The sequence below is a fragment of the Curtobacterium aurantiacum genome (assembly GCF_018598555.1).
Lineage (GTDB): Bacteria > Actinomycetota > Actinomycetes > Actinomycetales > Microbacteriaceae > Curtobacterium > Curtobacterium aurantiacum.
On record NZ_JAHEWN010000017.1, the window covers coordinates 1 to 83,907 of the forward strand.

The 83,907-nt window shown below is 71.6% G+C and carries 75 protein-coding genes and 1 tRNA gene; 67 read left to right on the forward strand and 9 right to left on the reverse strand.

Translation table 11 applies throughout. From position 1 onward, the window contains the following. The first annotated feature begins 64 nt into the window (after nt 1-64). The 5 genes from KK087_RS13905 (at nt 65) to KK087_RS13925 (ending at nt 7,733) form a co-directional block, all read left to right on the forward strand. Nucleotides 65-1,036: an AAA family ATPase gene (locus KK087_RS13905; protein WP_214530858.1), complete on the forward strand. Its 972-nt coding sequence runs from the start codon at nt 65-67 to the stop codon at nt 1,034-1,036. Between the two features lie 98 nt (nt 1,037-1,134). Beyond that, nucleotides 1,135-2,448, forward strand: coding sequence for a DUF58 domain-containing protein (locus tag KK087_RS13910; protein ID WP_250893312.1), 1,314 nt, complete (start codon nt 1,135-1,137; stop codon nt 2,446-2,448). Continuing rightward, nucleotides 2,445-4,919: a TgpA N-terminal domain-containing protein gene (locus KK087_RS13915; RefSeq protein ID WP_214566095.1), complete on the forward strand. Its 2,475-nt coding sequence runs from the start codon at nt 2,445-2,447 to the stop codon at nt 4,917-4,919. The genes KK087_RS13910 and KK087_RS13915 overlap by 4 nt, the downstream gene beginning before the upstream one ends. Further along, nucleotides 4,916-6,796, forward strand: coding sequence for a zinc-ribbon domain-containing protein (locus tag KK087_RS13920; protein ID WP_367575438.1), 1,881 nt, complete (start codon nt 4,916-4,918; stop codon nt 6,794-6,796). Before KK087_RS13915 ends, KK087_RS13920 begins: the two co-directional genes overlap by 4 nt. 64 nt (nt 6,797-6,860) lie before the next feature. Then, nucleotides 6,861-7,733, forward strand: a complete 873-nt coding sequence (locus KK087_RS13925; RefSeq protein WP_214566105.1) for a hypothetical protein — start codon at nt 6,861-6,863, stop codon at nt 7,731-7,733. A gap of 17 nt (nt 7,734-7,750) precedes the next feature. Here the strand turns inward: KK087_RS13925 and KK087_RS13930 are convergent, their stop codons facing one another. After that, nucleotides 7,751-8,743 carry an asparaginase gene (locus KK087_RS13930; protein WP_214530868.1) on the reverse strand — a complete coding sequence of 331 codons (993 nt, stop codon included), beginning with the start codon at nt 8,741-8,743 and terminating at the stop codon, nt 7,751-7,753. Nucleotides 8,744-8,749: 6 nt separating this feature from the next. Here KK087_RS13930 and KK087_RS13935 point away from each other — a divergent pair, with 6 nt between their 5' ends. The 12 genes from KK087_RS13935 to rbfA all read left to right on the forward strand — a co-directional run bounded on the left by KK087_RS13935 (nt 8,750) and on the right by rbfA (nt 23,498). Next, nucleotides 8,750-9,319: an OsmC family protein gene (locus tag KK087_RS13935; protein ID WP_250901135.1), complete on the forward strand. Its 570-nt coding sequence runs from the start codon at nt 8,750-8,752 to the stop codon at nt 9,317-9,319. A 6-nt stretch (nt 9,320-9,325) separates the two neighbouring features. Continuing rightward, complete coding sequence (locus KK087_RS13940; RefSeq protein WP_214530870.1) at nt 9,326-10,297, forward strand: FKBP-type peptidyl-prolyl cis-trans isomerase; 972 nt, start codon at nt 9,326-9,328, stop codon at nt 10,295-10,297. Nucleotides 10,298-10,299: 2 nt separating this feature from the next. Next, the gene (dxr, locus tag KK087_RS13945) at nt 10,300-11,412 is read left to right on the forward strand and encodes a 1-deoxy-D-xylulose-5-phosphate reductoisomerase (protein ID WP_214566107.1); all 1,113 of its coding nucleotides are present in this window, start codon (nt 10,300-10,302) and stop codon (nt 11,410-11,412) included. Between the two features lie 124 nt (nt 11,413-11,536). Further along, nucleotides 11,537-12,871 (forward strand): M50 family metallopeptidase, encoded by a 1,335-nt coding sequence (locus KK087_RS13950; RefSeq protein ID WP_214530873.1) that lies wholly within the window; start codon nt 11,537-11,539, stop codon nt 12,869-12,871. Between the two features lie 24 nt (nt 12,872-12,895). After that, nucleotides 12,896-14,374 carry a purine-cytosine permease family protein gene (locus KK087_RS13955; RefSeq protein WP_214530874.1) on the forward strand — a complete coding sequence of 493 codons (1,479 nt, stop codon included), beginning with the start codon at nt 12,896-12,898 and terminating at the stop codon, nt 14,372-14,374. Further along, entirely contained in the window at nt 14,371-14,931 is a 561-nt protein-coding gene (locus tag KK087_RS13960) for a cysteine hydrolase family protein (RefSeq protein ID WP_214530875.1), read from the forward strand. The genes KK087_RS13955 and KK087_RS13960 overlap by 4 nt, the downstream gene beginning before the upstream one ends. A gap of 56 nt (nt 14,932-14,987) precedes the next feature. Then, the gene (gene ispG, locus KK087_RS13965) at nt 14,988-16,142 is read left to right on the forward strand and encodes a flavodoxin-dependent (E)-4-hydroxy-3-methylbut-2-enyl-diphosphate synthase (RefSeq protein WP_171907786.1); all 1,155 of its coding nucleotides are present in this window, start codon (nt 14,988-14,990) and stop codon (nt 16,140-16,142) included. Between the two features lie 514 nt (nt 16,143-16,656). After that, on the forward strand, nt 16,657-18,408 hold the full coding sequence (locus tag KK087_RS13970; protein ID WP_214530876.1) for a proline--tRNA ligase: 1,752 nt from the start codon (nt 16,657-16,659) through the stop codon (nt 18,406-18,408). Nucleotides 18,409-18,611: 203 nt separating this feature from the next. Beyond that, on the forward strand, nt 18,612-19,607 hold the full coding sequence (nusA, locus tag KK087_RS13975; RefSeq protein ID WP_214530877.1) for a transcription termination factor NusA: 996 nt from the start codon (nt 18,612-18,614) through the stop codon (nt 19,605-19,607). Nucleotides 19,608-19,675: 68 nt separating this feature from the next. After that, nucleotides 19,676-19,987, forward strand: coding sequence for a YlxR family protein (locus KK087_RS13980; RefSeq protein WP_111235072.1), 312 nt, complete (start codon nt 19,676-19,678; stop codon nt 19,985-19,987). Between the two features lie 74 nt (nt 19,988-20,061). Further along, nucleotides 20,062-22,914, forward strand: coding sequence for a translation initiation factor IF-2 (infB, locus tag KK087_RS13985; RefSeq protein WP_214530879.1), 2,853 nt, complete (start codon nt 20,062-20,064; stop codon nt 22,912-22,914). A 113-nt stretch (nt 22,915-23,027) separates the two neighbouring features. Further along, nucleotides 23,028-23,498, forward strand: coding sequence for a 30S ribosome-binding factor RbfA (gene rbfA, locus KK087_RS13990; RefSeq protein ID WP_214530881.1), 471 nt, complete (start codon nt 23,028-23,030; stop codon nt 23,496-23,498). Here the strand turns inward: rbfA and KK087_RS13995 are convergent. Continuing rightward, nucleotides 23,495-24,424, reverse strand: a complete 930-nt coding sequence (locus KK087_RS13995) for an HhH-GPD family protein (protein WP_439647697.1) — start codon at nt 24,422-24,424, stop codon at nt 23,495-23,497. The genes rbfA and KK087_RS13995 overlap by 4 nt on opposite strands. A gap of 22 nt (nt 24,425-24,446) precedes the next feature. Between KK087_RS13995 and KK087_RS14000 the strand changes: the two genes are divergently transcribed. Genes KK087_RS14000 through KK087_RS14020 form a run of 5 tightly spaced genes read left to right on the forward strand, consistent with a single transcriptional unit; the run spans nt 24,447 to nt 27,736 of the window. Further along, the gene (locus KK087_RS14000) at nt 24,447-24,893 is read left to right on the forward strand and encodes a hypothetical protein (protein ID WP_214566109.1); all 447 of its coding nucleotides are present in this window, start codon (nt 24,447-24,449) and stop codon (nt 24,891-24,893) included. A gap of 22 nt (nt 24,894-24,915) precedes the next feature. Then, nucleotides 24,916-25,878 (forward strand): tRNA pseudouridine(55) synthase TruB, encoded by a 963-nt coding sequence (gene truB / locus KK087_RS14005; RefSeq protein ID WP_214566116.1) that lies wholly within the window; start codon nt 24,916-24,918, stop codon nt 25,876-25,878. Next, a complete protein-coding gene (locus KK087_RS14010; RefSeq protein ID WP_214530887.1) occupies nt 25,875-26,240 on the forward strand; it encodes a hypothetical protein in 366 nt (121 codons plus the stop codon). Before truB ends, KK087_RS14010 begins: the two co-directional genes overlap by 4 nt. 45 nt (nt 26,241-26,285) lie before the next feature. Continuing rightward, the gene (locus KK087_RS14015; protein ID WP_214530889.1) at nt 26,286-26,765 is read left to right on the forward strand and encodes a hypothetical protein; all 480 of its coding nucleotides are present in this window, start codon (nt 26,286-26,288) and stop codon (nt 26,763-26,765) included. Nucleotides 26,766-26,773: 8 nt separating this feature from the next. Continuing rightward, the gene (locus tag KK087_RS14020; RefSeq protein WP_214545305.1) at nt 26,774-27,736 is read left to right on the forward strand and encodes a bifunctional riboflavin kinase/FAD synthetase; all 963 of its coding nucleotides are present in this window, start codon (nt 26,774-26,776) and stop codon (nt 27,734-27,736) included. 71 nt (nt 27,737-27,807) lie between these two features. On the opposite strand, the gene KK087_RS14025 is transcribed toward KK087_RS14020, so the two are convergent. Together KK087_RS14025 and KK087_RS17695 are read right to left on the reverse strand one after the other, a co-directional pair. Beyond that, nucleotides 27,808-29,040 (reverse strand): DUF349 domain-containing protein, encoded by a 1,233-nt coding sequence (locus KK087_RS14025; protein WP_214530893.1) that lies wholly within the window; start codon nt 29,038-29,040, stop codon nt 27,808-27,810. A 113-nt stretch (nt 29,041-29,153) separates the two neighbouring features. Continuing rightward, complete coding sequence (locus tag KK087_RS17695; RefSeq protein ID WP_214566118.1) at nt 29,154-29,966, reverse strand: peptidylprolyl isomerase; 813 nt, start codon at nt 29,964-29,966, stop codon at nt 29,154-29,156. 139 nt (nt 29,967-30,105) lie between these two features. On the opposite strand from KK087_RS17695, the gene KK087_RS14035 reads away from it, so the two are divergent. The 9 genes from KK087_RS14035 (at nt 30,106) to aroB (ending at nt 40,520) form a co-directional block, all read left to right on the forward strand. Next, nucleotides 30,106-31,458 (forward strand): replication-associated recombination protein A, encoded by a 1,353-nt coding sequence (locus KK087_RS14035; protein ID WP_214566176.1) that lies wholly within the window; start codon nt 30,106-30,108, stop codon nt 31,456-31,458. Nucleotides 31,459-31,707: 249 nt separating this feature from the next. Continuing rightward, complete coding sequence (rpsD, locus tag KK087_RS14040) at nt 31,708-32,337, forward strand: 30S ribosomal protein S4 (protein ID WP_017887166.1); 630 nt, start codon at nt 31,708-31,710, stop codon at nt 32,335-32,337. A gap of 123 nt (nt 32,338-32,460) precedes the next feature. Further along, a complete protein-coding gene (locus KK087_RS14045) occupies nt 32,461-32,643 on the forward strand; it encodes a hypothetical protein (protein ID WP_214566119.1) in 183 nt (60 codons plus the stop codon). Nucleotides 32,644-32,702: 59 nt separating this feature from the next. Then, nucleotides 32,703-35,360, forward strand: a complete 2,658-nt coding sequence (gene alaS, locus KK087_RS14050) for an alanine--tRNA ligase (protein WP_214566121.1) — start codon at nt 32,703-32,705, stop codon at nt 35,358-35,360. Nucleotides 35,361-35,368: 8 nt separating this feature from the next. After that, the gene (gene ruvX / locus KK087_RS14055; RefSeq protein ID WP_214530926.1) at nt 35,369-35,812 is read left to right on the forward strand and encodes a Holliday junction resolvase RuvX; all 444 of its coding nucleotides are present in this window, start codon (nt 35,369-35,371) and stop codon (nt 35,810-35,812) included. A gap of 93 nt (nt 35,813-35,905) precedes the next feature. After that, on the forward strand, nt 35,906-37,519 hold the full coding sequence (gene mltG, locus KK087_RS14060; RefSeq protein WP_250901136.1) for an endolytic transglycosylase MltG: 1,614 nt from the start codon (nt 35,906-35,908) through the stop codon (nt 37,517-37,519). A 42-nt stretch (nt 37,520-37,561) separates the two neighbouring features. After that, entirely contained in the window at nt 37,562-38,782 is a 1,221-nt protein-coding gene (gene aroC / locus KK087_RS14065; RefSeq protein WP_214530903.1) for a chorismate synthase, read from the forward strand. After that, nucleotides 38,779-39,426 carry a shikimate kinase gene (locus KK087_RS14070; RefSeq protein ID WP_214566123.1) on the forward strand — a complete coding sequence of 216 codons (648 nt, stop codon included), beginning with the start codon at nt 38,779-38,781 and terminating at the stop codon, nt 39,424-39,426. The genes aroC and KK087_RS14070 overlap by 4 nt, the downstream gene beginning before the upstream one ends. Next, nucleotides 39,423-40,520 carry a 3-dehydroquinate synthase gene (aroB, locus tag KK087_RS14075; protein WP_194621869.1) on the forward strand — a complete coding sequence of 366 codons (1,098 nt, stop codon included), beginning with the start codon at nt 39,423-39,425 and terminating at the stop codon, nt 40,518-40,520. The genes KK087_RS14070 and aroB overlap by 4 nt, the downstream gene beginning before the upstream one ends. A gap of 9 nt (nt 40,521-40,529) precedes the next feature. Here aroB and KK087_RS14080 read toward each other — a convergent pair whose 3' ends face one another. Next, a complete protein-coding gene (locus KK087_RS14080; RefSeq protein WP_152377801.1) occupies nt 40,530-40,709 on the reverse strand; it encodes a hypothetical protein in 180 nt (59 codons plus the stop codon). Then, entirely contained in the window at nt 40,709-41,017 is a 309-nt protein-coding gene (locus KK087_RS14085) for a hypothetical protein (RefSeq protein ID WP_214566125.1), read from the reverse strand. Before KK087_RS14085 ends, KK087_RS14080 begins: the two co-directional genes overlap by 1 nt. A gap of 160 nt (nt 41,018-41,177) precedes the next feature. Here KK087_RS14085 and KK087_RS14090 point away from each other — a divergent pair, with 160 nt between their 5' ends. The 14 genes from KK087_RS14090 (at nt 41,178) to KK087_RS14155 (ending at nt 57,423) form a co-directional block, all read left to right on the forward strand. Beyond that, the gene (locus KK087_RS14090; protein WP_214566127.1) at nt 41,178-42,869 is read left to right on the forward strand and encodes an ABC1 kinase family protein; all 1,692 of its coding nucleotides are present in this window, start codon (nt 41,178-41,180) and stop codon (nt 42,867-42,869) included. A gap of 210 nt (nt 42,870-43,079) precedes the next feature. Beyond that, nucleotides 43,080-43,643 (forward strand): elongation factor P, encoded by a 564-nt coding sequence (gene efp / locus KK087_RS14095; protein WP_017887175.1) that lies wholly within the window; start codon nt 43,080-43,082, stop codon nt 43,641-43,643. A gap of 11 nt (nt 43,644-43,654) precedes the next feature. Continuing rightward, entirely contained in the window at nt 43,655-44,107 is a 453-nt protein-coding gene (nusB, locus tag KK087_RS14100; protein WP_017887176.1) for a transcription antitermination factor NusB, read from the forward strand. Between the two features lie 24 nt (nt 44,108-44,131). Continuing rightward, the gene (pyrR, locus tag KK087_RS14105; RefSeq protein ID WP_250893317.1) at nt 44,132-44,731 is read left to right on the forward strand and encodes a bifunctional pyr operon transcriptional regulator/uracil phosphoribosyltransferase PyrR; all 600 of its coding nucleotides are present in this window, start codon (nt 44,132-44,134) and stop codon (nt 44,729-44,731) included. Continuing rightward, the gene (locus tag KK087_RS14110) at nt 44,731-45,705 is read left to right on the forward strand and encodes an aspartate carbamoyltransferase catalytic subunit (RefSeq protein ID WP_214566180.1); all 975 of its coding nucleotides are present in this window, start codon (nt 44,731-44,733) and stop codon (nt 45,703-45,705) included. Before pyrR ends, KK087_RS14110 begins: the two co-directional genes overlap by 1 nt. Further along, complete coding sequence (locus KK087_RS14115; RefSeq protein WP_214566129.1) at nt 45,702-47,060, forward strand: dihydroorotase; 1,359 nt, start codon at nt 45,702-45,704, stop codon at nt 47,058-47,060. The genes KK087_RS14110 and KK087_RS14115 overlap by 4 nt, the downstream gene beginning before the upstream one ends. Then, nucleotides 47,057-47,620: a PH-like domain-containing protein gene (locus KK087_RS14120; protein WP_214566132.1), complete on the forward strand. Its 564-nt coding sequence runs from the start codon at nt 47,057-47,059 to the stop codon at nt 47,618-47,620. The genes KK087_RS14115 and KK087_RS14120 overlap by 4 nt, the downstream gene beginning before the upstream one ends. Beyond that, nucleotides 47,617-48,816 (forward strand): glutamine-hydrolyzing carbamoyl-phosphate synthase small subunit, encoded by a 1,200-nt coding sequence (carA, locus tag KK087_RS14125; RefSeq protein WP_214530916.1) that lies wholly within the window; start codon nt 47,617-47,619, stop codon nt 48,814-48,816. The genes KK087_RS14120 and carA overlap by 4 nt, the downstream gene beginning before the upstream one ends. Next, nucleotides 48,816-52,109: a carbamoyl-phosphate synthase large subunit gene (gene carB / locus KK087_RS14130; protein ID WP_214566138.1), complete on the forward strand. Its 3,294-nt coding sequence runs from the start codon at nt 48,816-48,818 to the stop codon at nt 52,107-52,109. The genes carA and carB overlap by 1 nt, the downstream gene beginning before the upstream one ends. Beyond that, complete coding sequence (pyrF, locus tag KK087_RS14135; RefSeq protein WP_214566140.1) at nt 52,106-53,005, forward strand: orotidine-5'-phosphate decarboxylase; 900 nt, start codon at nt 52,106-52,108, stop codon at nt 53,003-53,005. The genes carB and pyrF overlap by 4 nt, the downstream gene beginning before the upstream one ends. Further along, nucleotides 53,002-53,925, forward strand: coding sequence for a guanylate kinase (gene gmk, locus KK087_RS14140; RefSeq protein ID WP_307860072.1), 924 nt, complete (start codon nt 53,002-53,004; stop codon nt 53,923-53,925). Before pyrF ends, gmk begins: the two co-directional genes overlap by 4 nt. Before the next feature lie 27 nt (nt 53,926-53,952). Continuing rightward, nucleotides 53,953-54,216 (forward strand): DNA-directed RNA polymerase subunit omega, encoded by a 264-nt coding sequence (rpoZ, locus tag KK087_RS14145; protein WP_017887186.1) that lies wholly within the window; start codon nt 53,953-53,955, stop codon nt 54,214-54,216. A 5-nt stretch (nt 54,217-54,221) separates the two neighbouring features. Continuing rightward, entirely contained in the window at nt 54,222-55,433 is a 1,212-nt protein-coding gene (gene metK / locus KK087_RS14150) for a methionine adenosyltransferase (protein WP_214566143.1), read from the forward strand. A gap of 7 nt (nt 55,434-55,440) precedes the next feature. Continuing rightward, entirely contained in the window at nt 55,441-57,423 is a 1,983-nt protein-coding gene (locus KK087_RS14155) for a primosomal protein N' family DNA-binding protein (RefSeq protein ID WP_214566145.1), read from the forward strand. A 123-nt stretch (nt 57,424-57,546) separates the two neighbouring features. On the opposite strand, the gene KK087_RS14160 is transcribed toward KK087_RS14155, so the two are convergent. Then, the gene (locus tag KK087_RS14160) at nt 57,547-58,002 is read right to left on the reverse strand and encodes a DUF4383 domain-containing protein (protein WP_214529774.1); all 456 of its coding nucleotides are present in this window, start codon (nt 58,000-58,002) and stop codon (nt 57,547-57,549) included. Then, nucleotides 57,999-58,331 (reverse strand): DUF8129 domain-containing protein, encoded by a 333-nt coding sequence (locus KK087_RS14165; RefSeq protein ID WP_214566147.1) that lies wholly within the window; start codon nt 58,329-58,331, stop codon nt 57,999-58,001. Before KK087_RS14165 ends, KK087_RS14160 begins: the two co-directional genes overlap by 4 nt. A 134-nt stretch (nt 58,332-58,465) precedes the next feature. On the opposite strand from KK087_RS14165, the gene fmt reads away from it, so the two are divergent. The 18 genes from fmt (at nt 58,466) to KK087_RS14255 (ending at nt 79,826) form a co-directional block, all read left to right on the forward strand. Next, complete coding sequence (gene fmt / locus KK087_RS14170) at nt 58,466-59,398, forward strand: methionyl-tRNA formyltransferase (RefSeq protein WP_214566149.1); 933 nt, start codon at nt 58,466-58,468, stop codon at nt 59,396-59,398. Next, nucleotides 59,395-60,963 (forward strand): RsmB/NOP family class I SAM-dependent RNA methyltransferase, encoded by a 1,569-nt coding sequence (locus tag KK087_RS14175; RefSeq protein WP_250893013.1) that lies wholly within the window; start codon nt 59,395-59,397, stop codon nt 60,961-60,963. The genes fmt and KK087_RS14175 overlap by 4 nt, the downstream gene beginning before the upstream one ends. A 39-nt stretch (nt 60,964-61,002) precedes the next feature. After that, nucleotides 61,003-61,662, forward strand: a complete 660-nt coding sequence (gene rpe / locus KK087_RS14180) for a ribulose-phosphate 3-epimerase (RefSeq protein WP_214529771.1) — start codon at nt 61,003-61,005, stop codon at nt 61,660-61,662. 101 nt (nt 61,663-61,763) lie between these two features. After that, nucleotides 61,764-62,027, forward strand: a complete 264-nt coding sequence (locus tag KK087_RS14185) for a phosphoribosyl-ATP diphosphatase (RefSeq protein WP_214544954.1) — start codon at nt 61,764-61,766, stop codon at nt 62,025-62,027. A 58-nt stretch (nt 62,028-62,085) separates the two neighbouring features. Beyond that, nucleotides 62,086-62,925 carry an ATP phosphoribosyltransferase gene (gene hisG, locus KK087_RS14190; protein ID WP_214529769.1) on the forward strand — a complete coding sequence of 280 codons (840 nt, stop codon included), beginning with the start codon at nt 62,086-62,088 and terminating at the stop codon, nt 62,923-62,925. Beyond that, nucleotides 62,922-63,719: an imidazole glycerol phosphate synthase subunit HisF gene (hisF, locus tag KK087_RS14195; RefSeq protein WP_214566151.1), complete on the forward strand. Its 798-nt coding sequence runs from the start codon at nt 62,922-62,924 to the stop codon at nt 63,717-63,719. The genes hisG and hisF overlap by 4 nt, the downstream gene beginning before the upstream one ends. A gap of 25 nt (nt 63,720-63,744) precedes the next feature. Continuing rightward, on the forward strand, nt 63,745-64,143 hold the full coding sequence (gene hisI, locus KK087_RS14200) for a phosphoribosyl-AMP cyclohydrolase (protein WP_214529767.1): 399 nt from the start codon (nt 63,745-63,747) through the stop codon (nt 64,141-64,143). Next, complete coding sequence (locus KK087_RS14205) at nt 64,140-65,684, forward strand: anthranilate synthase component I (RefSeq protein ID WP_214566153.1); 1,545 nt, start codon at nt 64,140-64,142, stop codon at nt 65,682-65,684. The genes hisI and KK087_RS14205 overlap by 4 nt, the downstream gene beginning before the upstream one ends. Further along, nucleotides 65,681-66,379 (forward strand): Trp biosynthesis-associated membrane protein, encoded by a 699-nt coding sequence (locus KK087_RS14210; protein ID WP_214529765.1) that lies wholly within the window; start codon nt 65,681-65,683, stop codon nt 66,377-66,379. Before KK087_RS14205 ends, KK087_RS14210 begins: the two co-directional genes overlap by 4 nt. Continuing rightward, nucleotides 66,376-66,615 (forward strand): HGxxPAAW family protein, encoded by a 240-nt coding sequence (locus KK087_RS14215; RefSeq protein WP_017887200.1) that lies wholly within the window; start codon nt 66,376-66,378, stop codon nt 66,613-66,615. Before KK087_RS14210 ends, KK087_RS14215 begins: the two co-directional genes overlap by 4 nt. A 16-nt stretch (nt 66,616-66,631) precedes the next feature. Further along, nucleotides 66,632-67,417: an indole-3-glycerol phosphate synthase TrpC gene (gene trpC, locus KK087_RS14220; RefSeq protein WP_214529783.1), complete on the forward strand. Its 786-nt coding sequence runs from the start codon at nt 66,632-66,634 to the stop codon at nt 67,415-67,417. A 135-nt stretch (nt 67,418-67,552) separates the two neighbouring features. Continuing rightward, the gene (trpB, locus tag KK087_RS14225; RefSeq protein ID WP_214544960.1) at nt 67,553-68,767 is read left to right on the forward strand and encodes a tryptophan synthase subunit beta; all 1,215 of its coding nucleotides are present in this window, start codon (nt 67,553-67,555) and stop codon (nt 68,765-68,767) included. After that, nucleotides 68,764-69,558: a tryptophan synthase subunit alpha gene (gene trpA / locus KK087_RS14230; protein WP_214529764.1), complete on the forward strand. Its 795-nt coding sequence runs from the start codon at nt 68,764-68,766 to the stop codon at nt 69,556-69,558. Before trpB ends, trpA begins: the two co-directional genes overlap by 4 nt. A 96-nt stretch (nt 69,559-69,654) precedes the next feature. Then, nucleotides 69,655-70,641, forward strand: coding sequence for a prolipoprotein diacylglyceryl transferase (gene lgt, locus KK087_RS14235; RefSeq protein WP_214529763.1), 987 nt, complete (start codon nt 69,655-69,657; stop codon nt 70,639-70,641). 219 nt (nt 70,642-70,860) lie between these two features. Continuing rightward, nucleotides 70,861-75,465 (forward strand): glutamate synthase large subunit, encoded by a 4,605-nt coding sequence (gene gltB / locus KK087_RS14240; protein ID WP_214566155.1) that lies wholly within the window; start codon nt 70,861-70,863, stop codon nt 75,463-75,465. Nucleotides 75,466-75,518: 53 nt separating this feature from the next. Continuing rightward, complete coding sequence (locus KK087_RS14245; protein ID WP_214566156.1) at nt 75,519-76,976, forward strand: glutamate synthase subunit beta; 1,458 nt, start codon at nt 75,519-75,521, stop codon at nt 76,974-76,976. A gap of 179 nt (nt 76,977-77,155) precedes the next feature. Further along, nucleotides 77,156-78,601 (forward strand): pyruvate kinase, encoded by a 1,446-nt coding sequence (gene pyk, locus KK087_RS14250; protein ID WP_214529760.1) that lies wholly within the window; start codon nt 77,156-77,158, stop codon nt 78,599-78,601. A 130-nt stretch (nt 78,602-78,731) separates the two neighbouring features. Beyond that, nucleotides 78,732-79,826, forward strand: coding sequence for a VIT1/CCC1 transporter family protein (locus tag KK087_RS14255; protein WP_214566159.1), 1,095 nt, complete (start codon nt 78,732-78,734; stop codon nt 79,824-79,826). Between the two features lie 23 nt (nt 79,827-79,849). On the opposite strand, the gene KK087_RS14260 is transcribed toward KK087_RS14255, so the two are convergent. Further along, nucleotides 79,850-80,389, reverse strand: coding sequence for an HdeD family acid-resistance protein (locus tag KK087_RS14260; protein ID WP_173033968.1), 540 nt, complete (start codon nt 80,387-80,389; stop codon nt 79,850-79,852). Nucleotides 80,390-80,540: 151 nt separating this feature from the next. Between KK087_RS14260 and exaC the strand changes: the two genes are divergently transcribed. The 4 genes from exaC (at nt 80,541) to KK087_RS14280 (ending at nt 83,845) form a co-directional block, all read left to right on the forward strand. After that, nucleotides 80,541-82,082, forward strand: coding sequence for an acetaldehyde dehydrogenase ExaC (gene exaC, locus KK087_RS14265; protein ID WP_214529757.1), 1,542 nt, complete (start codon nt 80,541-80,543; stop codon nt 82,080-82,082). Next, nucleotides 82,082-82,480, forward strand: a complete 399-nt coding sequence (locus KK087_RS14270; RefSeq protein WP_214566161.1) for a DUF779 domain-containing protein — start codon at nt 82,082-82,084, stop codon at nt 82,478-82,480. The genes exaC and KK087_RS14270 overlap by 1 nt, the downstream gene beginning before the upstream one ends. 52 nt (nt 82,481-82,532) lie before the next feature. After that, complete coding sequence (locus KK087_RS14275; RefSeq protein ID WP_214566164.1) at nt 82,533-83,708, forward strand: GAF domain-containing protein; 1,176 nt, start codon at nt 82,533-82,535, stop codon at nt 83,706-83,708. 55 nt (nt 83,709-83,763) lie between these two features. Next, nucleotides 83,764-83,845, forward strand: a tRNA-Leu gene (locus tag KK087_RS14280). Nucleotides 83,846-83,907 lie beyond the last annotated feature (62 nt).

The following is an 83,907-nucleotide window of genomic DNA, read 5'->3' on the forward strand; positions in this document are numbered from 1 at the left end:
GACCCCCGCCGCTCCGAACCCGCCCTCCGCCGCACCTCCCGCCACGACCGAAGGACCACCACGCATGAGCATGACCCCGGAGCAGGCCACCTGGTTCGCCGACGTCGCAGGCCGCATCGTGACCAACGTCGAGCAGGTGCTCCTCGGGAAGACGTTCGTGATCCGCCTCGCGGTCACGGCGATGCTCAGCGAGGGGCACCTGCTCCTCGAGGACGTCCCCGGCACGGGCAAGACGAGCCTCGCTCGTGCAATGGCGCAGAGCGTGCAGGGCACGACGAACCGCATCCAGTTCACGCCCGACCTCCTCCCGGGCGACATCACCGGCATCAGCGTCTACGACCAGCGCACGCAGGAGTTCGACTTCCACCGCGGCCCGGTCTTCGCGAACATCGTGCTGGCCGACGAGATCAACCGTGCGAGTCCGAAGACCCAGTCCGCGCTGCTCGAGGCCATGGAGGAGTCCGCGATCACGGTCGACGGCGTCAACCACCGTCTGGCCGCCCCGTTCATGGTGATCGCGACGCAGAACCCGATCGAGCAGGCCGGCACGTACCGGCTGCCGGAGGCGCAGCTCGACCGCTTCCTCATGAAGACGTCCATCGGCTACCCCGACCACGCCGCCACCGTGAAGATCCTCGAGACGTCGTCGGCTCCGTCGGCGTCCGTCCCGCTGGCGAGCGTCGTGCCCGCCGCGACGATCACCGAGATGGCCGCGCTGGCACGCACCGTGCACGTCGACGCCGTGATCGCCGACTACGTCGCCCGACTGGTCGACGCCACCCGTTCCGCGAGCGAGGTCCGACTCGGCGTCAGCGTCCGCGGAGCGATGGGCCTGATCCGTGCCGCCCGTGTCCTGGCGGCCCTGAGCGGTCGGCACTACGTCACGCCCGACGACGTCAAGGCCCTGGCGGTCCCGGTCCTCGCACACCGCATGGTGCTCGACGCGGAGGCCGAGTTCGACGGTGTCAGCGCGCCGAGCGTCATCGCGCAGCTCCTGGTGGAGACCCCGCCGCCCGCCGACCGAGTCACGACGTGACGGACCGCCGGCCCGTCTCCACGCGTTCGCGTCGTCCGTCCTCGACGCGGTCGCGTCGTGGCACGACGGCGTACGAGCGCACGGGGACGGTCACCGGCATGACCAACGTCCGCACGCGGATCGTCGGGGACCGCGAGGGCGTCGCGGCCGATGCGGTCATCGGGATCGTCCGGCTCTGGGCAACGGTCTGGAGGCTCGTCCTGCGTCTCTGGGGCGAGGTCTCGTCCGTCGTCACCGGGCTCGGGTGGACGGTCGCCGCGCTCACGCTCGTCGCGTTCGTCGCCGGCTACCGGTTCGGCCTGCGGGAGATCGTCGTCGTCGGGTTCGCCGGTGCCGTGCTCGCCGTGGTCGCGGCGGTGGCGCTGATCGGACGGTCGCGGCTGGCGATCCGGATGCGGTTGCCGCAGCACCGCGTGGCCGTCGGCGACGAGGCCGGCGTGATCGTGACGGCCGAGAACCCCACGCGTCTGCCCTCGGTGCCGACCACCGTCGAGGTGCCCGTCGGCTCCGGGCTCGTCGACGTCGCCATCCCCGTGATCGGCCCGCACGGCGCCTTCGAGCGGCAGGTCCCCGTCCCCACGATCCGTCGAGGTGTGCTCGACGTCGGACCCGTGACCGGTGTCCGCGCCGACCCGGTGGGACTCGTCCGTCGCGAAGTCGTCTGGACCGCCCGCGAGCAGGTCATCGTGCACCCCCGCACCATCGCGATCCCGTCGACCAGCACGGGTCTGGTGCGCGACCTCGAGGGCCAGGCGACGACGGACCTGTCGCCGGCGGACATCGCCTTCCACGCCATCCGCGAGTACATGCCCGGTGACGACCCGCGCACCATCCACTGGAAGTCGACCGCCAAGTCGGGCGCGCTCATGGTCCGGCAGTTCGAGGACACCCGGCGTTCGCACCTCGTGGTCGCACTCGGCATCGCCCGTTCCGAGTTCGCCGACGACGAGGAGTTCGAGCTCGCGGTGAGTGCAGCGGCGTCGCTGGGCGCCCGCGCGATCCGGGACGGCCGCGAGGTCTCGGTCGTGGTGTCGCAGCGCACGCCGGAGTTCGCGAAGCGTGCGGTGTACGCCGTCCGGACGCTCCCCACCGTCACCCCGACGCGCCTGCTCGACGACTTCGCGTCGGTCGGTCTGGCCGACGCCTGCCTGCCGATCGCCGAGGTGTCCCGGATCGTCGGCAGCGACACCGATGGCATCTCCGTCGCGTTCCTCGTGGTGGGGTCGACCGTCGGACTCGCGGCCCTCCGGCTCGCCGCCACGCGGTTCCCGGTCGGCGTCGAGGTCGTCGCGGTGATCTGCGAGCCCGAGGCCCAGCCCCGGTTCCTGCGGGTCGCCGGCCTCACGGTCATGACCGTCGGCTACCTGGACGACCTCCGGCACGCCCTGCACCGATCGGCGTCGGCAGCGTGAGCGCGGCACCCGTCACCACCCCGGTCCCGGCGGACCGGGCGAGGCGTTCGACCCGCCGATCCGACCGACGCGACGCCCGACGGCTCGTCCCGTTCCGGCTGGCCGGCGGCACCCTGGCGGTGTGGCTGTTGCTGGCCGTCGCGAGCACGTCCTGGTGGCCGGTGTACCGCGACGGCGCGATGATCACCGCAGCGGCCACCGCGATCGTCGCCGGCACGCTCGTCGCACTGCTCGGCACGGTGCTGCGGCTCCCGATGGCCGTGGTGTCGATCGCGACGGTCGCGGCCTTCACGCTCACCGGGGTCCCGGCCGCGGTGCCCGTGCAGGCGAACGGCCTGCTGCCCACCGGACGCGGGCTCCTCGACCTCTTCGCCGGCGTCGCCCTCGGCTGGAAGCAGCTGGTGACCATCAGTCTGCCGGTGGGGTCGTACGAGGCGCTCCTCGTGCCCTACTTCGTGACGTTGCTCGTCGCCACGGTGACGGCCGTGAGCGTGGCGACCCGCGCCTCCAGGCAGGAACTCGCCAGCATCCCGGCACTGGTGCTCTTCGCGGTCGGCGTGGTCGTCGGACCGAGCCGGATGGACACGTCGATCGTGACGGCCGTCGTCCTGGTGGGCATCGCTCTCGTCTGGGCGCTGACGGTGCGGCACGCGCGGCGCGCGGTCGCGGTGGCGACCACCATCGGCTCGAGCGTGCCGGTCGCACGGTCCATCGTCCGCCCCGCGCTCGTGGGGACGGGGACCATCGTGGCCGCGGCGGTCGTGGCGACGGGGCTGGGCCTCGTGGCGCCGCCATCGGGGGACCGCACCGTCGCCCGCACCGACGTCGTCAAGCCGTTCGACCCCCGCGACTACGTCAGTCCGCTCAGTGGGTTCCGCGCCTACGAGGGGTCCGACGCGGCCGACGCGACGCAACTCCGGGTGACCGGACTGCCCGAGGACGGCTTCGTCCGCATCGCGACGCTCGACACCTACGACGGCGTGGTCTACCGCGTCGGTGGCGCGGACGGTTCCTCCGGGTCCGGCACCTTCGAACGCGTCCCGACCGCCGTCGACGTGCGTGGCGTGCGCGGCACCACCGTCGACGTCGGGGTGACCGTCGACGGGTACCGCGGTGTGTGGCTGCCGACGGTGGGCGACCTGGAGCGCGTGGAGTTCACGGGACCAGACGCCGACGACGAGCGCGGTGCCTTCTTCTACAACGGGTCGACCAGCACCGGAGCCGTGGTCGGCGGTGTCGGTGCCCGGACGTCCTACGACCTGACTGCCGTGGTGCCCGACCAGCCGACGGAACGACAGCTCGCCGCCGCGCGACCGGGGAGCGCCGCCGTGCCCACCGCGCGCGACGTCCCCGAGGCCGTCCGCGACACCGTGGAGTCGACGACGAAGAGCGAGTCGGCGCCCGGGGCGAAACTGCTCGCGGCGCTGCAGGCGCTCCAGCGGAACGGGTACGTCAGCCACGGCGTCGGTGACGACCGGATGAGCCGTTCCGGTCACGGCGCCGACCGCCTCCAGGAGCTGCTCACCTCGCCCCTGATGATCGGCGACCAGGAGCAGTACGCCGCGGCCGCGGCACTGATGGCGGACGAGATCGGGTTCCCCGCGCGGGTCGTGATGGGCTTCACGGCCGGGGGAGACTCGGGCACTGGCGGCACCGCGCAGCGTGGCGGCACGACGACGTTCCGCGGTTCGGACGTCACCGCCCGGATCGAGGTGGACACCGCCCAGTGGGGATGGGTGATGCTCGACCCCAACCCCGAGGTGCGGGAGATCCCGAACGAACAGCAGCAGACGCCGCAGCCGGTGACCCGACCGGAGACCGTCGTGCCGCCGCCCCCGGTCGACCGGCAGGACCAGGACCAGCAGGCGCCACCGGAGAGCGACCGCAACACGCCGCCGGTGCAACCGCTGTGGCTGCAGATCCTCCTCGCGGTGCTGCCCTGGGCGCTCGGCACCCTCGGCGTGGTCGCCCTCGTGCTCCTGCCGTTCGTCGTGATCGTCCTGCTGAAGCGGCTGCGGCGTCGGCGACGGCGGAACGCCGGGACACCCCGCGGCCGCATCGTCGGCGCATGGGACGAGTACCGCGACGCCCTGCTGGACCGCGGGCACGACGTGCGTCGCTCCGCCACCCGCCGCGAAACGGTCGTCGGCGCACCCGGGGACGGTGGCGCCGGACTCGCCGCGCTGGCCGACCGGGCGGTCTTCGGGCCGAGCGACGTCGACCGGACCACCTCGGACCGCATGTGGGCGGCGACGGACGACGCGATCGGTTCGCTGCGGACCGGCCGCACCAGACGAGAGCGGTTCCGGACCGCGGTCTCGCTCCGATCGCTGCGCGGATCCGGTGGACGTCCGGCACCCGGTCGTCGACGCGGAACCGGCGGCCAGGGTGCGTCGGGGCACGGCGACTACGATGGCCAGAGGCCGGACGAGCGTCGTGGACGGCCGAGTGAGGACAGAGGCACCACGTGATCAGATGCGAACACTGCGGATCGATGCTCCCGGACGGGGCGATCTTCTGCGGTGAGTGCGGACGCGCGGTCACCGCCGCGGCCAGCCGTCGCCCGGTCGCGCCGACCCCCGTCGAACAGGCACCGCCGCCACCGTTGCAACAGCCGGACGCCCACGGCCGACGGTCCGACCCGGCGTCCGACGCCTGGTTGCCCGAGGCCACCCTCGACCCCGCCACCCGCGCCTGGCTCACCGGTGCCGACCGCAGGGGCACCGAGCCGCCCGCACCCGTTCCGGTGCAGCGCCCCGACGACTTCGCCCCGCGGCAGGCCCCGTCGCACGTGCACGGTGCCGGATCCGGGCTCGAGGACTGGTCGGGAGCCCCGGCCCAGTCGGACCCGGAGCCTGCGCTCGACCCGGACGCGTACCCGTCCGGACCCGTCGACGCCGACGACCCCGAGCACACGCGTCTCGCCCCGGCGACCCCCGCCACCCCTGTGGACGACGTCGAGCTGCCCGTGGCCGACCAGCTTGCCCCCGCTCAGCCCGTCGCGCCGGAACCGGTCGCACCACGGCCGGTCGCCGAGCCCACCGCGCCGGTCTGGGCTCCGCCGGCGTCCACCGCGCCGCCCGCTGCACCCGCCGGTCCGTCCTGGTGGGTGGGTCGCGGCACCCCGGCCGCTGCCGACGCTCCGGCCGATCCGGCCGTCCCGCCGATGCCGGACGCTCCTGCAGAGCCAGCCGCCGAGCAGGCGGCCCCCGCTCAGGACGATCGAGACGCCCCCGAGCCGGACCACGACGAGACCGTCGTCGCTGCCTCGGATCCGAGCGCCGCCCAGGCACCCGCCACCGAGCAGCCAGCCGTCGTGTCGCCCCCGCAACCCGGGGACACCGCCGTCGTCGAGCCTCTGGTCGACCGTCGGCCCCCGCGTCCGGCCCCGCTCGTCACGCCCGGCATGCACGAGACGACCATCTGCCACGTCTGCGGCAACCGGCTCGAGCCCGACGACATCTTCTGCGGCGAGTGCGGAGCCGTCCGACCGGCCGTCACCGCGGCGTTCACCGGCCCGGTCATGCCGCTGCCGATGACGCGACCCGACTGGGCAGCCGAGGATTCCGACGTCACCGATGCCGACGGTGCTGACGCGCACGACGCGTCGGTCGAGTCCGATGCGTCCGCCGAACCGGACGACGAGATCCCGGTGGACGACGAGTCGGTCCGCGACGACGAGTCCGTCCACGCCGGAGTCGAGCAGTCCGAGCCGGGCCGACGGCCCCGCGGGGCACATGCGGCCCCGGTGGCCGAGCCGGAGACACGGTCCGATGCTCCCGCCGCGCCGCACGCTCCGATCCCACCGGTGCCCGGTTCCGCGACGGCCCCGTCCTCGGCGCCGTCCGCGACGACCGCGGGCGTGCCCCTCGCCGCGCCGCTGCCCCCGGTCCCCGGGGCGACCGGACCCGCGCTCCCACTGCCGCCCGCTGACCGCTCGGAGCCCGTCGCAGCGGCCGACGCGCTCGACGACCTCGACGAGGACGTCGACGAGACCCGCATCGTCGCGAAGACCCCGACCCGGGCGCCCTTCGTCCTGCACTTCAGCACCGGAGAACGCTTCGGGGTGCACGGCACCGGGCTCCTCGGCCGCCTGCCGCGCCCGCAGCCGGGGGAGCGGTACGACGACCTGCTGACCGTGCACGACCCGGGCAAGTCGGTCTCCAAGACCCACCTCGAGCTCGGCCGTGAGGGCGATGACCTGTGGGTCTCCGATCGGTTCTCCGGCAACGGCACCGTGGTGCGGCACATCGACGGCTCCATCCGGCGTTGTGAGCCCGGGCGTCGGTACCGGGTCGAACGTGGCGCCCGCGTCGACATCGGCGAGCAGTTCTTCCTGGTGCAGTAGGCGACTTCTCCACAGATCTCGTTCGGCGCCGGTGCTGATCGGCCCGGCCTGGTGCGATGGGGTGGTGTCCCCGTTCACCGCCCGCTGCCTGGTCGTCGCTGCCGCGATCGTGCTCGTCGTAGCCGGGCTCCTGGCCCCGGTCAGCGGGCTGGGACACGGTGTCCTGCTCGCTGGCGGCGCCTGCTGCGCCCTGGTCGACGTCGTGCTCCATCGCTCGGCGTCACCTCGGTCCGGCACCGGCATCGGCCCCGTCGTGGTCGTCGCACCACCGCCGCCAGGCCAGTACGACGCGACGGCCCGACCCGACGCGACGGCCCGACCCGACGCGACGGCCCGACCCGATGGACCGGACCACCCCGAAGGACCGGACCACCCCGGCGCGCCGGAGCGCCTCGTCGGGGCCGGCGACGACGACGGAGCCGCCGTGCTCGTCCTCGGGTACGGGTGTGGGCCCGATGCCAGCGTGTTCGAGGTCGACCCGGTGTCCCACGTCGTGGTCCTCGGTACCGGGGTGCTCGCCGACGCCGTGTTCGGGGGACTCGCCGAACAGCTCCGAGCCGCAGCCGCCCGTGACGACGACGAGCTGCGGTGGGCCGTCTCGCCGGGGTTCGTCGCCGCGACGATCGGCATGGTGCCTCCGGACTGCGACACCGGAGACGTCGGCGACACGCTGATCTGCGGGGCCACCGGGGCCGCCGGGGCCGCTGCCGACGGTGGCCCGACGATGCGGACCCTGCCGCCGGGCACCTCCGTCGTCGCCCGGCTCACCGCGGACGGCCGACCGCACGGCACCGTGGTGCTCGTCGCCGGGCTCGGATCGATGCCCCGCAACTGGGACGTCGCGGTCGAGGTCACGCGCTACGGCTGCTCCGTCCGACGCCCCGACCAGGCACGGGCCGTCCGGGTGACACCGGTGCTCCCGCTCCTCACCGGATGAGGGTCAGCACCGACCGGTCAGCGCAGCCCGGCCCCGACGCGGACCGACCCGACGGGCACGCCGCCGCCGAGCACCGGCTCCCCGGTCGCGGCGAGCACCTCGGCGACCCCGTCGGCAGCGACGAGCCCGTTCCGCTCGAGCAGCGCGAGGGCCGCCAGGGTGCCGGCACGCTGCGAACCGTCGAGCACCTTCACCGCCACCGCGGCACCGCCGGGCAGGCCCATCACCATCACTCCCTCGGCACCGAGCTTGGCGAGGACCTGCAGCCGCTCGATCGTCACCGTGTTCGCACGCCCCACGCCGTCGATCGCCCACGGGTGCGCGAGGACGGCGTCGGTCAGCGCGGCGGAGTCGCCGTCGGCCCGGGCCACGACACCGGCGAACCCACGTGCCAGACCGGTCAGGGTCAGCGGGAACACGGGAGCGCCGCAGCCGTCGGTACCGACCAGGTCGACGGTCTCGTGCGTGTACTCCTCGACCACGGAGCGCACCCGCCGCTGCAACGGGTGCTCGATGTCGAGGTAGGTCGCCGCGTCCCACCCGTTCACCCGGCAGGCCGCGAGCATGCCGGCGTGCTTCCCGGAGCAGTTCATCGCCAGACGGCGGGGACCGTCCATCGTTCGGGCGGTGCCGCGGTCGAAGGGCATGTCGGGCGGGCAGCCGAGGTCGGCCTCGACGTGGTCGAACGACTCGAGCATGTGCAGGGCGAGGGCCTGGTGCGCCGCGGTGCCGGCGTGGCTCGCGGTGGTGAGGACGAGCTCCTCATCGGAGAACAGCGCACCGGCGCCTCGGACCGCCAGCGCCTGGAACGGCTTCATGGTCGAGCGCGGGTAGATGCTCGCGGCGACGTCGCCCACGGCGTCGATGACGGTGCCGGCCGCGTCGACGACGACACCTGCCCCGATGTGTCGGCTCTCGTCGAACCCTGAGCGTTCGAGCACCGCCAGCTCGACGGAACCGTCGGCGGTGAGAGGATGGCGATCAGTGCGGACTTCGGGGCTCACCGTCATGCCGCCATGCTAGCCAAGGCGGACACCCGCCACGGCCGGACCGACGCCGACGAGAAGGGCCGAACCGTGAACGACCACTCCTACGAGGTCTCCGTCAGCTGGACCGGCGACCGCGGGACCGGCACGTCCGGGTACCGCGACTACGGCCGTGAGCACGTGGTCTCGGCGACCGGCAAGCCCGACGTCCCCGGCTCCGCCGACCCGACGTTCCGCGGGGACCGCGACCGGTGGAACCCCGAGGAGATGGTGGTCGCGGCACTGGCGCAGTGCCACATGCTCAGCTACCTGCACGTGGCGGTCACGCAGGGCTTCACGGTCGTCGACTACCGGGACACCGCGACCGCGTCCCTCCGCCTGAACCGTGACGGCTCGGGCGAGCTCACCGCGGCGACCCTGCACCCGGTCGTCACGATCCTCGAGGCCGACCGGGTCGCCGACGCCGAAGCCGCACACGTCACCGCCAACGAGCTCTGCTTCATCGCACGGTCCGTGGCGTTCACGGTGCACCACGAGCCGCAGCTGGTCGTCCGACCTGCGTCATTGGCAGGGGACTCTTCGACAGGTGGGGCAGACTAGGTCCTCGTGAAGCGTCTGCGCCTGCTCCCGATCGCCATCGTCCCCGCCGTCGTGCTGGGACTCGCCGCCTGCTCCGGTTCCGGTTCGAACGGATCCTCCGCCTCGCCGACCCCGTCGGCCAGCGCCACGGCCTCGGCGATCACCTCCTGCCCCGACCCGGGCAAGTCGTCCGACGCCATCAAGGCGACCGGGTCGTTCGGCGGACCGAAGGCGCCCGCGGTGAAGTTCACGTCCGGACTCTCCGCCAAGACCCCCCAGGCCACCCGGCTCGTGAAGGGCAAGGGCGCGGCACTCGCTGACGGCGACTACGCGCAGGTGTCCTACAGCGTGTACGAGGCGTCCGACGCCAAGAAGCTCGGCACCGTCGGCTTCGACGAGGGCAACCCGCAGGTGCTGTCCGTCGGCGGATCGGGCTTCGGCGCGCTCCTCGCCTGCTCGAAGGTCGGCGATCGGGTCGCCGCCGTCGGCCAGTCCTCCGCGCTCGGCTTCAACACCGGCGGCGAGATCGTCGTCGTCGCCGACGTCGTCGCGCAGACGCCGACCAAGGCGAACGGCACCCCGCAGGACCAGGACCCGGGTCTGCCCACGGTCACGCTCAAGGCCTCTGGTGAGCCGGAGATCACGGTTCCCAAGGGCGTGAAGGCACCCACCAAGACCACGGTCGAGGTCCTCAAGCAGGGCGACGGCGCCGACATCGCCGACGGCGACACCGCGCTCGTGCAGTACAAGGGCGTCGTCTACGACACCGGCAAGGAGTTCGACTCCTCGTGGTCGAAGGGCGTCCCCACCACCTTCACGGTGTCGGAGAGCGCGCTCATCAAGGGCTTCGTCACCGGGCTCGTCGGCCAGAAGGTCGGCTCACAGGTCCTCATCGTCGCCACCCCGGAGGACGCCTACGGCGCCAACCCGCAGGAGGGCTCGGGCATCCCGAAGAACGCGACGCTCGTCTTCGTGGTCGACATCCTCGCCAAGGGCTGACCATGACGGACCGCCGCGTCGGCAGCACCGGTCCGGACCGCAGACGCATCGTCGTCCTCGGCAGCACCGGGTCGATCGGCACCCAGGCGCTCGACGTCGTGGCCCGCAACCCCGACCGCTTCGAGGTCGTCGGCCTCACCGCCGGCAGCAACCGCGACCTCGTCGCCGAGCAGGCCGCCCGGTTCGGCGTCCGTGACACCGCGTTCGGCGCCGCCGACTCCGAGCAACTGGTCCGGAGCGTCGAGGCTGACGTCGTCCTGAACGGCATCACGGGTTCGGTGGGCCTCGGCCCGACGCTCGCAGCGCTCGAGAGCGGCGCGACCCTCGCCCTCGCGAACAAGGAGAGCCTGATCGTCGGCGGCTCCCTCGTGCAGCAGGCCGCGGCGCCCGGGCAGATCGTGCCCGTCGACAGCGAGCACTCCGCGATCGCGCAGGCGCTGCGCTCCGGCGCCGACGCCGAGGTGCAGCGGCTCGTCCTGACGGCGAGCGGGGGCCCGTTCCGCGGGCGCACCCGCGAGCAGCTCAGCGACGTCACGCCCGCCCAGGCGTTGGCGCACCCCACCTGGGACATGGGTCTCGTCGTCACGACGAACTCCGCGACCCTGGTCAACAAGGGGCTCGAGGTCATCGAGGCCCACCTGCTCTTCGACGTGCCGTACGACCGCATCGACGTCACCGTGCACGCGCAGTCGATCGTGCACTCGATGGTGGAGTTCGTCGACGGCTCCACCATCGCCCAGGCGTCGCCCCCGGACATGCGCCTGCCGATCGCCCTCGGCCTGGCCTGGCCGGACCGGGTGCCCGGGGTCGGCGTCCCGCTCGACTGGACGACCGCGAGCACCTGGACGTTCGAGCCCCTCGACCAGGACGCCTTCGGTGCCGTCGCCCTCGCGAAGCAGGTGGGTGAGCTGGGCGGGACGTTCCCGGCCGTGTTCAACGCCGCGAACGAGCAGGCCGTCGCCGCGTTCCACGCCGGCGCGATCGGTTTCCTGGACATCGTCGACACGGTCGAGCGCATCGTCGAGGAGCACACCGCGGGGGAGCTGTCACTCGACGGCGTGCTCGCGGCGGAGCAGTGGGCCCGCACCGCTGCGGACCGCGCGCTGACCCGCTGACGCGAGTCGCGCCTCCCGTCCGACGCGGAGGCGGCAGACCGCGGACGGCGACGGACGGGAGGCCCGGATCACCTCTCAGACGGCGCTCGGCTCCGTCATGGAATCAGTCCCGTACTCTTTCCCGGTGACCGTCGAATCCGTCCTGCTCTTCGTCCTCGGCGTGGTCGTCTTCATCATCGGCCTGCTGGTCTCGATCGGACTCCACGAGCTGGGGCACCTGTCCTTCGCGAAGCTCTTCAACGTCAAGGTGACGCAGTACTCGCTGGGCTTCGGCAAGGCGATCTGGTCGTTCAAGCGGGGCGAGACCGAGTACGGGATCCGCCCGATCCTGCTCGGCGGCTACATCTCGATGGTCGGCATGCTGAAGCCGCGCGCCTCGGGCCGGGCGAACGCCATCACGAACACCGGCATGTACGGCGCGTTCGTGCAGGACGCCCGCCAGGCCAGCGCGGAGCAGATCGCGGACTCCGGCGGGGACGACTCGCGAGCCTTCTACCGGCTGACGCCGTGGAAGCGCATCATCGTGATGGTCGCCGGTCCGGCCATGAACCTGGTGATCGGCATCGTGCTGTTCGGCGTGCTGCTGTGCGGGTTCGGGTCCCCGACCACGACCTTCACCTCGAGTGTCGCGTGCGTGCTGCCGGACAGCCAGACGACCGAGTGCTCGCCGGGCGACGCGGTGTCCCCGGCGAAGCAGGCCGGGATCGCGTCCGGTGACGTCGTGCTCTCGGTGAACGGCGAGCAGGACCCCACCATCGCGCGGGTCTCCGAGGTCTTCCAGGAGTCCGCCGGCGAGCAGGTCACCGTGGTGGTCGAGCGCGACGGGGCGGAGAAGACGCTCGAGATCACCCCGACGACCGCCACCCGCGACGTCTACGACGCCGAGGGCAAGGTCGTGAAGAACGACGACGGCACCACGAAGACCCAGCGCGTCGGCGTGGTCGGGGTCAGCATCGGCCAGTCGCTGGTGCGGCAGTCCCCGGCCGAGGTGCTGCCCGCGACCGGCGCCCAGATCGCGGCGTCGGCGCACCTGATCATCGACCTGCCGCAGCGCCTGGTCGCCGTGTGGAACGCCGCGTTCGGTGCCCAGGAGCGGTCGCAGGACAGCCCCGTGTCGGTGGTGGGCGTTGGTCGCGCGATCGGCGAGGTCTCGTCGATGAGCGGCGTCCCCGTCGTCGACAAGGCGTACACGATCCTCGGGCTGCTGGCCTCGCTCAACATCGGCCTGTTCGTGCTGAACATGGTGCCGCTGCTGCCGCTCGACGGCGGACACATCGCTGGTGCGCTCTGGGAAGCGATCAAGCGACGGTCGTTCAAACTCGTCGGCAAGGCGGACCCGGGGCCCATCGACCTGGCGAAGACGATGCCGCTGACGATGGTGGTCGTGGTGCTGCTGGCAGGGATGAGCGCGCTGCTGATCTACGCCGACATCGTGCGGCCGGTGAACCTGTTCGGGTAGTCGCTCCGGCGCTACGCTCAGCGGATGACCACAGCCGCCCCGAACCCTCCCGAGGTTCGCACCGTCGAGCGCCAGGGCCTCGACGTCATCGCCGAGTCCGATCGGAAGGGCACCCCACGGGGACTGTTCTGGCCGTGGTTCGCGGCGAACATCTCCGTCCTCGGTCTCGCCTACGGGTCGTTCGTCCTCGACTTCGGGATCTCGCTGGCCCAGGCGACGATCGTCTCGGTCATCGGGGTGGCCTTCTCGTTCCTGCTCTGCGGCATCGTCGCGATCGCCGGCAAGCGCGGGTCGGCGCCGACGATGGTACTGAGCCGCGCGGCCTTCGGGGTCCGCGGGAACCGACTGCCCTCATTCCTCAGCTGGGTGCTGACCGTCGGGTGGGAGACCTCGCTCGCCGCGGCGGCCGTGCTCGCCACCTCGACGGTGTTCACCGAACTCGGGTGGGACGGCGGGGTCCTGACGAAGGTCGTCGCGCTGGTCGTCGTCGCGGCCCTCATCGTCGGCGCCGGGATCGCCGGGTTCGACGTCATCATGCGTCTGCAGGCGGTCATCACCGTCGTCACGGCCGTACTGACCGTCGTCTACATCGTGCTCGCTGCGCCGACGATCGACTTCGCGACGCTGGGCGCTCTGCCGTCGGGCAGCGCCCAGAGCGTGACCGGGGCCCTCGTCCTGGTGATGACCGGCTTCGGACTCGGCTGGGTGAACGCCGCGGCCGACTACTCCCGGTACCTGCCCCGTTCGGCCTCGACCCGTGGGGTCGTCGGGTGGACCACGTTCAGCGGCGCCCTCGCGCCGGCGATCCTCGTGGTGATCGGTGTCATGCTCGCCGGTTCGTCGCCGGACCTGCAGGCAGCGATCGCGAACGACCCGATCGGCGCCCTGACGACGATCCTGCCGGTGTGGTTCCTCATCCCGTTCGCGATCGTCGCGATCCTCGGGCTCGTCGGCGGCGCGGTGCTCGACATCTACTCGTCCGGACTGGCGCTCCTGAGCGTCGGCGTGAAGATCCCGCGTCCGGTCGCCGCCGGGGTCGACGGCCTGTTCATGGTCGCCGGCGCCGTGTACATCGCGTTCTTCGCCTCGAGTTTCGTCGCGCCGTTCCAGGCCTTCCTCATCACCCTCGGCGTGCCGATCGCCGCCTGGGCCGGCATCTTCGTCGCTGACGTCGTCCTGCGACGCCGCGCCTACGCGGAGGCCGAACTCGACGACCGTCACGGACGCTACGGCGACGTCCGGTGGCTGCCGATCGCGCTCGTCGTGCTCGGCACCGCGCTCGGCTGGGGTCTGGTCACGAACACCCTCGGCGTGCCGTCCTGGCTCAACTGGCAGGGCTACCTGCTCGGCCCGTTCGGCCTCGGCGGACGCGAGGGGCCCTGGGCGTACGCGAACCTCGGCGTCCTCGTCGCCCTGGTCGTCGGGTTCCTCGGCACGCTGCTGTTCGCGCGCGGGTCGATCCGTCGGCAGGAAGCGATCGGCACCCCGGACGACCTGCGATGAGCGCGGCGGTCCCCGACGACGCCTGGCTCGTCGTCATCGACATGCAGCAGGTCTTCACCGGCGAGAACCCGTGGTCGACACCGCGGTACGACCACGCCGGTGCCGGCATCGAACGGCTGCTGCCGCGCTTCACAGGCCGCACGGTCTTCACCCGCTTCGTCGCTCCGACGCAGCCCGAGGGTGCCTGGGTGCCGTACTACCGCGACTGGTCCTTCGCACTGGTCCCCGACACCGACCCGCTGTACGCGCTCACCGAGCCGTTCGCGTCCGCAGCCGCGGACCGGAACGACCCCGTCGTGACGGAACCGACCTTCGGAAAGTGGGGGACGAGCCTCCAGGCCGTCGTCGGCGACCACCCGCACCTGGTGTTGACGGGCGTGTCGACCGACTGCTGCGTGCTGTCGACCGCGCTGGCGGCGGCGGACGCCGGTGCCACGGTGACCGTCGTCGCGGACGCCTGCGCCGGCGGGACCGACGAGGACCACGAGCGCGCCCTCGCGGTGATGCGGCTCTACGCCCCGCTCATCACGGTCGTCGACTCCGTCCAGGACCTCTGAACGAACCCACGGGGACCGGACCCGGCGCGCTCGGACCGAGCGCGTAGAGTGCTCACGTGCCCGCAGTCAACCTCGGTATGCCCAAGTCCCCCGAAACCCTCGCTCCGCGTCGCAAGTCGCGGCAGATCCGGGTCGGCAAGGTGCTCGTGGGCGGCGACGCCCCGGTGTCCGTGCAGTCGATGACCACGACGCAGACCACGAACATCAACGCGACGCTGCAGCAGATCGCCGAGCTGACGGCCTCCGGCTGCGACATCGTCCGTGTCGCCGTCCCCACCCAGGACGACGCCGACGCGCTGGCGATCATCGCGAAGAAGTCGCAGATCCCGGTGATCGCCGACATCCACTTCCAGCCGAAGTACGTCTTCCAGGCGATCGACGCCGGCTGTGCCGCCGTCCGCGTCAACCCGGGCAACATCCGCAAGTTCGACGACCAGGTCGGCGCGATCGCCAAGGCAGCCAAGGACGCCGGCGTCTCGCTCCGCATCGGTGTGAACGCCGGGTCGCTCGAGCCGAGCCTGCTGCAGAAGTACGGCAAGGCCACCCCCGAAGCACTCGTCGAGTCCGCCGTGTGGGAAGCCTCCCTGTTCGAGGAGCACGACTTCCACGACTTCAAGATCTCGGTCAAGCACAACGACCCGATCGTCATGGTCAAGGCCTACCGCCAGCTCGCGGCCGCCGGTGACTGGCCCCTGCACCTCGGCGTGACCGAGGCCGGCCCGGAGTTCCAGGGCACCATCAAGAGCGCCACCGCGTTCGGCATCCTGCTGGCCGAGGGCATCGGCGACACCATCCGCGTGTCGCTCTCCGCCCCGCCCGCGCAAGAGGTCAAGGTCGGTCTGCAGATCCTGCAGTCGCTGAACCTGCGGGAGCGCAAGCTCGAGATCGTCTCCTGCCCGAGCTGCGGTCGCGCGCAGGTCGACGTCTACCAGCTCGCGAACGACGTCACCAAGGGGCTCGAGGGCATGACCGTCCCGCTCCGCGTCGCCGTCATGGGCTGCGTCGTGAACGGCCCGGGAGAGGCGCGCGAGGCCGACCTCGGCGTCGCCTCGGGCAACGGCAAGGGGCAGATCTTCGTCAAGGGCCAGGTCGTCAAGACCGTGCCGGAGGCCGAGATCGTGCAGACCCTCATCAACGAGGCGAACCGCATCGCCGACGAGATGGGTCCGGCGGCGGCCACCGGCACGCCCCAGGTGATCATGGCGCCGTAGGCGCGACCACCCTCCGGACCGGAGGCCCGGTGCCAGCTGGCACCGGGCCTCCGGTCCGTCGTCGTGCGGCGTTGGCGTTGGCGTTGGCGCCGGTCGGCACGGTGCGTGCTTCGTGCTTCCGTGCCGGGTTGGTTGCTGCGTGCGAGCCTGCAGGCGCGCACGCAGCGGCTGCTGCCGCACCGGCCGATGAACCTCGCACGGTGCGGCTCTGCTCCGCGTCGCCCGCGGCGCGCGCGACGCACCGCGGACCGGCCCGGAGGCCCGCTGCGGCTGCTCGACGCGCGTCCCCTCCGCACGGTGCGGACTTCGCGAGCGGCCGCCGGGTTGATCGCTGGGTGCGAGCCTGCAGGCGCGCACCCAGCGGCTGCCGCCGCACGAGCCAGCGAACCGCGCACCGTGCCGAACCTCGCACCGCGCCGAACCTCGCACCGTGCCGAACCTCGCTCCGCACGCCCAGCGGCGGGGACACCGCGGGGAACCCGCGTCGCCTGTCCGCCGCCACTAGGCTTGCCCCGTGGTCACACGGCTTTCGCATCTGTTCCTCCGTACGCTCCGCGACGACCCCTCCGACGCCGAGGTGACGAGTCACCGGCTGCTCGTCCGCGCCGGGTACGTCCGTCGCCAGTCCCCGGGGATCTTCGCCTGGCTGCCGCTCGGCCTCCGGGTCCGCGCCAAGATCGAGGCGATCATCCGCGACGAGATGGTCGCCGCCGGTGCGCAGGAGGTCCTGCTGCCCGCGCTGCTGCCGCGCGAGCCGTACGAGGCGACGAACCGCTGGACCGAGTACGGCGACGGTATGTTCCGCCTGCAGGACCGCAAGGGCTCCGACTACCTGCTCGCGCCCACGCACGAGGAGATGTTCGCGCTCCTGGTGAAGGACCTGTACTCGTCCTACAAGGACCTGCCGGTCACGCTGTTCCAGATCCAGGACAAGTACCGCGACGAAGCCCGCCCCCGCGCCGGACTCCTGCGCGGCCGCGAGTTCACGATGAAGGACGCGTACTCGTTCGACCTCACCGACGAGGGCCTCGAGCGCAGCTACCAGGTCATGCGCGACGCGTACGAGAAGATCTTCGCCCGCCTCGGCCTCGACTACGTGATCGTGAAGGCGGACGCCGGCGCGATGGGCGGCTCCAAGTCCGAGGAGTTCCTGCACCCCATCGGCGTCGGCGAGGACACCTTCGTCCGCAGCGCCGGCGGCTACGCGGCCAACGTCGAGGCGTACGTCACCCCCGTCCCCGAGTCGCTGCCGATCGACGGCCAGCCCGAGCCCGTGCTGCTGCCGGCGGCGGACACCCCGACGATCGACACCCTCGTCACCCACGCGAACGAGGTCGCACCGCGAGACGGCGCCCCGTGGACCGCGGCGGACACGCTGAAGAACGTCGTCCTCGCGCTCACCCACCTCGACGGCACGCGCGAGGTCGTGGTCGTCGGGCTGCCCGGTGACCGTGACGTGGACCTGAAGCGCGCCGAGGTGGCCTTCGCCCCGGCCGAGGTCGAGGCCGCCGGCGACGACGACTTCAAGAAGCACAAGGGACTGGTGAAGGGCTACATCGGCCCGCAGGTCCTCGGTGCCGAGAGCGCCACGGGCATCCGCTACTTCGTCGACCCGCGCGTGGTCGACGGCACGAGCTGGATCACCGGTGCCAACGAGCGCGGCGTGCACGTGTCCGGCCTCGTCGCCGGTCGTGACTTCGTGGCCGACGGTGTCGCCGAGGTCTCCGACGTCCGTGCCGGTGACCCGTCGCCCGACGGTTCCGGTCCCCTCGAGACCGCGCGCGGCATGGAGATCGGGCACGTCTTCCAGCTCGGCCGCAAGTACGCCGAGGCGCTGGGACTCAAGGTGCAGGACGAGAACGGCAAGCTCGCGACGGTCACGATGGGCTCGTACGGCATCGGCGTGACCCGCATCCTCGCGATCCTGGCCGAGTCCCACAACGACGAGAAGGGCCTGGCCTGGCCGAAGAACGTCGCCCCGTTCGACGTGCACATCGTCGCCACCGGCCGTGACCAGGTCGCCTACGAGCTGGCGGCCTCCATCGTCGCCGAGCTCGAGGGCGAGCGGTTCGACGTGCTCTACGACGACCGCCCGAAGGTGTCTCCCGGCGTGAAGCTCCGTGACGCCGAGCTGCTCGGCATGCCGATCGTCGTCGTCGCCGGCCGCGGCGCCGCCGACGGCGTCGTCGAGCTGTGGGACCGCGCGACCGGCGACCGCAGCGACGTGCCGGTGGCCGACCTGCTCGACGCGGTCCGCGCGATCTAGACGCGACCCCTGACGGACGGGCGCGCCCCGCTCAGCGGTGACGCGCCAGCGTCACGCGGGGCGCGCCGAGCGAGCCTGCGAGGGAGGGGTGCGACGCCGCCACGGGCCTCCCGTCCGTCTCCTGGTTCTGGGGTACGCTTGTGGCCGACTTCTGCGCAGTTCCACCCCGCAGGAGCGACTCATCTGAATACGGAGGCACCTCGGTGAAGATCGATCTCGCAGTCCTGCGACTCATGGAGCGCGAGCGGGAGATCCCGTTCGACGAACTCGTCCAGATCATCGAATCTGCCATCCTGACCGCGTACCAGAAGCACGCCGACGAGAACGGCGAGCCGGCCCACGCGGAGTCCCGTGTCGAACTCGACCGCAAGTCGGGCGAGGTCAGCGTCTACGTCCCGGAGCTCGACGACGAGGGCACCGTCATCGGTGAAGCCGTCGACCAGCCGAGCGACTTCGGACGCATCGCGGCCTTCGCGGCGAAGCAGGTCATCAACCAGCGCCTGCGTGACATCGGTGACGACAAGATCCTCGGTGAGTTCCGCGGCAAGGAAGGCGACATCGTCGCGGGCGTGGTCCAGCAGGGCCCGAACCCGAAGATGGTGCACGTCGACCTCGGCACGATCGAGGCGATCCTGCCGCCCGAGGAGCAGGTGCCGGGGGAGTCCTACACGCACGGCTCCCGCATCCGCGTGTACGTGACGAGCGTCGCCCGCGGCAACAAGGGCCCGCAGATCACCGTGTCGCGCACGCACCCGGGCCTGGTCCGGAAGCTCTTCGCGCTCGAGGTGCCGGAGATCGCGTCCGGCGTCGTCGAGATCACCTCGCTCGCCCGCGAGGCCGGTCACCGCACGAAGATCGCGGTCAAGGCGAACGAGCCCGGCGTCAACGCGAAGGGTGCCTGCATCGGCGAGCTCGGCGCGCGTGTCCGGTCGGTGACGAACGAGCTCGGCGCCGAGAAGATCGACATCGTCGACTACTCGTCCGACCTGGCGTCGTTCGTAGCGAGTGCCCTGTCGCCGGCGAAGGTGACTAGCGCGTTCGTGCTCGACGCCTCGACGAAGGCCGTCCGCGCACTCGTGCCGGACTACCAGCTGTCGCTCGCCATCGGCAAGGAGGGGCAGAACGCCCGCCTCGCCGCGAAGCTCACCGGTGCCCGCATCGACATCCAGCCGGACTCCATCCTGGACGGCGAGGACTAGGACGATTTCGCCTCCGGCGTGCCCCTCGAGGGCGCGCCGGATCGCGCACGTCCGAGGCAAGGAGTAGAGTGGTTCCCGTCAGAACGTGCATCGGCAGTCGTCGTCGCGCTTCCCGATCCTCCCTCCTCCGAGTCGTCGCCCTGAGCGACGGTCGTGTCGTGGCGGATCCGAAGGCAGTCATGCCGGGCCGGGGAGCATGGCTCACACCGACCGTCGATGCCTACGATCTGGCCGTCAAGCGCAGGGCTTTCCGCCGTGCGCTCCGGTTGGATCGCGATCCCGACACGTCCGCGGTGCTCGACCACATCGTCGGTCTCCCACAGGAGCCGACCGAGCGCCCGGACATGACAGAACAGGCTGAACGGCTTATGGACAACTGATGAGCGGCTCGAAATGAGACCCGTCATCCATTGAGTCCTGCCCCTTCACGGGGTGGGACCCGTGAAGGAGAACAGTGGCTAAACCACGCGTACACGAGATCGCAAGCGAACTCGGCGTCGACAGCAAGACCGCACTCGAGAAGCTCAAGGAGCTCGGCGAGTTCGTCCGGGGTGCCAGCTCGAGCATCGAGCCCCCCGTGGCACGGAAGCTCCGTGCCGCACTCCAGGCAGACGGCGCCCCCGCGGCGAAGCCCGCCGCCTCGGCGTCCGCGCCGAGCGCACCCGCCAAGGCCAGCGCGCCGAAGTCGAGTGCACCCAAGCCCGGCGGCCCCCGTCCGGGTCCGGCTCGTCCGGCACCCGCTCCGGAGCCCGAGGCGCCGGCGGAGCCCGCCGCCGACGTGCCAGCACCGGCCGCACCGAAGTCCGTCGCCCAGCGACAGGCCGAGGCCGAGGCTGCGCAGAAGGCCCGCGCCGAGAAGCAGGCCGCTGAGAAGCAGGCTGCCGAGCAGGCAGGCGGCTCGACCGACGCAGCACCGAAGTCCGACGCGGTGAAGCCGGGCACCAGCCCGAAGGCCCCTGCGGCCGCCGGTCCCAAGCCGGGCGGCCCCAAGCCCGGTGCACGTCCGGGCAACAACCCGTACTCGTCGAACCAGGGCATGGGCTCGCGCCCGCCGCGCCCCGGCAACAACCCGTACTCGTCCAACCAGGGCATGGGCCAGCGCCCGGCCGCCGGCGCAGCCGGTGGCGGTGGCATCCCGCGTCCGCAGCCCCCGCGTCCGGGCACGCCCCGTCCGGGTGCTCCGCGTCCGGGTGGCCCCGGTCAGGGCAACCGTCCCAACGGCTTCGGGCAGCGCCCGGGCCAGGGTGGCGGCCGTGGCGGCCCCGGTGCCCGTCCGGGTGCCGGCGGCGGTGCCGGTGGCGGCTTCCCGCGTCCGGCCTTCAGCGGCCCGCGTCCCGCCGGTGGCGGTGGCCGTGGTCGTGGCCCCGGCGGTGGTACCGCTGGTGCGTTCGGTCGCGGTGGCGGCAAGAGCCGTGCCCGCAAGTCGAAGCGGACGAAGCGCGCCGAGTACGAGATGCGTCAGGCGCCGTCGCTCGGCGGTGTGCAGGTCCCTCGTGGCGACGGCAACACGGTCATCCGACTCCGTCGCGGTGCGAGCATCTCGGACTTCGCGGACAAGATCGACGCTATGCCGGGCAACCTCGTGACGGTGCTGTTCCACCTCGGTGAGATGGCGACCGCGACCGAGTCGCTGGACGAGGCCACGTTCGAGGTCCTCGGTGACGAGCTGGGCTACAAGATCCAGGTCGTCTCGCCCGAGGACGAAGACAAGGAGCTCCTCGAGGGCTTCGACATCGACATCGACGCCGAGTACGCCGACGAGGACGACTCCGTCCTGCAGCAGCGTCCCCCGGTCGTCACCGTCATGGGCCACGTCGACCACGGTAAGACCCGACTGCTCGACGCGATCCGCAACTCCAAGGTCGTCGAGGGCGAGGCCGGTGGCATCACCCAGCACATCGGTGCCTACCAGATCGTCGCGCAGCACGAGGGCATCGACCGCCCGATCACCTTCATCGACACCCCGGGTCACGAAGCCTTCACGGCCATGCGTGCCCGCGGTGCCCAGGTGACGGACATCGCGATCCTCGTGGTCGCGGCGGACGACGGCATCATGCCCCAGACCATCGAGGCGTTGAACCACGCGCAGTCGGCCGGTGTGCCGATCGTCGTCGCGGTCAACAAGATCGACAAGGAAGGCGCGAACCCCGCCAAGGTCCGCCAGCAGCTCACCGAGTACAACCTGGTGGCTGAGGAGTACGGCGGCGATGTCATGTTCGTCGACGTGTCGGCGCGGCAGAACATCGGCATCCAGGAGCTCCTGGACGCCGTGCTGCTCACCGCGGACGCCGGTCTCGACCTGCGTGCCAACCCCGACAAGGACGCACGTGGTGTGGCGATCGAAGCCCGGCTCGACAAGGGTCGCGGTGCAGTCGCCACGGTCCTCATCCAGTCCGGCACGCTGCACGTCGGTGACGCCATCGTGGCGGGCACGGCCTACGGCCGCGTCCGTGCGATGACGGACGAGAACGGGGTCGCGGTCAAGGCCGCGACGCCGAGCCGCCCGGTCCAGGTGCAGGGTCTGTCCTCGGTGCCCCGCGCCGGCGACACCTTCCTCGTCACCGAGGAAGACCGTACGGCCCGTCAGATCGCTGAGAAGCGTGAAGCGGCCGAGCGCAACGCCCTGCTGGCGAAGTCGCGCAAGCGCATCTCGCTCGAGGACTTCACCCGTGCGCTCGAAGAGGGCAAGGTCGAGTCGCTCAACCTCATCATCAAGGGTGACGTCTCCGGTGCCGTCGAGGCACTCGAGCAGTCGCTCCTGGACATCGAGGTCGACGACAGTGTCCAGCTCCGCATCCTGCACCGCGGTGTCGGTGCGATCACGGAGTCGGACATCGACCTCGCCACGATCGACAACGCCATCGTCATCGGCTTCAACGTCCGTCCGGACGTCAAGGCCCGTGAGCGTGCGGCGCGCGAAGGCATCGACGTGCGCTTCTACTCGGTCATCTACAACGCACTCGACGACATCGAGCAGTCCCTCAAGGGCATGCTCAAGCCGGAGTACGAAGAGGTCCAGTCGGGCGTCGCCGAGATCCGCGAGGTGTTCCGTTCCTCGAAGTTCGGCAACATCGCGGGTGTCATCGTCCGCTCCGGCACGATCACGCGCAACGCCAAGGCGCGCGTCATCCGCGAGGGTGTGGTGATCGCCGATGGCCTGGCCATCGAGTCGCTGCGTCGCTTCAAGGACGACGTGACCGAGGTCCGCACGGACTTCGAAGCCGGTATCGGTCTGGGCAAGTTCAACGACATCCAGATCGGCGACGAGGTCGAGACGACCGAACTCGTCGAGAAGCCGCGCGACTGATCGCGTGACTACCCTGGGCCCCGGCCTCCCCACGCGGGAGGCCGGGGCCCGACCCCTTTCCCACGCAGGACCACCGGCGGGAAGCGTCCCGCCACTTCCTCAGGAGGCACCCAATGGCCGATCCGCAGCGCGCACGCAAGATGGCGGACCGCATCAAGGAAGTCGTCGCACGTCGACTCGACAAGGGTCTGCGGGACCCGCGACTCGGGTTCGTCACGATCACCGACGTCCGTGTGACCGGTGACCTGCAGCACGCGTCGATCTTCTACACCGTCTACGGCACGGACGAGGAGCGCGCGGACTCCGCCGCCGCCCTCAAGGCCGCGACCGGCATGCTCCGGTCCGAGGTCGGCAAGAACATCACCGCCCGGCTCACGCCGTCGCTCGAGTTCATCGCCGACGCCCTGCCGGAGACCTCGGCGCACATGGAGGACCTGCTCGTGCAGGCCCAGGTGCGCGACGAGCAGGTCCGCGCCGCCTCGGTCGGCGCGACGTACGCCGGCGACGCCGACCCGTACAAGCGCGACGAGGACGACGAGTCCGACGACGCTGCCGAGACCGACGAAGCCGAGCCGCGCGCCTAGACCCCGGGCAGCTGGTACCCGCTCGCGTCGTCCCCGACGGCCAGTCCGTCGCGCAGCAGCGACGCGAGCGCCCGGTCCCGCTGCTCGGCGTCCGGCCACACCGGTTCGATCTCCGAACGCATGACCGGCACGTCGCTCGCACGCAGCTCGGCCATGATCAGGCCGCGGACCTGACGGTCGCTGCCGGCGAACTTCGCCTGCCGCGGTGCCCGCGGCCCGTCGTGCTCCGGGTACCCGGCCGCGCGCCAGGCGCAGCGGTCCGCGATCGGGCACGCGTCGCACGCGGGGGCGCGGGACACGCACACGAGGGCGCCGAGTTCCATCACGGCGGCGTTCGTGGCGGCGGCGTCCTCGCGGTCGGTCGGCAGCACCGACTCCATCAGCGGCAGGTCATGCTTCGCCTTCGCCGGCCCGGGCTGGCCCTGCCCGAGGACCGCGCGCGCGAGGACACGACGCACGTTGACGTCCACGACGGGGTGCCGGTCGCCGTACGCGAAGACCGCGACCGCGCGGGCGGTGTAGTCCCCGATGCCCGGCAGCGCGAGCAGCGCGTCGACGTCACGCGGGACGACGTTGCCGTGGTCGGTCGCGATCGCGGTCGCCGCGGCGTGCAGCGCGAGCGCGCGTCTCGGGTAGCCGAGCCGGTCCCAGGCGCGCACCGCGTCCGCCGGGGGTGAGGCCGCCAGGTCCGCAGGGGTCGGCCACCGGGTGAGCCATGCCTCCAGGCGGGGGACCACGCGCGCGACCTGCGTCTGCTGCAGCATGATCTCGCTGACCAGCGTGCCCCACGCGGGGAAGCCGGGGCGCCGCCACGGCAGGTCCCGCGCTTCGCGCCGGAACCACGTGATCAGCGGGGTCGCGATGTCGGGTGCCGTCGCGTCGTCGACGTGGTCGACGGTCGGACGGGAGGCTCTGCTCGCGTTCACCACGACAGCCTACGGTGGACGCATGGCACGCTGGGCACCTGAAGAGACCGACACGATGGCCGCGATCGCTGCGGAGGCGATCGCGCAGGTCGGCACGAACCGCACCGTGATCGGCATCGACGGCCAGGACGGCACCGACCTCGAACGGGTCGCCGCCGCGCTCGTCACCGGCTTCGAGCAGCACGGGGTCCCCGCGATGGCGGCCGCCGCACCGTCGGCCGACCAGGACACCCTCCGGTCCGACCTCGTCGTGCCCTTCCGCACGACCGGCGCCGGCGACGGTGTCCTGATCGTGCACGGGCAGGGTGTCCTCGCCCCGGGTGTGCGCACGCTCTGGCGCTGGTCGCTGTGGGTCGAGCAGGAGTCCGGCCGGCTCGAACGCCGCGCCGACGTCAAGATCGCGGCGTCCGCCGTCCTCGACGTCACCGACCCCGAGCACCCGCGTCGCGAGTGGAACGACGCCTGCTGACCGGCGCTGGTAATCTCCTCTGGTGCTCGAAACCGCGCCGGACGGCATCCTCCTCGTCGACAAACCGCAGGGGATCTCCAGTCACCGGGTGGTCGCGATCGCCCGTCGTCGCCTGGGCCTGAAGAAGGTCGGTCACGCGGGCACCCTCGACCCGATGGCCACCGGGCTGCTGCTGCTCGGCATCGGTCCGTCCACCCGGTTGCTCACGCACCTGGTTGGCCTCGGCAAGACCTACACGGCCACCATCCGGCTCGGCGTCTCGACGGACTCCGACGACGCTGACGGCACGCCGACGGCCACTCCCGGTGTGGCCGCGGCCGACGTCTCGGACGCCGCGATCGAGGCGGCCGTCGCCCAGCAGCGCGGCGTGATCGACCAGGTCCCCTCCACGGTCAGTGCCATCAAGGTCGACGGGCGTCGCGCGTACGACCTGGCACGCAAGGGCGAGGCCGTCGAGCTGAAGTCCCGCACCGTGACCGTCTCGCAGTTCGACGTCACGACGCGGAACGACCGCATCGTGGCCGTGGACGGCGCCGACGTCGCGGTGGTCGACCTCGACGTCGTCGTGACGTGCTCGTCCGGCACCTACGTCCGCGCGCTCGCCCGTGACGTCGGCGCGGCCCTCGGCACCGGCGCGCACCTCGTCGCTCTGCGGCGCACCCGGGTCGGACCGTTCGACGTACAGGACGCCGTCGACCTCGGGGACGACGACGTCGACGTCCGTGCGGCCCTCGCGCGCCCGGCGGACATCGCACGCCGACTCTTCTCCTCGGTCACGCTCGACGCGGCATCGGCGAAGGACCTCACCGACGGCAAGCGCGTGGCAGCCGAGCACCCCGACTCCGACGGGCCTGTTGCTGCGGTCGCCGCGGACGACGACCGGCTCGTCGGCCTCGTGTCCGTCCGGCGCGGACTGCTGCGGGTCATCACGAACTTCCCGGCGCCCGGTGCGTCGTCCTCCTCGCAGACGGGTGCACGCGCGTGATCGAGTGGTTCATGTGGGTGCAGGTGGTGCTCGCGGTCGTGGTGGGGCTGTTCGCGGTCGTGGTGGGGTTCATCGGGTGGAAACCGAACGACTACACCGTCGGCGCGCTCGTGCTCGTCGAGCTGCTGCTCCTGGTGCAGGGCGTCATCTCGATCGTGCTGCCGGTGACGGGCAGCCCGCCCGAGGGCAACGCGCTGGAGTTCGGCGTGTACGCCGTGTCGGTGCTCCTCGTGCCTCCGGCCGCGGTCGTCTGGGCACTGATCGACCGCACGAAGTGGAGCACCGTCGTGCTCGGAGCCGGGGCCTTCACCGTCGCGGTGATGGTCTACCGGATGTACCAGATCTGGTTCGCGCTGAACTGACGCCGGAGGTCATGGTCGGCCCCGCACGTCGGTAGAATCGGTGCAATGGCGACCAGATCCTCACTCGCGACGGGCATCGGCCGCGTCCTCATCGCCGTGTACGGCATCCTCGCGCTGGCGGCGACCGGGCGCAGCGTCGTGCAGATCATCGAGAAGTTCTCGTTCGCACCGTTCGCGTACACGCTCAGCGCCGTCGCGGCCGTCGTCTACATCGTCGCGATGATCGCCCTCATCGTCCCCGGCCGGACCTGGTACCGGGTCGCCTGCGTCACCATCGTGTTCGAGATGACCGGTGTGCTGGTCATCGGCACCCTGTCGCTGTTCGATCGCCAGCTGTTCCCCGACGACACCATCTGGTCGTACTACGGCATGGGCTACGCGTTCGCGCCGCTCGTGCTGCCGATCGCCGGGCTCTGGTGGCTCCGCAAGCACCACCGCGCTGCCGCAGCGGCCGTCGACCCGGCGACGACGGCGTCGTCGGCCACCCCGTCGAACGCCGCCTCGACCGCTCCCGCGAGCGAGTAGGAGCCACCGTGCAGTTCTACGAGGACACCGCCGACGTCGCGGACGGGTTCGGGCCGACCGCGGTCACGATCGGCAAGTTCGACGGCGTGCACGTCGGTCACCGCGCCGTGATCGCGCACCTCGAGCGTGCTGCCCGCGAGCACGACCTCGTCGCCACCGTCGTGACCTTCGACCGCCACCCGCTCAACGTCATCGACCCGCCGCACGTGCCGCCGGCTCTCACGAGCACCGCGCAGCGCCGAGAGCTGCTCGAGGAAGCCGGGGTCGACGCCACCCTGCTGCTCCGCTTCGACCAGGAACTCCAGTCGAAGTCGCCCGAGGCGTTCGTGTCCGAGATCCTCGTGGACACCCTGCACGCCCGGCTCGTCTTCGTCGGCAGCGACTTCCGCTTCGGCGCGAAGGGCGCCGGTGACGTCGCGCTCCTCCGCTCGCTCGGGGAGCAGCACGGGTTCACGGTCGAGCTCATCGACGACGTCGACCTGATCGACGACGTCCGACCCGACGGCGAGCGTCGCGTGTCCTCCACCTGGATCCGGGAGCTCCTGGGCCAGGGCCGCGTGGCCGAAGCAGCCCGGCTCCTCGGCCGCGAACACTCCGTGCGGAGCGTCGTGGTGCACGGCAACCAGCGGGGGCGTGCCATGGGGTACCCGACCGCGAACCTCGACCCGGCGTGCGAGGGGTTCGTCCCCGCGGACGGTGTCTACGCGGCCCGGGTGCTGCACGACGGCACGGTCTACCCGGCCGCGGTGTCGGTGGGCAACAACCCCACGTTCGAAGGGGTGCCGGCCAAGCAGATCGAGGCGCACCTGCTCGACGTCGACATCGACCTGTACGGCGATCGCATCTCGGTGCTCTTCGTCTCGTACGTCCGCGGCATGGTGAAGTTCTCGTCGATGGACGACCTCGCGGCGCAGATGCGCCAGGACGACCTCGACATCCGGCTGCTGCTCGGGCTCCCCGCGCCGGTCTGACCCGACGAGCACGACGACGACGCCCCCGTGACCGATCGGTCACGGGGGCGTCGTCGTGTGCGTGCGGGGTGTCAGCCGCCGAGGGCGTCGAGCCAGATCTTGCGGGCGTCGAGGGCTTCCTGCGCGTCCTTGATCTTCCGGGCGTCGCCGGTGGCCTGCGCCGCGGCGAGTTCGGACTGGAGCTTGCCGATGGCGTCCTCGAGCTGGCTCGCGAGGCCGTTCTGACGGGCCTTGCGCTCCGGGTTGGACTCCTTCCAGTGCGCGTCCTCGAGACCACGGACGTGGTCCTCGATCGCACGCAGGCGGTCCTCGACACGACGCACGTCGCCGCGGGGGACCTTGCCGATCTCGTCCCATCGGCGCTGGATCCCGGTGAGGGTCTTGCGCGCCGCGACCCGGTCGGTCGCCTTGAGCAGCGGCTCGGCCTCGGTCAGGAGCGCCTGCTTCGCTTCGAGGTTGGCGGAGAACTCTTCGCTCTCCGCTGCGCTCTCGGCGTGGCGCTGCTCGAACAGCACGTCTCCGGCGGCCTTGAAGCGCGCCCAGAGTGCGTCGTCGTGGCGCTTGCCGGCACGGCCGGCGTTCTTCCAGTCGTCGAGCAGCTGCCGGTAGTCGGGGATCGCGTCGGAGCCGCGAGGCGCGAGGGCCTCGGCCTGTGCGACGAGCTCCTGCTTGCGGGTCCGGGCGTCACGGTGCTGCGCGTCGAGCTCCGAGTAGAACGCACGACGGTGCTGGTCCACGGTGGACCGCGCTGCGCGGAACCGCTTCCAGAGGTCGTTCGCCTCGTTCTTGGGGATCCGCGGGCCGTCGTGCTGGTGCTGCTGCCACCGTGCGAAGACGTCGTCGAGCTGCGCGGTGATCTGCTTCCACTGCGCGCGCGCCGGGTCGACCGCTGCGAGTGCCTCGGCTTCTTCCACCAGGGCGGTGCGGTGCGCCAGGGCGTCCTGCAGGGCCTGCTGGGCCTGCTCCGCCTGCTCCTTGGTCAGCGAGCCGAGCTGCTCGGCGAGCACACCCACACGGGTCTCGAGCGACTTGATGTCGCCCACCACCCGTGCGTCGGCCACCAGGGCCGTCAGGTGCTCGACCGTCCGGGCGACGTCGTTGGCCGACGCACCGCGCTGGACGCGCTGCTCGGCGATCTTCACCTGCCCCTCGAGGTCGGCGTACTTCCGCGCGAAGTAGGCGAGGGCTTCTTCGGGGGTGGCGTCCGGGTACTCACCGACAGCACGTTCGGTCTCTTCGTACCGGACGTACACGGTCCCGTTCTCGTCGACCCGCCCCCAGGTCGTTGCTTCGTCAGATCCCACAGGTCTCGCCTCGATCGTGGTCGTGCATCGCCGACGTCACCGTCGGCACGGTCAGGTCGTCAGCCTATTGCACGGACGGGCTCCGCCGCCCGACCGGTGCGACGGGTTGTGGACTACTTCTCCTCCGCGATGGTCGCGTCGGTGATCTTCGTCGCGACCTTCGGCTCGCCGGTGCCGTCCCTGCCGGGGGACGCGATGCCCTTCGCGGCGATCTTCGACTCGAGCTCGGACAGGCCGCTCGTGACCTTCCCGACGACCGTGTAGCCGCCGGTCGAGCCGTCGAGCGTGGTGTCGCCGTAGACGATGAAGAACTGCGTCGACTGCGAGTACGGGGAGTCGGACCGGGCGATCGCGATCGTGCCCTCGTCGTAGACGCCGTCCTCCGGCACGTTCTCGAGCGGGCCGTACTCGAAGCCGGCGTCGCCGGTGCCGTCGCCGTTCGCGGAGCCGCACTGCAGGAACTTCAGCCCGTCGCTGTCGGCGAGTCGGTGGCACGTGGTGCCGTTGTAGAACTGGTCGCGGATCAACGAGATCTCGACGCTCGCCGCCTGCGGGGCCTTCGCACCGTCCAGCTCGATGCCGAGGTCGATGCTCTTGTTGAGCGTCAGCGTGCCGGTCCAGGTCGCGCCCTTCGCGATCGACTTGCTCGGCACGTCGCCGGTGTTCCCGGCCGTGGCGCTGGGCGACGGCGTCGCGGTCGACGACGCGGAGGCGCTCGGGTCCGGGGCGTCCGACCCCCGCGAGCCGGCGAAGGCGAGCTGCGACCCGGTGGCGAGGGCAGCCACGAGGACGAGGGCGCCGGCACCGACCAGGTTGTCGCGCACACGGCGGCGGCGCTGCCGCTCGTGGAGGCCCTGACGGGCCTGGTAGAGGCGGAGGCGCTCGCGCGCCTCACGGTTGTCACGCGCTGGGTTCTTCGGTGCCACGGTGCTGGTCTGCCCTCTCGTCGCAGTGTGCAACGAGCGTAGCCGAACGGTCACCAGCGTCGACCGGCACCGCAGGGGAGGCGCGGCTCGCGTCGGTGGACCGGCCTACGATTGCAGCATGGCAGCGGATCGTTCGGGCATGCACGCGCCCACCACGGGTGGTCGCGCCGGTCTCGCGCAGGGTTCGGTCCCGCTCGCCGTCCGGATGCGTCCGACCAGCCTCGACGAGGTGGCCGGCCAGCAGCACCTGCTCGGCCGGGGGTCGCCCCTCGTGCAGCTCGCCACCGGCACGCGGGAGAACCCCGGCGGGGTCTCCGTGATCCTGTGGGGGCCGCCCGGCACCGGCAAGACCACCCTCGCACAGGCGATCGCGCGGCAGTCGGGTCGTGAGTTCGTCGAGCTCTCCGCCGTGACCGCGGGCGTGAAGGACGTGCGCGAGGTCATGGAGAAGGCGCTGACCCACCGCGACCTCTACGGGTCGACGACGGTGCTGTTCCTCGACGAGATCCACCGGTTCAGCAAGGCCCAGCAGGACGCCCTGCTGCCCGGGGTCGAGAACGGGTGGGTGATCCTCATCGCTGCCACCACCGAGAACCCGTCGTTCTCGGTCATCTCGCCGCTGCTCTCCCGGTCGCTGCTCCTGACGCTCAAGCCGCTCACCGACCCCGACCTCGGCATGCTCGTCGACCGCGCGGTCGAGGACCCGCGCGGGCTCGGCGGTGCGGTCGTCCTGGGGGACGAAGCCCGGAGCGCGATCATCCGCCTCGCGTCCGGTGACGCCCGGCGCGCCCTCACCGCGCTCGAGGCAGCGGCGGCGTCGGCCACCGCGGCGCAGGACGAGGACGACGACACCGTCCCGGTCGTCGAGGCCGACACGGTGGCGGCCGCGGTCGACCGCGCACTGCTGCGGTACGACCGGCAGGGTGACGAGCACTACGACGTCATCAGTGCCTTCATCAAGTCGGTGCGGGGGAGCGACGTCGACGCCGCGCTGCACTACCTCGCCCGGATGATCGAGGCCGGCGAGGACTCCCGGTTCATCGCGCGGCGGATCATCATCTCCGCGTCCGAGGACATCGGCATGGCCGACCCGCAGGCGCTGCCCATCGCGGTCGCCGCGGCGCAGGCGGTGCAGCTCATCGGCATGCCCGAGGGACGGATCCCGCTGGCCGAGGCGGTCGTCTACCTGGCGACGGCGCCGAAGTCGAACGCCGCCTACAACGGCGTGAACCAGGCCATGGCGGACGTCAAGGCGGGCCGCATGGGCACGGTCCCGATGCATCTGCGGGACGCGCACTACGCCGGGGCGAAGCGACTCGGGCACGGCAAGGGCTACGTCTACTCGCACGACGCCGAGCACGGGGTGGCCGAGCAGCAGTACCTGCCGGACGCCCTCGAGGGCACCGAGTACTACACACCGACGGCCAACGGGTACGAGCGCGAGGTCGGGCCCCGGCTCGAACGACTCCGGAAGATCACACGCGGTCAGTAGTGTCGGTGCTTCTGCGCTCGCCCCGATGCTGCTAGCATTGGCGGGCCTACGTCCTGGTCCTCGAGCACGGCTGCGTCGAGGACAGAGTGCCACTCCGGTGGTACGGGGGCAGAGGTTCGGACTGTAGCCGTCCGATCCCACAGGCTCATCCCTCTGGATCCCGTCGTCGGGGCCGAGCACGTGCTGCGTCATCGAGCGTGTTCGTGGAGTGCCCGGCGAGTATTCAGTTCGAACAGAGAAAAGGACCCTGTGTCTACCAAGTCACGTACCCGCAGCAAGACCCGCCTTTCGCGCGCACTCGGCATCCCGCTGACGCCGAAGGCGGCCCGTTACCTCGAGAAGCGCCCCTACGGGCCCGGTGAGCACGGCCGTACGCGCCGTCGTGCGGACAGCGACTACGCCGTCCGCCTCCGTGAGAAGCAGCGTCTGCGCGCCCAGTACGGCATCCGCGAGAAGCAGCTCCGCATCGTCTTCGAAGAGGCCCGCAAGACGAAGGGCCTGACCGGTGAGAACCTGGTCGAGCTCCTCGAGCAGCGCCTCGACGCCCTCGTGGTCCGTGCCGGCTTCGCCCGCACCACCGCGCAGGCCCGTCAGCTGATCGTGCACCGCCACATCCTGGTGGACGGCAAGCTCGTCGACCGCCCCTCCTTCCGCGTCAAGGAGGGCCAGCTGATCCACGTCAAGGCGAAGTCCGAGTCGATGGAGCCCTTCCAGGTCGCCGCTGCCGGTGGCCACCAGGAAGTCCTCCCGAAGGTCCCGGGCTACCTCGAGGTCGAGATCGAGAAGCTCCAGGCCCGCCTCGTGCGTCGCCCGAAGCGCGCCGAGGTCCCCGTGACCTGTGAAGTGCAGCTCGTCGTCGAGTACTACGCAGCTCGCTGATCCACTGATCACGCCCGAACGGCGGGTCGTCCTCTCGAGGGCGACCCGCCGTTCGGCGTTCCGGCACCGGCGGCTAAGCTTGTCCGGGCATGCACCGCCCGGGTGCACAGAGGGAGAGGCACCGTGAAGCAGCTGTTCTTCGTCGCCGTCGGCATCGTCATCGGGTTCGCCGTCGCACACCAGGTCGCCCAGACCTCCGGTGGTGCGCGGCTCGTCGCCGAGGTGAACGCCAAGACGAAGGCCTTCACGGGTGCCGTCGCGGACGGCTACCGGTCACGCGAGGCCGAGCTCCGCACCGACGCCTGAGCGCGCCGGCCGAGCCGCCACGCCCCTCCTCCACCCACGACCTGAACCCAGGAAGCACCATGCAGACCGCAGAGATCCGCCGCCGTTGGCTCCAGTACTTCGGTGACCGCGGCCACACCGTCGTCCCGTCCGCGTCCCTCGTCTCCGACGACCCGTCGCTCCTCTTCACGGTCGCCGGCATGGTGCCGTTCATCCCGTACCTGACCGGGCTCATCCCGGCGCCGTTCCCACGGGCGACGAGCGTGCAGAAGTGCATCCGCACGAACGACATCGAAGAGGTCGGCAAGACTCCGCGCCACGGCACGTTCTTCCAGATGAACGGGAACTTCTCGTTCGGCGACTACTTCAAGGAGCAGGCGATCCAGTTCGCCTGGGAGTTCCTCACCAAGGCGGAGTCCGACGGCGGACTCGGGTTCTCGGCGGACGACCTCTGGGTCACCGTGTACGAGGAGGACGACGAGGCGATCGCCTTCTGGAAGCAGCACTCCTCGCTGCCCGACGAGCGGATCCAGCGCCTCGGCAAGGACACGAACTACTGGTCGACCGGGCAGCCCGGCCCCGCGGGCCCGTGCTCGGAGATCTTCTTCGACCGCGGCCCCGAGTACGGCATCGACGGCGGCCCCGCGACGGACGACGACCGCTACGTCGAGATCTGGAACCTCGTCTTCATGCAGTACCAGATCGCCGACGTGCGGTCGAAGTACGACTTCGAGATCACCGGCGAGCTGCCGAACAAGAACATCGACACCGGCATGGGGCTCGAGCGCGTCGCCTTCATCAAGCAGGGCGTCGACAACATGTACGAGATCGACCAGGTGCGGCCGGTGCTCGACCGCGCCGCCGAGATCTCCGGCCGGCGGTACGGCGCCGTGCACGAGGACGACGTCCGCATGCGCGTCATCGCCGACCACGTCCGTTCCTCGCTGATGCTCATCGCCGACGGCGTGAGCCCGTCGAACGAGGGCCGCGGCTACATCCTCCGTCGCCTGCTCCGCCGCACGGTCCGCGCGATGCGGCTGCTCGGTGTCGAGACGGCGACGTTCCCGGAGCTCTTCCCCGCGTCCCGCGACGCGATGCGCGACGCCTACCCCGAGGTGGCGTCCGACTACGACCGGATCTCCCGCATCGCCTACGCGGAAGAAGAGACCTTCCTCCGCACGCTCGCGCAGGGCACGACCATCCTCGACGTCGCGGTCGAGCGCGCCAAGCAGGACGGTGCCCCGTCGATCGGCGGCGACACGGCGTTCCTGCTGCACGACACCTTCGGGTTCCCCATCGACCTGACGATGGAGATGGCCGAAGAGGCCGGCGTGCACGTCGACCGCACCGCGTTCGAGACCCTCATGTCCGAGCAGCGTGCCCGGGCGAAGGCCGACGCGAAGAGCAAGAAGACCGCGATCGCCGACCTGAGCGTGTACAGCGCCTTCCGTGCGAAGGGCGAGACCACCTTCCTCGGCTACGACGCGCTCGAGGCCGAGACGCGCGTGCTCGGCATCATCGTCGGCGGCGTGAGCGTCGATCGTGCGGTGGCGGGCGACATCGCCGAGGTCATCCTCGGCGAGACCTCGCTGTACGCCGAGTCCGGCGGCCAGGACGCCGACCAGGGATCGATCGTCGGCAACGGCTTCGACCTCGAGGTCCTCGACGTCCAGCGTCCGGTCTCCGGGCTCTGGAGCCACACGGTGCAGGTCCGCTCCGGCGAGGTCGGGGTCGGTGACGCGGCGAGCACCGTCGTCGACGCCGAGTACCGTCGCGGCGCGACCCAGGCACACTCCGCCACGCACCTGGTGAACGCGGCGCTCCGCGACATCCTCGGGCCGGAGGCGCTGCAGGCCGGCTCGTACAACAAGTCCGGCTACATGCGTCTGGACTTCTCCTGGTCGCAGCCGGTCTCGCTCGAGACCCGATCCGAGATCGAGGAGGTCGTGAACACCGCGATCCGCACCGACCTCGAGGTCTCGACGCGCATCCTGCCCATCGACGAGGCGAAGGCCCTCGGCGCGCAGGCCCTCTTCGGCGAGAAGTACGGCGCCGAGGTCCGCATGGTCGACATCGGCGGCCCGTGGTCCCGCGAGCTCTGCGGCGGCACGCACGTCGCGTCGAGCGCCCAGATCGGGCTCGTCAACCTGGTGGGGGAGTCCAGCGTCGGTTCGACGAACCGCCGCGTCGAGGCGCTGGTCGGGCTCGAGGGGTTCCGCGACCTCGCCGTCGAGCGCACGATCGTGTCGCAGCTCTCGAGCGCGCTCAAGGCCCCCCGCGCCGACCTGCCGTCCCGTGTGCAGAGCCTGATGGAGGACCTGCGTTCCGCCCAGAAGAAGCTCGCCGAGTACGAGTCGGCGAACCTGCAGCAGCGCGTGCCCGCGATCGCCCGGAACGCCACGACCGTCGGCGCCACCACGGTGGTCGCCGAGACGGTCGACGGCCTGCAGTCCGGCGACGACCTGCGCTCCCTCGCGACCGGCGTGCGTGGGCAGCTCGGTGACGGTGCAGCCGTCGTCGTGCTCGGTGCCGTCGTGGGTGGGAAGCCGATCGTGATCGTCGCGACCAACGACGCGGCTCGTGCCGCGGGCGTCCAGGCAGGCCCCCTCGCGAAGGAGGCCGCCGGTGTGCTCGGAGGCGGTGGCGGCGGCAAGCCGGACCTGGCGCAGGGCGGCGGGACCGACGCGGCCGCACTCCCGGCGGCGCTCCGCGCCGTGACCGCACGGCTCGCGGGCTGACCGTGGGCATCCGGTCCGGGCGCCGGCTCGGCATCGACGTCGGCCGCGCCCGGATCGGCGTCGCCGTGTGCGACCGTGACGGCCTGCTGGCGACGCCCGTCGAGACCGTTCGTCGCGACGACTCGAAGGACCTCCGGCGCATCCTCGACCTCGCGGACGAGTACGACGTGCTCGAGGTCGTCGTCGGGCTGCCCCTGTCGATGTCGGGTGGTGACACCGCCTCGACCGAGGACGCCCGCGTGTTCGCGGCCCGCATCGCGGCGCGTCGACCGGTGCGCCTGGTCGACGAACGACTGTCGACGGTGACGGCTCAGCGGGGGCTGCACCAGGCCGGCAAGAACACGAAGAAGTCGCGGGCCGTGATCGACCAAGCAGCCGCTGTTATCATTCTGCAACACGCGCTCGACCACGAGCGCAGTGCCGGTGCCCCTCCGGGCACCACGCTTCCCTGACAGGGCTGCCCGGTACCACACATGGGTGCTCTCGTCGTCACCTGTGAGGACGACGGTGCCCAGGTGGAGTTCCCGACCGAGAGACCGAGGACGTTGGCAGACGATCTGGACTGGAACGCGATCATCGCGCCCGGCAACGACGCCGAGCGGCGGAAGGCGACTTCCGACCGCACGACAGGTACCGATGCCCGCGACGACGCTGGTCAGGTGAACCCACCCCCGGCTCGTCCGATGTCCCGACGGGAAGCCCGCGCCCTCGAGGCCGAACGCGCCCGCATCGCAGCGGCGGACGAGCCGTCCGCGGTCGACTCGTCGAGCGAAGCACCGACCAGTGCGGCACCGACCAGCACGGCACCGACAGGCGACGAGCCGGCGCCCGACCGATCGGCAGGGACCGACGATCGCCCGGCGTCCCCCGCCGACGCACCGATCGCCACCCGCCCCGAAGAGCTGCACCCCGAGGTCGCCGCACTGCTGACCGGCGAACTACCGACCGAGACCGCGGCCGCGGCCGGCGGATCCGGTTCCGACGGGACCGACGACCGTGACGCGACCGGCGGCGGTGGCGCCGCGGGAGGCGGCGGACGCGGGGGACGAGGCGGCGGAGGACGTGCCTCCAGGCCGCCCCGCGAACCCCGACCGAAGCGTCGACGCGGACCGCTCGTCGCGGGGATCGTCATCGTCGCCGTGGTGCTGGCCGCCGGTGTCGGGGCCTACACGTTCGCGGCCCCGAAGATCCAGCAGCTCGTCGCCGCGGTCAGCGGCGCGCAGGAGCCCGACGACTACACGGGCGACGGCACCACGAAGGTGACCATCACCATCAAGCAGGGCGACATCGGTGAGAACGTCGCCGCGACGCTGCAGCGCAGCGGCGTCGTCAAGGACTCCAAGGTGTTCTACAAGCTCCTGCTCGCGTCGCCCGACGTGCAGTTCCAGCCGGGTTCGTACGCGCTGAAGAAGGAGATGAGCTCGAAGTCGGCGCTGGCGGCCCTGCAGGACGAGGACAACCGCGTGCAGGCGTCGATCATCATCCCGGAGGGCACCGCTCTGGCCGACATCAAGGCCGGCATGGTCTCGAAGGCCGGTTTGACCAAGAAGGAGGTCGACGCGGCGGCGAAGGACCTCGCGGCGTACGACCTGCCGTCCGGTGTCACGACGCTCGAGGGATGGCTGTTCCCGGCGACCTACCCGATCAACCCGGGCTGGACGGCCGAGCAGTACTTCGCGTCGATGGTCGACACCATGAAGGAACACCTGGCCGCCGCCGGCGTCAAGGAGGCCGACCAGGAGCGCACCATCGTGTTCGCGTCGCTGGTGCAGAAGGAAGCCGGGCTCGCAGCCGACTACCCGAAGGTCGCGCGGGTGTTCCAGAACCGACTCGACCAGGGCATGAAGCTGCAGTCCGACGCCACGGTCGCCTACGGCACGGGCAACACGCACACGGTGACGACGACCGACGCCGAGCGTGCGGACGCGTCGAACGAGTACAACACCTACGTGCACGAGGGGCTGCCGCCGGCACCGATCTCGAACCCGGGTGACATCGCGATCAAGGCGGTCACGGCCCCGGCCTCGGGCAAGTGGTTGTACTTCGTGACGGTCGACCTCGAATCGGGTGAGACGGTCTTCTCGGACACCTACGACCAGCACCTGGTCGCGGTCGAGCGGTTCCAGGCCTGGCTCCGGGCACACCCCGACTACCAGTAGTCGGCGACGTCGCACGGACGAACGCTGTGGGAGGATTGCGGCATGCTTCGTTGGTTGACTGCTGGTGAGTCCCACGGACCCGAACTGATCGCCATGCTCGAGGGCCTGCCCGCGGGTGTCCCGGTGTCGTTCGAGTCCATCCGTGCCGACCTCGCGCGCCGCAAGCTCGGCTACGGCCGTGGCTCGCGGATGAAGTTCGAGCAGGACGAGCTGCACGTGTCCGGCGGCGTCCGCCACGGGTACTCGCTCGGCAGCCCCATCGCGATCCGCATCGGCAACACCGAGTGGCCGAAGTGGGTCGAGGTGATGAGCCCCGAGCCGGTCGAATCCACCGAGATGTCCCGCGGTCGGAGCGCCCCGCTGACCCGACCGCGTCCGGGCCACGCGGACCTGGTCGGCATGCAGAAGTACGGCTTCGACGAGGCCCGCCCGATCCTCGAGCGTGCGAGCGCCCGCGAGACGGCTGCCCGGGTCGCGCTCGGTGCCGTCGCGAAGGCGTTCCTCGCCGAACTCGGCATCCGGTCGGTGGCGCACACGCTGCAGGTCGGGACCGTCCGGGTCCCGGACGGCACGGACCTGCCCCTGCCCGACGACGTGGACCGCCTCGACGAGGACCAGCTGCGCTGCTTCGACGCCGAGACCTCCGCACGCATGGTCACCGAGGTCGAGGCCGCGAAGAAGGACGGCGACACCCTCGGCGGCGTCGTCGAGGTGCTGTTCTACGGCGTCCCGCCGGGCCTCGGCTCGCACGTGCACTGGGACCGCCGGCTCGACGCCCGCCTCGCCGCGGCGATCATGGGCATCCAGGCCATCAAGGGGGTGGAGGTCGGTGACGGCTTCGCGACCGCCGGGCGCCGGGGCTCCGCCGCCCACGACGAGCTGTACCGCGAAGACGGCGAGATCTACCGCACGAGCGACCGCGCCGGCGGGACCGAGGGCGGGATGTCCACGGGCACGGTGCTGCGGGTCCGCGCCGGCATGAAGCCGATCGCGACCATCCCGCACGCCCTGCACACGGTGGACGTCGTCTCCGGTGAGGACGCCTCGGCGCACCACCAGCGCTCGGACGTCTGTGCCGTGCCCGCGGCGGGCGTCGTCGCCGAGGCGATGGTGGCCCTGGTGCTCGCCGACGCGGTGCTCGAGAAGTTCGGCGGCGACAACGTCGTCGAGACGAAGCGCAACCTCGACGCCTACCTCGCCGCGATCCCGGAGACCCTGCGCACGCGCCGGACCGAGCCGTCGGCGACCTCGACCGACCTGTGAGCACCGACGTCCGACGCGCCGACGCGCCCGTGGTCGTCATCGGCCCGATGGGCGCCGGCAAGTCGAGCGTCGGCAAGCGGGTGGCGAAGGCCCTCGGCGTCCCGTTCACGGACACCGACCGGGTCATCGTGCGCGAGCACGGGCCGATCCCCGGGATCTTCGCCGACCGCGGCGAGCCGGCGTTCCGCGCGCTCGAGGCCCAGGCGGTCCGGGCAGCGATGGCCACCGGCGGCGTGATCGCCGTGGGCGGGGGAGCCGTCACCCACGCGGACACGCGGCAGGCCCTGAGCGGGGCACGCATCGTCCTGCTCACCGTCTCGCCCGAGGCCGTCGCCGACCGCATCGCCGGGTCCGACCGGCCGCTGCTGGCGAACGGCGGGATCGATGCCTGGCAGACGATCATGGACGAGCGGGCGGCCACCTACGCGGAACTCGCGCACGTCGTGGTCGACACGTCACGCCGCCCGATGTCCCGCGTGGTCGACGAGGTCGTCGCGTGGCTGCGCAGCGACGCAGGCAGCACCGAGCGCAGCGACGCCGGCACCACCGAGCGCAGCGACGCCGGCACCACCGAGCGCAGCGGCACCACCACCGCGCCCGGCAGCACGACCAGCAGCACCACCAGCAGCGAAGGAGCACCGTGACCGAGTCGACCCTGCCCGCCGGGACCACCGAGATCCGGGTCGGCGGTGACGACGGCTACACGGTGGCCGTCGGCACGGGCCTGCTCGGCGCCCTGCCCGCGATCCTGGGCCCGCGTGTCGCCAAGGTCCTCATCGTGCACTCGCCGACCCTCGGCGCCCGGGCGAACGAGCTCCGCGCGCTCCTGGTCGAGGCCGGGCTCGAAGCCCTGATCGCCGAGGTCCCCGACGCCGAGGGGGCCAAGCGCGTCGAGGTCGCCGCCTTCTGCTGGCAGATCATGGGGCAGGCCGACTTCACCCGCACCGACGCGGTCATCGGCCTCGGTGGCGGCGCGGTCACCGACCTGGCCGGCTTCGTCGCCGCGACCTGGCTGCGCGGTGTGCCGTACGTGGCCGTCCCGACCAGCGTGCTCGGGATGGTGGACGCCAGCGTCGGGGGCAAGACGGGCATCAACACGAACGAGGGCAAGAACCTGGTGGGCGCCTTCTACGCTCCACGTGCCGTCGTCGTGGACCTCGACCTCGCCCGCACGCTGCCCCGCAACGAGATCCTGACCGGGTTCGCCGAGATCGTGAAGGCCGGGTTCATCGCCGTGCCCGAGATCCTGGACATCGTCGAGGCCGACGTCGACCGGGTGACCGACCCGACGACGCCGGAGTTCCGGCGGGTCGTCGAGCTCGCCATCGCGCTCAAGGCCGAGGTCGTCTCGGACGACTTCACCGAGCAGGGCCGACGCGAGATCCTGAACTACGGGCACACCCTCGGGCACGCGATCGAGCACGCCGAGCGGTACCAGTGGCGCCACGGGGCGGCGGTGTCGGTCGGCATGGTGTTCGCCGCCGAGCTCGCCCGACTCACCGGTCACCTGGACGACGCCACGGTCGACCGGCACCGGGCGATCCTCGAGTCGCTCGACCTGCCGACCTCGTACGGCGTCGGGCGCTGGCAGGGGCTCCTCGCCACGATGCGTCGTGACAAGAAGGCCCGTGCCGGCATGCTGCGGTTCATCATCCTGGACGGCGTCGGCAAGCCCGTCGTGCTCGAGGGCCCCGAGGACCACCTGCTCTTCACCGCCTACCAGGAGGTCGGCGTCTAGCCACACCGGTCAGCGCAGGACCCGACGCGTCCTGCGCCACCACCAGGTGACACGCGTCGAGACGGTGACCACGCCGGTGCGCTGGGATTCCCGCCACTCATCGACGGTGGCGCCGTGGTCCCAGGCGAAGAGGACGTCGTCGTCCTCGTCGAGGTCGGGTGCGTCGGGGAGCGGTCGCAGGATCGACATCAGTCGGTGTCCCTTCGTTCGTCGTCGTGGTGTGCCTGGTCGGCGCTGGCTCGCCTGCGGAGCGCTCGGCTCGCGAGTCGGCGATCGGCCTTCGACCACCACGGTACGGTCTCCAGGTCTCGGAGCACCGTTGTCGAAATGTCGTATGTGTTCATGTCCGGCCGCTGTGTGACGGCCCAGGTGAACCGATGCCAGGCGTGGTCACGATCGGACGTCCGTCGGCTCTGGAACGCCCCGAACCAGCTGACGACGGCGGCGACGATCGCCGCTCCGGCGGCGATGCACGCCGCGATCAGTGCTGTCTCCACGGCGCGAGTGTCCACTGCAGGACCGAGCCCCCGCGCCGGGCCCGCGCCGACCTGTGGAAGCCGCGCCGGGCCTCCAGGCTGTGGAGGACGACGGCAGGGACGTGACGGACTGCGCCGGCCGCACGCTGCGGATCCAGCACCGGGGGGCAGACTGGCGGACGTGCCCACCCCACCCCGACTGAGCGACCTCTCCGGCCCGCGCGACGCCGACACCGGCTCGCTGCGGTCCCGGAGCCGGCGCTTCACCGAACTCCTCTCGATCGCCCGCCGCCACCACCTGGTGCCGTTTAGGCGGCTCGACTTCTCGCACGACCCCGCCACCTCGGACCTGCGCCGCGACCAGGCCGAGCACCTGCGCCGGGCGCTCGAGGAAGCCGGTGGCGGGTTCGTGAAGATGGGCCAGCTGCTCTCCACCCGCGACGACCTGCTCCCCGAGGAGTGGACCGAGGGGCTCGCGCACCTGCAGCGGAACGTCACGGCGGCCCCGGCGGACGAGGTCCGCGCGCTCCTCGAGCAGGAGCTCGGCGCCCCGGTCGACCAGGTCTTCGCGACGTTCGACCCGGTGCCCGTCGCAGCGGCGTCCATCGCGCAGGTGCACCGTGCCCGGCTGCCCGACGGCACCGCGGTCGCCGTCAAGGTGCAGCGGCCGGGGATCGACGCAGCGGTGCGCCGCGACGTGGACATCGCACTGCGGGTCGTCCGGTTCATGGCCCGGTGGTCGACCGAGGCACGGCAGGTGGGGGTGCAGGACATCGCGGCCCAGTACGCGGACGACCTGATCCGTCAGGTCGACTTCGTCTCGGAGCTCCGCAACCTCACCGCGCTGCGTGCGGCCCAGGCCCGCAGCGCGCGTCCGGACGAAGTCCGGTTCCCGGACCCCTACCCGGACCTGTCCGGCCGGCGGGTGCTCGTGATGGAGTTCCTGGAGGGCGACACGCTCAGCGCGATCCGCGCCGAGCGTTCCGAGCGCGACCTCGACGCGCCGATGCGCGCCATCCTCCGCGCCTTCCTGCGCCAGGTCGTCTTCGACGGCCTGTACCACGCGGACCTGCACCCGGGGAACGTCCTGGTGCTGCCCGACGGGCGGCCCGCGTTGATCGACTTCGGATCGGTCGGGAGGCTCGACCCGGGTCTCCGGGACACGGTCCAGGACCTGTTGGCCGCCTACCTGCAGGACGACACGTCGCGCATCGCCGATGCGGTCCTGCGGATGGCGCCCGTGCGCGATGCGCACGACGAGCCCGACTTCCGTCGGGACATCGCCCGGTTCGTCGCGGACGAGCTCGGCCCGGGTGCCCGCATCGGGGTCGAGACGGTGGACGACGCGGTCGAGGTCTTCGGCCGCTACCGGCTGAAGCCGCCGCCGGACTTCGTCGCCGCGGCCCGCGCCCTGGCCATCTTCGAGGGCACACTCCGCACGCTCGCGCCCTCGTTCGACCTGCTCGAGGAGTCCCGCGGGCTCGCCCGGGAGCAGATCACCGACCAGCTGCGACCCGGCAAACTGCGCGACCTCGCGGTGAAGGAGCTGCTCGGCGTCGTGTCGGCGGCCCGTCGGCTGCCGCGCCGGGTGGACCGCATCGGCGAGGCGATCGAGACCGGACGGTTCACCGTGAACATCCGGCTCTTCGCGGACAGCCGCGACCGGCAGCTCGTGTCCGGGATGATCCGGAGGATCCTGCTCGTGCTGCTCGGCGCCGGGGCGGGGGTCCTGGCGATCGTCTACCTGGCGCTCCCGGCACGGCCGACCGCTGCGCTGTCCACCGGCGTGGCCGGCGCGTTGCTCGGGGGAGCGGCGGTGGTGCTGCTCGCCTGGGCGGCGATCGACGCCTGGCGCGCCCGCCGGCGGCGCTGAGCGGGGCGTGCACGTCGCGCCGCAGTGGCGTGCACGCCCCGCCGCTGCGGCGTGGCGTGCACGCCCCGCCGCTGCGGCGCGCATGCTAGGCCGCTGGGGCGCGCATGCTCGGCCGCTGCGGCCGCCGCGCGGGCGTCCGCTACACTCGTCCGGGGCCGTCCGCGGCCCGAGGACACTTCACAACACGACCGAACGGGACACCGACGACTCATGGCCAGTACCACAGACATCAAGAACGGCGCCGTTCTCATCATCGACGGCCAGCTGTGGTCGGTCGTCGAGTTCCAGCACGTCAAGCCGGGCAAGGGCGGCGCGTTCGTCCGCACGAAGCTGAAGAACGTCGTCTCCGGCAAGGTCGTCGACCGCACGTTCAACGCCGGCGCGAAGATCGACACCGCCGTCGTCGACCGTCGTGACTACCAGTTCCTCTACGAGGACGGCGACTCCTACGTGTTCATGGACACCGACACGTACGACCAGATCCCGGTCTCGGCGACCGTGGTCGGCGACGCCAAGAACTACCTGCTCGAGTCCGCGATGGTCACCATCGCGATGAACGAGGGCAACCCGCTCTACGTCGAGCTCCCGACGTCGATCGTCACCGAGGTCGAGACCGAGCCCGGCCTGCAGGGCGACCGTTCCTCCGGCGGTACCAAGGACGCGACCATCATCGCGACCGGTCACCGCATCCAGGTCCCGCTGTACCTCGAGAGCGGCACCCTGGTGAAGATCGACACGCGCGACGGCAGCTTCCTCGGCCGCGTCAACTCCTAGGCGCTGACCGTATGAGTGCTCGTTCGAAGGCCCGCAAGCGCGCCCTCGACATGCTGTACGTGGCCGAGGTGCGCGAGCTGCCGATCGCCGACGTGCTCGCCACCGAGACGGTCCGGCACCTGGACCAGCCGGAGCGTGCCTCCAGCTGGGACTACGCACGCCAGATCGTCACGGGTGTCGACGACGCCCGGCACGAGATCGACGCCGTCATCGTCGACCACGCCCAGGGCTGGTCGATCGCCCGGATGCCGGTCCTCGACCGCTGCATCCTGCGCATGGCCGTCTGGGAGCTCCGGTTCAACCCGGAGGTGCCCGACGCAGTCGCGATCGCCGAGGCGGTCGAGCTCGCGCAGTCGCTGTCCACCGAGGACTCGGCGGGCTTCGTCAACGGCGTGCTCGGGGCCGTCGCCGGGGGTCGTGCACCGTCCGGTCGGACGGTCGCAGGAGACCAGGAGTCCCGGTAGGGTTGACCACGTCAGCATCCTTTAATGCCGTCCAGTGAGGCGGGGAAGGGGGTCGACGTGGGAACCAGAACGGTCCTGCAACAGCCCGACATCACGCGTGCCCTGACACGCATCGCGCACGAGATCCTCGAAGCCAACCACGGGGGCTCGGACCTCGTGCTCCTCGGCATCCCGACCCGCGGTGCCGTCCTGGCGGAACGCCTCGGCCGGATCCTCGCCGGCATCGAGCCGGAGTGGGCCTCGGCGGCCGGCGGCATCGGGACGGAGCGTGTCGGCACGCTCGACGTCACCATGCACCGCGACGACCTCGGCCACGGCATCGGCCGCGCGCCGCACCGGACGGTCATCCCCGCCGGCGGCATCGACGGCAAGGTCGTCGTGCTCGTCGATGACGTGCTGTACTCCGGCCGCACCGTCCGTGCCGCGCTCGACGCGTTGCAGGGCATCGGCCGGCCGCGTGCCGTCCGGCTCGCCGTGCTCGTCGACCGTGGGCACCGCGAGCTGCCGATCCGTGCGGACCACGTCGGCAAGAACCTGCCGACCGCGTCCGACGAGCGGGTCACGCTGCACCTGGCCGAGACCGACGGCGACGACACCGTCTTCATCGAGCAGGGGGTGGCGTGATGCGGCACCTGCTCTCCACCGCCGACCTGTCGCGTGACCAGGCCATCCACATCCTCGACGTCGCCGAGGAGATGGCCGAGGTGAACACGCGCGAGGTCCGGAAGCTCCCGGCCCTGCGTGGCAAGACCGTCGTGAACCTGTTCTTCGAGGACTCCACGCGCACGCGCATCTCGTTCGAGGCCGCCGCGAAGCGCCTGTCCGCCGACGTCCTGAACTTCGCGGCGAAGGGCTCGAGCGTGTCGAAGGGTGAATCCCTGAAGGACACCGTGCAGACCCTCGGCGCGATGGGCATCGACGGCATCGTGATGCGGCACGGCGCGTCCGGCGCCCCGCGGGTGCTCGCCGACGCCGACTGGATCGACGTGCCGGTGATCAACGCGGGTGACGGCACCCACGAGCACCCGACGCAGGCACTGCTCGACGCCTTCACCATGCGCCGCCGCCTGCACGGCGCCGGTTCGCGCGGCCAGGGCCTCGACGGCGTGCGGGTCCTGATCATCGGGGACGTGCTGCACAGCCGCGTCGCGCGGTCGAACGCCTGGCTGCTCAGCACCCTCGGCGCGAGCGTGACCTTCGCCGCGCCGCCGACGCTGCTGCCCGCCACGACGACGCCGTTCGGCGCCGCGGTGCACCACGACCTCGACGTCGCCCTGACCGAGGACCCGGACGTCGTCATGACGCTCCGCATCCAGCAGGAGCGCATGAACGACGCCTTCTTCCCGAACCCCCGCGAGTACACGCGGCACTGGGGCCTGACGGCGGCACGCTTCGGGCGGCTGTCCGAGCGCACGCTGATCATGCACCCCGGGCCGATGAACCGCGGGCTGGAGATCGCCGGCGTCGCCGCCGACGACCCACGCTCGACCGTCGTGGAGCAGGTCGAGAACGGCGTCTCCGTCCGGATGGCGGTCCTGTACCTCGCCCTGACCGGCAGCGCCGCCACCGGTACCGATCCGAAGGAGTCCGCCGTATGACCGCTCACCTGATCCGCGGCGCGCAGCTGGTCGACGGCTCGCGTGCCGACATCCGAACGGAGGGCGGGCGCATCACCGCGGTCGGGTCCGGTCTCGACGCGGCCGGCGCCACCACCGTGGATGCGGACGGCCTCATCGCCCTGCCCGGTCTCGTGGACCTCCACACGCACCTGCGCGAGCCCGGTCACGAGGAGTCCGAGACGGTCCTCACCGGCTCGCGTGCCGCGGCTGCGGGCGGGTTCACCGCCGTCAACGCGATGGCGAACTCGAGCCCCGTCGCGGACACCGCCGGGGTCGTCGAGCAGGTCCAGGCGCTCGGCGACGACGCCGGCTACGTCACGGTCCGCCCGATCGGCGCCGTGTCGCAGGGGCTGCAGGGCACGCACCTGTCCGAGATCGGTGCGATGGCGACCTCGCGGGCGAAGGTCCGGGTGTTCTCCGACGACGGGTCCTGCGTCGCCGACCCGCTGCTCATGCGCCGCGCACTCGAGTACATCAAGGGCTTCGGCGGTGTGCTCGCACAGCACGCCCAGGAGCCCCGACTGACCATCGGCGCGCAGATGAACGAGGGCCGGCTGTCCTCGGAGCTCGGCCTCGCCGGCTGGCCCGCCGTCGCGGAAGAGGCGATCATCGCCCGCGACGTCCTGCTCGCCGACCACGTCGGGGCACGCCTGCACGTCTGCCACGTCTCGACGGCGGGCAGTGTCGAGGTGATCCGCTGGGCGAAGTCCCGCGGCATCGACGTCACGGCCGAGGTCACCCCGCACCACCTGGTGCTCACCGAGGACCTGATCGCCGGGCACGACGGTGCCCCCGGGTACGACGCCCGTTACAAGGTGAACCCCCCGCTCCGCGCGAGCGAGGACGTCGAGGCGCTCCGTGCGGCCCTGGCCGACGGCACCATCGACATCGTCGCGACCGACCACGCTCCGCACACCGCCGAGGCGAAGTGCTGCGAGTGGCCCGCCGCCGCGAACGGCATGGTCGGGCTCGAGTCCGCACTCAGCGTCGTGCAGGCCGCCGTGGTCGACGACGGCCGGCTCGACTGGGCCGACGTCGCCCGGGTGCTGTCCGAGGCACCGGCGCGGATCGGCCAGGTCGAGGGGCACGGGCAGCGGATCGCCGAGGGAGCCCCCGCCGAGATCACGCTCTACGACCCGTCGGCCAGCCGCGAGTTCGCGGTCACCGACCTCGCCGGACAGTCGCAGAACTCGCCGTACCTCGGCATGACGCTGCCCGGCCGGGTCGTCGCCACCTTCCACCAGGGGTACACGACGGTGCTCGACGGCCGGGTCGTCGACGCGGAGACGATCGCGGCGCACGCTGCGGCACTGCGGACCGGGGCGCGCGCATGAGCGGCGACGCGCAGCGCTGGCTCCTCGGCGCGGTGATCCTGCTCGCCGTCGCCGCCCTGTTCGTCGCCATGGCACGCACCTGGCGGACCCGGACCGAGCGGCAGGCCGAGGCCGTGCCTCCAGTCCGTGTGCCGGCCGACCTGGCACCGGCGGTCGGGTCGTGGGACGGGTTCACCGTCGCGACGACCCGCGCCGACCAGCCGCTGGAACGCATCACCGCAGGCGGCCTCGGGTTCCGCGGCCGCGGCGGGGTGACGGTCCACGCGACCGGCGTGGTGATGCGCCTCGCCGGTACCGACGACCGCTGGATCGCGCGCGACGCGGTCCGTGGCGCCGACCGCTCCACGTGGGCGATCGACCGAGTGGTCGAGCCCGGGGGACTGGTCCGTCTGCGATGGACGGCGACCGGCGCCGCAGGTGCGACGGACCTGGACACCTACTTCCGGTTCCCGGAGGGCGACGCTGCTGCGCTGCACGCCCTGCAGGGACTGACCGAGACCGGGCCGCAGGCGACTGCGGCCGATGCTCCGCGAACCGCGGGCGAAGGGAAGAACGCATGACACGCGAACGGGCCGTCCTGGTCCTCGAAGACGGCACCCGGTACGACGGCTGGGCCTACGGCGCCCGTGGGCGCACGCTCGGTGAGGTGGTCTTCGCGACCGGCATGACCGGCTACCAGGAGACGCTGACCGACCCCTCCTACGCCGGACAGATCGTGGTGCAGACCGCGCCGCACATCGGCAACACCGGGGTGAACGACGAGGACCCCGAGTCCCGTCGCATCTGGGTCGCCGGGTACGTGGTGCGAGACCCCAGCCGCGTGGTGTCGAACCACCGTGCGAACGCCACGCTCGACGAGCACCTGGTGCGCGACGGCATCGTCGGCATCTCCGGCATCGACACCCGCGCCCTCACCCGCCGCATCCGCGACGCCGGTGCCATGAAGGGCGGCGTCTTCAGCGGTGCCGACGCGGCGCTGTCGGAGTCGGAGCAGCTGGACGCCGTCCGGTCGCAGGCCACGATGGCCGGTGCGAGCTTCTCGGCGGTCGTGTCCACCCCGGAGACCTACGTCGTCCCCGCCGTCGGCGAGCAGATCGGCACGCTGGCCGTGCTCGACCTGGGCGTGAAGGCCTCGACCACCCGGTACCTCGCCGCCCGCGGATTCGAGGTGCACGTGGTCCCGCAGGACATCTCCGCTCGCGATCTGGAAGCCCTGGCACCGGACGCCCTGTTCTACTCGAACGGCCCAGGCGACCCCGCCGCGTCGGACGCACAGGTGGAACTGCTGCAGGACAGCCTGCGCACGGGCCGCCCGTTCTTCGGTATCTGCTTCGGCAACCAGCTGCTCGGCCGTGCCCTCGGCTTCGGCACCTACAAGCTGCCCTTCGGCCACCGCGGCATCAACCAGCCGGTGCTCGACACGACCACGGGCAAGGTCGAGATCACGAGCCAGAACCACGGTTTCGCGGTCGACGCGCCCCTCGGCGAGGTCCTCGAGTCGCCGGCCGGGTTCGGTCGGGTCGAGGTCTCGCACTACTCGCTGAACGACAACGTCGTCGAGGGTCTCCGCGCGCTCGACGTGCCGGCGTTCAGCGTGCAGTACCACCCCGAGGCCGCCGCTGGGCCGCACGACAGCATGTACCTCTTCGACCGGTTCGCGGACATGGTGCGCGAGCGTCGCGACGGGGAGCCGCTCGACGCGGCCACCGCAGACGCCACGACCCCCGCAGCAGACATCACCAAGGAAGCGAACTGATGCCCAAGCGCGCAGACATCAACTCCGTCCTCGTCATCGGTTCCGGCCCGATCGTCATCGGTCAGGCCGCCGAGTTCGACTACTCCGGCACCCAGGCGTGCCGCGTCCTCCGGGCCGAGGGCGTCCGGGTCATCCTGGTCAACCCGAACCCGGCGACGATCATGACCGACCCCGACTTCGCCGACGCGACGTACATCGAGCCGATCACGAACGCGTCGCTCGAGGAGATCATCCGCATCGAGAAGCCGGACGCCGTCCTGCCGACCCTCGGCGGCCAGACCGCCCTGAACGCGGCCATCGCGCTCGACGAGGCCGGCATCCTCGCGAAGCACGGCGTCGAGCTCATCGGCGCCAAGGTCGAGGCGATCCAGCGCGGCGAGGACCGCCAGCTCTTCAAGGAGCTCGTCCTCGAGTCCGGCGCCGACGTCGCCCGCAGCCACATCGCGCACACGCTCGAAGAAGCGAAGGAGTTCGCGAAGGACCTCGGGTACCCGCTGGTCGTCCGTCCGTCGTTCACGATGGGCGGCCTCGGCTCGGGCTTCGCGTACAACGAGGAAGAACTCGTCCGCTTCGTCGGCGACGGGCTGCAGTCCAGCCCGACCACCGAGGTCCTGCTCGAGGAATCCATCCTCGGCTGGAAGGAGTACGAGCTCGAGCTGATGCGCGACAACTACGACAACACCGTCGTCATCTGCTCCATCGAGAACGTCGACCCGGTCGGTGTCCACACCGGTGACTCGATCACGGTCGCCCCCGCGCTGACCCTGACCGACCGCGAGTACCAGAACATGCGGAACATCGGCATCGACATCATCCGTCGCGTCGGCGTCGACACCGGTGGCTGCAACATCCAGTTCGCCGTCGACCCGTCCAACGGCCGCGTCATCGTCATCGAGATGAACCCCCGCGTGTCACGCTCGTCGGCCCTCGCGTCGAAGGCCACGGGCTTCCCGATCGCCAAGATCGCCGCGAAGCTCGCCATCGGCTACCGCCTGGACGAGATCGAGAACGACATCACGAAGGTCACCCCGGCGAGCTTCGAGCCGACGCTCGACTACGTGGTCGTGAAGACCCCGCGGTTCGCGTTCGAGAAGTTCCCGGCCGCCGACGCCACCCTGACCACGACGATGAAGAGCGTCGGCGAGGCCATGGCCATCGGGCGGAACTACGCCACCGCACTGCAGAAGTCGTTGCGCTCGCTCGAGAAGCGCGGATCGAGCTTCCACTGGGACACCCCGGCGGCCGAGCTCGACAAGGACGCCCTGCTGACGAAGTCGTCGATCCCCACCGACGGTCGCATCGTGACGGTCCAGCAGGCCCTGGTCGCGGGTGCCACCGCGGCCGAGGTCTTCGAGGCCACCAAGATCGACCCCTGGTTCATCGACCAGATCGTGCTCATCAACGAGGTCGCCGAAGAGGTCCGGGCCGCCGAGTCCCTCGACGCGGACACCCTGCGCTGGGCGAAGGAGCACGGCTTCAGCGACACCCAGATCGCGAGCCTGCGCAGCACGGACTCGGCGCCGGTCTCCGAGCAGCAGGTCCGTGACGAGCGGCACGCCCAGGGCATCCGCCCCGTCTTCAAGACCGTCGACACCTGCGCCGGCGAGTTCCCCGCCCTGACGCCGTACCACTACTCGTCGTACGACACCGAGACCGAGATCACGCCGAGCGACCGCAAGAAGGTCGTGATCCTCGGCTCCGGCCCGAACCGCATCGGACAGGGCGTCGAGTTCGACTACTCCTGCGTGCACGCGTCCTTCGCGCTGAGCGCCGCCGGGTTCGAGACGATCATGATCAACTGCAACCCCGAGACCGTGTCGACCGACTACGACACCTCGGACCGCCTGTACTTCGAGCCCCTGACCGCCGAGGACGTCCTCGAGGTCATCGAGGCCGAGGCGGCGTCCGGCGAACTCGTCGGCGTCGTCGTGCAGCTCGGTGGCCAGACCGCCCTCGGCCTGGCGAAGCCGCTCGAGGCCGCGGGCATCCCGATCCTCGGCACCAGCCCCACCGCGATCGACTCGGCCGAGGAGCGCGGGCAGTTCTCCGCCATCCTCGACGCCGCCGGTCTGCTCGCACCGCGGAACGGCACGGCCCACGACCTGGCGAGCGCCACCACGGTGGCCGAGGAGATCGGGTACCCGGTCCTCGTCCGCCCGTCGTTCGTGCTCGGCGGCCGCGGCATGGAGATCCTCTACGACTCCCCGTCGCTCGCGGACTACTTCGACCGGATGGCCGACCAGGCGATCATCGGCCCGGAGCTCCCGCTGCTGGTCGACCGGTTCCTCGACGACGCCGTGGAGATCGACGTCGACGCGCTCTTCGACGGCGAGCGGCTCTACATCGGCGGCATCATGGAGCACCTCGAAGAGGCCGGCATCCACTCCGGCGACTCGGCCTGCACCCTGCCCCCGGTCGGCCTCGGCCGCGCCGAGATCCAGGGCGTGGTGGACGCGACCGAGAAGATCGCCCGAGGCATCGGCGTGCAGGGCCTGCTCAACGTCCAGTTCGCCATCGGCGCCGGCGTGCTCTACGTCCTGGAGGCGAACCCGCGCGCCAGCCGCACGGTCCCGTTCGTCTCGAAGGCGCTCGGCATCCCGCTGGCGAAGGCCGCGTCACGCATCATGACCGGAACCACGGTCGCCGAGCTCGTCGCCGAGGGCATGCTGCCCGAGCGCGACGGTGCCTTCGTGCCCGCGCAGTCGCCGGTCGCCGTGAAGGAGGCCGTGCTGCCCTTCCGCCGCTTCCGCACCCGCGAGGGCCAGGTCGTCGACTCGGTGCTCAGCCCCGAGATGCGCTCGACCGGCGAGGTCATGGGCATCGACCGCGACTTCCCGCGGGCGTTCCTCAAGTCGCAGGACGCCGCCTACGGCGGCCTGCCGACCAGTGGCACGGTCTTCGTGAGCGTCGCCGACACCGACAAGCGCGCGATCGTGCTGCCGGTGCACCGTCTGCAGCAGCTCGGCTTCACGATCATCGCGACCGAGGGCACGGCGGAGATCCTCCGCCGCAACGGCATCGAGGTCGGGATCGTCGGCAAGTACAGCCAGGGCGGCGAGAGCGTCGTCGACCTGCTGACGCGCAACGAGGTCGACATCGTCATCAACACGCCGTCGGGTGCCGCCGGTCGTGCGGACGGGTACGAGATCCGTGCGGCCACGGTCGCCGCGGACAAGCCGCTGTTCACGACGATCGCGCAGATCGGCGCGGCCGTCGCGGCGATCGAGACGATCGGCACGCCGCTCAACGTCCGCAGCCTGCAGGACTACGCGCTCGAGCGCGCGACCTGGTGACGGCTGCCAGCGTGGGCACGACCCGCTCAGGAGGCCCGGCCTCCTTCGGCGATCGGCTCGCGTCCGCGATGCGCGAGCGTTCACCGCTCTGCGTCGGCATCGACCCCCACGCCGCCACCCTGGCGGCGTGGGGGCTCGCCCGCGACGAGCGGGGGCTCACCACGTTCGGCGCGACGCTGGTCGACGCGGCCGCCGGCCGTGCGGCGATCGTGAAGCCGCAGGTCGCCTTCTTCGAGGCGGCGGGGGTGCCGGGCTACCGCGCGCTCGACGCGACGATCCGTCGGGCACGCGATGCGGGCCTCCTGGTCGTCGCCGACGTGAAGCGGGGCGACATCGGGACCACCGGTGACGACTACGCGCTCGCGTGGCTGGACCGTGACGGGCCGTTCGCGGCCGACGCGATGACCGTGTCGCCGTACCTCGGCTACGGCTCGCTCCGGGGCACGATCGACGTCGCGCGCCGGAACGGTGCCGGGGTCTTCGTGCTCGCGGCGACGAGCAACCCCGAGGCCCGGGTGCTGCAGACCGCGGTGCTGGCCGAGGGACCGCGTACCGGCCGGACGGTCGCTGCCGGTATCGTCTTGGACGTGGCAGACGACAACCGGTCCGTGGGCGATCAGGCCCTCGGCGACGTCGGGCTCGTGCTCGGCGCGACCCTTCACCTCGACGACTTCGGCATCGACGCGGACGCGATCGGCACCGCGCCGGTCCTCGCCCCGGGCTTCGGCGCCCAGGGCGCCCGCATCGAGGACCTCCGCGCGCTGTACGGCAGCCGTGCCGAGCAGGTGCTCGTGAGCGAGTCCCGCGGCCTCCTGACCGACGGTCCGGACGGCGTCGCGGCGCTCGTCGCCGACCGTGCCGACCGCATCCGTACCGCTCTGGTGGCGGCAGCGTGACCGACGAGCACGAGGGCCTGCCTGCCCACCGCACCCCACCTGAGGTCGACCGCGTCGCCGCGGCGAAGGCCGCCGTCGCCGCGCGACGCGCCCGGGCCGCGGTGAAGACCGCGATCGCGTCGGGGGAGCGCTCCGCACTCGACGTCGCCCGTGCCGCCTGGGACGCCTCGCTGGTCGAGACGACCTCGGCCGAGCGTTCGCTCCGGGTCCGTGACCTGCTCGTCAGCCTGCCGGGAATCGGCCCCGCGCGGGCCGAGGCGATCATGGGGTCCCTGCGCATCGCACCGTCGAAGCGCCTCGGTGGCCTGGGCACCCGGCAGCGGACCGCCCTGGCGGACTGGCTCGCCGCCCGCGGTCGCAAGCGTGGCGCCTCGAAGCTCGTCGTGCTCGCCGGACCCACCGCGGTCGGCAAGGGCACGGTCAGCGCGCACATCCGACAGCACTACCCGGACGTCAACCTCAGCGTCTCCGCCACCACCCGGAAGCCCCGTCCCGGCGAGGTCGACGGCGTGCACTACTACTTCGTGGACGACGCCGAGTTCGACCGCATGATCCGCGACCGCGAGCTGCTCGAGTGGGCGACCGTGCACAACTCGTACCGCTACGGCACCCCGCGCCCGCCCATCGACCGCGCGCTCGACGCCGGCGAGAAGGTCATGCTCGAGATCGACCTGCAGGGCGCCCGGCAGGTCCGTGACGCCATGCCCGAGGCGGTGCTCGTGTTCCTGCTGCCCCCGACGTGGGAGGAACTGGTGCGCCGGCTCATCGGCCGCGGCACCGAATCCGCGGAGGAACAAGCGCGTCGTCTCGAGACCGCGAAGGTCGAGCTGGCCGCGCAGGACGAGTTCGACGTGCGGATCGTGAACTCCGATGTCGGCACCGCAGCACGTGAGGTCGTAGACTTGTTCTCTGCGCCCTGACGGGTGCACTGACTTCGAGGAGACACCATGGCCAACCCCCAGGGCATCATCGACCCGCCCATCGACGACCTGCTCAGCAAGGTCGAGTCGAAGTACGCGCTCGTCATCTTCGCGTCGAAGCGCGCCCGCCAGATCAACGACTACTACGCCGACCTGCACGAGGGCTCGCTCTTCGACAACGTCGGACCGCTCGTCGACTCGACGATCGACGACAAGCCGCTGTCCGTCGCGCTCCACGAGATCAACGAGGACAAGCTCACCGTCACCAAGCAGCAGCAGCCCACCGACTGATCCCGGTGACTGCAGCTGCTCTCCGCCTCTTCACGTCCGAGTCGGTGACCGAGGGGCACCCCGACAAGATCTGTGACCAGATCTCGGACAGCATCCTCGACGCACTGCTGACGGTCGACCCGAACGCGCGCGTCGCCGTCGAGACGATGGTGACCACCGGGCTCGTGCACGTCGCGGGCGAGGTCACGACCTCCGGGTACGTCGAGATCCCCAAGCTCGTCCGTGACGTCATCACCGGCATCGGCTACAACTCGTCGGACGTCTCGTTCGACGGTGCCACGTGCGGTGTGGAGGTCTCGATCGGCGCGCAGTCGCCGGACATCGCGCAGGGTGTGGACGAGTCGCTCGACTCCCGCACCGGTGCGGTCGACCCGCTCGACCGCCAGGGCGCCGGCGACCAGGGCATCATGTTCGGCTTCGCGACGAACGAGACCCCCGAGTACATGCCGGTCGCGATCTGGTTGGCACACCGCCTGGCCGAGCGTCTGGCCGCGGTCCGCAAGTCGGGCGAGCTGTCGTTCCTGCGCCCGGACGGCAAGACCCAGGTCACCATCGGGTACGACGGCGTCGTGCCGAAGACCGTCGAGACCGTCGTGCTCTCCACGCAGCACGCGCCGAGCGTCACGCTCGACGAGCTCACCGCGGCGATCACCGAGCACGTGATCCGTCCGGTCCTCGACCTGGTCGACCTCGACTCGTCGCACGTCGACGTCATCGTGAACCCGACCGGTCGGTTCGAGATCGGTGGCCCCCAGGGCGACGCCGGGCTCACCGGCCGCAAGGTGATCGTCGACACGTACGGCGGGGCCTCCCGTCACGGTGGCGGCGCGTTCAGCGGCAAGGACCCGTCGAAGGTCGACCGTTCGGCGGCGTACGCGCTGCGCTGGGTCGCCAAGAACGCGGTCGCCGCGGGGCTGGCCGACCGGCTCGAGGTGCAGGTCGCGTACGCGATCGGCCGCGCGAAGCCCGTCGGACTCTACGTCGAGACCTTCGGCACCGGACACGTCGACGACGCAACGATCGAGGCCGCCATCCGCCAGGTGTTCGACCTGCGTCCGGCCGCGATCATCCGCGACCTCGACCTGCTCCGACCGATCTACGCGCAGACCGCGACCTACGGCCACTTCGGCCGCGAGCTCCCCGGGTTCACGTGGGAGCAGCTCGACCGTGTCGAGGAACTCCGCGCCGCCGCAGGACTCGTCGCCGCGACCGTCTGAAGCACGCGTGACCACCGTCGCGCGCGTCGTCCTCGACTCGCCGCTCCCGCAGTTGGACCGTCTGTTCGACTACCGGGTGCCGGCCGAGCTCGAGGACGACTGCGTCGCGGGGGTCCGCGTGAAGGTGCCGTTGCGCACCGGTGCCCGCATGTCCGACGGGTACGTGGTCGAGATCGTCACCGAGGGTGAGTACCCGGGGGAACTCAGCCAGATCGAGGCCGTGCTGTCGCCGGTGCCCGTCCTGGCGCCGGAGATCTGGACCCTCGCGCGCGCCGTCGCCGACCGGGCCGCGGGTGTCGCCTCCGACGTCCTGCGCCTCGCCGTGCCCCCGCGGCAGGTGCGCGCCGAGAAGGCCTGGCTCGCCCGGGACACCGCGTGGTCGCCCCCGCCGGTGACCGCCCCGCCCGTCACCGGCTACGCCGACGGCGTCCTGGAGGCCGTGGTGACGGAGCACGGACGCGCCGCGGTCGCCGCCGTGCCCCAGCCCGTGGCGTTGGGTGACGCGGACGAGCCGGTCTGGGTGCCGGGGTGGGCCGCGACGCTCGCCCAGGCTGCCGCGCACACGGTGGCGGCCGAGCAGTCCGCGGTGATCGCCGTGCCGGACTTCCGCGACGTCATCGACCTCGAGCGTGCCCTGCTCGCCGTGCTGCCACCGGAGCGGGTGGTGCGGTTCGACGCCAAGCAGACGAACGGGCAGCGCGCGAAGGCCCTGCTGCAGGCCCGCACGCACCCGGTGGTCGCGATCGGCAACCGCACGGCGATGTACGCGCCGGCGACCGACCTGGGCCTCATCGCGATGTGGGACGACGGCGACGCCTCGTTCATCGAGCAGCGCGCCCCCTACGTGCACACCCGCGACGTCGCGCTGGTGCGGGCCGCACAGTCCGGTGCCGCGCTGCTGTTCGTGTCACACGCGCGGAGCACGGACGTACAGCGCCTGGTCGAGCTGCACTGGCTGCAGGACGTCGTGCCGTACCGCGTGAAGACCCCGAAGGTCATCCCCACCGTGCAGCAGACCGGAGCGGAGGGGTTCGCCGCACAGGCGCGCATCCCGAGTTCCGCCTGGCGAGCCGCGCGCGAGGCCAGCCAGCGCGGTGCCGTCCTGGTGCAGGTCGCGAGCCCGGGCTTCGGCACCGGGTTGGTCTGTGCCGAGTGCGGCGAACGCGCGCACTGTCGCGTCTGCGGCGGGCCGCTCGGCAGCCCGCACCGCGGCGCCACGCCCCAGTGCCGGTTCTGCGGCGCGCTGGCTGTCGGGTTCCGCTGCCCGACGTGCGGCAACGGCACCGTCAAGCCGGTCGGCCAGGGGGCGCAACGGACGGCCGACGAACTCGGGCGCGCGTTCCCGGGCACGCGGATCGTCGTCGCCGACGGCTCACGCCCGCTCGACGAGGTCCCCGCCCGCCCGTCCGTGGTGGTCGCCACCCGGGGGGCCGAGCCGTCGGTGCCGGGGGGCTACGCGTGCGTGCTGCTGCTCGACGGCGAGAAGATGCTCGCCCGCGAAGGGCTGCGCGTGCAGGAGGACGTCCTGCGCTTCTGGACGAACGCCGCGGCGAAGTCGGCTCCCGGCGCGGAGGTGTACCTGGTCGGGATCGGCGGGCCGCTCGCGTCGGCGATGGCCCTGTGGCGACTCGACGGGCCGGCACACGACGAACTGACCGACCGCCGTGAGCTGCACTTCCCACCGGCGGTCCGGGTGGCGACGATGACCGGCACCGACGAGGCCGTCACCGCCGCGGTCGAGGCCCTCGGCGACGCCGTCGTCGGTCCTGTGCTCGGGCCGGTGCCGGTGGAGGACGACGCCCTGCCCGGCACGGTCCGGGCGATCGTGCGGTTCCCGTACGCACACGGGGCGGAGGTCGCGGCGACGCTGAAGGCCGAGGTCATCCGGCGCTCCTCGACGCGGCGCGTGCTCAAGGGCGGCAACCGCCGACGGGCCGCCCCGACCCTCCGGGTGCGGCTCGACGACGCGGAGCCGTTCTCCGAGGTCTGAGCCGGCCGGTCCCGCGTGGGCCCGATTGCTGCCCGACGCAGAACGACACCGTCGACGTCGTGCGACGTCGGCGGTGTCGTTCGGGGTCTGCCGCATTGCTGCGACAGGGGATGTGCGGAAGCGTCAGGCGTTGGCCGGCCGACGGCGTTCGCGCGGCAGCACGACGCCGAGGGCGACCATGCCGATGGCGAGCACGAGGTGCAGCCAGTTGTCGGCGTTGTTCAGCGGCACGAAGTTCGCACCCGAGCTGTGGCCGGCGGTGAACAGGCCGTAGATCCACAGGACGAAGTAGACGATCCCGCCGATCACGAGGTACATCCGCGAGCCCGAGGCACGGGCGGCGGCGAGCAGGCCGACGACGCCGAACAGCAGGTGCACGATGTTGTGCAGGACCGACACCTGGAAGATGCCGAGCAGCATCGCCATCGACTCGTGCCCGGCCCCGGCCAGGTCGCCCGTGGTGATGCCGGGGATGAACCCGGCGATCCCGACGAGCAGGAACACGATGCCGACCACGAGGGCGGCCTTCTGGACGGACGAACCGGCGTAGCGGTTGGTGGCGGTGGTGACGTCGCTCATGGTGTCTCCTGGACGGGATTGGTGGGCGTGCCGTGCGATGGCGGGTTGATCTTCGGTCCGGCGGTCGCCGGGGTCACAGCCGAGGGGGACGATGCCCCCACGGACACTTCGGGCAGGTGCTCCGGAACGGAACCGGTCGGTTCCGCACCGCCGTCGATTGCATCGATCCGGTGGCGGATCCGTTCCAGCACCGGCAACCGTGCGCCGTGGGCGCTCTCGTGGTCGAGCAGCACCCGGAGCTGCTCGCGGTCGAGCGCCGTCAGGTGCTCGGTCAGGTTGCCGAGCGGGACGTGGTCGAAGTCCGGTATCGGGAGTTCTCGGTCGGTCATGGTGCTCCTTCCGTCGATGCAGCCAGAACGTACGCAGCCCGCGCTCTGCCGGCGCACAGGATGAGTCTGCCGCCGCGCGCTCCGGACAGATGTGCGGAGCGGGGCGGTCCCGTCGACGTGGGAAGATCGAACCCATGCGTCTCGTCGTCGCCGGCAGCCCCGCTGCGGCCGTCCCCACCCTCCGCCGTCTGGCGGCGTCCGACCACGAGATCGTCGCGGTGCTCACGCGGCCGGCCACCCCGCAGGGCCGCAAGCGCGTCCTCACCCCGACCCCGGTGGCCGTCGTCGCCACGGAGCTCGGACTGCCGGTGGTCGAGGCCTCGCGTGTCGACGAAGGCGTCACCGCGCGGATCGCGGAACTCGACGTCGACCTCGGCGTGATCGTCGCCTACGGCGCACTGCTCCGCCGCCCCGCCCTCGATGCCCCACGGCACGGCTGGATCAACCTGCACTTCTCCGACCTGCCGGCGTACCGCGGTGCGGCTCCCGTGCAGCGTGCGGTGATGGCCGGCGACGCCCGGACGGCCGCGACGGTCTTCCAGCTGGTCGAGGCGCTCGACGCCGGCCCGGTCTACGCCGCGCGCCCGTTCGCCATCGACCCGGAGGCGACCTCGGGCGAGGTCCTCGCCGCGATGGCCGAGGTCGGTGCCGACGTGGTCGCCGACGTCGTCGACGGCATCGCCGCCGGCACCGCCGTCGCGACCGAGCAGTCCGGCGAGCCGACCCTCGCCCCGAAGCTCACGATCGACGACGGCCGCATCGACTTCGCCGCGCCCGCCGACACCGTGCACGCGCGGCTGCGCGGCGTCACGCCCGAGCCCGGCGCCTACGCCCACCTGGGCGAGACCCGCGTGAAGCTGCTCCGCAGCAACCGACCGGGAGGCACGGGGGACCCCGCCCCGTCGCTCGCGCCCGGCGCACTCGCACTCCACGGCGGTCGGCTGCTGGTCGGGACCGCCGACACCCCGCTGGTGCTGCTCGAGGTGCAGCCCGCCGGCAAGAAGGCGATGGACGCTGCCGCCTGGGCCCGTGGCCTCGGCGAACTGGACGGGAAGGTCCTCGCATGAGCCCCCAGACGAAGCCCCAGGGTGCCCGCCGCGGGCCCCGACCCGTGAGCGCCCGCCGGGTCGCGTTCGACGTGCTCCGCGCCGTGCAGGTGGACGACGCCTACGCGAACCTGCTGCTGCCGACGCGTATCCGACGCGCCGGGCTCACCGCCCGCGACGCCGGGTTCGCGACCGAGCTCACCTACGGATCGATCCGGATGCTCGGTCGGTACGACGTGATCATCGCCCTCGCATCCGGTCGTCGTGCCGAGAACATCGAGGCGGACGTGCTCGACGTGATGCGCCTCGGTGCGCACCAGCTGCTCGCCATGCGCACGCCGACGCACGCCGCCGTCGACGCCACGGTCGAGCTCGCCCGCGAGGTCGGTGCCCGCCGCGCCACCGGGTTCGTCAACGCGGTGATGCGCAAGATCGCCGCCCGCACCGACGAGGAGTGGGACGCCCTGATCACCGAGGGCCGGGCCGGTGACGCCCTGCTCGCCACCCGCTGGTCGCACCCGGTCTGGGTCGTCTCGGCACTCCGCGACGCCCTGGCCGCCGAACGCTCCCGCGACGAGCTCGCCGCCCTGCTCGCCGCCGACAACGCCGCGCCCCGGGTGCAGCTCGCGGCCCTGCCCGGACTCGCCACCGACGAGGACATCGCCACCGCGACCGCCCGCACCGCCCCGGACGGCGACACCGACGCCGCGTTCGCCGACGCGACCGGTGCGGACGACGTGCCCGCGGCCCTGGTGCCGGCCGACGACGAACCGGAGGCCGACGGCGCGACGGGCACCGTGCCTCCCGTCCGGACCAGCGAGCCCGTCCTGCAGGCGGACGCCGCGCCGGTGTCGCCCGTCGGCATCCGCGGCATCAGCGGCGACCCGGCGCGCGTGCCGGGCGTCGCCGCCGGACGCCTGCGCGTGCAGGACGAGGGGTCACAGCTCGCCGCGCTGGCGCTCAGTCGCTCGTCTGCGGTGCGCGCGGGGGAGCGGTGGCTCGACATGTGCGCCGGCCCCGGTGGGAAGGCCGCGCTGCTCGCCGCCGAGGCGCAGCAGGGCGGCGCGACCCTGGTCGCCAACGAACTCGTGCCGGCCCGGGCCGGACTCGTGCGGAACGCCCTCGGCGTGTTCGGCGACCACGTGCGGGTCGTGGAGGGCGACGCGCGTCGGTACGGACGCGACGGCACCGGTATGACCTTCGACCGCATCCTGCTCGACGCCCCGTGCACCGGGCTCGGCGCGCTGCGGCGCCGGCCGGAGGCGCGCTGGCGGAAGCTCCCCGAGGACGTCGAGGAGCTCGCAGCCCTGCAGACCGAACTGCTCGACGCCGCCGTCCGGGTGCTCGCGCCGGGCGGGACGCTCGCGTACGTGACGTGCTCGCCGCACCTGGCCGAGACCCGCGGGCAGGTGGACGCCCTGATGGGGCGGCACGGCGACCGGCTCGAGCAGCTCGACACCGCGACGATCGTCCGTGGCGTCGCCGCACGCGACCCCGAGGTCGCGGACGGTGCCACCGCGCAGCTCTGGCCGCACCGCATCGGGACGGACGCGATGTTCATCGCGCTGTTCCGTCGCGTCGACTGAGGCGCGGGGCCTCCAGCGGCACGCCGGTAAGCTTGCCCGGTGACGATCCGCATCTCGCCGAGCATCCTGTCCGCCGACTTCGCGAACCTCGAGCGCGAACTCCAGCGCATCGAGACCGCTGACCTGGTGCACGTCGACGTGATGGACAACCACTTCGTGCCGAACCTCACGCTCGGGCTGCCGATCGTGCAGCGTCTGCAGCAGGTGTCGCCGGTGCCGCTCGACGTGCACCTGATGATCACCGACGCCGACTCCGAGGCGCCGAAGTACGCCGAGACCGGTGCGTCGAGCGTCACGTTCCACTTCGAGGCCGCCGACGACCCGGTGGCGACCGCCGCCGCGATCCGGTCGAACGGTGCCCGTGCGGCCGTCGCCGTGAAGCCCGGCACCCCGATCACGCAGGTGCTGCACCACCTCGACGCCTACGACATGATCCTGCTGATGACCGTCGAGCCCGGGTTCGGCGGCCAGTCCTTCATGCCGTCCGTGATGCCGAAGCTCGCCGACGCCCGTGCCGCGGTCGACGCCTCGGGGCTCGACGTCTGGCTCGAGGTGGACGGCGGCATCGCGGTCGACACCGTGCCCGAGGCCGTGCGGAGCGGTGCCGACACGCTGGTCGCGGGCTCAGCGGTGTACGGCGGCGAGCCCGCCGCGCGCATCGCCGACCTGCGCGAAGCCGCCGCCCGGGCACGCTCGTGACCGGGGGAGCGCCGGACGGAACCGGCGTCACCGAGGCGACCACCGCCTCCCGTCCGGACGGTGCGTCGGAAGCGTCAGCGGAGACCGGTAGCCTGGTGAGCGTGAAGACGTTCGACGACCTGTTCCAGGAGCTGACCGAGAAGGCGCAGACGCGCCCCGAGGGCTCCGGCACCGTCGCCGAACTGGACGCCGGCGTGCACCAGATCGGCAAGAAGATCGTGGAAGAAGCCGCCGAGGTCTGGATGGCGGCCGAGTACGAGGGCGACGAGCGCACCTCGGAGGAGATCTCGCAGCTGATCTACCACCTCCAGGTCCTCATGGTCGCCAAGGGACTCACCCCGGCGGACGTCTGGCGACATCTGTAGGAAGCGCCGCCCGGCGCACCCACCACCGCCGACGACCCCACAGAAAGCAGACCCCCTGATGCTCCGCATCGCCGTGCCCAACAAGGGTTCCCTGTCCGAGACCGCGTCCGACATGCTGCGGGAGGCCGGGTACGCCGGCCGCCGCGACCCGAAGGCGCTGCACCTGCTCGACGAGCGCAACGGCGTCGAGTTCTTCTTCCTCCGTCCCCGCGACATCGCAACCTACGTCGGGTCCGGCGCACTCGACGTCGGCGTCACCGGCCGCGACCTGCTGCTCGACTCCGGGTCCGAGGCGCACGAGGTCGACGCGCTCGGATTCGCGGACTCCACCTTCCGCTTCGCCGGCATCCCCGGTCGGTTCGCCTCGCTGCAGGATCTCGACGGAGTGCGGGTGGCGACGAGCTACCCCGGCCTCGTCGGTGCGTTCCTCGCCGAGCACGGCGTCACCGCGACGCTCGTCAAGCTCGACGGCGCGGTCGAGAGCGCCGTGCGGCTCGGGGTCGCCGACGCCGTGGCCGACGTCGTGTCGACGGGCAGCACGCTGCGGCAGGCCGGGCTCGAGATCTTCGGCCCGGTGATCCTCGAGTCGACCGCGGTGCTCGTCTCCACCGACGAGACCATCCCCGGCATCGACGTCCTGCGCCGACGGCTCCAGGGCGTGCTCGTCGCGCGTGGCTACGTGATGCTCGACTACGACGTCCCCACGGCCCTGCTCGAGCAGGCGACCGCGGTGGCCTCCGGCATCGAGTCGCCGACGGTCTCGCCGCTGCACGACCGCGACTGGGCGGCCGTCCGCGTGATGATCCCGCGCGACGACGCAAACCTCATCATGGACGCGCTCTACGACCTCGGCGCCCGGGCGATCCTCGTCAGCCCGATCCACGCCGCACGCCTGTGACCGCCGCGTCCGGCGCCGGCCCCGCCACGTCCGGCGGCGTGTCGGTCCGGGTCATCCCGTGCCTCGACGTCAAGGGCGGCCGGGTCGTCAAGGGCGTCAACTTCCTCGACCTGCAGGACGCCGGTGACCCGGTCGAGCTCGCGGCGCGGTACTACGAGCAGGGTGCCGACGAGCTGACCTTCCTCGATGTCGGCGCCACGGTCGAGAACCGCGCCACGATGTACGACACCGTCACCCGGACGGCCGAGCAGGTCTTCATCCCGCTCACCGTCGGCGGCGGGGTCCGCAGCGTCGACGACGTCGCACGGCTGCAGCAGTGCGGCGCGGACAAGATCGGCGTGAACAGCGCCGCCATCGCCCGCCACGAACTCATCGGCGAGATCGCCGACCGGTTCGGTGCGCAGGCCGTCGTGCTCTCGCTCGACGTCAAGCGGTCCGACCGGATGCCCTCGGGCTTCGTGGTCACCACGCACGGCGGTCGGACCGAGTCCGACCTCGACGCGATCGCCTGGGCGCGCGAGGCCGTCGAGCGGGGTGCGGGGGAGCTGCTCGTCAACTCCATCGACGCCGACGGCACGAAGAACGGGTTCGACCTCGAACTGGTGGCCGCGGTGCGCGCCGTGTCGTCCGTCCCGGTGATCGCCTCGGGAGGCGCGGGTCGCGTCGAGCACTTCGCCCCGGCCGTCGACGCGGGTGCGGATGCCGTCCTCGCAGCCAGCGTCTTCCACCGCGGCGAGATGACCGTGGGGGACGTCAAGGCCGCGCTCCGCGCGACCGGCCACGCCGTCCGCTGATCCGCCGCCGTAGGCTAGGAGTCTCATGACCGACAGCACCAGCACCGACACCGAGGCGGTCCTCGACCGCGCACGCTTCGGTGCGGACGGCCTGCTCCCCGCCATCGTGCAGGAGGAATCGTCGAAGGACGTCCTCATGCTCGGGTACATGGACCGGGAAGCCCTCCGCCGCACCCTCACCGAGGGCCGCGTGACCTTCTGGTCGCGGTCGCGGAACGAGTACTGGCGGAAGGGCGACACGTCGGGACACGCCCAGTACGTCCGCGGTGCCGCGCTCGACTGCGACGACGACACGCTCCTCGTGACGGTGCAGCAGGTCGGAGCCGCGTGCCACACCGGTGCGCACCGGTGCTTCGACGTCGACCCGCTCGCGCCCGTGACCGCGTCTGCCCCGGCCGACGCGGCCGTGGAGCCGACCCGATGACGACCGCGACGAGCCCCGAGGACCCGCACACGACCTCCCGGCCGGAGTTCGACGGCCTGCTCGCCGAGCACCGTGTCGTGCCGGTCGTCCGCGCGCTCTACGGCGACAGCGAGACGCCGGTCGGCGTCTACCGCAAGCTCGCCGACGGCCGCCCCGGGTCGTTCCTGCTCGAGTCGGCCGGCCAGGGCGGCCTCTGGTCGCGCTGGTCCTTCGTGGGCGTGCGGAGCTTCGGCGTGCTCACGCAGGACGGCGACCGCGCGGCCTGGATCGACACCGGCATCGACGCCGCGCGCGCGGTCGGGTCGCTCGACGGCGCACCGCTCGACGTGCTCGCGCGGCTGCACGAGCGCTGGGCCACGCCCCGGGTGCCCGGATCGCCGCCGCTCGTCGGCGGAACCGTGGGCTTCATCGGGTGGGAGGCCGTCCGCCAGCTCGAACACCTGCCGAACGTGCCACCGGCCGACTTCGACGTCCCCGGACAGGCCCTGTCCTTCGTCTCCGAGCTCGCCGCACTCGACCACCGCACCGGCCTCGTCCTGCTCGTCGCGAGCGTGCTGAACGACGGTGCTGACGACGCGGAGACGCTCTGGGCGGACGCGCAGCAGCGCCTCGACCGCATGCAGGGCGACCTGGTGCAGCCGAGCGTCGCGACCGTCGCCGAGGCGTTCGAGATCGCCGAGCCGACACCGACCCACCGGACGAGTCCGGCCGACTACATGGCCGCCGTCGAGCGTTCGAAGGGCTTCATCCGCGACGGCGACGTCTTCCAGGTCGTCATCTCGCAGCGGTTCGACCACGAGGTCACGGCCGACCCGCTCGACGTGTACCGCGTGCTCCGGACGCTGAACCCGAGTCCGTACATGTACTTCCTCGCGCTCGCGGACACCGCCGACGAGCGGTTCTGGATCGTCGGCGCCTCACCCGAGGCGCTGGTGAAGGTGCAGGGTGACCGCGTCATCACGCACCCGATCGCCGGGTCCCGCCCGCGGGGTGCCACGCCGGAAGCGGACGTCCGCCTCGGCGAGGACCTGCTCGGCGATCCGAAGGAGCGCGCGGAGCACCTGATGCTCGTCGACCTCTCCCGCAACGACCTGCAGAAGGTGTGCGAGCCGGGCACGGTCGCCGTCACCGAGTTCATGACCGTCGAGCGGTTCAGCCACATCATGCACCTCGTGTCGAGCGTCGAGGGTCGGGTGCGTCCCGAGGTCTCGGCGATCGACGTCTTCCGGGCGACGTTCCCGGCCGGCACGCTCTCGGGCGCGCCCAAGCCGCGCGCGCTCGAGATCATCGACGAGCTCGAGCCGGCGAAGCGTGGCGCGTACGCCGGTGTCGTGGGGTACTTCGACTTCGCCGGCGACGCCGACCTGGCGATCGCGATCCGCACCGCCCTGATCAAGGACGGCGTGGCCCGCGTGCAGGCCGGTGCCGGACTGGTCGCCGACTCCGACCCGGAGACCGAGCACGTCGAGGCGGTCAACAAGGCCGCGGCCCCGCTGCGGGCCGTCGCCACGGCGAACAGGATGCGGGAGGTCCGCTCGTGAAGCGCTCGCGTCCGATCGTCGTCGTCGCCGGGCTCCTGGTCGCCGGCGTCATCATGCTGGCCTGGACCCAGACCTGGTTCACCGTGCGCCTGCACGCGGGCGCGGCCGTGACCTCGACGGTCGCGGCCGACGGGGCGGCGGTCGTGCCGCAGTACACCGCACTGGCGATCGCGAGCCTCGCACTCTTCCTGGCGATGACCATCGCCGGGCGGGTGCTGCGTGTCGTGCTCGCAGCCGTCGAGATCCTGCTCGGCCTCGGCGTGGTCGTGAGCGGGATCGCCGCGCTCGGCGACCCGATCGCCGCCGCCCGGGGTGCCGTCGGCGAGGTCGCCGGTGTCAGTGACCTGAGCGCGGTCCGCGCCGTCGTGTCGAGCGTCAGCGTGAGCCCGTGGCCCGCCGTCGGCATCGCGGGCGGCGTGCTCGCCGTGCTGCTCGGCGTGGTCGTCATCGTGGTCCAGCGCGCCTGGCCCGGCCCGAGCCGGAAGTACGGCGCCGCCACCGCCGGAGCCGCCGCGGCGGCGCGTGCAGCAGCGCCCGTCCAGCGCGACGCCGTCGTCGACTGGGACGACCTGAGTGCCGGCGTGGACCCCACCACCGAGGTCGGCGCGGGCGCGGGGGCCCCGGACGACGACACGGTAGGATCGACAGGGCGTCGCTCGACCGACGACGCCGGAGCAGAACGAGGAGCACCGTGAGCAACACTGAGCCCGCAGAACTCGGCGAAGGCCACTCGCCGGCCGCCTGGACCGCCGTCGTGATCATGCTGATCGGATTCGCGGCAGGCACGCTGTTCTTCTGGTTCGACCAGCCGTGGGGCGTCTGGGCCTCCGCTGGCGTCGTCCTCATCGGCCTCATCGTCGGTGGCGTGATGAAGAAGGCCGGCTACGGCGTCGACGGTCCGAAGTTCGTCCCCAAGCACCACGGCGAGTAGGGCTCCGATGCCGAACGTGCTCGAGACCCTCGTCGCGGGCGCACTCGAGGACGCCGCCGCCCGTCGTGTCGACCGTCCCTACTCGGACGTCGAACGCGACCTCGACCGGGTGGCGTCGCCGCTCGACGCCCTCGCCTTCCTGAGCCCGGGCGACCGGGTGAAGATCATCGCCGAGGTGAAGCGCGCCAGCCCGTCCCGCGGGTCGATGGCCGCCATCGCCGACCCGGCCGCCCTCGCCGCCGACTACGAGCGGGGCGGGGCGTCGACGATCAGCGTCCTGACCGAGGGGCGCAAGTTCCTCGGCAGCCTCGCCGACCTCGAAGCCGTGAAGGCCCGCGTGGGCGTCCCCGTGCTCCGCAAGGACTTCATCGCCGACCCGTACCAGGTGATCGAGGCCCGGGCGTCCGGTGCCGACGTCGTGCTGCTCATCGTCGCGGCGCTCGAGCAGCCCCGCCTGGTCGAGCTGCACACCCTGGCCGAAGAACTCGGCATGCGCGTGCTGGTGGAGGCGCACTCCGGAGACGAGGTCACCCGTGGCCTCGACGCCGGCGCACGCATCCTCGGCGTCAACGCCCGTGACCTCACCGACTTCTCGCTCGACCGCGACCTGTTCGGATCGCTCGCCGACCGCATCCCCGACGGCGTCGTGCGCGTCGCCGAGTCCGCGGTCTCCGGTCCGGCCGACGTCGCCCACTACCGTGCAGCGGGCGCCGACGTCGTGCTGGTCGGCGAAGCACTCGTGACGGGCGACGACCCCGCCGCGACCCTGGCATCGTTCATCGACGCTGCCGGCCAGGCCTGACCGACACCTCCGCACCGAGGCTGCTCGACCCGCCTGACCGACACCCTCGCATCGAGGCCGCCGACCGCGGCCGCACGTTCCACCCGTCCGACGCGACCACACCGGCCGCGTCGGACTCGTCCCGGGAGACACATCGTGACCTCACTCCGCGACCTGCACGGCCCCTACTTCGGTGACTTCGGCGGACGCTTCGTCCCCGAGTCCCTCGTCCTCGCGCTCGACGAGCTCGAGGCCGCCTTCCGTCAGGCCTGGGCGGACCCGGCGTTCCGTGCGGAGCTCGACGAGCTGCAGCGCGACTACACCGGGCGCCCCTCGATCATCACCGAGGTGCCGCGGTTCGCGAAGCACGCCGGTGGCGCCCGCGTGATCCTGAAGCGCGAGGACCTGAACCACACCGGTTCCCACAAGATCAACAACGTCCTCGGGCAGGCACTCGTCGCCCGTCGCCTCGGCAAGACCCGCCTGATCGCCGAGACGGGTGCCGGGCAGCACGGTGTCGCCACCGCGACCGCTGCCGCGCTGTTCGGCATGGAGTGCGTGGTCTACATGGGGGCGGTCGACACCGAGCGCCAGGCCCTCAACGTCGCGCGGATGCGGCTGCTCGGCGCCGAGGTGGTCCCCGTCGAGACCGGTTCGCGCACGCTGAAGGACGCCATCAACGACGCCCTGCGCGACTGGGTCGCCAACGTCGAGTCGACGCACTACCTGCTCGGCACGGTCGCCGGTCCGCACCCGTTCCCCGAGATGGTGCGCGAGTTCCACAAGGTCATCGGCGAAGAGGCCCGGCAGCAGGTCCTCGACCGCGTCGGCCGCCTGCCGGACGCCGTCGCGGCCTGCGTCGGCGGCGGGTCGAACGCGATGGGCATCTTCGAGGCGTTCCTCGACGACGAGTCCGTCGCACTGCACGGCTTCGAGGCGGGTGGCGACGGCGTCGAGACCGGTCGCCACGCGGCGAGCATCACCCTCGGTCGCGAGGGCGTGCTGCAGGGCGCGAAGTCCTACCTCATGCAGGACGAGGACGGTCAGACGATCGAGAGCCACAGCATCTCCGCCGGGCTCGACTACCCGAGCGTCGGTCCGGAGCACGCCTACCTGGCGTCGATCGGTCGTGCGAAGTACCAGCCCATCACGGACACCGAGGCGATGGAGGCGTTCCGCCTGCTGAGCCAGACCGAGGGCATCATCCCGGCGATCGAATCGTCGCACGCCCTGGCCGGTGCCATGAAGCTCGGCAAGGAGCTCGGCCCCGAGGGCGTCGTGCTCGTGAACCTGTCCGGCCGGGGTGACAAGGACGTCGCGTCCGCCAGTCGCTACTTCGGCATCCTCGACGAGAACGCGGTGCAGCTGTGACCACGAACCGGACCGTCGCCACGACGATCGACACCGCCAACGCCGAGCGCGCCGGAGCCGTCGTCGGCTACCTGCCCGCCGGGTACCCGAACCTGCAGACCAGCGTCGACGCCGCCGTCGCCCTCGCCGAGAACGGCGTTGACGTCATCGAGTTCGGCCTGCCCTACTCGGACCCGGTGATGGACGGCCCCGTCATCCAGCGTGCGGCCGAGGAGAGCCTGGCGAACGGCTTCCGGGTCGCACAGGTCTTCGACGCCGTCCAGCAGATCACCGAACGGGCCGACGTCCCGGTGCTCGTCATGACGTACTGGAACCCGGTGCTGCGCTACGGCGTCGACCGCTTCGCCGACGACCTCCTCGCCGCAGGTGCCGCCGGGCTCATCACGCCGGACCTCATCCCCGACGAGGCCTCTGCGTGGACCGAGGCCTCCGAGCGCACCGGCCTCGACCGGGTCTTCCTCGCCGCACCGTCCTCGTCGGACGAGCGCATGCGCCAGGCGGTCGAGGCCAGCCGCGGGTTCGTGTACGCCGTCTCCACGATGGGCGTCACCGGCGCCCGCGCCGGGGTCGACGTGGCCGCACGCACCGTGGTGTCGCGCCTGCGCGACGCCGGGGTCGAACGCACCTGCGTGGGTCTCGGGATCTCGACGGCCGAGCAGGTCGGCGAGGTGCTCGAGTACGCCGACGGTGCGATCGTCGGGTCCGCGTTCGTCCGCGCACTGGCCGACCTCGGTGTGCAGGGCGTGGCCGACCGCGCTGCCGACCTCGCCACCGGCGCCCGCCGCCGCTAGTCCAGTTCCAGTCGGGCCCGCGACCCGCGCTACAGTGAGCGAGGCCGACGCCACGTCGACCGCGCCCCGTCAGTTCCGAAAGGCGACAGCACCTCCATGCCCCTCCTGAGCATCCCGAGCCCGAGCACCGCCTGGCAGTACTTCGACCTGACCGCCTGGCTGCGCGACGCGTTCGGCTGGTCGCTGCCCCTCGACTTCCGCATCCACGCGTACGCGATCTGCATCCTGATCGGGATCGTCGCCGCGGTCGTCCTGGCGAACCGTCGTCTCAACGCCCGCGGCGTCGAGCGCTGGATCATCATCGACATCGCGATCTGGGCCGTCCCAGCCGGCATCATCGGCGGTCGGCTCTTCCACGTGTTCACGCACGTGTCGGACTACTTCGGCCCCGGCATCGACCCGCTGTCGTTCCTGTACATCTGGGAGGGCGGGCTCGCGATCTTCGGCGCGTTGATCCTCGGGTCGGTCGGTGCCTGGATCGGTTGCCGTCAGGTCGGCCTGCGCTTCTCGTCGTTCATCGACGCCGTCGTGCCCGGCGTCCTGCTCGCGCAGGCGTTCGGCCGTCTGGGCAACTACTTCAACCAGGAGCTCTTCGGCATGCCGACGAGCCTGCCGTGGGGGCTCGAGATCGACTCGAGCAACGCCGCGTTCCCGAAGGGGCTGCCCGAGGGCACGCTGTTCCACCCGACCTTCCTGTACGAGATCATCTGGAACGTCCTCGGTGTCGTCGTCATCCTCTTCCTGGCGCGCAAGTTCACGCTGCAGTGGGGCAAGGTCCTCGGCCTGTACCTGATCTGGTACGGCGCCGGGCGCTCCGTGCTCGAGTCCATCCGCGTCGACACGAGCGAGACCTTCTTCGGGGTCCGCACGAACGTGTGGGTGGCCCTGGCCGCGGTCCTGATCGGCATCCTGATCTTCGTGGTGCAGAGCCGCCGGCACACCGGCAAGGAGCCGAGCCCGTACCTGCCCGGTCGCGAGCCCGGTCCGAGGTCCGTTGTAGACTCGGACGACACCTTCTCGGAGCACGACGACGACGCAGCAGACGGCGTCACGAGCGACGAACCGGTCACGACCACTCGCTGATCGCCGCGCGGGGACACCCTCTCCGACGACCACCGGTCACGCGCAGCAGCACCACCAGCAGCACCAGACGGACCCGCCACAAGCGGGGCCGGGCAACCTCGCCGGCCGGCAGGGCAACTCACTGACGGCGGGCACGGGCACCAGTCCCGCCCGCTCGGGCGGAACGCACCACCGGGCCACCGCTGTCCCTGTTCCACTTCCTCGTGAGGACGGTTCCCCATGGCGCTCCAGCCAACACAGCCCTCGGCATCGACGAACCTCGTGCCGCCGCACCGCCGGTTCTCGGCGATCCCGGACGCCACGGGCATGTACGACCCGGCGAACGAGAAGGACGCCTGCGGGCTCGCCATGGTCGCGACGCTGCGCGGGACCCCGGGCCACGACATCGTCGACGCGGCGCTCGGTGCGCTCCGGAACCTCGAGCACCGCGGTGCCGTCGGCTCGGACGCCGGCACCGGTGACGGCGCGGGCATCCTGTGCCAGGTGCCGGACGAGTTCCTCCGGGCCGTCGTGCCGTTCGAGCTGCCCGCCGCGGGGGAGTACGCCGTCGGGACCGCCTACCTGCCCCTCGACGAGGACGCCCGCCACGCGGTCAAGGGCGCGGTCGAGCGACTCGCCCGTGAAGAGGGCCTGAAAGTCCTCGGCTGGCGGGAGGTCCCGGTCCGCCCGGAGGTCCTCGGCACCCTGGCCCGCGCGGCGATGCCCGCGTTCGAGCAGCTGTTCGTCGCCTCGATCCGGCACGACGTCCACGGCGCGTCGTGGAGCGGAATCGCCCTCGACCGGCAGGCCTTCCGGCTCCGCAAGCGTGCCGAGCACGACAACGACCTCTACTTCATGTCGCTGTCCAGTCGGACCATGGTCTACAAGGGCATGGTCACGACGCTCCAGCTCGAGCCGTTCTACCCGGACCTCAGCGACGAGCGCTTCGCGTCGAAGCTCGCGATCGTGCACTCGCGCTACTCCACGAACACGTTCCCGTCGTGGCCGCTGGCGCAGCCGTTCCGGACGATCGCCCACAACGGCGAGATCAACACGGTGCGCGGCAACCGCAACTGGATGCGTGCCCGGCAGTCCCAGCTCGAGAGCGAACTGCTCGGCGACATGGCCCCGCTCCTGCCCATCGTGAGCCCCGGCGCGAGCGACTCGGCCTCCTTCGACGAGGTACTCGAGTTGCTCACCCTGACCGGTCGCACCCTGCCGCACGCGGTGTCGATGATGGTGCCGGAGGCGTGGGAGAACCAGGTCGGGATGGACCCGGACCTCCGGGCGTTCTACGAGTACCACTCGATGCTCATGGAGCCGTGGGACGGCCCCGCCGCCATCACGTTCACCGACGGCTCGCTCGTCGGTGCCACGCTCGACCGCAACGGTCTGCGCCCCGGGCGCTTCCTGGTCACCGACGACGGACTCATCGTCTTGGGCTCCGAGACCGGGGTCATCGACGTGCCGGCCGAGAAGGTCGTGCGCAAGGGCCGCCTGCGTCCGGGCCGGATGTTCCTGGTCGACACCGAGGCGGGTCGGATCATCGAGGACGACGAGGTCAAGCGTGAACTCGCCGCGTCGGGTCCGTGGGGCGACTGGCTCGAAGCCGGTCGGATCAACCTGAACGACCTGCCCGAGCGTGAGCACATCGTGCACACCCCGGCCTCGGTCACCCGCCGTCAGCGCGCGTTCGGGTACACCGAAGAAGAGGTCAGGATCCTGCTGCGCCCGATGGCGGCCGCCGGCGCGGAGCCGCTCGGTGCGATGGGCTCGGACACCCCGATCGCGGTGCTCTCGGAGCGCCCCCGCCTGCTCTTCGACTACTTCACGCAGCAGTTCGCCCAGGTGACGAACCCGCCGCTCGACTCGATCCGCGAGCAGGTCATCACCTCGATGGGGATGGGTCTCGGCCCGGAGCGCAACCTGCTGTCCGCCGGTCCCGAGCACGCGAAGCAGATCACGCTCGACTTCCCGGTGATCGACAACGACCAGCTCGCCAAGGTCCAGCACTTCGAGACCGAGTCGGGTCGCCACCTGACCGTCACGATCAAGGGCCTGTACCGCGTCGACGCCGGCAAGAAGGCGATGCAGAAGCGCATCGCCGCCGTGTGCGACGAGGTCGACGCCGCGATCGAGTCCGGCAAGCAGTTCATCGTGCTGTCCGACCGCGACGGCAACTCCGAGCAGGCACCGGTGCCGAGCCTCCTGCTCCTCGCCGCGGTCCACCACCACCTCATCCGCACCGAGCAGCGCATGAAGGTCGGGCTCATCGTCGAGGCCGGCGACGTGCGCGAGGTCCACCACGTGGCGACCCTCATCGGGTACGGCGCGTCGGCGATCAACCCGTACCTCGCGATGGAGACCTGCGAGAACCTGGTCCGCGCCGGCATGATCCCCGGGATCACCCCGGAGCAGGCCGTCAAGAACGTCATCAAGGCCCTCGGCAAGGGCGTGCTGAAGATCATGTCGAAGATGGGCATCTCCACGGTGTCCAGCTACGCCGGCGCGCAGGCGTTCGAGGCCGTCGGGCTCAGCCAGGAGTTCGTCGACAAGTACTTCACGGGCACCTCGTCGATCCTGGGCGGCGTCGACATCGACGTCATCGCCAAGGAGAACGCCGAGCGGCACGCCCAGGCGTACCCGCAGGACGGGGCGGTGCTCGCACACGAGCGGCTGCAGGTCGGCGGCGAGTACCAGTGGCGTCGTCAGGGGCCGCCGCACCTGTTCAACCCGGACACGGTGTTCCGGCTGCAGCACGCCACCCGTGCCCGCCGCTACGACATCTTCCGGGAGTACTCGAGCGCGGTGGACGACCAGTCCGAGCAGCTGATGACGCTCCGCGGGCTCTTCCGGTTCAAGCAGGGCGCCCGCAAGCCCATCGCCCTCGACGAGGTCGAGTCGATCGAGTCGATCGTGAAGCGGTTCAACACCGGCGCGATGTCGTACGGGTCGATCTCGAAGGAAGCCCACGAGACGCTCGCCATCGCGATGAACCGCCTCGGCGGCCGTTCGAACACGGGCGAGGGCGGCGAGGACGTCGACCGCCTGCTCGACCCCGAGCGCCGCAGTGCGATCAAGCAGGTCGCCTCCGGGCGCTTCGGTGTGACGAGCATGTACCTGACGCACGCCACCGACATCCAGCTGAAGATGGCACAGGGTGCGAAGCCGGGCGAGGGCGGACAGCTGCCCCCGGCGAAGGTCTACCCGTGGGTGGCCCGGACCCGACACGCGACCGCGGGCGTCGGGCTCATCTCACCGCCGCCGCACCACGACATCTACTCCATCGAGGACCTCAAGCAGCTGATCTTCGACGTCAAGCGTGCCAACCCGGCCGCCCGCGTCCACGTGAAGCTCGTGAGCCAGTCCGGCATCGGCGCGGTCGCCGCTGGCGTGACGAAGGCCCTGGCCGACGTCGTGCTCGTGTCCGGCCACGACGGTGGGACCGGTGCGAGCCCGTTGAACTCGCTCAAGCACGCCGGGACCCCGTGGGAGATCGGTCTGGCCGAGACGCAGCAGACGCTCATGCTCAACGGCATGCGCGACCGGGTCGTCGTGCAGGTGGACGGGCAGATGAAGACCGGCCGCGACGTCGTCGTGGCAGCGCTGCTCGGCGCCGAGGAGTACGGCTTCGCGACCGCGCCGCTCGTGGTCGAGGGCTGCATCCTCATGCGCGTGTGCCACCTCGACACGTGCCCCGTCGGCGTCGCCACCCAGAACCCCGAGCTCCGCAAGCGGTTCTCCGGCAAGCCCGAGTTCGTCGTGAACTTCTTCGAGTTCATCGCCCAGGAGGTCCGCGAGCTCCTCGCCGAGCTCGGCTTCCGCAGCCTCGACGAGGCCATCGGGCAGACCGACGTCCTCGACGTCGACCGCGCCGTCGACCACTGGAAGGCGTCGGGGCTCGACCTCGCGCCGGTGCTCAAGGGACCGCACTTCGACGACGCCGAGCCGCGTCGCCACCACCGCGAGCAGGACCACGAGCTGGACCAGCACTTCGACGTGCAGCTCATCCAGCAGACCGCCGACGTGCTCGACCACGGTGGCTCGATCGCGCTCGACCTGCCGATCCGGAACACCGAGCGTGCGGTCGGCACGATGCTCGGCCACCAGGTCACCCTGCGGCACGGCGAGCACGGGCTGCCGAACGGCTCGATCGACGTCACCCTTCGCGGCTCGGCCGGGCAGTCGCTCGGGGCGTTCCTCCCCGCGGGCATCACGCTCCGGCTGATCGGGGACAGCAACGACTACGTCGGCAAGGGGCTGTCGGGCGGCCAGATCGTCGTCCGGCCGGATGCCGGTTCGGGCTTCGACCCGGCCGAGAACGTCATCGCCGGCAACGTCATCGGCTACGGCGCGACCCAGGGCAGCATGTTCATCCGCGGCATCGTGGGCGAGCGGTTCCTGGTGCGCAACTCCGGTGCCACCGCCGTCGTCGAGGGCGTGGGCGACCACGCGCTCGAGTACATGACGGGCGGCCTCGCGCTCATCCTCGGTGAGACCGGTCGGAACCTCGGCGCCGGCATGTCCGGCGGCACGGCGTACGTCCGCGGGCTGCGCGAGGAGCACGTCAACACCGACGCGCTGGCCTCCGGCGAACTCCGGCTCGAGGCACTCGACAGTGCCGACGTCGAGATCGTCACCGACCTGCTCACCCGGCACGCCGACGAGACGGGGTCGACGCTCGCCTCGGACCTGCTCGCGTCCGGAGACCTGAGCGACTTCGTCAAGGTGCTGCCGCGCGACTACGCCGCGGTGCTCGAGACGCGCAGACAGGCCGTCGACGAGGGGCTCGACCCCGACGGTGACATCGTTTGGAACAGGATCATGGAGGTGACCGGTGGCTGAGCGTCACGCACGTCCGGAACAGGCAGTGCCCGACACGACCTCGGAGGTGACCGGTGGCTGACCCCAAGGGATTCCTGAAGGTCCAGGAACGCGAACTCCCGCCCCGGCGACCCGTGCCCGTGCGGCTCATGGACTGGAAAGAGGTCTACGAGCAGCAGGAGTCCGGCGTACTCAAGCGTCAGGCCGGCCGCTGCATGGACTGCGGCGTGCCGTTCTGTCACCAGGGCTGCCCGCTCGGCAACCTCATCCCCGAGTGGAACGACCTGACGTGGCGCGGTGAGGGCCGTCAGGCGATCGAGCGCCTGCACGAGACGAACAACTTCCCGGAGTTCACGGGTCGGCTGTGCCCGGCACCGTGCGAGTCGTCCTGCGTGCTCGGCATCAACCAGCCCCCGGTGACGATCAAGCAGGTCGAGGTCTCGATCATCGACCAGGCGTACCAGAACGGCTGGGTCACCCCGCACCCGCCCGAGCGTCTGACCGGCAAGACCGTCGCCGTCGTCGGGTCCGGTCCCGCCGGGCTCGCCGCCGCACAGCAGCTCACGCGCGCCGGTCACACCGTCGCCGTCTACGAGCGGGACGACCGCATCGGTGGGCTGCTCCGCTACGGCATCCCGGACTTCAAGATGGAGAAGCGCCAGATCGACGCGCGTCTCGCGCAGATGCAGGCCGAGGGCACCCGGTTCCGTGCCGGTGTCGAGATCGGCAAGGACATCACCTGGGACGACCTGAAGTCGCGCTACGACGCGGTCGTGGTCGCCACCGGTGCCACGGTGCCGCGCGACCTGCCGATCCCGGGGCGCGACCTCGAGGGCGTGCACTTCGCCATGGACTACCTGGTCCAGCAGAACAAGGCGAATGCTGGCACGACGGTCGACAACCAGATCACGGCCGAGGGCAAGCACGTCGTCGTCATCGGCGGCGGCGACACCGGTGCGGACTGCATCGGCACCGCCCACCGCCAGGGCGCATTGAGCGTCACGAACCTGGCGATCGGCAAGCAGCCGCCGCTCGAGCGTCCGTCCGACCAGCCGTGGCCGATGTTCCCGACCGTGTTCGAGATCACCAGCGCCCACGAGGAGGGCGGTGAGCGGCACTTCCTCGCCTCCACCGTCGAGTTCCTGTCGAACGAGGCCGGCGAGGTCCGCGCGCTGCGGGTCGCCGAGACCGAGTACCTCGACGGCCGACGGGTCCCGAAGGCGGGCAGCGAGCGGGAGATCCCCGCCGACCTCGTCCTCATCGCGATGGGCTTCACCGGCCCCGAGTCGGAAACCATCGAGCCGCAGCTCGGTCTGCCGACCACGGTGTCCGGGGCGCTCGACCGCCGTGCCGACTACGCGACCAACGAGGCCGGCGTGTTCGTCGCCGGAGACGCGGGCCGCGGGCAGTCGCTCATCGTGTGGGCGATCGCCGAGGGCCGTGCCGCGGCCGCGCAGGTCGACGAGTACCTCGAGGGCTCCACGATCCTGCCGGCACCGGTCAAGGCGACCGACCGCGCGATCTCCGTCTGATGTCGGACGGTCACCGGATGTCGGAACGCGGCCAGGCGGCGGACCGTCTCCACCAGATGCTCACGCTCCCGTGAGCGTGAGGCCACCAGCACTCGATAAGGTGCTGGTGGCCTCGCTTCGTTCCGCGCGGCCCCACAGCGCGGAAACCCAAGCTCCATCCACCACCACGAAGGAATCCATTGAGACGCGCAAAGATCGTTTCGACGCTCGGACCGGCAACGTCGGACTACGAGACCGTCAAGGAGATCATCGAAGCGGGCGTCGACGTCGCCCGCCTCAACCTCAGCCACGGTGACTACAGCGTCCACGAGGCCAACTACGTCAACGTCCGCCGTGCCGCCGAAGAGCTGGGCAAGCCCGTCGCGATCCTCGTCGACCTGCAGGGTCCGAAGATCCGTCTGGCCAAGTTCGCCGACGGCCCGCACGACCTGGCGGTGGGGGACATCTTCACCATCACGACGGAGGACGTGCCCGGCTCGAAGGAGATCTGCGGCACGACGTTCAAGGGCCTGCCGCAGGACGTCAAGCCCGGTGACCCGCTGCTCATCGACGACGGCCGCGTCCGCCTCCGTGTCCTTGACACCGACGGCGTGCGGGTCCGCACCGAGGTCGTCGTGGCCGGCACGGTGTCGAACAACAAGGGCATCAACCTGCCCGGTGTCGCCGTCAACGTCCCCGCGCTGAGCGAGAAGGACGAGGCCGACCTCCGCTGGGCGATCCGCCAGGGTGCCGACCTCATCGCGCTGTCGTTCGTCCGCAACGCGAGCGACGTCGTGCGTGCCCACGAGATCATGGACGAGGAGGGCAAGCGCCTGCCGGTCATCGCCAAGGTCGAGAAGCCCCAGGCCGTCGACGCGCTCGAGGAGATCATCGACGCCTTCGACAGCATCATGGTCGCTCGCGGCGACCTCGGTGTCGAGCTCCCGCTCGAGGCCGTCCCGATCGTGCAGAAGCGCGCCGTCGAGCTGTCCCGCCGCATGGCGAAGCCGGTCATCGTCGCGACGCAGATGCTCGAGTCGATGATCTCGTCGCCGATCCCCACCCGCGCCGAGACCTCCGACGTCGCGAACGCCGTCCTCGACGGTGCCGACGCGGTCATGCTGTCCGGCGAGACGAGCGTCGGTGAGTACCCGGTGCAGACCGTCCGCACGATGGCCCGCATCGTCGAGTCCACCGAGGACCACGGCCTCGAGCGCATCGCCCCGCTCGGCACGAAGCCGCGCACGCTCGGTGGTGCGATCACCCTCGCCGCCGTCGAGATCGCCGAGTTCACCGAGGCGTCGTACCTCTGCGTCTTCACCGAGTCCGGTGACTCGGCCCGCCGCATGTCGCGCCTGCGCCACGGCCTGCCGATCATCGCCTTCACCCCGAACGAGGCCACGCGCCGTCGGATGGCCCTCACCTGGGGCGTCCGCTCGTTCCTCGTGGAGCGCAAGACCCACACCGACGAGCTCTTCTCGCAGGTCGACGACGTCCTCCTCGAGAACGGCCTGGCCGCCCCCGGCGACCGCGTCATCGTGACGGCCGGGTCCCCTCCCGGCATCGAGGGCTCGACGAACGACCTGCGCGTGCACCGGGTGGGCGACGCCCACGCCGAGGCCGCCCCGGCCTACGTCCGCGACTGATCAGCAGGTTCCGTCGCCACCAGGGCGCGGACGGGAGGCACGGTGCGAGCAGCGCCGACCGCTTCCGGTCCGCGCCCTGCCGCGTCTCCACGGCCCTGGTGGCGACCCGACCTCGGCCGCAGGCGGCAGGATGGTCGCTGTGAGCCTCCGATCCGACACCCCGGCGTCGCGCGCCGACGTCCGCCGCTGGCGTCGCTACCTGGCCGACGAACGGGCCGAGGCGGCCGTGTACCGCAACCTCGCCGCCCGCCGGTCCGGCGAAGATCGCGAGATCCTGGCGGCCCTGGCCGAGGCCGAGGGGCGGCACGCCGAGCACTGGCTCGACCTGCTCGGCGACGACGTCGGACGGCCGCAGCGGGGGAGCCTGCGCACCCGGGTGCTCGCCGTGCTGGCCAAGCGGTTCGGGTCGGTCTTCGTCCTCGCGCTCATGCAGCGCGCCGAGGACCGTTCGCCGTACGCCGACGACGCCGACGCGACCGCACGGATGGCCGCCGACGAGCGCATCCACGGCGAGGTCGTCCGGGGGCTCGCGAACCGGGGGCGGATGCGGTTGTCCGGTACCTTCCGCGCCGCGGTCTTCGGCGCGAACGACGGCCTGGTGTCGAACCTGGCCCTCATCATCGGCATCAGCGCATCCGGGGCCGATCGCCACTTCGTGCTCCTCAGCGGCATCGCCGGTCTGCTCGCCGGCGCGCTGTCGATGGGGGCGGGGGAGTACGTGTCCGTCCGCTCGCAGCGCGAGTTGCTCGACGCGTCCACGCCGCACCCCGAGGCGCGCAGCGCGGTGTCCGACCTCGACGTCGACGCGAACGAACTCGCCCTGGTCTACCGGGCCCGCGGGATGTCCGAGGCCGAGGCGACCGAGCACGCCGCCCGGGTCCTGTCCGGCATCGGGGAACGGCGGCCGGCGACGGGCCCGGTCCCGGTGGGGGACGACCACGAGGCGGTCGGCACGGGCCTGAGCGCCGCGGTGTCCAGCTTCTGCTTCTTCGCCTCGGGCGCGGTCATCCCGGTGCTGCCGTTCCTGTTCGGGATGCAGGGATGGCCGGCGATCGCGGTCGCCGGGGGACTGGTGGGGATCGCCCTGCTCGGCACGGGCGCCGTCGTCGGTGTGCTGAGCGGTGCCTCGCCGGGCAAGCGGGCCTTCCGGCAACTCGCCATCGGGTTCGGTGCGGCGATCGTCACCTACGCGCTCGGGCTGCTCTTCGGCACCGGGTCGGCCTAGCGGCGGACGGCGGCACGCGGCGGCTACCGGCGGACGGCGGCGCGCGGCGGCAGGAGCAGCAGGGCCGCGGCCCCGACGACGATGAGCGCGATGCCGGCGAAGACCATGAAGACGGTCAGCGCGAGTCCGGGCGCGACGAGCACGACGATGCCCCCGATGATCGACAGCACGCCGCTGACGACCGTCGGGACGCGTGACGACCCCGGGTGGCCGACGAAGCCGCCGACGATCGCGGCGACCCCCTCGATCAGGAACCCGACCCCGGCGAGCACGGCGTAGACGACGAGCGGGATCGCCGGGTCGAGCAGGGTCACGAGCCCCGCGACCGCGACGAGGCCGCCGACGATGCCGGACGTCCACCGCCACACCGGACGGGTGCCGTGCCCCCGCACCGCGGCGAAGACCCGGAGCGCTCCGGCCACGACGAGGTACACGCCGAACAGCAGCGCCACGAGCACGAGCGACGGGCGGGGCCAGACGATCGCCACGATGCCCAGTGCGATGGCGACGACGGCGGTGACGACGACGAACACCCGGAACGTCCTGACGGCACGAGAATCCACGAGCGCTCCTCCCTGATCGCCAGCGCTGGTGTCCAGCACGCTACCCGTCGCGCCTCCGGGCCGTGCAACCACCTGCAACCCCCGCGGTCGTACCGTGCGGAGCAGGCGCGCGACCCGTGCGCCCCGACAGCGTCGTCGAAAGGGCACCACCATGACCATCGCACCCTCGCCCACCAGCTACGCCGCACCCGGCGAGGCCGGCTCCCTCGTCGAGTTCCGGTCGCGGTACGACCACTTCATCGGCGGCGAGTACGTGCCGTCCGCGAGCGGCCAGTACTTCGAGAACCCCACCCCGGTCACCGGCAAGGTCTTCACCGAGGTCGCGCGCGGAGACTCCACCGATGTCGACCGTGCAGTGGCGGCGGCGTGGAAGGCGTTCCCGGCCTGGGGACGGACGAGCGCGGCCGAGCGCGCGGTCGTCCTCAACAAGATCGCCGACCGCATGGAGGAGCACCTCGAGATGCTCGCCGTCGCGGAGACGTGGGAGAACGGCAAGCCGATCCGCGAGACCCTCGGCGCGGACATCCCGCTCGCCATCGACCACTTCCGGTACTTCGCCGGGGCGATCCGTGCGCAGGAGGGCTCCGCCGGCGAGATCGACCACGACACCGTGGCCTACCACTTCCACGAACCGCTCGGCGTCGTCGGGCAGATCATCCCGTGGAACTTCCCGATCCTGATGGCGGTGTGGAAGCTCGCACCGGCCCTCGCCGCCGGCAACTGCGTCGTGCTGAAGCCCGCCGAGCAGACCCCGGCGTCCATCCACGTGCTCGTCGAGCTCATCCGCGACCTGCTGCCCGCCGGCGTGCTCAACGTCGTCAACGGCTTCGGCATCGAGGTCGGCGCACCGCTCGCGCAGCACCCGGACATCCGGAAGATCGCCTTCACGGGGGAGACCACCACCGGGCGACTGATCATGCAGTACGCCTCGCAGAGCCTCATCCCGGTGACGCTCGAGCTCGGCGGCAAGAGCCCGAACGTGTTCTTCCCCGACGTGGCGGCCGAGAAGGACTCCTTCTACGACAAGGCGCTCGAGGGCTTCACGTTCTTCAACCTCAACCAGGGCGAAGTCTGCACGTGTCCGTCCCGGGCGCTCGTGGCGAAGGAGATCTACGACGGGTTCGTCGCCGACGGCCTGGAACGCGTCCGTGCCGTCAAGCAGGGACACCCGCTCGACCTGTCGACGATGATCGGGGCCCAGGCGTCGAACGACCAGCTCGAGAAGATCCTGAGCTACATCGACATCGGCAAGCAGGAGGGCGCGAAGCTCCTGACCGGTGGCGAGCGCGCAGACCTGGGCGGCGAGCTCTCCGGCGGCTACTACGTCACGCCGACGGTGTTCGAGGGCGACAACTCGATGCGGATCTTCCAGGAGGAGATCTTCGGGCCCGTGCTCGCCCTGACGTCCTTCAGCGGCTACGACGACGCGATCGCCACGGCCAACGACACCCTGTACGGGCTCGGCGCCGGGGTGTGGAGCCGTGACGTCACGACCCTGTACCGCGCCGGACGGGACATCCAGGCCGGGCGGGTGTGGTCGAACACCTACCACCAGTACCCGGCGGGTGCGGCCTTCGGTGGCTACAAGCAGTCCGGCATCGGGCGCGAGAACCACAAGATGATGCTCGACCACTACCAGCAGACGAAGAACCTGCTCGTCTCGTACGCCGACGGGCCGATGGGCTTCTTCTGATGCCCGACACCGCACGCGTGGCGGTGACGCCGGCGGCGGGGGAGCTCCTCCGGATCCTCACCGCCCGGCACGGCCCGCTGATGTTCCACCAGTCCGGCTGCTGCTGCGACGGCTCGAGCCCGATGTGCTACCCCGTCGGCATGTTCCGGACCGGCCCGGGGGACGTCCTGCTCGGTGCCCTGGAGGTCGACGGCCTCGACCCGGTCGAGGTGTACATGTCGGTGTCGCAGTTCGAGTACTGGAAGTACACGCACCTGACGATCGACGTCGTCGACGGCCGGGGCGGCGGGTTCTCGGTCGAGGTCCCCGAGGGCAAGCGGTTCCTCACCCGGTCGCGGATGTTCGACGAGGCCGAGCTCGCCGATCTCGGCCTGGTCCCGCGCGCGGCCCGGACGTAGGCTGACCGCACACGTCGCGACGGTGCGACGGGTGGGGCCGATCGGAGGACGCATGCGCGCACCCGGTCGGCTCCGCCCGCTCGTCGCCGCCTCGTGGCAGCGCTCCGCCCGGGTCGACCCCGACGCCGCTCCGGTGCTCGCCCTCGGTGCCGACGAACTCGACGCCGCGCGCCACGACGGGCCGATCGCCACCCTGCTGCCGGTGGTCCGCCGGCTGCTGCTCCACGACTCCCGCGCTGCCGGGTGCGTGGTCGCCGTCGGGGACGCCTCCGGCCGGCTCGTCTGGGTCGACGGCGCCCGCTCGGCCCGTCGCGCGGCCGAGGACATGGGGTTCGTCCCCGGGGCCGACTGGGCGGAGGACCGCGTGGGCACCAGCGCCCCGGGCACGGCGCTCCGCCTCGACCGTCCGGTGCAGATCCGCTCCGACGAGCACTACGCGAACGCCGTCAAACCGTTCTCGTGCACGGCCGTCCCGGTGCACGACGCGAGCGGTGCCACGATCGGGGTGCTCGACCTGACGGGTGACGACCGGGCCGTCGAACGGCACACGCTGTCGCTGCTCACCGCCACGGTCGCCGCGGCCGAGGCCCAGCTCGCCCTCGCCGCGGCCCGCACGCCGTCACGGCCGCCCCGCGCGCCGGAGGCCGCGGCCGAGCTGACGGTGCTCGGCACCGACACCGCCGTGCTCCGGCTCGCCGACCGCCGGGTCCAGCTCTCCGCCCGGCACTCGGAACTGCTGGTCGTGCTCGCCGCGCACCCGGGCGGCCTCGCGGCCCCGGACCTCGCCACCGCCGTCTACGGCGATCCGCGGGCCGTGGTGACCCTGCGCGCCGAGGTCGTCCGGCTGCGCCGGGTCCTCGCGCGCCACGCGCCGGACGTGACCGTGACGTCGCGGCCGTACCGGGTGACCGGGGTCCGGACCGACGTCGACGGCGTGCTGTCCGCGCTCGAACGTGGGGCGCGCCTCCAGGCCGTCGACCGGTACGCCGGACCGGTGCTGCCGGGCTCCGCCGCACCCGGCGTGGACGCCGTCCGTGACCTGGTGCGGCTGCGGTTCCGCGAGTCGGTCGTCGCCGACGGCGGCGTCGATGCCCTGCTCGCATGGGCGCGCACCCCGGACGGCGCGACCGACGCGCTCGTGCTCCGCGCGCTGCTCGCGGTGCTGCCGCGTCGGTCGCCGCGACGGGCCGGTCTCGTGGCGGCGATCGAGGCGCTCGAGGGCTTCTGAGACCGTCGACGACGGGCCGGGAGGCGCGGGTCGGGCTGGTAGTGTTGGCCTCCTCGCGAGTGTGGTGGAATCGGCAGACACGGGGCACTCAAAATGCTCTGCCTCACGGCGTGCGGGTTCAAGTCCCGCCACTCGTACGAAATTGCTCACGGCGTGCGGGGCAGTTCGGACCCGCGTCCCGCCACTCGTACGAAATTGC

Excerpts from the sequence above, each read along its gene's own strand:
- pyrR (WP_250893317.1), top strand. The coding sequence starts at position 44,132 with ATGCCGTCCAGTGAGGCGGGGAAGGGGGTCGACGTGGGAACCAGAACG.
- carA (WP_214530916.1), top strand. The coding sequence starts at position 47,617 with ATGACACGCGAACGGGCCGTCCTGGTCCTCGAAGACGGCACCCGGTAC.
- exaC (WP_214529757.1), top strand. The coding sequence starts at position 80,541 with ATGACCATCGCACCCTCGCCCACCAGCTACGCCGCACCCGGCGAGGCC.
- KK087_RS14160 (WP_214529774.1), bottom strand. The coding sequence starts at position 58,002 with ATGAGCGACGTCACCACCGCCACCAACCGCTACGCCGGTTCGTCCGTC.
- KK087_RS14110 (WP_214566180.1), top strand. The coding sequence starts at position 44,731 with ATGCGGCACCTGCTCTCCACCGCCGACCTGTCGCGTGACCAGGCCATC.
- alaS (WP_214566121.1), top strand. The coding sequence starts at position 32,703 with ATGCAGACCGCAGAGATCCGCCGCCGTTGGCTCCAGTACTTCGGTGAC.
- rpoZ (WP_017887186.1), top strand. The coding sequence starts at position 53,953 with ATGGCCAACCCCCAGGGCATCATCGACCCGCCCATCGACGACCTGCTC.
- KK087_RS14205 (WP_214566153.1), top strand. The coding sequence starts at position 64,140 with ATGACGACCGCGACGAGCCCCGAGGACCCGCACACGACCTCCCGGCCG.
- carB (WP_214566138.1), top strand. The coding sequence starts at position 48,816 with ATGCCCAAGCGCGCAGACATCAACTCCGTCCTCGTCATCGGTTCCGGC.
- KK087_RS14175 (WP_250893013.1), top strand. The coding sequence starts at position 59,395 with ATGAGCCCCCAGACGAAGCCCCAGGGTGCCCGCCGCGGGCCCCGACCC.
- KK087_RS13960 (WP_214530875.1), top strand. The coding sequence starts at position 14,371 with ATGAGCGCGGCGGTCCCCGACGACGCCTGGCTCGTCGTCATCGACATG.
- KK087_RS14015 (WP_214530889.1), top strand. The coding sequence starts at position 26,286 with ATGGCGACCAGATCCTCACTCGCGACGGGCATCGGCCGCGTCCTCATC.
- KK087_RS14270 (WP_214566161.1), top strand. The coding sequence starts at position 82,082 with ATGCCCGACACCGCACGCGTGGCGGTGACGCCGGCGGCGGGGGAGCTC.
- hisG (WP_214529769.1), top strand. The coding sequence starts at position 62,086 with ATGCTCCGCATCGCCGTGCCCAACAAGGGTTCCCTGTCCGAGACCGCG.
- lgt (WP_214529763.1), top strand. The coding sequence starts at position 69,655 with ATGCCCCTCCTGAGCATCCCGAGCCCGAGCACCGCCTGGCAGTACTTC.
- KK087_RS14080 (WP_152377801.1), bottom strand. The coding sequence starts at position 40,709 with ATGTCGATCCTGCGACCGCTCCCCGACGCACCCGACCTCGACGAGGAC.
- dxr (WP_214566107.1), top strand. The coding sequence starts at position 10,300 with ATGACGGACCGCCGCGTCGGCAGCACCGGTCCGGACCGCAGACGCATC.
- KK087_RS13935 (WP_250901135.1), top strand. The coding sequence starts at position 8,750 with ATGCTAGCCAAGGCGGACACCCGCCACGGCCGGACCGACGCCGACGAG.
- KK087_RS13955 (WP_214530874.1), top strand. The coding sequence starts at position 12,896 with ATGACCACAGCCGCCCCGAACCCTCCCGAGGTTCGCACCGTCGAGCGC.
- KK087_RS14115 (WP_214566129.1), top strand. The coding sequence starts at position 45,702 with ATGACCGCTCACCTGATCCGCGGCGCGCAGCTGGTCGACGGCTCGCGT.
- fmt (WP_214566149.1), top strand. The coding sequence starts at position 58,466 with ATGCGTCTCGTCGTCGCCGGCAGCCCCGCTGCGGCCGTCCCCACCCTC.
- hisI (WP_214529767.1), top strand. The coding sequence starts at position 63,745 with ATGACCGACAGCACCAGCACCGACACCGAGGCGGTCCTCGACCGCGCA.
- KK087_RS13905 (WP_214530858.1), top strand. The coding sequence starts at position 65 with ATGAGCATGACCCCGGAGCAGGCCACCTGGTTCGCCGACGTCGCAGGC.
- KK087_RS14035 (WP_214566176.1), top strand. The coding sequence starts at position 30,106 with ATGCACGCGCCCACCACGGGTGGTCGCGCCGGTCTCGCGCAGGGTTCG.
- rbfA (WP_214530881.1), top strand. The coding sequence starts at position 23,028 with ATGGCCGATCCGCAGCGCGCACGCAAGATGGCGGACCGCATCAAGGAA.
- gltB (WP_214566155.1), top strand. The coding sequence starts at position 70,861 with ATGGCGCTCCAGCCAACACAGCCCTCGGCATCGACGAACCTCGTGCCG.
- KK087_RS14165 (WP_214566147.1), bottom strand. The coding sequence starts at position 58,331 with ATGACCGACCGAGAACTCCCGATACCGGACTTCGACCACGTCCCGCTC.
- nusB (WP_017887176.1), top strand. The coding sequence starts at position 43,655 with ATGAGTGCTCGTTCGAAGGCCCGCAAGCGCGCCCTCGACATGCTGTAC.
- KK087_RS14275 (WP_214566164.1), top strand. The coding sequence starts at position 82,533 with ATGCGCGCACCCGGTCGGCTCCGCCCGCTCGTCGCCGCCTCGTGGCAG.
- aroC (WP_214530903.1), top strand. The coding sequence starts at position 37,562 with ATGCTTCGTTGGTTGACTGCTGGTGAGTCCCACGGACCCGAACTGATC.
- KK087_RS13930 (WP_214530868.1), bottom strand. The coding sequence starts at position 8,743 with ATGACGGTGAGCCCCGAAGTCCGCACTGATCGCCATCCTCTCACCGCC.
- efp (WP_017887175.1), top strand. The coding sequence starts at position 43,080 with ATGGCCAGTACCACAGACATCAAGAACGGCGCCGTTCTCATCATCGAC.
- KK087_RS13910 (WP_250893312.1), top strand. The coding sequence starts at position 1,135 with ATGACCAACGTCCGCACGCGGATCGTCGGGGACCGCGAGGGCGTCGCG.
- KK087_RS14000 (WP_214566109.1), top strand. The coding sequence starts at position 24,447 with ATGGCACGCTGGGCACCTGAAGAGACCGACACGATGGCCGCGATCGCT.
- KK087_RS14120 (WP_214566132.1), top strand. The coding sequence starts at position 47,057 with ATGAGCGGCGACGCGCAGCGCTGGCTCCTCGGCGCGGTGATCCTGCTC.
- KK087_RS14255 (WP_214566159.1), top strand. The coding sequence starts at position 78,732 with ATGGTCGCTGTGAGCCTCCGATCCGACACCCCGGCGTCGCGCGCCGAC.